This is a genomic window from Enterococcus sp. DIV1726a (genome assembly GCF_051710985.1).
Taxonomy (GTDB): Bacteria; Bacillota; Bacilli; order Lactobacillales; family Enterococcaceae; genus Enterococcus_B; species Enterococcus_B hirae.
Genome location: NZ_JBIOLS010000001.1, coordinates 811,373 through 926,715, shown reverse-complemented (window position 1 = coordinate 926,715; position 115,343 = coordinate 811,373). Strand labels below are relative to the sequence as shown.

Here is a 115,343-nt window from a genome sequence, read left to right as displayed (position 1 = left end):
CCAACTAAATGATGGCAACTAACAATAAGGGTTGCGCTCGTTGCGGGACTTAACCCAACATCTCACGACACGAGCTGACGACAACCATGCACCACCTGTCACTTTGCCCCCGAAGGGGAAGCTCTATCTCTAGAGTGGTCAAAGGATGTCAAGACCTGGTAAGGTTCTTCGCGTTGCTTCGAATTAAACCACATGCTCCACCGCTTGTGCGGGCCCCCGTCAATTCCTTTGAGTTTCAACCTTGCGGTCGTACTCCCCAGGCGGAGTGCTTAATGCGTTAGCTGCAGCACTGAAGGGCGGAAACCCTCCAACACTTAGCACTCATCGTTTACGGCGTGGACTACCAGGGTATCTAATCCTGTTTGCTCCCCACGCTTTCGAGCCTCAGCGTCAGTTACAGACCAGAGAGCCGCCTTCGCCACTGGTGTTCCTCCATATATCTACGCATTTCACCGCTACACATGGAATTCCACTCTCCTCTTCTGCACTCAAGTCTCCCAGTTTCCAATGACCCTCCCCGGTTGAGCCGGGGGCTTTCACATCAGACTTAAGAAACCGCCTGCGCTCGCTTTACGCCCAATAAATCCGGACAACGCTTGCCACCTACGTATTACCGCGGCTGCTGGCACGTAGTTAGCCGTGGCTTTCTGGTTAGATACCGTCAAGGGATGAACAGTTACTCTCATCCTTGTTCTTCTCTAACAACAGAGTTTTACGATCCGAAAACCTTCTTCACTCACGCGGCGTTGCTCGGTCAGACTTTCGTCCATTGCCGAAGATTCCCTACTGCTGCCTCCCGTAGGAGTTTGGGCCGTGTCTCAGTCCCAATGTGGCCGATCACCCTCTCAGGTCGGCTATGCATCGTCGCCTTGGTGAGCCGTTACCTCACCAACTAGCTAATGCACCGCGGGTCCATCCATCAGCGACACCCGAAAGCGCCTTTCAAATCAAAACCATGCGGTTTCGATTGTTATACGGTATTAGCACCTGTTTCCAAGTGTTATCCCCTTCTGATGGGCAGGTTACCCACGTGTTACTCACCCGTTCGCCACTCCTCTTTTTCCGGTGGAGCAAACTCCGGTGGAAAAAGAAGCGTTCGACTTGCATGTATTAGGCACGCCGCCAGCGTTCGTCCTGAGCCAGGATCAAACTCTCATAAAAAGTTCGAACAATCTTACGATTGTTAAGCTCAATTGTTTGCTAGCATATTGCTTGCTTGTTAAAAATGTTTGTTGTCTTGAATCAATCAAGACGCCCTACACATTTGGTTTGTCTTTGCTTTGTTCAGTTTTCAAAGGTCTACATTTTTCTTTCAACAACTCTTATATCTTAACATTTTCTTAAGGTTTTGTCAATAACTTTTTTCAAGTTTTTTTGACTGAGTTGTTTGCCGTGTTCTTAACGACTTGATTATCATATCATTTAAATTGTTATTTGTCAACAACTTTTTTCATTGATATTTCAATCTTTTCGTCACTTCTTAATCAAGCGACTTCGTTATTATAACATGGTGATTTTTCATCGTCAATATGTTTTTTCAACAAATTTTAAAGTGAAATTCATCACGCTTTATCAGAACAAATAATAATATATCAAGGACTGTCGAAAAATGCAATAGAAAAAAACATATTTTTCACTATAATTTTTAAAAGCGAATATTCCTCTCGATAATTAGTATTTTGACGTTTTTTTATAGTTTTTTCAGCGCGTTTAACACCAATTCAGATACAAAAGTTCGGTTCCGCGTATTTACGTTTTTTATAAATTCGAGCACTTCCCTATATTGTTTGTTTTTTGAATAAAAAAAACAAGTAAAGTTAACCCCCTTTACTTGTTTTCTTCTTTTACAATCGGAATAAAGATCCTAAAAATGGTACCCTGCCCAACGACACTTTCTGCATTGATTCTCCCTTTATAATTTTCAACCAATTGCTTAGCGATGGATAAGCCTAACCCATTACCACCTTTTGTTCGTGCTCTGGCTTTGTCGACACGATAAAAGCGATTGAAAATCTTATTAAGGTCTTCTTGTGGTATGCCTTCTCCAAAGTCTTGAATCGCAATTTCAAATTCGCTCAATGTAGAAGAAATCGAAATATGCACTTCTTTTCGATTGGTTGAATACTTCACTGCATTATCCAAAATAATAATGATTAGCTGTTCAAAGTGGTTACGATAAATTTGCAGAGTCACTTCTTTTGCTAAATCGTCATCTAAAGTAATGACATAATCTGGATATAGTATTTTGAAGTTATTGTAAACCTGGTAAGTGACTTCTTTCGCTAATGTCGTTTCATTCGCATAATGCATATCCACTTGTTCTGCTCTGGAAAGATCAAGCATTTCCTGAACCAAACTCTTCATTCGGCTAATTTCCTGCATGCTTGCAGCTAGTGATTCTTCTAAGATTTCAGGATCATCTTTCCCCCAACGATTCAATAAACTCAAGTGTCCCTCAATGATTGCTACTGGAGTTCTTAATTCATGAGAAACGTCTTCCACAAATTGTTCTTGCTGTTCAATATAAAGACGCATGCGATCAAGCATCTCATTGAAGATTTCAGCAAGATCAGCTAGTTCATCATTCGTATCGATTTCCGGCATATGAATATCTGATTGTGGGTCTTTACGAATCGTATCCATCGTGTCTCGTAAGACCTTTAATGGTTTTAAGAAATAAGAGGATAAGAAAAACCCGAGTATACTACTTAAAATCAAGGAAACAACTTCTAATACGATGAGTGTCAATAATAACTTGTTCCGAATATCATAAAAAGATGAAAGTTCATAAAAACTTTGAGCATAACCAATCTTTTCTCTCGTTTCTTTAGAATAGATCGGCTGGACAGAAAGAAAACCAGTTTTGCCATCTAACGTGACGATCGTTGGCACTTTTCTAGTTGTTTGGATCAATGAACGATCTTTTTCATGCGTTTTAAAAATTAATTTTTCATCTAAGTTATAGACATATAGATCCATTGAAGATTGTCCTAATTCTGAAATGAACGAATCGATTTTCATCAAATTCCCTTCAATGATTGATGTGTCACTGATGCTCGTATTATTTTCTGCATTTGTTAAGTTGCGGTAAGTGTTGACTAATGTCAGCTCTTCATTTGCATTGGCTAATCGTGAAGCGACTTCTGAGATCGTTCGTTCGTCATTGTTTCGCTCTTTTGCCACGATTAGATTGATTGAAGACTTATACGTAATGACCGCAAAAATGGTAAAAACAACGAATATAAAGAAAGAACTTGCAAAGGCCCACTTGATTGTCAAGGAGGGACCTTTAAGTTCTCTTTTTTCAGAATTTTTCGGTTTTATCACGAGCGCATCACATAGCCTGTTCCACGGACAGTTTGGATATAACTTTCTTCTCCAGGAACATCAATTTTATTACGAAGATAACGAATATAGACATCCACAACATTCGTTTCGACTTCTGTTTCGTATCCCCATACTTTGTTTAGTAAAACATCACGGGCTAATACAACATTTACATTTTCCATCAAAGTAAGTAACAATTCATATTCACGTTTTGTTAACTCAATGACTTCACTGCCGCGTCGTACGACACGATTTTCTTTTTCGATCGTTAGGTCACGATAGGTGATCGTTGTTTGTTTCGCTACATTCTTGTCTCCTTCAATGTCGATACGACGTAATAAGGCACGTAAACGAGCTAATAATTCTTCAATCGCAAAAGGTTTAACGATATAGTCATCTGCACCATGATCTAATCCTGAGACACGATCGATTACTGAGTCTCTAGCAGTCATCATAATGATTGGTGTATTTTTAACTTGACGGACACGACGGCATACTTCTAGTCCATTTAATTCTGGTAACATCAAGTCTAATAAAATAGCATCCCATTCATTGTTTAACGCTGCATCTAATCCTGTACGGCCATTGTAATGTACTTCTGCATTGTAGCCTTCATGCTTTAATTCTAACTCGACAAACCGAGCTAAGTTTTTCTCATCTTCAATGATTAGAATATTACTCATCAATTTTTTTCCTTTCTATTCTACGGGCTTTTCAAAACTCTATTATTATACCGATAATCTACTTAAAAATCTATAACCATTTTATCATGGATAACAATTTTTAAAAAGAGCTGAAGTCTTCTCTTTTCAGTTGACTCCAGCTCTCATGTCATCTTTTATTTTTCTTCATCTTCAAGAAGCGAAAAGATTACTCTTCATGATACCATGAATAATGGAAGATTCCTTCTTTATCTACCCGTTCATAGGTGTGCGCACCAAAATAATCACGTTGCGCTTGGATAATATTTGCCGGTAAGCGTTCTGCTCTATAAGAATCGAAATAAGCAATCGCAGAAGAAAAAGTTGGTACTGGAACGCCTGCTTGGACAGCTAGTGCGACTACATCTCTTACTGCTTGTTGGTATTTATTGGTGATGTCGACAAAATAATCATCTAATAAAAGATTTTCGATATCAGAATCCTTGTCATAAGCATCAGTGATTTTTTGTAAGAAACGAGCACGAATGATACACCCAGCGCGCCAGATCTTAGCAATTTCACCAAATGGCAGATCCCAACCATATTCTTTAGATGCAACACGTAATTGAGCAAAACCTTGAGCATAACTCATAATTTTGCTGAAGTACAATGCTTCACGGATTTTTTCGATTAACTCTTTTTTATCTCCAGTAAATGAAAACTCATTCGTGCGGGTTAGCACTTTGCTTGCTCGGACACGTTCATCTTTGTATGCTGAAATGTAGCGGGCAAAAACTGATTCTGTGATCAATGGTAAAGGAACACCCAGGTCTAACGCACTTTGGCTCGTCCATTTCCCTGTTCCTTTGTTACCAGCAGCGTCCATGATGACGTCAACGATTGGTTTACCAGTCCCTTCATCATCTTTTCTTGTTAGAATATCTGCAGTAATCTCAATCAAGTAACTATCTAACTCACCTTGATTCCATTCTTTAAAGATGTCAGCCATCTCTTCAACTGATAAGCCTAAAATGTTTTTCATCAAGTCATAAGATTCTGCAATCAATTGCATATCGCCATATTCGATGCCGTTATGAACCATTTTGACATAATGACCAGCACCATTAGGACCGATGTAAGTCACACAAGGGGCCCCGTCTTCTGCTTTAGCAGAGATTTGCTCTAAGATTGGTGCAACCAATTCATAGGCTTCTTTTTGCCCTCCAGGCATGATTGAAGGTCCTTTTAAGGCTCCTTCTTCCCCACCTGATACACCTGTGCCGATAAAGTTGATACCAGAGTTAGCTAGTTCTTCATTCCGACGAATCGTGTCTTTGAAGAAAGTATTTCCTCCATCGATTAAAATATCTCCTTTATCTAAATGCGGAAGTAATTCTTGGATGGTTGCATCCGTTGCCGGACCAGCCTTTACCATTAGAAGGATTCGACGTGGTTTTTCGATCGAATCGACAAATTCTTCGATTGAATAAGTTGCTTTAAATTTTTTGTCTGGGTGTTCTTCCACCACAGCAGTTGTCTTTGATCCAGTACGGTTAAAGAGGGCAACTGAATACCCACGACTTTCAATATTAAGGGCTAAGTTTTTACCCATTACGGCCATACCGACAACGCCGATTTGTTGTTTTGACATATGAACTCCTCCTACATATGGGATGTTCTCCCTAATCTCTATCATTATAGCTTAACATGGCACTATTGCAAACCAAAGAAGCATATATTTTTATGACGTTGTTTTAATATTAATGGACGAGCTAGGAAAGTTTTAAAGTATCACAAAAAAATAAACCTCAAGGCTCCATGGTTAGCCTTGAGGTTTTTACATTTTCTAATTAAAATGTATTAAGCTTCTTTAGACATTACGTCCTTACCATCGTAGTAACCACAATTTGCACATACGTGATGGCTTTTTTTCATTTCACCACAGTTTGCACATTCGTTTAAACCTTTGATTGTCAATTTGTAGTGTGTACGACGTTTTGCTTTTTTAGCTTTTGATGTTCTTCTAGCTGGTACTGCCATTTTGCTACACCTCCTTGTAAAGTCTTGCACCTTAATTGATGCAATATATTCCAATCTTACGCTTTATCATCTTCATTTGATGGTTCATCAAAAAGTTCCGATAATTTTGCAAGACGAGGATCTACTTTTGTCTTGGCATCTTCTGATTTTCTACGCTCATATTCTTCTTCGGAAACGACTTCCCAATCTGTTCCTTTCGGTAGGTCAGTTGCGAGTTCTTCTTCCTCAGTTAATACGCGCATCGGAATTGCCAATAAAATGTTGTCTTCAATTGATTCTGTCAGGTCAAGTTTTGCATCTTCGATTAACAAAATCTCTTCTGCAGACAATTGGTCATCTCTGAGTTGATATTGTTCTTTTGTCATAAACAATTCGTCAACAGCAAAGTCCATCGGTAATTCAACCGGTTCTAAAGAACGCGTAGATGGAACAGTCAGAGTCGTCTGCACAGTGTAATGAACCAGATAGCCTTTTTTATCAACTGAGACTAACCCTTGGACTGCAACAGGCGCAACATCTAGTATTAAATTGTCTCGCTCCATGAGTTCCGCTTTAAGATCAAGGGTCTCATGAAATGTTAACGGTGTCTCTTGGTATTTTCTCAATTCGAGTAAGGACCATTTCATTTTTCATCACTCCTAAGCAACAAAAGCAATTATACAGGGCAAAAAGGTCCTTGTCAATGAAATTTTCTTGACACCTTACACTTCATTAAAAAACATTTTTTTTATTTATTCGTTATGTTGTCTTATTTTTATTTACGAACAAATTTCCATGGCAACTCGCAACAAATAGAGAATCCATTTTTTTAACTAAACTTTTTCTCTATTACGTGAAAGACTCTCTGTAAATTTTGACTTTTTTTCCTTATTGTTTCGTAAACTATATGTTTACCCCAAAAATTAACTGATGATTTTTAGAATAACATTCGATCATTCCTACAGAAGAACGATTTTTACTAACCAAGAATGATAACTAACGGTATAAAAACAGCAGTTTTGATAGTTTATCCGGCTAAATTCTTCTACAAGTTGTTCTGTGGCTTACATACTTGATGGTTTCTATTTGCTCAAGTATTCAAGATGAACTACAATAAACAATATTTATAAGAAAAAGGAGCAGACGCTTGTTATGAACACACGAGATATCGAATATTATGTTCAAATCGTCAAGCAAAAGAATTTTACCAAGGTAGCCAAGTACTTTCAAGTTAGTCAACCGACGATCACTTACGCACTTAAGCGCCTGGAAAAAGAACTTGACGCAGTTCTTATCACGAGAGATCGTTCACACCACGAATTAGTGATTACCCCTGCTGGCAAACAGTTATTTATCCATGCACAATCTATCTTGCAAGAGATCAAGATGGCAAAAGCAGAGATTACGCAATTACAGAAAAAGAAATTACGATTTGGAATGCCACCAATCATTGGCAATGAATATTTTCCGAAATTATCCAGTTATTTTATTAAATCTCAGCTAATGGACCAAATTGAGATTACAGATGGTGACTCGAGAGATTTGTATGGCATGATCCACCAAGGAAGAATCGATTTAGCGATCCTAGGCTCCACCCAACCAATTATCGATCAAAAATTAGAGATCGAATTACTTTTAGACAAGCGATTCATGATTGTCGTTGCTCCTACTCATCCTTTCGCTGACCGACAAACGATTTCTTTTAGCGACCTAACAGCTGAACAATTCGTTTTATTGAACGAGCATTATGTTCATCCTGCAGCTTTTAAAAAGTTAGCTAAACAGGCACATATTGAACCTAAAGTTGTTTACCAAAGCAATGACTTAGCCATATTGAAAAGCATGATTCGAGAAAATATCGGGATTGGTTTTTTAACTGAAATTGCTATTCACCCTGAAGATCATCTCGTATCGATCCCACTTTCCGATCAGCTTCAGCCGCACTTTCTGATTTCACTCGCTAAGCGTACTCAGCAAATCCCGACTCCTTTACAAGAAAATGTGGTTGAGGTCATCCAACAATTTATGAAAACTCAAAAGAAGAACAACTCTTAATTGAATGGCTATTAATAGAAATGAATAATAATTAACACTTTTGAATAAACAATAAATTATGATTGGACGGTAGTCTGCTGGTCCTCTCTAATTGACACCTTAGGTAACATCAGAAAAATTTCGTTTTAAACCCGTAGACTAAACACTAGAACGATCATTCTGCCACAATGAATGTTGTCTCATGATCCCTCTAAAAATCAACAAAAAAAGGATAAGACCTAGGTCTTATCCTTTTTTGATAATCAGCGAAGCCAATTAGATTGCTGTTGTTTCGCCACGGTATACAATACCACGACGTGAGTCTACAGTTACTAACTCGCCATCAGTGATTGTTGAAGTTGCATCTTGTGCACCAACGATTACAGGAATGTCTTGTGCAATTCCTACAACTGCTGCGTGTGAAGTCAATCCGCCTTCTTCAACGATAACTGCTGCTGCTTTTTCAATTGCAGGCATATATTCTTTATCAGTTGTTGGAACAACTAAAACCATGCCGTCTTTTGCTTTTTTGATTGCTTCTTCAGCTGATGAAGCAACAACTGCATTTGCAACGACTGATTTTTGACCAACGCCTTGAGCTTCTAATAATTTTGAACCAATCATTTGAATTTTCATTACGTTAGTTGTTCCACGTTCACCAACTGGTACACCAGCAGTGATCAAGATCAAATCGCCTTCTGAAGCAAAGCCTAAGTCAACTGCTTTTTGAGCAGCTAATTCAAACATTTCGTCAGTTGTTGTTGGTTTTTCAGCAACTGTTGGGTAAACACCCCAGTTAAGCATCAAACCACGTTTTGTACGTTCGTCAAAAGTAACAGCCAAGATGTCAGCATCTGGACGGTATTTTGAGATCATTTTAGCTGTATAACCAGATTCAGTTGCAGCTACGATTGTTTTAACGCCTAAGTTTTTAGCAGCGCGTGCTACAGATAGACCGATTGTTTCAGTCACATCAGTTTTATCAAATTCGTTTAATTGGAAAGTACCTAATTCTGATAATGCATTTTCAGCTTGTTGGTCAATACGAGCCATTGTTGCAACAGCTTCTACAGGGTAGTCACCGTTTGCTGATTCTCCTGATAACATTGTTGCATCAGTTCCGTCAAATACGGCATTGGCAACGTCAGAAGCTTCTGCACGTGTTGGACGTGGGTTTTCTTGCATTGATTCCAACATTTGTGTTGCTGTGATTACTGGGATACCAGCTGCATTACATTTTTTGATAATACGTTTTTGAACCATTGGAACTAATTCGGCAGGAATTTCAACACCCATGTCACCACGAGCGATCATTACACCATCAGAAACTTTGATGATTTCGTCGATGTTGTCGATTCCTTCTTGTGATTCAATTTTAGGGAAGATTTGAACGTGTGTCATATCTTTTTCTTCTAAAATTTCACGAATATCTAAAACGTCTTGCGCTTTACGTACAAAACTTGCAGCGATAAAGTCGATATCGTTATCTAGACCAAAACGAATATCATCTGCATCTTTAGGAGTAATCCCTGGTAAGCTGATTGAAACGCCTGGTGCATTAACCCCTTTACGAGATCCTAGCATTCCAGCATTCTTCACTTCTACAACTAATTCACGAGTTGCTTCGTCTTTTTCAATGATTTCCATATCGATCAAGCCATCATCGAATAAAATGTGTCCACCTACATGAACGTCTTCAAATAGTCCAGGGTAAGTAACAGCGATTTTTTCTTTTGAACCTACATGTTCAGGATCCATTGAGATACGAGTTTTATCTCCTACTTCAAATTTGATGTATCCTGCACGACCAAAATCAGCTTCAGTTGTGCCTTGAACAGTTGTACGAATTTCAGCACCTTTTGTATCTAAAAGGATACCTACATCTTTACCTGTTTTTTTAACTGCTTCACGGACCATTGTCATACGTGATAATTGTTCTTCATGATCACCATGTGAAAAGTTAAAGCGGAAGACATTTGCCCCAGATTCAATCAATTTAGAAATAGTTTCTACTGAATTACTTGCTGGTCCTAATGTACTAACGATTTTGGTTTTTTTCATTTTACAAAACTCTCCCATTCAATTTTGTTTATTTAAAGCTGGTTAAAGCCTAAATACAAAGATAACAAGCTATACCTATTTTTAACTATAGCTTAAATTTCAAATAACAGGCTTTCAATCTTAGAATGAAAGTGAGTTATTTAAGTCATAAAGTGATAAGTCTGGTTTGTGTTTGTTGCTTTCTAGTGTTTCGATGATATCTGCAGCGACCATTTCATTGTCGCGGATACCCACACATAGTCCACCTTTACCTGCACGAAGCAAGTCAACAGCATAAGCACCAAATTTGCTTGCTAACACACGGTCACGTGCGCTAGGTGAGCCACCACGTACTACGTGTCCTAAAATGGATACACGTGTATGGTAATCACCATATTCAGAAAGTTTTTCGGCAAATTCATTTCCGCCCATTACGCCTTCTGCTAAGATGATCAAGCAATGTTTTTTACCACGATCGCGGCCTTCTTGGATTTTTTTAGCCACAGATGCCATATCAAAATCATGTTCAGGAATGATAATTTCATCTGCGCCACCGGCAACACCTGACCATAATGCGATATCGCCAGCGTTACGTCCCATTACTTCAATAACAAACGTACGAACGTGTGAAGTTGCTGTATCACGAATACGGTCGATTGATTCTAAAACTGTGTTGATTGCTGTATCAAAACCGATTGTGAAATCAGTTCCTGGAATATCGTTGTCAATCGTTCCTGGAACACCAACAGCTGGAAATCCACGTCTTGTCAATGCCATTGCTCCATGGTAAGAGCCATCTCCACCGATAACAACTAAACCTTCGATACCGAATTTTTTCAATTGTTCGATCCCTTTTAATTGACCTTCTTCAGTCGCAAATTCAGGGTAACGTGCAGAGTACAAGAATGTCCCACCACGTTGGATTTTATCACCCACATCTGCAACATCTAGACGACGAATATCTCCTGCAACTAATCCAGCAAATCCATAGTTGATTCCATATACTTCGAGCCCTTCATAAATCCCTTTACGAACAACGGCACGAATAGCAGCATTCATTCCAGGTGCGTCTCCGCCACTGGTCAAAATTCCAATGCGTTTCATAATAATCATTCACCTCATTAAAATACTTTATCCTAAGCAATGCTTAGGTTAATAACCTTCTTTGCGTTAACCACGACTAACATTCTAACATTATTTTTAGCAATTGTCTTGATTTACTGATAAAAAAATGAAAAAAAATGAAAGCAAATAGTATATTTTACCGTAAGTTATTTGAAAACAACATTTTCTGGTTGGAGCAAGTAAGCTAATTGACTCTTCAAGCTCTTACTTCCATCGACCCAATAAGCTTCTGCCAGCACTACTTTCCGTTGATTCTTTTCATGGTACATCACGACTGGAATGTACCCAGAATGTTTCTGAAAAATAGTTTGCAATTGTTTCATCGTTTGCGGATCATCAAATTCTTCTTTGATTCGTAAGTAGCAAGTCTGATCTTGATATTGTTCTTCTAATTCTACAGGATCAGCAAAATTTTCGCCAATCAATTGCAACTCTTGGTTGTATTTACTCGTTTCTGTTCGTCCTTGAACAAAGATCACTTTATTCAACTCAAACAATGAACGAAATTGTCGATAGGATTTGGGGAATACAGTGATCGTGATTTCTCCACTGATATCTGTTCCTTCAACAAAAGCCATCAACTCCCCTTTTTTAGTTCTGATCTCACGGATATTTTTAACCATCACTAATACACTGACTGTTTGTTTCGGAATAACTTCAGTAATTAACCGGATTTTTTTAGCTAATTTCAAGCGTTCATAGCCTTCTGTTGGGTGACCGGAAAGATAAACGCCTAAATATTCCTCTTCCAATTGCAGCTTTTCTTCTAAAGAATAGTCAGCCACTTCTTCTTCTTTTAAAGCCATGATCCCTAGGAGATCTAAGCTTCCACCACTATAAATAATGTTTTGTATTTTTCCTTCTAAATCGAGCATCAATTGTTTTCGATTCGGTGCCAATTCATCAAATACGCCTACTGCTACTAATGACTGGATCAACTCTAATTTTAGCCAGCGTTTATCTAAACGAATCAAGAATTGATCTACTGATTGATAAGCGCCATTTTCTTTTCGATCTTTTAAGATATCCTCAATGAAGTCTTTTCGGACACCTTTGATCGCAGTTAGACCAAAACGAATCTCTTCTGGATTGATCAGCTCAAAGCCATAATAGCTCTGATTAATGGAAGGTGCTGCTAGTTTTAATTTTTTCTTTCTTGCCTCAGCGATGTATTCTTTTAATTTGGTCGTATTGTGTCGAACCGAATTTAGTAAACTAACAAAAAATGCGCCTGGATGGTGGGCTTTGAGGTACGCCATTTGGAACCCAACAAATGAATAAGCAAACGCATGCGAGCGATTGAAACCATAATTGGCAAAACGTTCGATATAGTCATAGACTTCGACCGCTTTTTCTTTCGAATAGCCCTGACTTACTGCCCCACTGACAAAGTGTTCCCGCTCTTTGTCAATCACTTCTTTTTTCTTTTTACTGATTGCTCGACGCAAAATATCCGATTGGCCCAAAGAAAAACCAGCCATCTTTGCAGCGATTTGCATAATCTGTTCCTGATACACGATGACACCATATGTGTTTTTTAAAATAGGCATTAAGGAGTCATCAGGATAATGGATCGTTTCTTTTCCTTTTTTGCGGGAAATAAACGTATCGATATTTTGCATTGGTCCTGGACGATATAACGCATTGACTGCCGCAATATCTTCAATTGTTTCTGGTCCTAATCGGCGTAAAACATTGCGAATACCTGCAGATTCAAATTGGAAAACCCCTGTAGTATCTCCTTGTTGAAAGAGAAAAAGTGTCTTAGGATCATTTAAAGGAATTTGTTTCAATCGAATTTCTTTCTTTTCTACTTTTTTAATAGCTTTCAATGCGTAATCAATGATCGAAAGATTTCGCAATCCTAAAAAATCCATTTTGAGTAGTCCGATCGCTTCCACGTCATTCATCGTATATTGAGTTAAAAATGCTTCATCTGATCCTTTTTGTAATGGAACCAGATCTAATAGATTCTTATCACTGATCACAACACCCGCTGCGTGAGTCGAGACATGTCGAGGCAATCCTTCTAAAATCGAAGCTGTTTTAAATAGTAATTGATTTTTTTCACTTAACTGAACTAACTCCACTAAGGGTTTCGATGTCCGATATGCTTCGGGTAAGGTAATTTTCAACTGATTAGGGATCGCCTTTGACCATCGATTGGCTTCGCTTTGTGATAAACCAAAGACACGAGCCACGTCCCTTAACACCATCTTAGCCGCCATCGTCCCAAACGTTGCAATTTGCGCCATATGGTATTGTCCATATTTTTCTCTGACATAATTCAAGACTTCTTCTCTACGATTATCAGGGATATCCAAATCGATATCTGGCATCGTATAACGTTCTGGGTTTAAGAAACGCTCAAAAAGCAAATCATATTGCAACGGATCGACATCGGTGATCTCCAAGATATATGCAACTAATGAACCAGCCGCTGATCCTCGTCCAGCGCCAGTCACGATTTTTTCTCGATGAGCAAACGCCATGACGTCCCACACAATCAAGAAATAATCATCAAAGCCCATTTGATGGATAATCGACAACTCATATGCTAGACGCTCTTGATATTTAGGAGTGATTTCTTCGACTCGCTCTGCTAATTTTGCGTGGCACAATTCATCAAGGTACTGACCAGCACTTTTCTGATCTGGTACTGGGTAATGAGGTAGCAGCTTTTGATGAAATTGAAATTCAAAGGAAACCGATTGAACTAAACGTTGCGCACCCTCTAGCGCATCAACCAACTGTGCTTCATTAAACCGTTGGATCATTTCATTTTCAGCAAGTAAAAAACCTGTTTTCGTTTCTATCTTTTGTTGGTTGATTGCTTCCACAGAAAGTTGGCTCCCAGCTCGAAGATGTTTCATCGTCTCAAGCGCAAACAGTTCTTCTTGTCTTAAGCTGGCAATAGGTTGTAATGCACATAAGGAATAATTGTTTTCTGCTAAGAACGTTACCCAACCACTTGGTAGTTCTGAGAAACTTTCAGTGATTCCAACATAAAAATCTTGTCGACCTACTTTTTCTTTGAGTGCTTGCCAATGGGCAGTAAAGGTCTCCGTTTGATTAAATTCAGCTACCACAGAATGTTGGGGAGGAACGACGAAAATCAAATGATCTGATTCCGTAAATTCTGATAATGCGAGACTTTCTTGAATCATTTTTTTACTCGACAGCTTCATCAATTGCTGGTAGCCAACGCCATCTTTAGCATATACCAATAAATCAAAAGCTTGGGACTCATAAGTATAAGTAAGGAGCATGCCGACAATTGGCTTTATTCCTTCTTTGATACATGTTTGATAAAACTCAGGTATTCCATACAGTACATCTTGATCAGTTATTCCTAGGACTGTATAACCTAGTGCTTTTGCCTTTTGGACATAATCTTGGATCCTGATCGTGCTTTGCAACAGCGAATAGGAGGTTTTTGTATATAATTGTGGGAAAAACATGGTCATTCCACCTTTTGTATAGTTAGACAATTAATCAATGCGTTCATTTATCTACTATGAATATAGGATAAACGACAACGCATTTGTAATCATTCTCTTTGATTTGCATTTTTATTATTTTATCACATGGACTGGTTAAATCATAAAACTTGTTTTTTTACAACTAGCTTTCTTTACATTCAGCAAAATTCTGGTAAACTAAGCTTAGAAAAGAGGTGTTCTTTATGCGATATATCGTCACATTATTTTGGTCATTTGTCTTAGGTCAAGTCGTAGGTTACATTGGTGGGGCTCTTACAAGCGGTGGCTATGATTTTACTTTAACAACGATTATTTCATTGGTTGCAGGCGTTGTTGTCATTTTACTTGGTGCATTGGCAACTCCTAGAAAAGAAGCCTCATCACATTCATAAAAGCCAAATGAGGGTGGGACGCAGTCTCATCCTTTTTATGTATTTTGATAAAATCATTTCGCTTTCCATTAACTTTTTGGAGTGGAAAAGTTAAGCCTGGGACAAAAGGTCGTCCCGGGCTCTTTATCATGCGCAAAAATGAATAATTGTTGTTCCTTGAAATAAGCCTGAATTTCTCAAAACATGAGCGGTTATTTCAACAAATTCTTCCCTAGTGTCATCGGAGTTGCGAGGTTTTAACGAAAGCGACACACGATCTTTTCATCATCTGATCAGAAGCGTTGTCGAAGAACTTTTCTGAAGTTAAATAAAGATAATAAGATATTAGATAAAACAAAGAGGCTTGTAGCAATGAACACTGCGCGATAGTTAAAGGCATGCGCAACCGTCGAGCCCACCATCGGTCCAAAGACTTGTCCAAAATTACTACACATTTGATTGTAACTATAGATTCGACTCACTCCTTCTGGCGGCGTGATCTTACTGATGAGTGTATTGATGGATGGCATTAACGCTCCCGTTGAAAAACCAAGAACAAACCGTAAGATCCCCAACTGTAAAGGGGTCGCTACAATAGCCATGGGCAAGTAGCAACAAAAAGATAAGGTTAGCCCTGCAAGCAGTACTTTTTGGTTCCCTATTTTATCCCCTAATTTCCCTAGTTTAGGAGATGAAAAAACTGCAGACACACCTGAAACCGAAACGATTAACCCACTAACAAATAAAATATTTCCTGAATTCCCGCTTAGCTCACGAATATATAAGGTCAAAATAGGACTGATAGTTGTGATACCAATTTGAAGAATCAAAGTGGTCACAAATAATCCGATCAGAATGGATAAATGATCCATTTTGGCAAAGATTTCTTTTGTACTGATCATATCATTTTTTTCTACTGGTTGAAAATCTTCTTTTACCAAGAAAATGGTTAAAAGTGTTGTTACAAGTAATAATACCCCAGTAATCAAGAAAACATTCTCCATACCAAACCACTGTGCCAGCGCACCTCCCATAGATGGCCCGATCAAACTGCCGGCAATCGCTCCAGTCGATAAAGTTCCTAATGCCCAACCACTTTTTTCTTTTGGCGCTTGTGAAGCAATCATCGCAGTCGCGTTAGGAATATAACCTGATAAAATGCCATTTAAAAAACGCATGACCAGTAACCAATACGCATTGGGAACAAAGGCCAACGATCCCATCGTTACCGTCATCCCTGCGGCAGCTCGGATCATCATGAGCTTTCGTCCTTTACGATCTGCCAAATTCCCCCATATTGGCGCTACGATAGCTGAAGCAAAGGCAGTAACAGATATCGCTAGACCGGAAAACAACTCAACTTGATCACTTGGTGTACCCAATTGTTCTACATATACAGGAATAAATGGCATAACTAAACTAAAACTAGCCCCTGTAAAAAAGCAGCCGATCCAAGCCACGAATAAATTTTTCTTCCATTGTATCTTCATTGATCATCCTCATTTCTTTATGTTTCTTTGCAAAAAATTTCTTTTTGAAACAGCATAAATTATGTATTGTTACTATATAGACGAAAGGTTTTGTTCCGAGCAGTACTATCTTCTACTTATTTACTATCTTAACAGTGAAAATCTTATGTTACAAAAAAACACTCTTAACAACTATATAAAATCGTTAAGAGTGCAAATACTACTTTTTTCGAATCATTCAAATGGTGATGGCAAAAAGCGTTTTTTCTTATTAAATTTGTGCTACTTTTTATTGTAAACTTACTCATGTTGCTGTTTCCTGACTTTTTAGCTGGTTCTTTAAGAAAATAGTTCAGCTACCAGTTGGGCTGGTTTACATCGTTGCTAAAATAATAAAGTTAAGGATAAACAAGACCACAACGATCCATAATGGAATTGAAATTTCTTTGAATTTCCCTTTGATTACTTTGACGATCGTGTAAAAAATGAAGCCGACAGCAATCCCATAAGAGATGCTATAACATAATCCCATAAAGATTGAAGCAAAGAATGCTGGTAGTGCTTCTTCCAGGTCAAGCCAATTGATATCTGTGAATGAAGCCATCATCATCACACCAACTAAAATCAATGCAGGTGCAGTTGCTTGAGTTGGAACGATAGAAATCAATGGTGAAAAGAAACTACTTAATGCAAATAAGACTGCAACCACTACTGAGGTCAAACCTGTTCGTCCACCAGCACCGATACCTGCAGCAGATTCTACATAAGTCGTCGTATTTGATGTTCCAAAGATTGCTCCTACAGATGTCGCAATGGCATCGGCAAAGAGCGCTTTATCCATTTTTGTCTTGAAACCTTTGCCATCTTCTAATGCTTCTTCATCTTCTTTTGAGAAGATCCCCGTACGGCGACCTGTTCCAATGAACGTCCCAATCGTATCAAATGTATCCGATAAACTAAACGCAATGATTGTCATGATTACTTGTGGAATCTTTGAAGAATCACTAAATAATGATTGCATCCCCTCTGGTCCAAAAGCAGCACCAAAAGTCGTGCCTAATTCTTTGAATGAACTTCCTAATGAATTAGCTTGCCAATCAATCGTACTTAAATCAACGACCCCCATCATAATCCCTAAGACAGTGGTTGCCACGATCCCGATCAACATCGCACCACGAACATTTTTTACCACCAGGATCGCTGTTAAAATCAAACCGATCACAGCTAATAAAATCGGTGCATTATTGAAGTTGGCTAAAGCTGGAACGATCCCACCATTGATTGTGACATTCGTTGCCTTGCCTCCGTCAACCACCGAACTAGTGATTGCTGCCTGATCAGCTGAAAAAGAGAGAAATCCTGCATTTTTGATCCCAACATAAGCGACAAAGATCCCGATCCCGCCTCCAATCGCATGTTGTAGACTTTCAGGAATGGAATGAATGATCAATTTTCGTATTTTGGTCACAGTAATAAAAATGTTGACCATCCCACAAATAAAGACCATCGCTAAAGCTTGTTGCCAAGAATAACCTAATCCAAAAACTACTGTAAAAGTAAAAAAGGCATTTAATCCCATTCCAGGTGCTTGCGCATACGGTACATTTGCAAACAACCCCATTACCAAAGTACCAATGATCGAAGCGATGATTGTTGCTAAGAACACTGCCTGAAAAGGCATCCCTGATGCTGACAAAATGGTTGGATTTACAAATAAGATATAACTCATTGCAAAGAATGTCGTAACCCCAGCCATGATTTCTGTTGGTACATTTGTCTTATTTTTCTTTAATTGGAAAAACTTTTCCATAAAAAATTTCCACTCCCTGAATTTTTTTGACGTAAAATCAAATAATAAAATAAAATAAGTCAATTATTCCGTTTACGTCGAACAATTATTGATTATAATTATAGTTCGTTCGCTTTTCAATAAAATCATTAAAAAAAGCAATAAAAAAATGCTTAATGTTCGTGTTTTACCTTATAAATGGTTATTGAACAAAATGTATCCGTTCTCTTTAATTTAAAAAAGACTTCTTTTTCCCTTACATTTGCACCTTGTTAAAAAAAATATATGTGCTAGACTGAAACACATACTAGCATTGAAAGGAATGACATTTTTGAATAGAAAGCTCATTGCCATTGATTTAGACGGAACAACTTTAAATCCGGATTCAATCATTACTTCAAAAACTGAAGAAACATTAAAAAAAGCGATTAACGCTGGTCACCATGTCAGTATTGCTACTGGGCGCCCCTTCCGAATGAGTTATCATTATTATCAGCAATTAGGATTGTCTACACCGATGGTCAACTTTAACGGTGCTTTAGTACATATCCCTAATCAATATTGGGCTCATGAAAAAGAAACCTCGATCGATAAACGCATCGTATTCGAGATTTTAGCTCAAAAACGCCAATTGAATTTAGATTTCATTGCTGCAGAAAATCGTGAAACTTATTTTATTGACAGCTTTGATTTTTTTGATGAAAAAATTTTTGCTGCATCAAATCCTAGCCCTCAAAATTTATTATCGCCTAAAAATCTGACAACTGATCCAACCTCTTTACTGGTTCGAACAGAAAAATGCTATGCTGAACAAGTTTCAGCTGAATTAACCCGTCAATTCGGTAATTTTGTTGATGTTCGTACTTGGGGAGGACCAATGGCTATTTTAGAAATCGTTTCTAAAGGAATTGAAAAAGCCAAAGGCGTTCATCGCATTGCCAATTACCTTGATATCGATCAAAAAGATGTCATTGCTTTTGGTGACGAACATAACGATTTGGAACTATTAGAATATGCTGGCTGGGGAGTTGCAATGAAAAATGGTACCGATCAATTAAAAGGCGTTGCTAACGATGTCACTGAACACACCAACCAAGAAGATGGCTTAGCTACGTATCTAGAAGACTTATTAGCCCTTTAAAATCAAAAAAGACCGTTCCAGAGAAAACAAATTGTATTTCTCTGGAACGGTCTTTTTAGTTGTTGGTCTTTTTAGTTGTTGGTCTTTTTATTTTGCCATGAACATATCGTAGTAAGTGTCCATGATTTCTTTTGCAATGACTAGATTCATATGATCTTTTTCATCTAATAAGTTCGGTAGAACGACACTAATTGCAATTTGTGGGTTATCACTCGGACCATAGGCCACGATATTACTATTTACTGTGGTAATATCTGGATGACCTTCAGCTACAGTTTCGGCTGTACCAGTCTTAGCAGACAAATCCATTTTTGCACTAGCTAAAGGTTTAGCTGTCGTATACGCATCTGTTCCATGAACAACTTGATGGAATCCTTCACGAAGGATCGACATATCAGCTGGAGAAATATCAACGGTATCTTCGACTTTTGTTTCCAGCTCTTTTTTCACCGGACCAAGGTTCCCATTTTCATCATTTCCATAGATTCCCTTGACTAAACGAGGTTGGATTCTCTTACCACCATTGGCTACAGTTGAAGCATATTGCGCTAATTGGATCGGTGTATAGGTATCAAACTGACCAAAAGCTAAGTCAGTAAAGTTACCTGGTGTGTACCATTGAGCACCATTATCTGCATTAAATTTCTTCATAAAATCAACAGAACGAGAAATCCCTGGTGATTCATTTGGTAGATCAATCCCAGTTTTTGTTCCTAAACCAAACTGTTTGAACGCTTTACGTAATTCTTCATAGGCTTTTGACTCTTCATTTAGTGAAGGAAGTCCCATATTTGGTGTATATTCCAATCCCAGCATTTTCAACGCAACTTTGATCATATACGTATTCGATGATAGTTCAAGTGCTTTGACTGCATTGATTGCAATACGCCCGCTTCGATTAAAGACCGAACTCTTTTCAGAAGAGCCTTGTAATTTGATTGGCTCATCGACTAACACTTGGTTACCTGAGATCACATTCGTTTGCCAACCAGCAGTTAACGTACCTGCTTTGACTACTGACCCTGGAGTAAAGGCGCTAGTAATATTCCCCAAAGCATTTTCTGTCAACTCTTGGGACCCTTCTTGGTGGCTAAATCCTGTCATAGCCAATATCTCACCGGTTTGTGGATTCATCGCTACTGCATACGCCCCTGGCGAATAAGTTGCTTTTCCACTATCCACTAATTTTTGGTAGTTTGTCTTTAAGATATTTTCGACTTTGGCTTGGAAATCAGCGTTAAGAGACAACATGAGGTTGGACCCTTTTTCACCAGCAAAGATTTCTTTTTGATTCGTTACATTCCCATTACTATCGAGGGTTACTTCATATTGGGTTTTTGTTCCTTGTAAAACATCTTCATATTGCTTTTCAAGGTAACTTTGTCCCACACGATCATTACGAGAATAGCCTTTAGCTAAGTATTCATCTACTTCATCAGCTGGTAAACCTTGTTTTTCTGTTGTCACACTACCTAAAATACTTTTGATTGAGTCAGCAGCCGTGTATTGACGTGTCCAGTCGGTTCCTGTGGATACTCCAGGTAGTTCTGAAGCATGTTCGGAAACAACCGCTAATTCTTGATCAGTCACACCTGAATTTTTGATAAATACCGTGTTCAACTCATACGCACTATTCATGCGTTTAAAAATCGTCGCGATTTTTAATTGTTCTTCATTGAAGTTGATTTCACTATCGGTTACTTTATCAACTAACGCTTTGTATTGATCGCTGGAATCAAGTTGTTTTTCCTTTGCTGTTAAGCGTTCCGTTGCTTCTTTCAAATGCTTAGGATCAGCTAACCAAAAGTCTTTTTTATCTCGTTCAGTTAAATTTTCATCAACTGGCACATTGATTAATTGATTTAGTCTTGTCGCTACTTTAAGCAGATCCTCTGCCGTCATTTTTGTTCCTCTGGTGAAAGTAATTGCTTGATTCGCTTGGTTCGTCACCAATGGTTTACCTGTCGAATCGTAAATCATCCCCCTCGGAGAACTGGTTTGGATCGTTAGTGTCGATGATGATTTCACTTTGGCTTCCATTGCTTCGCCATTAACGATTTGTAGATAACCTAATCGTGCAATCAATGCGACGAATAATGTAAATATGATGAAAAAAAGAAAATTCAACCGAAAAGGGACATGTGAACGTCGAAATGTTTTGTTTTTCGGCTCTTGTGCACCTTTTTTCAATTTATCCATCCATGAATTGTTTAATAGTTTTTTCATAAACTCTCTCATCATTCCTATCTTTTTCCTACTTACTGTTATGTTTCATTGTACCTAAATTTCTTGAAATAAAAAAGAAGAAACGAAAATCACTAATAAATTCTTTAACTTATTTCAAGTTGATATTCTTTTTTTGTTTCACAGGATAAAATCGTGTCAAGTTTTCAAACAATTCAAACCTTTAAAAAATAAAGTTTTTTATTTAATTTATCATTTTCTTATCGTGAAACACAACAAATGATATTTTTACTGTGGAAAACTTTTTATAATGCTCTTACCGTTTTGAACCAAAGTATCCTTTAATTACTTGTCTGGTTTCACGAACTTTTTCCCCCAACTGTTCATTCTTTGTCATATATAAATAAAAAATAATATCGATAGTAACAAACTGAGCCAGCAAAGAATTTGTAGCAGCGCTTCGATTGGTAATTTCCTTTGGACGTGAGGTTTGTACAACAACATCCGCCAACTTACTTAAAGGATTATTTCCAAATTGCGTTAAAGCAATTACCTCAATCCCTAAATCTTTTGCGATTTCTCCAACTGCTACGACATCCGCGCTACTACCAGAATTGGAGACTAACCATAATACTTTTTTGGTTTCATTGCTTACTAATTGAGGAAGTAAAACATGGATATCTTTTTCAAAAATAATGGGTTTGCCTACTCTAGACCATTTTTGCAAAATGTCTTCCACCACTAAAGATGAAGCGCCCACGCCATATAGAAAGACTGTTTCAGCACTTTCCAGGGTCTCAACCACTTCTTGAATTTTTTCTTCATTTAAAATGTCCACCGTTTCTTTGATTGCCACTTGCGCATTATTTCCCAAAATGTGTTTGATCGAATAAAATGATTCGTTTGGATGAATATCACTGAAGCCTTCAACGATACCGGTTTGTAACTCGGTCGAAATATTTATTTTGAAGTCAGTCAAACTTTGAAACCCAATTTTTTTGGAAAATCGGACAACTGTGGGCGCACTTAACCCAGCAGCTTCTGCTAACTCGTTCGCAGTCATCGTGGGAATTTTTTCTACATTTTTGATGATATAATCAGCGAGCTTTTTTTCAGTTGAAGAATACTCCTCCATCATGCTCTCAATACGGCTAATAACGCTCATTTGTCTCACTTCCTTTTTCTCTTCCAGTCTAGCTAAGTATACCATATCCCACTAATAAGATCGTGACGTCTGACAAGAAAATTTTGTCATCATCTGTAAATAAATGTTGGAGAAAAAGTATGAGGCTAAAAAATAATTGATGAGGTTCGGCTACAGCAATAAAGCCCAAGGCAAGCCTTGGACTCTTAGGTAAAAGATTAATTTTTCAAGAAGAATGGACGATTGCAGCTCCTGGTTATCCTATCATTCATATGATAGTTGCACCCTTTATCATGAAAATTTTGTTGTCTCACGTTGAATACTTTTGATAGAAGTCACGAGTATTTAACTCCAATTTATAAATGATGTCATGACAGAATTTTTAGAGTTGGTGTTCCGCATGTGCTGCTCCTAATTGATTCCTAGAAGTTGAGAAGTTCATAGCATGTTGGATTTTCTCACTTATTTGTGCTAGTCTTTCTTCCTTAGTATTCTCGAATGGTTGTATTGATCGACTGAAAAGTTGTTCTGGCATATTATTTCTATTTGACGATCTTGCTAATATTTGTTCCATTGTTAACAACACTTGTTTTTCTTCATATTTTTCTTGCTGTATTTTTTCTACTACTATTTTGTTTAGGTCTTGATTCCTCATTTTTTGGCTATTGGAATATAACAGTCGGTTGAAAAACTGCTTAAACAAATTTTTTCTGAGACCAAGTTTAGTCTGCTCTTCATTTCTTTGTTTCATTTTGATTTTCGTTATAGGTAAAATATTCTCCATTTCATTCTTAGCACGAGGAGCTATTTCGATTTGATTCGTAAAATTACTTTTATGAGGAATCAAAGTTGTTTTGAACGCACGAATTTTTGTTGCCATTCTTTTCCGATCGTTTCTTATGTAACTGATCATTTTTATTCTGAAAGAGCGGTCAAGCTTATGGATTTCCTGGTAGGTATTATTTAGTACTTTCTCAAGCATAGAAAAATCTCGCCTAATCAATTCCAACATTCGTTTAGCGGGACCAACGGATTTCAAATTTTTTTGATTCGTGGCTTTATGTTGACTCCTTTGTTTAATCGCATGTTCAATTTTTACGATTAAATTTACTGCTAAGTTCTTTTTTTTACGATTGGCTTGTTTTGACTGCATTTCGTTTGTTTGCTCGCTTAACTCATTTTGAGCTACGTTATTTCCTTTTTTATTTAGCCTTTTATTTGTAAAAAAAGTTCCCATTTTCAGCCCTCCTTTTTTCCTTTTCAACCTAATAATAGCATAAGATGAAAGGCTTGCTTATTCATCTTTTCGTAATTTCAGAAAAAAAGATTCTCATTATCGTTTTGTTGTTTCAAATTGCACGCTTTAGCTTTAACTCTTAAAAAGATATGGGAGAAGCGTAACAATCCGCTTAGTAAAAAAACCGATGGTATCAAAAATCGTTTTCGATTTTCGATACCATCGGTTTGATCTTACATTCTAGGGTAGTCAGGTCACTTTTTCGACTATTGAAATTAACCTTGTCTACTATAATTTTGGACTTCAGCAACCATCGCATCAACGAACATGTTGAGATCTTCTACTGAAGTTTCTTTGCTACCATATCGGCGAATATTGACCGTTGCATCAGCCACTTCTTTATCACCAACGACTAGTTGATATGGTATTTTTTGTGTTTGTGATGCACGAATCTTATAACCCATTTTTTCATTGCGGTCATCTACTTCGACACGTAGACCTTTCATTTGTAGACGTTCCTTGATTTCATAAGCATAGTCACTATGCGCTTCAACTGAAACAGGAATGATCGTTGCTTGGATCGGTGCTAACCAAGTTGGGAAAGCTCCTTTGTAAACTTCAGTTAAATAAGCAACAAAACGTTCCATCGTTGAAACGATCCCACGGTGGATAACTACTGGACGATGTGTATTTTCACCATCTTCACCAACATAAGTTAAATCAAAGCGTTCTGGAAGCAAGAAGTCTAATTGGATCGTTGATAATGTTTCTTCTGTTCCTAAAGCTGTTTTGACCTGAACATCCAATTTTGGACCATAGAAAGCAGCTTCTCCTTCTGCTTCGAAGTAATCCAATTCCAATTCATCCATTGCGGCTTTTAACATCACTTGCGCTTTTTCCCACATAGCATCATCATCAAAATATTTATCCGTGTTGTTCGGATCGCGATAGCTCAAACGGAAACGATAGTCTGTAATATTGAAGTCAGCGTAAACTGCGACCATCAATTCCAACGTACGTTTGAACTCATCTTTGATTTGATCAGGACGTACAAAGGTATGCCCATCGTTCAATGTCATTTCACGAACACGCTGTAAACCTGATAGCGCACCTGATTTTTCGTAACGGTGCATCATGCCTAGTTCAGCGATACGGATTGGTAATTCACGGTAGGAATGGATCGCATTTTTATAGACCATCATATGATGCGGGCAGTTCATCGGACGAAGAACTAACATTTCACCATCACCCATATCCATTGGTGGGAACATGTCTTCTTGGTAATGATCCCAGTGACCTGATGTTTTATACAATTCTACATCTCCCATGATTGGTGTGTAGACATGTTGGTAACCTAAGCTGATTTCTTTATCAACGATATAACGTTCAATTGTTCGACGAATCGTTGCACCTTTAGGTAACCAGAATGGTAAGCCTGAGCCAACTTGTGGTGATACCATAAATAGATCTAGTTCTTTTCCTAATTTACGGTGGTCTCTTTCTTTTGCTTCTTCACGTAGACGAATAAATTCTTTTAAGTCTTTTTTATCAAAGAATGCTGTCCCATAGACACGTTGCATCATTTGATTGTTTGAATTTCCACGCCAGTAAGCTCCAGCTACAGATAATAGTTTGAAGACTTGGATACGACCGGTTGATGGGACATGTGGTCCACGGCATAAATCAATAAATTCTCCTTGTTGATAAGCAGTGATTACTTCCTCATCTGGTAATTCACTGATCAATTCTACTTTATAAGGATCACTTGCAAAGATTTCCAGAGCTTCTTCTTTAGAAAGAACTTTACGTTCGATCGGTAAGTTTTCTTTCACGATTTTCATCATTTCTGCTTCGATTGCTGGAAGATCTTCGGCACTGATTTGGTTTTCACCGTTGTCTGTGTCATAGTAAAATCCTGAATCGATTGCTGGTCCGACACCGAAATGGATATTTGGGTACAAGCGTCTCATAGCTTGTGCCATCAAGTGTGCGGTTGAGTGACGTACCAATGCTAATGCATCTTCGTGGTCAGGTGTAACGATCTCGATTGACGCATCTTCTTCGATGCCACGATTCAAGTCAATCAACTGACCGTTCACTTTACCGGCTAATGCTTTTTTAGCTAAACTTTTGGAAATACCTGCAGCAATCTCAGCAGTCGTGATTCCCGCATCAAACTCTTTCACTGCGCCATCTGGAAAAGTAATTTTTATCATTAAAATAGCCTCCTTTGATTTTTTGATTGAATGAGTTGACACCAATAAAAAAGTCCCAGCACCTCATAAAAGAGATACTAGGACGAAAGATTCGTGGTTCCACCTAATTTCGAACGTTTACACGTTCCTTGAGCGTTATAACGGTACGACCGCCTTTGTTTCAACAAAGGTTTCGAAAGTGGTCATCCTTTGGTTTTCTTCTGGAAAAGTTTCAGCCTGGCTTTTCCTCTCTTATCGAAGACTCTCAAATTCAGTTGTCTTTCTCATCAATCAACTATGTGTTTATTTAACCACTAATAAAAAGAAAAATCAAGTGTGGGTGTGACTTATTTTTTCCATTCACCATTTACACCATAAGTGCCTTTTTTCATTTCATTGATAATCACATGGATATGTTCTTTTGGTGCTTGGGTATTTTTATGAACAGCTTCTGTAATATCTTTCATCATATTTTCCAATTGTTCTGGACTACGTCCTTCAACTAGTTCTACGTGTACAAATGGCATTGTCTCGTCTCCTTTTAATGATTGCTATCTTAAATGTAAGTGGTCTTTTCAACCCTTCTTCTATGCTATGATCATACCGCAAAAAAAGCAAAGAGAAAAGGTCTTTTCTGATGTTACGTGTGGGATTGCTCATTTTTAGCCCGCAACGCACTTAAAATCGAAACAGTGTCTACCACTTCTTGGAGAACCGCTCCAAACAAAGCGGGGATTACACCCGTACTAGCAACCAGCATTAAAAAAACACAAATAAAAATACCGATTAAAACAGATTGTTTCGCTACTTTCATCGTATCTCTGGAAATCGTTATAGCAGTAGCAACTTTTGTCAAATCATCTTTTAGTATCACCGCATCAGCACTTTCGCTAGCTGCCGTTGATCCGTGTGCGCCCATGGCTATTCCAACATCTGCGATCGTCAAAGCTGGAGCATCGTTGACCCCATCGCCCACCATCGTTACGGGACGTTCACTTTCGGGAATACTCTCAAGGATATTCAATTTGTCCTGCGGCAAACAACGAGCATGAACAGCCGTGAGCCCAACCTCCTTTGCAATTGATTCAGCGATAGCCGGTCCATCCCCTGTGATCATCATCAAATCCGCTACACCCATTGTTTTCAATTGTTCAATCGTTGCTTGTGCTTCTGGACGCAGCACGTCTGAAAATAAGATCGTACCCGAAAAATGGTCATCAATTGCAACATAGATAGCTGTTTTAGTAGATTGGCTTTCTTTGGCACCGACAAATGAAGCTCTGCCAACTTTAACGAAATGTCCATCTACTCTAGCTTGTATTCCTTGCCCCGTGATCTCTTTTAATTCATTCACTGGCAATAATTTTTCGCTATCGACTTCATGGACTAGTGATCGGGCTAAGATATGACTTGATTCTTGTTCGGCACTTGCCGCATAGACCAAGAGCGTTTCTGATGTTACACCAGCTTCTGGATGAATACTTGCTACTTCGAGGACCCCTTTAGTGATGGTACCCGTTTTATCAAATGCAACTGTCTTGGTTCGTGCTAATTTTTCCACAGCAGTTCCTGTTTTGATGACGATTCCGTTTTTACTTGAACGACTCATTCCAGCCACTAAAGCAATCGGTGCAGCTAAAATCAAAGGACAAGGTGAAGCAACAACGAGAACTTCTGCGAAACGAACAGGATTCTTCGTGACCCACCAGGAAATACCTCCGATCAAATAAGCGATCAATGTAAAAGGCACCGCATAACGATCCGCTAAGCGTACAAAATGAGCTGGTTTTTCTTTTGATTCTTCGACCAATTTAATAATTTGTTGGTATTGACTATCAGCTGCTCTTCTTTCAACGATCATTTGAACGGAACCGTCCCCATTGACTGAGCCAGACATCAGTTCATCGCCTGCTTTTTTTAATACAAGTTTGGCTTCACCCGTTAATGAAGACTCATCAAATTGCGACTCACCTTTCACTACTTTTCCGTCAACAGGCACTAATTCTCCTGGTTTCACCACTAACAAATCATTGATCTCAACAGCTTCTACTGGAATATCTTTCAATTGGTCATTCATCAATTGATGCGCTGTGCGTGGTGTATTGTCCAATAACGTTTGCAATTCTCGACTAGCTTTTTTATTGGCATAGTCTTCCAAACTGTCTCCGCCAGTCAACATGATCAGGATCATCAAACTGGCCCAGTACTCTCCTACCACTAATGTCGCAACAATCGCTGTGATAGCAAGAATGTCCACACCATATTTACCTGAACGTAATGTTTTAATCATCTCAATAAACATAAAGAAAGCCAAAATGCCACCCGTGATCGCGATAATCAGAAATGCAAGTGTGGGTCGTTTAAAAATAAATTCGCAAATAAGTGCCGTCATTCCAATCAAAACGGTGATTGAAAATTTTTTAAAATGTGTCATATTGTTCACTCCCTACAATTTTAGGATACTGACTTAGAACTAGAATGAAAACTATTTACACTTAACTGAAAACAACTCTCACTCTCATTGATTTTCTTCTTTCACTTTCTTTCGAACAAATAGTCAAAGATACCTTTTTCTCACTTTTTGTGCTATACTTTTAATTCGTTATTTACGGCGGAAGGAGTAATATACGCAATGAATGAAAGACAACTAGAACAACAACACGTGGATGAAACCATTCAGTTGATCCAGCTTGAACAAAAGCTATTAAACACTAAACAACAATCTCTTACCCAAGAGATGCAAGATTCTACGAAAGACACCGCCAGCCATAAAATCAGAGGTGGGTCTAATGAATCCTTTTATGAATCAGCTGTCGAATACCGCCAACATGAGCAAGAATTGCTTTTAAAATACCATACGCTTGAATCGCAGCAAAAAAGGCTCCAAACGTTAACAGTTATGGAAGACAACCCTTACTTTGCCCGAATCGATTTTAAAGAAGAAACAGATGCAGAGACACTTTATCTAGGAATCGCTTCTTTAAGAGATCTCTCTGAAGAAACAATCGTAATCGACTGGCGTGCCCCAATTGCTAACCTTTATTACGAAGGGGAAATTGGACCAGCCTTCTATGAAACAGATACTGAAAAAATCAATGTTGAATTACTGCTGAAACGTCAGTTTAAAATCTTAGACGGAAAAATTATTTCGATGGTGGATACTTCTGAAGTGATCAACGATGATTTCTTACTAGAGATCCTAGACGATGCCTCAAGTGCGCATATGAAAAATATCGTCTCTACGATCCAAAAAGCCCAAAATGCCATTATTCGTGATACAACAAGTCAAGTGATGTTGATCGAAGGAATCGCTGGTAGTGGAAAAACATCCGCTTTATTACAACGGATCGCCTTTTTACTTTATCACAATCGAAAATGGTTAGATGCCGAGAACGTTTTACTTTTTTCTCCTAATCATCTTTTCTCTGACTATATTTCGACTGTTTTGCCTTCTTTAGGTGAAAGTGGTGTACCTACGCAAACCTTCAAGTCTTATTTGGAACAGTTATTACCTGAATTTTCATTGTTAGAAGAAGAGCAACAAGAAGTTGGTTTTTTATCTGGAGACAAGGACCCGATCCAAACCTTCAAAAGCGGTCTTCAACTAATCCATCAGATTGATCGTTATATCGATCATATTACTGGTTTTGGTCCCTTGTTTAGAGATATGAAAATTAATGGTCGGACGATTTTAGCAAAAGAATCGATCCGCAAATGGTATCAAGAAACCAATGAGCTCTTACCGTTACATCAACGTCTCTCCTTGTTGCAAACAAAATTATTAAAAAAATTGGGTGGACTCCAAAAAGATGAAATGCGTCAAAAATGGGTCAAAGAATTAGCAGAAGAACAATTGCAAGACTTATATGCGAATGATCCGAACCTTGAGTATACGGAGCAAAAAGAACAGTCTTTACGGAAAAAACTAGCGAATCAAATCGTGAAGAAAAGATTCCGTCGAATCTACCGCGGAATCAATCAGTTTCAATTTGTCAATTTGACCAAACAATACCTTCACTTTTTACAAACCGTACCTCAGGCGCTGTTGGCTAAAAATGACATTAGCGCAACGAGGTGGAACGATCATTCAGCCTTATTAAAAGAGAAGCTTCGTCAACGAGAACTACGACAAGAAGATGCAGTATTATTCTTCTTGCTGATGCGTCGCATCCATCCAGTGTCTGTGATGCAAAAAGCTCGCTATATCTTTATCGATGAAATGCAAGATTTCGCTCCCGCTCAGGTAGCTCTTTTACAAGCGATCTATCCAAAAGCTAATCTCACTTTTTGTGGTGATCTAAATCAAAATGTTTTCGGCAATGAAACGATTACTGGCTCTTTGGATCAACTATTTAAAGACCAAGAAATCACACACTTCCAGTTAACGACCAGCTATCGTTCAACAAAAGAGATCACGGATTTTGCGAATCATTTTCTTACTGAGGAAAATCAAGTAGAAACGACGGCTCGCAAAGGTACGCTTCCTTCTATCGTGAAAGGTTCCTCCTTAGAAGAACGATTAAATTGGTTAAAAACTACGCTTGAAACGACTCAAGAAAATACCCGTTACTGGCGTACCGCCATCATTGGTAAAACACAGACTGAGTGTGAACAACTCTATGAACAGTTGCCCGAATACTTAAAAGATCGTGTCCAATTGATTTCTGATGAAACAGATTTTATGAAACGACAAATCGTCCTACTACCAGCATTCTTGGCAAAAGGGCTCGAGTTTGATCGCGTTTTCTTATGGGGAATCGATGATACAAACTTTGCCACTGACCAAGATCAATTAGTTCTTTACACCATGTGTACAAGAGCCATGCACGAACTCGTTTTAGTTACTTCTGAATCTGAAAGTCCTTTGATTGAATCCATGGACCCAGCATTATATACCACTATCAATATATAAAAATAAAGGGTTGTGACAAAATTTTTGTCACAGCCCTTTATTCTTAATAAACGGTGTTAAAGAAGTAGCTTCAAGAATAAGAAGCTAACCACTTAGTCACAACCTCGCCTTTTAAACAAATGATTCAGTATCTGGATACTTTAATTTAACTAATGAAATAATCATTCGCAATTCTTCTATATTTTCAGGATACTCAGGATCAAAGACTTTACTATGACGCCCAATCCCCCCGTTATCTATCAGCCGATAAATTCGATTCCAATCAATAAACTGTTCGATTGATCGGAAGTTACTGATCGGATAGCCTCCACTATCAAGGATTTCTGATAAACGAAAAGCTAGATAAGCACTGTCGATCACTTTTACTTTTTTAGAATCATATTTTTCATTTTTTTCAATTAAGATTTTTGTTGGTTGATGTTTTAAGCTCCATTCTAACAAACGAAAGAAAGCTTCCATACGATAATTTTCTTCAAATAATCGAAAGGTTGAATCTGAACGTCTAAAAAGTAAAGGGATTAAATAATTTCTTTTGTAAATCAACATGGGGACGCGATCAACCATACATTCCAAATAGCGATTAAGGTAACCAGTACCTACGTAATTTCCTAAACGATAACCTTCTACACCATAATGGGCATATTTTTTTGCTAATTTTGAACAGTCTGTGATATTCACAGCTAACTCTTCGATCTTTTGGTAACCGCTTAAAATACGTTCAAAAGGCTCTAAACTAATTTTTGCTTCCATAAAATTTCCCCGCCTACATCCACATTCCTATGTATCATTTTTCCAATAATACGTCTATATCAATAATAACACAGGACGAAACAGAATAAAAAATAAAACATACGAAAAAAAGATAAAATCATTGATTCGTCATAAACTACTGTTTTTTCAGAACGAATGATCTTCTTTTAAGCGTAAAAAAATAGTCTGAGAGACGAATCGTCCCAGACTATTAGCAGGTGTAAAAACGAAAAACGGATAAATCGCAAGTCGGAAGCTATCCGATGCTTTCACAACCTTCATTCGTTTTTATCGTTTAGTCTTCCAATGCTACATTATGGAAAACATGTTGAACATCTTCCAACTCTTCCAACGCATCAATCATTTTTTCAAATGTTTCTTGGTCTTCTGGTGAAAGTGTCACTTCATTTTGAGGAATCATTTGGATCTCAGCAATTGAAAAATCAGTGATTCCTTTTTCTTTCAATGCTTCTTGGATACTATGGAAATCAGCAACTTCACCATAAACGATGATTTGTCCATCTTCTTCCATGACATCACGTACATCAATCTCTTTATCCATCAAATATTCAAGGATCTCATCTGCATCTTCGCCGGCAAAACCAAAAATCGCTGTATTGTCGAACATGTAAGAAACAGCTCCAGAAACACCCATATTTCCGCCGTTTTTACCAAAAGCAGCACGTACATCAGCAGCTGTACGGTTCACGTTGTTTGTTAAGGTATCAACGATGACCATTGAGCCATTTGGTCCGAATCCCTCATAACGTAATTCAGAATAAGTTTCATCTCCCGCACCTTTTGCTTTTTCAATTGCACGGTCAATAATATGTTTAGGTACATTATAAGTTTTCGCGCGTTCAATGACGAAACGTAGTTTTTGGTTAGCGTGTGGGTCTGGATCACCTGATTTTGCTGCTGCATAGATTTCAATCCCGAATTTTGCATAAACTCGGCTATTATTTGCATCTTTTGCGGTTTTTTTCGCTACGATGTTTGCCCATTTACGTCCCATATTCTCACTTCGCTTTCTAATTTTGATCGTTCATTTCTGATAGTGGTTAAGCACAAAAACGTCCTGTTCCATTATACTTGTGAATCTGGATTCTGTGAAGTATTTTTTCTAAATCTAGTCATTTTTTAGGGAGGTGTTTCCTTCTATGATCGATTATAGTCGTCTTTTGGAATAGCTACTCAACAAGCTAGACAAAGAATTTTTTACAAAGCGGCATATTCAAAATATTGAACTAAACTTTCATTCAGATTAGTCATTTCACTTTGTTCCCACCAACCAGGTTTATTTCGAAACATAAGGTCTTCTTCCAAAATTTTGTTCAGGTATCGCCCCACCGAGTTGATAGATTTGATCACTCCGAACCAAAAGGTGTGCCAATTCTGCTTCTTTTTTGCCGATTTTTGAGATCAAGGGTATCTCTTTCTTTTCTTTTAAAAACTGTTGTCCTGCCTTGGTGAATCCTAAAATATTCAAGTAACATTTGGCTTGTTGGTCATGGACTTCCTCATGATGGATGTTCAATAATACGTAACAAGCTAAACGTTGGATTCTCGTCCAAGTATATCTTTTCGTCTTGACTAAAGTGACAAATTCCTCGAAAGAAGTGGCTTTCTTCGCAGCCGATTGCATTCTCACTTCAAGTCCTTCCGTCATCTGATAGATAGTTTTCAAATTGGCTAGCTCCGTAGAAAGCAAACGATAACGTAACAAGGGCCAGTAATTCGCCCATGTTTGTTGCGAACCTGCTTCGATCATCGCTGCGGTGGCAGCAGGTATAAAATTCGTTACGGAGCGTTGTTCACTGAGCGCTTTGCGAATAGCGGTCGCACTTGCGATGGAGGAACTGCTCCATTCTTCATCGTGATAACCAGCAATTTTTCTGGTAATCGGTACTAATTTCATTGGCTGGGCATACTGGGCATTTTCTTTCGCATAGCTTAACCCTAAAATGTGATTAGGAGAAGAAAAATCGAGAGCGATTTCTGGATAAAGTGTGTTGAACACTGCTGTCATCTTCTGCGGATAGCTCATTCCTTGATCAGATAAACGTTGAAATTCACGGTCAATCCTTAATTGATTTTGCTTTACAAATTTCCCAAAAGCTTCGTAATTAAATGTCGACTCTTCTTCTGTACCAAAACAAAGATGTGTACAGCCGAGCATCTGTAATAATCGCACAGCTCCTTTGGCAAAGTAATCTGCTGATTGCACAGACCATTCTATCGGTAGTTCAATGACCAAATCCACTCCGTTTTGGAGGGCAGCAGTTGCTCTGGACCATTTGTCGATAATTGCAGGCTCACCACGCTGTAAAAAATTTCCACTCATCACTGCTATCACGATATCTGCGCCCGTTTGTTCACGAGCCATTTCCGCATGGTAGCGATGCCCATTATGGAAAGGATTATACTCAACAATAATGCCACAAATTTTCATCACATTTCCTCCTTTTCTTAATAGGAATAAAACAAACAGTTCATTCTTTCGGTCAATCCAAAAATGATCGATTCGGTTTTTTACTGTAAAAAAATAAGCAGGAGAAATCGAAAAATCGTTTCTCCTGCTTTTCAAATGACGCTTCAGCTTATTTTTCATCAAGATATTTCTAAAGTATTTTTTTCGTTTTTTAGCAGAAAAACGTCACTATTTGGCGCAGACTTTGTTGATGATTTACTCGTCTTTGCCATTATTCGTTACTTTTATACTATTATAATACTGTCTGAAACAACGCGATTCACAGCAGTTTTTTTGCGATTACACCTCGCGATAAGGTAATGTTTCGTATTCAACAAAAGACTTTTTTCGTGTCCTATTCCTTATATGCCACAAAAAAGAGACGTTTTGTATCTTCCTTTGGTTGTTCGTCGGTGAAATCACCAAATGCTTCTACCTTAGAAAAACCACTATTTTCTAACATTCTTAAATAATTATCCAAAGAATAAGTTTGCTCTTGATGCAGTTCGTCTTCTCGAATAAACTTACCTGCTTCTTCGGGATCTTCCACAAAGAAAGTCAAGAAATGTTCAATACTGTGCTTTTCCTTGCCTGGGTAGCTATCCCATAAAAAGGCAAACTGATCATTTTGATAATGGTAACTATATTCAGGAAAAACCGTGTCGATTTGATAGATAGAATGAACATCGAATATAAATCGTCCATTTTCTTCCAGCGCTTGATACACTTCGTCAAATACTTGCTGCACTTCTTGCTCATTCTTCATATAGCACAAAGAATCTGAGAAACAAGTGATTGCTTGGTATTGACCAATTTCTGACAGATCAAGCATGTTTCCTTCAACAAATTGGATCGGTGTTTCCTCTTCAAACGCACGTTGGCTAGCAATCATCAACATCTCTTCTGAAAGATCTAACCCTGTAACATGGTACCCAGCTTTAGCAAAGGCAACAGCTAGAGCACCTGTTCCGCAAGCTAATTCTAAAATATTACATGTTTCACTTGGTAAGTGTCGTTTTGAGAAATCTAACCATTGTTGATATAAGGTTTCATCCATTACCTCATCATAAACGAAAGCAAATGTTTCGTAAGCCATATTAATCGATCCATTCATTTAGGTCAACAAGTGGTGCATCTGACCATAATTTTTCTAAATTATAGAAACTTCTTTCTGGCGCATGGAAAACATGGATGATCAGATCTCCTAAGTCGATCAGGATCCATTTTCCGCCTTCTTTTCCTTCGATACGTTTTACTTCGTAATTGTTTTCTTCTTCTTTTTCAATAATTTCTTCTGTAATTGCATTTAGTTGTCGTTCACTGTTTGCCGAACAAATCATGAAGTAATCTGCTAGTAAAGATACTTCTCTCACATCTAAAGCAACGATATCTTCTGCACGTTTTGAATCGGCAGCTTGCACTGCAATTTGTAGTTGTTCTTTGCTATTTATAGTAATTTCCTCCTAATGGGTAGAGATTATTTTTTAGCTACCCAATGATTATATGTTTCAATTGTTTTTGGATAAATCTGTTGTTCTTGTTCAATCAAGTGAGCTAATGTGTGCTTTGTCTCAAAAGCTACCGCTTCGTCTAAATCAAGCAACGCTATTTCACGCGCATCTTGGACTCCAGGAAACGAGCGACCAGGTTCAATATAATCTGCTACATAGATGATTTTATCTAATAAAGACATTTCAGCCGCACCAGTGGTATGAACTCGAATGGCATGAAGGATCTCTTCATCTGTGATACCAAGCTCTCTTTCAACAAAAGAGGCGCCAACTAAACCATGCCAAATCGCATTTCCATAATGAAGAAGCGCTGGGTCATAGCCATCTCGCTTGATAACTAAAATAAATTCATCATCAGGCCGTTCTTTCGCATAATCATGTGTCAAAGCAGCAATACTAGCTTTTTCTAATGAACAGCCGTATTTGCCGGCAAGGGCAATCGCCGTCTCTTCCACACCAAGAACATGCTTGAAACGTCGTTCACTCATTCGCATTTGGACTTTTTGCATCAACTCTTCTCTTGAGTAAGTTGTGTATTTATTACTATAGTCCATCTTGATATAGCCCTTCTTTCTCGATATACTCAATGACCTTATCAGGTACTAGATAACGAACGGAACAACCTTGCTGGATCTTCTGCCGTATTTTAGTTGAGCTGATATCAATAGTTGGCACATCGACCCAAATCACTGGGTAAGGCGTTTCGGTTGAGTAACCTGCTCGACGAATACCAACAAAATTGACCATTGTCATTAGTTCATCGATTTTATACCATTTTGGTAGATATTCTACCATGTCGCCACCGATAATAAAATAGTAATCGGTATTAGGGTTGTTTTGTGTCAGAGCTTTCATCGTATCATAAGTATAGCTTTTGCCTTTTCGAGATAACTCGATCGGTTCAATAGCTAAAAAAGGATTATCTGCTATCGCAAGTTCAAGCATGTTTAAGCGATGATTGGCAGCGATTGTCGTTTTTTCATCCACATGTGGAGGTTGATAAGAAGGCATTAAATAGACCTCATCCAACCCTAAATTTTTTCCTGCCTGTTCTGCCATAACTAAGTGTGCCAGGTGAACTGGATTAAAAGTACCACCTAAAATCCCCACCTGTTTGCGTTTTTCAAAAATTTGAGGCATCTCTTGAGGAAATACTTGAGATTCGACAAAAGCTTCCGCTTGCGATTTCATATTAACCACTCCTTAAATTGCGTTTACTTCTTTAGAGATACGTTGATATTTTTCCTTTGAAGAGGGTTTGTATAATACAGGAACTCGTCCAATGATTTGAACAACTCGACATCTGACTGTTTCTTCTAAAATACCAGCTACCTCTTCAGGAATCTCATCGGTATTTTGTAATAACGTTACTTTGATTAATTCACGTTTTTCCAGCGCTTCTTCAATCTGAACCATCATGGCAGAATTGATTCCACCTTTACCAATTTGAAAAATCGGTTGTAGGTGGTGTGCTTGGCTTCGTAAAAATCTTTTTTGTTTTCCTCTTAAAGTCATATTCTTCCTTCTTCCTTAAATCAAGGCCTTTCGTTTCATCACATTCACACCTTTTGGCGCCCAACCTGCTACGACTGCCGGTTGTGTCACTGTGATCCATCCTAAGCCAGCAAATACGATATCTGTTTTTTCTTTTACCGAAAATTCAAAACGAACCAATTCGGGAAATTCATTTACTTCATCGGGACGAGGTGGTTGTAATAATCCACCGACGTGTTTCACATAAAATTCATCGGCTTTTGCTAATTTCGTTCGATGAATAGTGACATCATTTGAAACATAAGCAATAAATGAACCGCGTTGCCCACTGATAAAATCAAACCTTGCTAAACCGCCGAGAAAGAGTGTCTGTCCTTCATTCAATTGGTATCCTTTAGGCTTGATTTCTTTCGTTGGTGCAATGATCCTTAAATCTTTTTTTCCAAGATAATGCGCCATTTGATGTCGATGGATAATCCCAGGAGTATCAATCAAGAAGTGCCCATCATCTAAAGGAATCTCGATCTTATCTAAAGTTGTCCCTGGAAATTGAGAAGTCGTAATCACATCTTTGACACCTGCTGTGTTCTTGATGATTTGATTGATCAATGTCGATTTACCGACATTTGTCACACCAACGATATAGACGTCACGACCTTCACGATACTCTTCGATTTTTTTGAGTAGATTTTCCATTTCATTCGCTTTTTTTGCGCTTGTCAATAATACTTCAACCGGACGCAATCCAGCTTCATGTGCACGCTCTTTCATCCATTGGATCATTTTTGGTTTCTTCAGCGACTTAGGTAAAATATCCACTTTGTTTCCGACCAAGAGCACCGGGTTATTACCTACAAAGCGATGTAGTCCAGGGATCAAAGAACCATTAAAATCAAAGATATCGACAACATTGACGATCAAGGCATCTTCTTGTCCTAGTTCATTCAGCAGGCGCAAAAAATCATCATCTGTCAGTGAAACATCTTGGATCTCATTATAATGTCTTAACCGGAAACAACGTTGGCAATAGACCTCACCTGATTCTAGTCCTTTTTCTAATGCTGCTTTTGGTGTATACCCTAATTCATTAGGATGGTCGGTTTGGATCGTTGCTCCACACCCAATACACTGTAGTTCTTCGTTCATTCAATTCCACCTCGCCAGCCCATATCAGGATTGTGTGCTAATAAATAGGCCATGATTTTGCGTTCCCAAAAACGATTGAATCGTGTTTTCCAACTATCCGTTTCAATAATTGGTTTAACCAAGATACTTCTGATACCCGAACGATTAGCTGCTCGGATATCTGTCATGATTTGGTCACCGATCATCACAATTTCATCATCTGAAAGATTCAACATTTTTTTTGCTCGATTCATTCCTACGGCTAAAGGTTTTAATGCCCGAGCAACATACGTCAATTCAAATTTATCGATCGCTCGTGCTACTCGTTCAGAGCTATTGTTTGAAACAACCACTACTGGAATACCAGCATTTCTCATTTCTAAGATCCAGTCGAGTAATTCCTCTGTCCCATCAGGATTGTTCCAAGCGATCAACGTATTGTCCAAGTCAGTCAAAACTGCTTTAATCCCTAAGTTTTTTAATTGTGCAGGGGTTATCTTGTAGATGGCATCGACCATCCATGTTGGTTTATATTTTGAAAACATTTTGTCTCCTCATCTGCAAAAAATGAAGGAGCACGAAATGTACTCCTCAGCCCTATATTATACTTCATTCTTTCCAAAAAAACTACCTCTACACCTGAATCCTTCTGAATAAACAACTATTAACCTGAAATGATGAACAGACCGAAGTCACCAAACACTTTTAAAAGAGAAGAAATCATCCGTCTGACTACACTGATAAAATAAAAACTCTCCAAACACGAGAAACTGTTTCGAGAGTTTTCATTCGATTTTTTATTCTTAGGATGTTACTTGTTTTTATAATATTTTGGATAAAAATGCGACTGTTCGTGGATGACTGGTTTGTTCAAAAATAGCCGTCGGTGTACCTTCTTCAAGAATGGTTCCTCCATCCATAAAAAGAACTCGATCACTGACTTCTTTTGCAAAGCCTATTTCGTGAGTCACAATGATCATAGTCATCCCTTCACGAGCTAATTGCAGCATGATTTCTAACACTTCTCCGACCATCTCCGGATCAAGAGCTGAAGTCGGCTCATCAAATAGCATGACGTCGGGTTGCATGGCTAAAGCTCTCGCAATGGCGACCCGTTGTTGTTGTCCCCCAGATAAAGACTGAGGATAAGTATCGGCTTTTTCTAGCAGACCTACTTTCTTTAGCAGATCTCTAGCAATCTTTGTTGCTTCTTCTTTTGATTGCTTTTTGACTTTGATTGGTGACAAAGTGATGTTTTCTAAAACCGTCATATTAGGGAATAGATTAAACTGTTGGAAAACCATTCCCATTTTTTCTCTTGTTTTAAAAATATCATTTTGCTTGTCGGTAATTGTCATTCCTTCAAACTTGATTTCACCAGAAGTTGGTATCTCTAATAAGTTGATGCATCTTAGTAACGTGCTTTTTCCCGAGCCTGATGGTCCTAAAAGTACCACGACTTCTCCTGGATAAATTTCAGCGGAAACGTCTTTCAGTACTTCCTGTTCACCGAATTTTTTATTTAAATGTGTAATTTTGATCAATGATTTGGCCATTTATTTTCACCCTTCATCCTTGGTATCCTTTACCTAATTTTTTCTCCCAACGATTTAGTAACCGAGAAGTAGCAAACGTCATGATGAAATAAACGGCTGCTGCTATAAAATAAGGCTCTAATGGAACATACGAATTGGATATGACGATTTGCGCCGCTCCCATCAGTTCATTGATTCCGATCGCAGTCAACAGGGAAGAATCTTTGATCAACGTAATAAATTCATTGCCTAAAGGAGGCAAAATATTTCTTAATGCTTGTGGTAAAATCACATAACGCATCGTTTGAGCTGGACGCAACCCTAATGAATAGGAGGCTTCTGTTTGACCGTTGTTCACTGCCAGGATCCCCCCACGGATGATCTCTGCCACATAGGCACCGGAATTTAATGATAACACGATCATTCCTGGAAGCAGGCGGCCAAGATCAACAGTTAAAACACCTACTTCTAAATCTTTTGAAGGAAAAAATCCTTGAAGCAATAAAAAGCCGATCATGATTTGTAGAAGCATCGGTGTTCCTCGTAACACTTCGATATAGACATTAGCTAAAACATTCAACGGTTTCTTTTTGGACAATTTTAGTAACGCCATAAGTAAACCGATACCCGTTCCCAAGATCACTGTGACGATCGAAATCATGATTGTTATTCCTGTACCTGATAAAAAATAAGGGAAATATTTATCTAAAAAAGAAAAATCCACTCTGCCTGACCTCTATTCTGCCGCTGTTTTTTCAGCTAATTCGTTATTTTGTTGAATAAATTCTTCAATTTTCCCTTCATCATTCAACTTTTTGATAATTTGGTTTAATTCTTTTTGTAGTTGACTGCTTTCTTTAGGTAACGCAATAGCAAAGGCTTCATCAGGAGCTGGCTCAAGTGAAATATCAGCGATCATCAGATCAGGATTTTGGGCGATATATGATTCGGCGATCGTTTTTTCAACGACTGTCGCAGCTAATGAGCCTTGGTTAACTTCAACGATCATGTTGGGAACTTTGTCGATTGTCACAAGCTTCGCACCTTTCAGTTGCGTCTTAACTAATTCCTCTTGAATTGATCCCTTTTGAGCACCCACATTTTTATCTTTTAGGTCATTCGCATTGCGATAGATTTCTTTATTTTTTTTGTTGATGATCACAACTTGTGGTGGGTTGTAATAATTGTCTGTGAAGTCAAATTGTTGTTTTCTTTCATCTGTGGCAGAAATCGCAGAAATAGCGAGATCTGCTTTCCCTTCTTTTAAGGAAGCTAAAACGGTATTGAAATTCATATCTGATACTTCAGCTTTTACTCCTAGTTCTTTCGCGATTGCTTTAGCTAAGTCAATATCAGATCCTACGATTTTATCTTTCCCGTCAACCATCGTATGAAACTCAAACGGCGCGTAATCAGCCGACGTAGCTACTTTTAGTACCCCGCTTTTTTTAATCGCTGCTAACTGATCCTTTTCCTGACCTTGAGCAGTCGTATTGCTGCTGCCACATGCACCTAAAGTCGCTAGTGCAAACAGTACCGTTAACATCCCAAAGAATTTTTTCATGTCATTTTCCTCCTACGTTAAAACTTTTGTATTAAGTGAAGTAATTATAGCATGAAACTTTCAAAAAAAAAGCATTTTTTGTATATTTATTTAAAAAAATGTATTTTAAGGCGAATATATTGTATATAAAACAAATAAAAGAATAATTATTTTAGAATAGTTTTCAATAAAATGAAAAAGAGCTAAGAATGAAAAAGTCATCTTAGCTCTTTTACAGGTGTAACCTTAAATAGAGTTAGTTAATCCCCTACAAGAGTTGCAAATAAGTAGCATGACCACGTTTGTCTCTCAAAGTCAACTGAAGAAAAACCTCAAAAAGCAATCGTCCTACAAAGCGATCCCTGTCATCTAACAGGAAATGGTGTGCAGGTCGATTGCTTGCTTTTTTCATTCTATTTAGTGCATAACTGTTTGTCTTATTCTTTATAACTGTTTAAAATTTACGGAATCTTTGATAACGTCGTTCAAGCAACTCTTCAGTGGAAGTTTGACATAGTTCGGTCAATTTTTCAATCAATGATTTTTGTAACATTCGACTGACTTTTTCTTTACTTAAAGCTTGCCCATTTACTGTTTCCGGTATCACACGATCAATGACATCTAATTCTAATAACTCAGCTGCCGCAACTTTCATTAATTCAGCCGCTTCAGCTGCTCGACTACCATCTTTCCACAAAATCGACGCAAAACCTTCAGGAGATAAGACAGCATAAATCGTCTGTTCAAGCATCCAAACTTCATCAGCTAAGCCAAGAGCCAATGCTCCTCCGCTTCCACCTTCACCAATGATGATTGCAATGATCGGTACTTTTAGATCAGACATCTCTAATAGGTTTCTGGCAATCGCTTCTCCTTCACCACGTTCTTCTGCACCGACACCACAATAGGCACCAGCAGTATTAATCAGTGTGATAATAGGACGATGGAATTTTTCTGCCTGTTTCATCAGACGAAGTGCTTTACGATATCCTTCTGGATGAGGCGAACCAAAATTTCTGCGAATATTTTCTTGAAGGTCTCGTCCTTTTTGGATCCCAATAACTGTGACAGGTTTTCCATCTAATTTGGCAACCCCACCAACGACTGCTTCGTCGTCTCCAAATAAACGATCGCCATGAAATTCTTGAAACCCCTCAAAGATATCTTCAAAAAAATCAAGACTCGTCCAACGATCCTTTTCACGCGCCAGTTGAACGATCTCATGTGCTGTTTTATCCATGATTTATCCAACCTTTCTGCGTATGCATTTCCAACAAATGATGGATCGTTTCTTTTAGTTCTTTTCTAGGAACGATTTGATCAACAAATCCATGGGTAAGTAGAAATTCTGCTTTTTGGAAATCTTCCGGTAATTCTTGTTTGATCGTTTGTTCGATCACTCGTCTACCGGCAAAACCAATCAAGCTTTGGGGTTCAGCCAGGATCACGTCGCCTTCCATTGCAAAACTCGCTGTTACGCCACCTGTAGTTGGATCGGTCAATACTGTTAGATAAAACAAACCGGCATTGCTATGACGTTTGACAGCTGCTGAGATTTTCGCCATCTGCATCAAAGAAAAAATGCCTTCTTGCATTCTGGCTCCTCCAGAAGCAGTGAACAAGACAACGGGTAAGCCAGCTTTTTCAGCCCGTTCAAACAAACGGGTGATTTTCTCACCTACAACGGTTCCCATACTGCCCATGATGAAATTAGAATCCATGACACCAATCGCAAATGGCAGACCGTGAATCGTTGCTTTTCCTGTCAATACCGCTTCATGCAATCCTGTTTTTTCTTGCATAGTTTGGATCTTTTCTTGATAATCAGGGAAGTTCAAGGGATCTTTTGTTACTAAATCCGTGTCCCATTCTTCTAAACTTTTTTCATCGATGATCAATGCTAATCGTTGCCAAGCACCAATACGAAAGTTATAACTACAATGAGGGCAAACCTTCTCATCACCAATATCTTTTGTATAAATGATGTGTTTACAATTAGGGCATTTAGCCCACATATTATCTGGAATAGACGGCGCATTCGTTGGTTGTTCTGCTCGATTAGGATTAATTCGAATGTATTTTTTCTTTTTGAATAAAGCCATCTACTCTTCTCCTATCTCTGTTTCAGGTGTCCAGTTCGGTAAAAAATCTTCTTGTAAAAAGGCGGTACTATAGTCCCCTGCGATAACTGCTGGATGACTGATTAAATCCATTTGGAACTCTGCATTCGTGATCACACCATCTGTGACCACTTCACTCAACGCCCGTTGCATTTTCATCAATGCCTCAAAGCGAGTGTCTGCATGAACGATCACCTTAGCGATCATTGAATCATAATAAGGTGGAATCGTATAGCCAGAATAAACGGCACTATCAACTCGAACGCCCATGCCTCCTGCTGGTAACAAAAGGTTTTTGATTGTTCCAGGTGATGGTGCAAAATGAAAAGCCGGATTTTCTGCATTGATTCGACACTCAATGGCGTGACCAGAGAATCGCACATCTTCTTGTTTGATTTCCAACGGTTGCCCCGCAGCAATTTCAATTTGTTTTTTTACCAAGTCAATGTTTGTAACCATCTCAGTTACCGGATGTTCGACTTGGATCCGCGTATTCATTTCCATGAAATAAAATTCTCCCGCTTCATCCATTAAAAATTCAATCGTTCCAGCATTTTCATAATTAACCGCTTTGGCTGCACGAACTGCCGCTGCTCCTAATTCTTCTCTTTTATTCTGAGAGATGACCACTGAAGGGGATTCTTCTAATACTTTTTGATTATTTCGTTGAAGAGAACAATCTCGTTCGCCTAAATGAAGGACATGCCCATAATGATCACCAAGGATCTGTACTTCAATATGTCTTGCTGGATAAATGATTTTTTCTAAATACATTTCATCATTTCCAAAAGCCGCTGCTGCTTCTTGCTGCGCAGAAGAAAAATGTTGCGGTAATTCTTCTTTTGATAAAACTTTACGAATCCCTTTTCCGCCACCGCCAGCGGCAGCTTTAAGCATGACCGGATAACCAATCTTATCCGCTACTGTTAGTGCTTCTTCAACTGTTGATAATACGCCATCACTTCCTGGAATAACAGGTACATTGGCTTCTTGCATCAAGCGACGTGCATTGATTTTATTCCCCATCGCATCGATCGTTCGACTCTTTGGACCAATAAAAGCAATATTACATTCTTCACACATAGAAGCAAAACGGCTATTTTCAGATAAGAACCCAAAACCTGGGTGAATCGCTTCTGCTTTGGTCACGATGGCTGCACTCAAAACTGCTTGGACATTCAAATAGGAGTCCGTCGCTTTTGCAGGACCAATACAAATTGCTTCATCTGCCAATTGAGTATGCAATGCGTCAGCATCTGCTTGTGAGTAAACAGCAACAGTCTGAATACCAAGCTCACGACAAGCGCGAATAATTCGTACGGCGATTTCGCCGCGATTAGCTATCAAAACTTTTGAAAACATAACTCACCTATCCAATCATAAAAGTTAATTCAGCTTCAGCAACTTTTTTGCCATCCACTTTTGCAATTCCTTTACCAATACCAGCAGAAGATTTGATTTTCGTAATTTCTACTTCAAGATACAGTGTATCCCCTGGAGTGACTTTTCGACGGAATTTTGCTTTGTCTAAACCACCAAAATAAGCAGTCTTTCCTTTAAATTGTTCCAAGGATAATAACGCAACTGCTCCTGCTTGTGCCATCGCTTCAACGATCAAGACACCTGGCATCACAGGTTCTTCTGGAAAGTGACCTTGGAAAAAGGGTTCGTTGATCGTCACATTTTTCTTTGCAATGATTCGTTCGCCTTCCACCATTTCTTCGACACGATCAATCAGCAATAGCGGATAACGATGTGGTATGATTTCTTTAATTTCTTGAATGTTCATATTGCTCCTCTTTCCTCTTTTGCTTAATTTGGTTGAATTCTAAATAGTGGTTGATCGTATTCAACAACCGCTTCATTTTCAACAAGAATCTCAACGATTTTCCCATCGACTTCACTTGTGATTTCATTCATCAATTTCATTGCTTCAATGATACAAATCACTTCACCTTTTTTGACACTATCTCCCACTGACTTAAATTGTGGTTTATCAGGGGCAGGTTGTAAGTAGACGATTCCAACAATCGGTGATTTTACCTCGACACCTTCGAAACTTTCTTGTGATACTTCGACAGATGCTTGAGGTGCTTCACTAACTGGCGTTTGTTGGATTGGTGTTTGAGGTACTACCGTATCTCTAGGCGCTTCTGTAGCTACTGGCATTGGAGCCATTGCTCCCATTCCACGACTAGATTCATTTTTATTCATATATAATTCAAATTGACCTTCTCTTAAATCAAATTCAGTTAAAGTAGATTGATCGAATTGACTGACTAATTCCTTGATCTCATTGATATTCAAGATTATTCCTCCCAGCGTTTCATACACAAGACCGCATTGTGACCACCAAAGCCTAACGAATTGCTCATTGCATAAGTCAATTGCGCTGGTTTGCTTTCATTGATGACAACGTTCAAGTCAATTTCCGGATCTTGTTTTTGGACATTGATGTTTGGTGGAATAAATTGATGTTCCAGCGCCATTAAAGTAGCTAACGCTTCAATCCCTCCAGCTGCACCTAATAAGTGTCCAGTCATGGATTTCGTGCTGCTGACATATGTTTCTTTGAATGAATCACCTAATGCCAGTTGGATCGCTTTTGCTTCTGCTTGATCATTAGCGGGTGTACTTGTCCCATGGGCATTGATATAGCCAACATCTTCTGGCTTAATACCCGCTTCATCCATAGCTAATTTCATTGCTTTGGCAGCGCCTGAACCATCTGGTGTAGGAGCAGTCATATGGAACGCATCACAATTAGCACCGTAACCAACGATTTCTCCATAGATTTTTGCACCACGAGCTTGAGCATGTTCTAAAGATTCGATCACTAAGATACCCGCTCCTTCGCCCATCACAAAACCGTTACGTTCTTCATCAAAAGGAATCGAACCACGAGTAGGGTCTTCAGCATTCGATAGAGCTGTTAGTGCAGCAAAGCCAGCAATTCCCATTTCACAAATTGTTGCTTCTGCCCCACCAGCTAGAATGACATCTGAATAACCATGTTTGATATTGCGGTAAGCTTCACCAATAGCATTCGTTCCACTCGCACAAGCAGTAACGATTGCTGTACAAATCCCTTTAGCACCTACACGTAGTGCAATGTTGCCGGCAGCCATATTTGCAATAGCCATTGGAACAAACATTGGTGAGACACGTTGCGCGCCTTTTTCGTGTAATCGGATCACTTGGTTTTCGATCGTTGGCAGTCCGCCGATACCGGAACCAACAATGACACCAAAACGATCTTGATCGATTTTCTCTTTATCCAGACCGCTCATCCCTAATGCTTCTAGTGCTGCATAGATCCCATAAATCGAGAACATGTCCATTCGTTTACTGTCTTTTTTCACAAAATATTTGTCGTATGGAAAATCTTTGACTTCACCTGCTAGTGTGATTCCAGTTTCTGTGGCGTCAAATTTAGTAATGGGAGCAATCCCATTCGTTCCTTTTTGCAAACTATCTAAAAAGCTTTCAGCATCATTACCGATTGGTGAAGTGACACCATAGCCTGTAATTACTACTCGATTCATTATTGTTTTCCTCCTTTTTATCCGTGCATCACGAGACCGCCATCAACATTGATGACCTGTCCTGTGATATAAGGACTCTCTGCTAAGAAAATCGCAGCATTCGCAACATCTTCCACGCTGCCAAAACGTTGCATTGGAATTTGTTTTACTACTTGCTCTTTGACTTTATCAGATAACACTTCGGTCATATCCGTAGCGATAAAACCAGGAGCAATGGCATTACATGTAACACCGCGTGCAGCTGCCTCACGAGCAACAGATTTTGTAAAACCAACGACACCAGCTTTGCTTGCTGCGTAATTTGCTTGTCCGACATTACCAATCAAGCCTGAAACACTTGACAAGTTGATAATTGCACCTTCACGTTTTTTCATCATTTTCTTTAAAACGTGTTGTGTCATATTGAATGTTCCTGTTAGGTTGATATCTAAACAAGCTTTAAAATCTTCTGCTGACATGCGCATCAATAATTTATCGTTCGTAATCCCTGCATTATTGATTAGAATATCGATTGATCCTAATTGTTTTTCTGCTTCTTCTACCATCAAACCAGCTTTTTCATAATCTGAGATATCGCCAGAAACACCGATGCAGTTCACACCTTGAGCTTTGATCTCATTGATTTTTTCTTCTGGAATTGCTTTTCGTCCATTTAAAACGATGTTTGCGCCTGCTTTTGCAAAAGCTAGCGCCACAGCGGCACCAATTCCTCTTGTGCTACCTGTTATAAATACATTTTTTCCTGTTAGCTCCATAACATGCCTCCGATACTTGTCATTGTTTCTTCTAAAGTTTGTTGATTTTCTACTCTTAAAACCGGAATCGTTTTATCGATTTTCTTCATAAAGCCACTTAATACTTTACCTGGTCCAACTTCGATCACTCGTTCCACACCAAGTTCTTTTAATTGATGGATGCTTTCATAAAAATGTACCGGCTTCATCACTTGTTGTTCAAGCAGAGTCGGTATCCGATCTTTGTTCATGATTTCAGTTGTCGTATTACTGATGACAGGAATTGCTGGCTCATTAAAAGTGATCGTTTTTAGCTCAACGGCTAATTTTTTTGCTGCTGGTGCTAAGATTGCTGTATGAAACGGACCACTCACATTAAGTGGAATCATTCGTTTGATGCCTTTTTCTTGCATGATTCTTACTGCTTCATCCACTGCTTGTTCTTCACCGCCAATTACGATTTGCTGGGGTGTATTATAATTTGCTGGCGAAACAATTCCTAATCGTTGAGCTTCCAAACAGCTTTCTTCAACCACTTCTACAGGTGCATTCATAACAGCTACCATTTTCCCACTACCAAGTGGTGCAGCCTCAGTCATATAAGCCCCTCGTTTTGCCACTAAAGCCACTGCTTCACTAAATGACAAAGCTCCACTAGCTACTAAAGCGGAATATTCGCCTAAACTTAATCCTAGAGCAGCTTGAGGTGTAATCCCTCTTTCTTTCAACAAACGATAAAAAGCAATGCTGACCGTTAAGATTGCTGGTTGCGTATAAGCGGTTTGATTGAGTCGTTCATTTTCTGAAAAACACAATTCCGCCATATCATAGCCTAGAATATCACTTGCTTCATCAAACGTTTCTTTGACGATAGTTTCTTGATAGAGATCTTGTCCCATGCCTGGATACTGAGCGCCTTGTCCGCTAAATAAAAATGCTGTCTTCATGTATTTTCTCCAATATTTTTAGGATATATGCTCATGTCTTGATTTATTAAAAAGGACCAAGACACTCCTATTTAAGGAAAATGTCCCAGCCCCCAACCTAATCTTAATGATTATGCAGTTTGTTTTTCAACATAAGTTACTAAATCTTGAACTGTTTTGATGCCGTCTTCTGTTTCGATTTTCACGTCAAATTCGTCTTCGATTTCATTAATGATTTGGAATAAATCCAAGCTATCAGCTTCTAAGTCTTCTTGGATGTTTGTTGTTAATTTGATTTCTTCTGTTTCTTTTCCTAACTCTTCTGCAATAATTTCTTGAATTTTTTCGAATACCATACTATATATTCCTCCGATATTGTTTACAATTTTATGTTTTATCAGCTTACAGTTCCATGAGGATACTTCCCCATGTTAAACCTCCACCGTAACCTGTAAATACTACTTTTTGTTTTTTTCCTAAAGTGATTTGCCCACTAGCTACCGCTTCATCTAATAGGATTGGAATACTTGCAGCAGAGGTATTTCCGTATTTATCCATATTGGTTAAGAATTTTTCTTGCGGTATTTTTACCTTGCGTGCAATTTTCTCAATGATTCTAAGATTTGCTTGATGTAAAAGCAGATAATCAACTGACACATTTTGAGTGATGTCTTTAATGTTTTTTGCAACGTCTCTTACAGCAAAATCAAAGATATCTCTTCCTATCATTGATAAATAAAAAGAGCCTTTTGCATCCTTTACATACACCGGTGATCCGTTCGAATGATAGCCAGCTGTGAGTGACGTCCCTCGAGTGCCATCTGCTTCCAGATGTTCTGCAATTATTTTCTGCTCTGTACCAGCTTCAAGTAACACACCACCAGCACCATCACCAAACAGGACAGCCGTTGAACGATCAGACCAATCGATTAATTTGGATAATGTCTCGCCACCAATCACTAATCCTTTATTTGAACCGCACCGAATCATTTTCTCTGCCATGCTTAAAGCATAAACAAAGCCTGAACATGCTGCACTAAGATCAAATGCAATTGCATTTGTTGCACCAAGTTTACCTTGAACTTGGACAGCCACAGAGGGTGTCGTAAAATCAGGAGACATGGTTGCTACAAGAATGAAGTCAAGTTCTGTCGGATCGATGTTCTTTTTTTTGATGAGCTTTTCTGCTACTAAATAGCAAAGATCAGAAGTTTCTTGATCTGTGACGCAACGCCTTTGTTTGATACCTGTTCGCGATGAAATCCATTCATCTGAAGTGTCCATCATTTTGGAAAGATCATCATTGGTAATGATTTTTTCGGGAAGGACACTAGCTGTTGCTGTGATCGTTCCAAATTGTTCCATTAAAAATCCTCACTTGTAATCTCGCAAAAAATCATGCAAGTTTTTCAATGCAGCCAGTAAAGCTTGCTGTTCGTCGGTAGCCATGCCATCCAAGATATTTTTGACCATTTCACGATGAAAGTGCTGATGGACACGATATAAAAGTTTGCCTTTTTTTGTCAGTCCTAATTTCACCACTCGTCGATCATCTTCACTTCGAATGCGTTCAACATAGTCTTTCTTTACTAACTTATTGATAGCAGTGGTCAAGGTCCCAACAGTAATCGACAGTTCTTTGGCTACTTCTGAAGTCGTTTTTTTCTTGTACATACCGATTGCCTCGATCGTATGCATCTCTGTAATTGACAAATCTTTGAACTGAGATTTTTTTAATTCAGATTCTTCGATTGTCAAAATATCATTGAAGACACTAACAAGATAATCATTTACTGTTTTCAAATCTGGTTCCATGTTCCACCATCCACTAATTAGTTTGATTATCAAATCATTTGATGTTCAAACTATATCTTAACTTTTTTCAAAATGCAACCTAAAAAGCTCATTTTTTTCGATTATGAACTTTTTCTAAGAAAAAATTCATTTTAAAATCCTATTAAATCAACAATCACCCATTTAAACATTAAAAATATTTCTCAAATAAATATTTTGATTATCAAACTATTTCTACTTAAGACTCAGCAAACGAAAAGGTTGTTCCTTTGCCGTAAATTTGATATAGTATTTTTTGATAAAAAAGGAGAAAGAACGTTGAAAGAAAAAGTAAAAAAACTCCCCTTGCTTCCTGGGGTATACTTGATGAAAGATCATACCGGAACTGTGATTTACGTTGGAAAAGCGAAACAATTAAAAAATCGTGTAAGTAGTTATTTTCGTCATAGTAAACAACATTCAAAAAAAGTTCGCCGATTGATTCATCATATCGCTGACTTTGATTTTGTCGTCGTGGATACTGAATTAGATGCACTATTGTTAGAATGTCAATTAATCCAGTACTACCGCCCTTTTTACAACCGTCAAATGAACTATTTTAGTAACTATAATTATTTACATATTACAAATAATGGTTTTTCCCTTTCGGATATGCCACTTGCCCGTACTTACGGTCCCTTTCGACTTTACAAAAAAATGCCGGCTATTTTACGCATCATTGAAGAAACCTATCAGATGCCGTGGCTATCTGAAATCAGCCTTTTAGCTTTAAATACACAATTACCGGAAATGAATCAGTTGTCATTTGAACAAAAGAAAAAAGAGATTCAAAACCTGCTGCAAGGGCGCAATAAAAAACTAATCACTTACTTGAAGAAAAGGCAAAATCATTTTATCGAACAATTGAATTTTGAAAAAGCTGCCCAAATCCAACAAGATATTGAGTTATCCACAGCTTTCATTAAAAGAATACAGGCGCAGAAACTATTTCTAAGGACGCCTAAAATCACTTTCCATCTACCTCTGGCAGCGGACGAAACGAAACAAAAACATTATTTGATTTGTTACGGTCAACTGGCTGAAACGGCCATTACGTCTAATGATGAATCTCCTTATTTTTATTATGAAAATGCAAAAGCTGGTTTGTCCTTGAAGCGACAGTTGCAAAAAGAAGAAATTGACCCCGTCCTTATACTAATGAGTTACCATAAGAAAATTCTCGCCCAAAATGAATTGTAAAATAAAAAGAAACCTTGAACTACCAAACATTGGTCTACAGTTCACGGTTTCTTTTCGTTGTTTTATCCATTTAACCAATTATTCCCCTAATCTCCTCACTAGCCGAAAAAAATCTAAGGAAAAATAGGCGTCACACTTTTTCTTCTGTTCATCGGAGCAGTCTCTTGCTGATACGAACGCTTGTGGATAGAACACGCCCATCCTGGTCACTTCAAGAAGACTTCTTACGAATGAAGCCTGATCCATTAAGCCATAAAAAAAGCAGCTCTAAAGCACCAAGAGAAAATTTTCTAAAAAATCCTCTCTTGGTTGCTCAGAGCTGAACGCTTCTTTCATGATCTTTTATTGGATCAAGTCATAAATTTCCATTGCAACGATATCGATATTGTCAAATTCATATTGTTGATGTGAATCTGTTTCAGTTAATTCAAATGTTTCAGTTGCTTTGTCATAAGTAACTGTACATTTTTCAACGCCCTCTTTTTCAAAACGACGGACTTGCAGTTCATTATCTGCTGATTCGACCATTGCCTCCAGTCGTTTAATGATTGCAACTAATTGTGAATGTGCCATCGGAGGTCCTCCTTTTCTTATTTCTGTTATATTGTAACAAAAGCACAGACGACTTGCATTGATTTTCTCCAAAAAAAGCGAGTTTTTTAAGATTTTTTTTCTGGGTTCTTTCCTTCAGGCCACCAAAGCTTAATCAATGCCTGAGTACCGTCATTTTCAAATCCCTGATCTGCTAATTGTTCATATAATTTTAAAGCTTGCGTTGTCGCTGGTAACTTCAATGCCATTTTATCTGCTTCATCTAACGCAATTTTCAAATCTTTAATAAAATGTTTAACAAAAAATCCTGGCGTATAATCCTCTTTTAAAATACGAGGAGCATAATTACTTAATGACCAGTTTGCCGCACTGCCTCCTGAGACTGTTTCAATGACTTTTTCAAAGTCAAGTCCTGCTTTTGAAGCATAAGCAAGTAACTCGGTCATGCCTGTCATAGTCCCTGCAATCATGATTTGATTGGCCATTTTCGCATGTTGTCCTTTTCCAGCTGTCCCATGTAAAGTAAAAGTGGATCCCATCACTTGAAACAAAGGTAAAACTTTTTCATAGACACTTTTTTCACCACCAACCATGATTGTCAAAGTGGCATTCTTCGCACCCAGATCTCCACCTGAAACTGGTGCATCTAAAGCAGCTGCGCCTTTTTCTGTGGCTGTTTTTGCAATTTTTTCTGCAAGCGTTGGGGTACTAGTTGTTAGATCAACCAAAATTCGATCTTGGACATCCGTTGCAAAGATCCCATTTTCGCCATAGTAAATTTCTTCTACATCTTGGGGATAACCAACCATCGAAAAGATGATCTCACTATTTTTAGTGACATCTTTAGGTGTTTCAGCCCAAATGGCTCCTTTTTTGACTAGCTCATCCGTTTTTGCTTTTGTTCGATTATAGACAGTTACTTCATGTCCTGCGTTCATAAGATGCTCAGTGATTGCGCGTCCCATGACTCCTGTCCCGATAAAACCTAATTTCATATTCGTGACCTCCTAAAAATCAAAAAATCTTTGTCTCTATGCTAAGTATACGCCAGAAACAAAGATTTTTTTAGGATAAATACCTAAATTTATCGTTTAAATGAATTTAATTTGATTTTTATTCTTTCGATGGATGCCTCTTCTTCTTTTCGTTGCATTTCTTTTTCATGATAGATAATCATATCTTCATAAAATTCAATCATCGCTTCGCCAAAGTGCGTAGAGGAAATATCATATAATTTTGATTCCAATACTTTTTGGTCACGAGGGACTTCACTTTTTATATAATCAATAAGTGCTGGTGCGAAATCCTCATCGGTTTCAAATGTTTTCCCAAGGGAGGGATGATCAAACAAACGATTAAGATAAGCATTTCCCTCAATTACACAAGGTGTCCCTGAAGCCATTGCTTCCGTATAAGTTAAACCTTGTGTTTCTGAAGTTGAGGCACTAACAAAGTAATCAGCTGCTTTATAATACAATGCCACATCTTCGTTATCGACTTCTCCAGTAAATTGGACAAATTCATCCAATGCTAGTTCGTTGATTAGCTCTTGCAACTCTTCAAGGTAAGGCCCTTTGCCAACGATCACCATTCGTGCATTGGGATACGCTTTTAGAACTTGGGGAAACCCCTGGACCAATGCTTGAATATTTTTTTCGTAAGAGATACGACTTAAAGATAAGATCATTAACTCATCATCTTTGATATTCAGCGATCCTCTGATTTCTTTGATAGCTTTTTGCGTGATTCCTTCCCTTTTAAATTTCTCAATATCGATCCCTGTAGGAATCACTCGAAGTGGTGCGACAACACCATAACTTCTTAATGTATCAATTACTCGTTCACTGGGACAGACAACTCCTGTTGTATGGTTAACAAATAAGCGGGAAAGATATCTGACATGAGATTGACGTATCACTTTGCCTTTAGCAATATAGTGTAGATAATCTTCATACATCGTATGATACGTATGGATCAATGGTATTTTCAGCTTTTTAGCAACCATTTTACCTAAAATCCCTGCACCAAATTCTGTATGAGTATGAATCAGTTCTAATTCAAGTTCCTTCGCTACTAAATAAGCGTACCACATACCTCGTACCACTATTCGCCGATCTTTAAAGGAAACGAATGGAACACTCGGCATACGAATGACGTCTTTTTCTATTTTATCAGCATTTGGATCGGTTGTCGTAAAAATATAGACTTCATGTCCATGTTTTTCTAGTTCATTTTTTAAGGTTTTGATCGATGTAGCAACTCCGCTTACCTGCGGAAAATAGGTATCGGTAAAAAAGCCAATTTTCATGATTTTTTGCCTCCAAACTACCCTTTATTATTTTGTCTTTCATTTATGGAAGAATCTGCTTCTTCTAACACTTGTGTATACACCAGTTTCAGTTGCTCACCAATTTTCTCAATACTTCGTGCTTGGGCAGTCTGATATCCAGCTGCCACTAGACTAGGAACTTCTTCTTCCACGATCTTTTTGATCAATACGGTAAATTCTTCATTAGAGCGACCCATGTAACAATTTTTTTTATCTTCTAACCAGCCATCATAGACTGGAATGTCTCGTACAAGAACATTCTGCTTACTTGCTAGTGCCTCTAATACTACAATTCCTTCTGTTTCTTCATAAGATGGGAAGAAAAAAAGGTCAGCGCCTGAGTATGCACCCTCAATAATTTCTCCCCGAATATATCCTGGAAAGATCACATTATCTGGGTGTTCTTCTTTCACAATCTGTCGGATATTTTTTGGGATCGAATACATAGGTACATGTCCAAACCAAATAAATGTATATTCTGGGAGTTTTTTTGCAATTTCTACAAAGTCAATGATCCCTTTACGAGCAAAAAAAAGGCCAACACAGATAATCACTTTCTGATCTGGTGATAATTTGAAATAGTCGCGAAATTTTTGTTCTTTGATTGGATCTGGTTGATATTTTTTTAGATCAATCCCATTTGATATCGATTGGATCGGTAAATCTATGCCGTAACTTTCCAGTAATCTTTTAGAATATGGCGTAGGTGTGATGAGATAATCCGCCTTTTGATATAATCCCACTAAATATTTTTTTACTAATGGCGATAATTGATTAGAGCCAATAAATGAGTTACGAAAATCTTCCTCTGTTGAGTGAGCATGATAGACGATCTTCTTGCCGTCTTTTCTTGCTTTATTGACCATATTGTGACTATTGATACCATATGTATTGATGTGTAAGATATCATAGTCATCTTTACTATCTAGCGTGTAGGGAATCCCCATTTCTTTTAGAGCACGTTTTTGGTGGTCAAGCGCTCGTCCAATACCAGATTTCGCAAGTATTTTTTCACTTTCAAAATATAATAATACCTTCACCTTACGTCCTCCTTCATTTATATAGTATAACATAGCGCTGAACCTGTCACTCAAACTTAAGCCCTATTTTAAAATAACTCTATTTTTCATTCCTTATTTTTACCTATATGTAAAAATCCCATTGTAAAAAGCTGATACAGCTACTATCGCTGTACCAGCTTTTACTCGTATTATTATTTTACGTATTCATTTACAAGTTCAACGACTTCTTCCATCGTGTCACATTCTTTCAAAGCACGATCAGCAAGTTCAGCCATCTTCGTTGTATCTAAACGTTTCATTAAACTACGTGTTTTCAAGATTGATGTTGCACTCATTGAGAATTCATCTAATCCCATACCTACAAGTAGCGGAACTGCGGTTTGATCCCCAGCCATTTCGCCACACATACCAGCCCATTTACCTTCAGCATGCGCTGCATCGATCACGTTTTTAATCAAACGTAAGATTGATGGGTTGTAAGGTTGATACAAGTATGAAACACGTTCGTTCATACGGTCAGCTGCCATAGTGTATTGAATCAAGTCATTCGTTCCTACTGAGAAGAAGTCAACTTCCTTAGCAAACTTGTCAGCTAAGACAGCTGCTGCTGGAATTTCGATCATGATGCCGACTTGGATCGTATCAGATACTTCCACGCCTTCATTCAATAATTTTTGTTTTTCGTCTTCAAAGATTGCTTTTGCAGCACGGAATTCTTTAAGAGTCGCTACCATTGGGAACATGATACGTAAGTTTCCATGAACAGATGCACGTAATAATGCGCGCATTTGCGTACGGAACATTTCGTCACCTTGTTCTGACAAGCTGATTCGTAATGCACGATAGCCTAAGAATGGGTTCATTTCATGAGGCAATTGTAAGTAAGGTAATTCTTTATCGCCACCGATATCCATCGTACGCACGACAACCGGTTTACCTTCCATACCTTCAAGAACTGCTTTATATGCTTCATATTGGTCATCTTCAGTTGGGAAATCAGGAGAATCCATGTACAAGAATTCTGTACGGTAAAGACCAACCGCTTCCCCGCCGTTATTATGAACACCAACTAAATCTTTTGGTGTACCAATATTTGCTGCTAATTCAAAATGTTTGCCATCAGCAGTAACAGTTTCAGCATTTTTTAATTTTTCCCATTCTGCTTTTTGAGCAGCGTATTCAGCACCGATTTTTTCAAATTCAGCTTTTTGTTCAGCTGTAGGATCAACGATTACATCGCCTTCAATCCCGTTAACAGCTAACATGTCGCCTTCTTTGACTTTAGCAGTGATTTCTTTTGTACCTACGATCGCTGGGATTTCTAAAGAACGTGCCATGATCGCTGAGTGTGAAGTACGTCCGCCGATGTCAGTTACAAACGCTTTAACAAAATTGCGATCTAATTGAGCAGTATCACTTGGTGTCAAATCATGAGCAACAACAACTACTTCTTCGTTAATCATTGATGGATTTGGTAATGTCACACCTAGTAAATGCGCTAAAATACGTTTCGCAACGTCGCGGATATCAGCCGCACGTTCTTGCATATAAGCGTTGTCTTCCATAGCTTCGAACATACTGATATACATATCAGTTACTTCTTTTAATGCTGATTCAGCGTTTACGCTGTTATCATTAATGTTTTGTTTAATTTGACCAACCATTTCTGGATCAGACAGAACCATCAAGTGTGCGTCAAATACTTGCGCTTCTGCTTCACCTAAGCTTTGCGCTGCTTTTTCACGAATTTGTTGCAATTCTTCAGTAGATTTTGCTAAAGCATCATCTAAACGAGATGCTTCAGCTGCTGTATCTTCTACTGTTGTCTTACTGAATGTTAAATCCGGTTGAACTAGCAGGTAAGCTTTTGCAACGGCAACGCCGTCACTAGCGGCAATCCCTTTTAGCATTTCAACCATTATTCAGATAATCCTTCTTTCTTCATTGTATCAACGATAGCTGCCATTGCGTCTGCTTCGTCAGCACCTTCAGCTGTAATTGTAACGTCAGAACCTTGACCTACACCTAAAGACATAACGCCCATGATAGATTTCAAGTTTACTGATTTACCTTTATACTCTAAGTTTACATCAGAGTTAAATTTGCTTGCTGTTTGTACTAATAATGTAGCTGGACGTGCGTGGATTCCAGTTTCTGCTACTACGTGAAATTCTTTCTTTTCCATATTAATCGGTCTCCTTTAAGTGAGTGTTGTTTTTATGTGAGGGTTTTCTTTTTTAGCAGTTTACTAAGAACACTAATAAGTAGTACCCTTTCATTTGTAAAGATTACCATTTTTTCCCGATAGATACAACAGTTTTCATTTAAATTCAACTAAAAGTGTGGAAAATAATTAGCACTACTTTTAAAAATATGAATACATAGGATAACAACCGTATTCATTCTACCTCACTTCTTTTTTTAGTTGCTTTGATTCTCTTTACTGATCCCTCAGTAAAGAAGCAAACAAAACTAGACTCTGCCAAGCGAAATATCTCCTTCTATTTATCATTTTTATCGAAGAACGACTTATTCGTTTCTTCATTTATTTTGAAAAACTAAATACTTGCACGCGTCCTAAAATTTAGTATAATTATAGCCAAAGGTCAATAATGGTCAATAACATTTTTTACCTTTTCAACTTTTGAGTAAATGAGGGTTATTCTTTTACCTTCATAGTCACGCGTTGTAAAATAGAATGGAAACATGTGAATCATGTGAAAGGACGTGAATCATTTATGCTTTGTCAAAATTGTGGGAAAAATGAAGCAACGATCCACTTATATGCAACAGTAAACGGACAGAGAACGCAACTTGATTACTGCCAAAGTTGCTATCAAAAAATTAAAAATCAACAAAATGGAGGTCTGACTAGTATGGCTCAAAATGATCCTTTTGGTTTTGGCAGCTTGGACGACTTATTCCGCTCCATGTCCCGCCAAATGCAACAGCAAGGAAACTATGAACAAACTCCTCCAACCCAATTCGGTGGTAACAACAACTTTAACGGCGGTCAACCACCGCAACAAGGAAATTCCGAAGGTCTTTTAGGAGAATACGGAATCAACATCACCGAACAAGCTCGTCAAGGTGACATTGATCCTGTGATCGGCCGTGATGATGAAATCAAACGTGTAATCGAGATTTTAAACCGTCGAACAAAAAACAATCCGGTATTAATCGGTGAGCCTGGTGTTGGTAAAACTGCCGTAGTTGAAGGACTTGCACAAAAAATCGTAGATGGCGATGTGCCGCAAAAATTAATGGATAAAGAAGTGATTCGTTTAGATGTGGTTTCTTTGGTTCAAGGAACTGGTATCCGTGGACAATTTGAAGAACGGATGCAAAAATTGATCGAAGAAATTAAGCAGGCTGAAAATGTCATATTATTCATTGATGAAGTCCATGAAATTGTCGGTGCTGGTTCTGCCGGTGATGGGAACATGGATGCGGGAAATATTTTAAAACCAGCTCTAGCTCGTGGCGAACTACAAATGGTTGGTGCCACTACATTAAATGAATACCGCATCATCGAGAAAGATGCAGCTTTAGAAAGACGGATGCAACCGGTTCGGGTCGTTGAACCTTCTGTTGAGGAAACAATCAGTATCTTAAAAGGATTGCAAAAACGCTACGAAGACTACCATCACGTCAAATATACCGATGAAGCAATCGAAGCTGCAGCTATTCTCTCAAATCGTTATGTTCAAGATCGTTTCTTACCAGATAAAGCGATTGACTTGCTTGATGAAACTGGCTCAAAGAAAAACTTAACGATTCAAATCGTTGATCCTAAAACCATTGATAAAAAACTTGAAGAAGCACAGGAACAAAAAATCCAAGCTTCTAAAGAAGAAGACTTTGAGAAAGCCGCTTATTATCGTGACCAAATCAGTAAATTAGAAAAGATGAAAGAACGTCAATTAACAGATGAAGAAACGCCTGTTATCACAGAAAAAGATATGGAAAAAATTGTGGAAGAACGTACGGGCATTCCCGTTGGCGATCTAAAAGAAAAAGAGCAAACACAATTGAAGAATCTTGCGGCTGATCTAAAAGCACATGTGATTGGACAAGACGATGCCGTAGATCGTGTGGCAAAAGCTATTCGTCGTAATCGGGTTGGCTTGAGCAAGAAAAACCGCCCTATCGGATCATTTTTATTCGTAGGTCCAACTGGTGTCGGCAAAACTGAATTAGCCAAGCAACTAGCATTTGAATTATTCGGTTCCGAAGATTCAATGATTCGTTTTGATATGTCTGAATACATGGAAAAACATAGTGTATCTAAATTGATTGGTTCTCCTCCTGGCTATGTGGGCTATGAAGAGGCAGGTCAACTTACTGAAAAAGTACGTCGTAATCCTTATAGCTTGATTTTATTGGATGAAGTGGAAAAAGCACATCCTGATGTGTTACACATGTTCCTCCAAATTTTGGATGATGGCCGTTTGACTGACGCACAAGGTCGGACAGTAAGCTTTAAAGATACGATCATCATTATGACAAGTAATGCTGGTACAGGTAAAGTCGAAGCAAATGTCGGTTTTGGAGCAGCTCGTGAAGGTGTTACTCGTTCTGTTTTAAACCAACTAAACAATTACTTCACACCTGAATTCTTGAACCGTTTCGATGGAATCATCGAATTTAGTGCGCTATCAAAAGAAAACTTAATGACCATCGTTACCTTGATGCTAGATGAAGTCAATGAAATGTTAGCAGCACAACAACTGCATATCGAAGTGCCGACAAATGTCAAAGAAAAACTTGTTGACTTAGGCTATGACCCAGCAATGGGCGCACGCCCTCTTCGTCGAACGATCCAAGAACAAATCGAAGATGGAATTGCTGAATTTTATTTAGACCATCCTTCAATCCATGAACTAAAAGCAAAATTGGACAAAGAAGAAAAAATTGTGATCACTTCTAAACCAGAACGTTTAGTCAAAGAAACGACAAACGAGCCAACAAACTAAACATCTGACAAAAACTTCGCTTTGCGACTGATAAAAAATGAAGCACCCATGAAAAAGCGACAGCTTTTCTCACGGGTGCTTCATTGCTCAAAGCGGATTTTTGATTGTTTTTTGACAAAAAGCAAAATACTGTTCTTTTCATTAGAAAAAAATTATAATGAAATTAAGTTGTATCTAAAATCTACATAAAAGAGGTGAGCGCCATGAAATTTGTCAATGTAACGAATAGTCATTCACGTTTGGTTTTAAACCAATTGGAAAATACAGATGCTCATATGGTGAAGGTTTACACTGCAGGCAATACAATGATTGTTTACACTGAAGCACCGGAACATAACGAGATTTTACTGATTAATGAAAAACGAAAAATACAACCCAAAGAAATTGAAGAAGTCAAAACGTACTTCCTCAATAAAATCCATGACGCCCTATATCAAGAAAACGAAATCCAAGTAATTGAATTAGATGACTTAGTTGAAATCTCGATTCCGAAACATCATCCCCACACTGAGGTTGCAATGTGATGATTACAAATAAACAAAAAAAAGAAACCTTTTTTAGAAGGATCGAAGGATAATGTTTGATTTTATCCTTGATCCAGCTCATTTATAGAGCTGGATCTTCTAAGATTGATTGGTTTCTTTTTTTGGTGTTTTTCCTAGCCGAACGATTGCTCTTACTTCGTTAACGATCGATTCATTATGCTCCCAACCTTCAACATCTAACAGCCTGCATAAACGCTGCATTTCTAACTTTTTTCTTGCTTTACGTTGTTTTCGTTGCTCCAGTGTTTCCATCCAACTCCCCCTTTTTTCTTTTTATATGTACACATCTTTATTTTAATTCATTTTATTTCAAAGAATTTACCAATTTTTTCTTTAAAATAAAAAAAACTTTCCACCAAAATTGTTGGAAAGTTTTTTTTGCTTTTTTGGTAACCTGTAATCAATGAAATGAGGCTGCGATAGCCTCTAAGATTCGTTGACTTGCGTAACCATCTCCATAAGGATTTTTTGCTTGTGCCATCTTTTCATAAGCCTTTACATCAGTTAACAATTGTTTTGTCTCGTCATAAACTGTCTCTTCGTCTGTACCAACGAGTTTTAAAGTTCCGGCTTTTACACCTTCCGGTCGTTCAGTGGTATCACGTAAGACAAGAACCGGAACACCTAAAGAAGGTGCCTCTTCTTGAACTCCGCCTGAATCAGTTAATATAAGATAACTTTTGGCTGCACAATTGTGAAAATCAATGACATCTAATGGTTCGATCAGCTGAACATTCTCATATTGTCCTAAAATAGTATCAGCTAATTCTCGTACTTTAGGATTTTTATGCATCGGAAAAATAATGGATACATCAGAAAATTCTTCAGCAATCCTTCCTAATGCTTGAAAAACGTTCGCCATTGGCTCGCCTAGGTTCTCACGTCGATGCATTGTTACTAATAATTGTTTAGTGGAGCTGCTCGAAAGATGATCGCTTTTTTGATCCGCCACGATCGTGTACCTCATCGCATCGATCGCCGTATTGCCAGTAACGAAGATGTTTGCTTCATCGTGGTGCTCTCTTCTAAGATTATCAGCACTTTCATTGGTTGGCGCAAAGTAGAGATCCGCTAAAACATCTGTGGCTTGCCGATTGATTTCTTCAGGAAACGGTGACCATTTGTTCCAAGTTCGTAATCCTGCTTCGACATGTCCGACTTTAATTTGTTGATAAAATGCTGCGGTCGCTGCAGCAAATGTTGTGGTCGTATCTCCATGAACTAAGACGATATCAGGCTGTTCTGCTTGTAAGATTGGTTCTAATGATAAAAGAACTTTCGTTGTAATAGCGGTGAGTGTTTGATTGACACTCATCACATCTAGATCGTGATCAGGAGTAATTTCAAACACTTCTAACACTTGGTCTAACATTTCACGGTGCTGGCCTGTAACCGTCACGATTGATTCAAAGCGCTCATCTTTTTCCAGCGCTTTGATCAAAGGTGCCATTTTTATTGCTTCTGGACGTGTTCCAAAGATCGACATTACTTTAATCATCATTAAATTCCTCCGGATTATTTAGTTATTCTCTCCCGGCTATTTTCATAGTACTCCCAAAGCACCACCATGTGATGAGCGCTTTACATTAAACTTTTTAATTTGACATTTGGGTACTTGTCAGCAAACCAACGTTCAGCAAATTGGTTTTCGAACAAGAATAATGGCTGATCAAAACGGTCACGTGCCAAGATATTACGACTAGAACTCATCTTCTCATCTAAATCTTCGGGCTCGATCCAACGGGCAATTTTATGACCCATAGGTGACATAATCACTTCTGCATTGTATTCATTTAGCATCCGGTATTGGAATACTTCAAATTGAAGTTGTCCAACTGCGCCAATGATGTATTCTTCCGTCAAATAAGTTTTATAGAGTTGGATCGCACCTTCTTGGACTAACTGATAGATACCTTTATGGAATGATTTTTGTTTCATCACATTTTTAGCAGTGACTTTCATAAATAATTCCGGAGTAAAGGATGGTAACTCTTCATACGCCACCTTCAATTTTCCTTCATAAAGAGTATCGCCAATTTGATAATTTCCTGTATCATAGACCCCGATAATATCCCCTGCTACAGCATTCTCGACATTCTCTCTTGAGTCAGCCATAAACTGTGTCACATTACTTAACTTCAATTTTTTACCTGTTCGTTCTAATTGAACATCCATCCCACGTTCAAAAGTTCCAGAACAGATTCGCACAAAAGCAATCCGATCTCGGTGAGCTGGATTCATATTGGCTTGGATCTTAAAGACAAAACCTGAAAATTCTTCTTCATAAGGACTAACTTCTTGTCCTGATTGTGTTTGATGTCCGTAAGGTGAAGGGGCTAATTCCACGAAGGTTTCTAAAAATGTTTGCACACCAAAATTTGTTAACGCTGAACCAAAGAAGACCGGTGTCTGATCTCCCCGAGCAATTTTTTCTTCATTAAAAGAATCTCCTGCTTCTTTCAACAATTCTACTTCTTCAAGAACTTGTTCATACAATGAATTTTCCGTCAAAGGATGGCCTTCTGGCAGCAATCCTTCTTCATCCAAGGCAACAAGGCGCTCATCATTATAGTTTTCTGGACGATAAAACTCAATACGATTATGGTGGATATCATAGAGTCCTTCTAAGCCTTTCCCCATACCAATCGGCCAATTCATTGGATAAGACTCGATATCGAGCAACTCTTCCAATTCTTCTAAAAGTTCTAATGGTTCGCGACCATCTCGATCTAACTTATTGATAAAGGTAAAAATAGGGATTCCTCTTTTTTTAACGACTTGGAATAATTTTTTTGTTTGAGCTTCAATCCCTTTGGCACTATCGATGACCATAACCGCACTATCGACAGCCATCAATGTCCGATACGTATCTTCAGAAAAATCTTCATGCCCTGGGGTATCTAAGATATTGACTCTTTTACCATGATAATCAAACTGCATCACAGAACTGGTAACTGAGATTCCACGTTGCTTCTCAATTTCCATCCAGTCAGATTTTGCAAAGTTACCAGTCTTTTTCCCTTTGACAGTTCCTGCCTGACGTATTGCGCCACCAAATAAAAGTAATTGTTCAGTAATCGTTGTTTTACCAGCATCCGGATGGGAAATAATCGCAAACGTGCGTCGGTTATCTACTTGTTGTTTTAAGTTAGGGTTATTCATGTTTTACTCCATTTCTGTTACATCATTATCATCTTATTCGTCATCCTGTTCGAGGAATGATCGAACTAGCTATCTCAACTTACCAAGTATATCATGGAAACTATCAAAAAATAAACACTTGTTATGAGTCTTCTCTCTTTCTCTGTTGAATATCATATAAACGACTTTTTCAATAAGAGAAAATAAAGCTTTTCCTGCTACTATAACAACTGAAAACAGATTAAACGAAAAAAGTTGAACTTGGAACAGGCTTTTGTTCCAAGTTCAACTGTCTATTTCAATCATCTACAGACAAATGATGATTTATTTTACCTTGTGTTTTTCATCAGATTACTTGCCTAATTTATTTTGACTCCTCTTAGATTCCTTTCGACCTTTCAATAGGAACAAGCTAACGAATACCACTAATAAAATTGTATATCCTAATTTTTGAATAACTTGGTTATTTTTTTCACCTGTTTTTGGTAATAAACCTTCCTTACCAGTCTCTTCACTAATAGAAGATTTACCTATTTCATTGTTGCCCTCTTGTGTATTTTTACCTTGCTCTGCTTTATTATTGATGTTTTTATCTTCCTCAGAGGATGATGCAGTTTCTTTATTCTCTAATTGTTCGATGGCCTGCACCAAATCGTTCATCACTAGTTCGACTTCAGCTTGCGTAGTATTTGGATCAGCTAACACTGCTTGCGCTGCTTCTAGCGCTTTGCGGAACACTTGCCAACTTTCTGCCGTATAACCACTTGCAACTCGGTTTTGGTTTTCTTCGACCAATTTTTTTAATGCTGTTTTGTCTACTTTAGTTACTTCTTGCAGTTGCTCGATGGCTTTATTCACTGCTTGAACTGCTTCGTCTACTTCAGCTTGCGTAGTATTTGAATCAGCTAACACTGCTTGCGCTGCTTCCAGCGCTTTGTGGAACACTTGCCAACTTTCCGCTGTATAACCACTTGCAACTCGGTTTTGGTTTTCTTCGACCAATTTTTTTAATGCTGTTTTGTCTACTTTAGTTACTTCTTGCAGTTGCTCGATGGCTTTTCTCACTGCTTGAACTGCATCGTCTACTTCGGCTTGCGTTGCTTTTGGATCTGTTAACACCGCTTGGGCTAATTCCGTTGCCTTAGTGAAGACTTTCCAACTTTCTTTTGTATAGTCGCTTTCGTTTCGGTTTTGGTTTTCTTCGACTATTTTTTCTAATGCCGTTTTATCTACTTCTGAAGGAACTTTGATAGTAATTGATCTCGAACTTCCTTTTAACCCTTTGCTATCAAATAGAAATGCTCCTGAATCCATGGTAATTTCGGACTCTTTTTCGATAACCTCAATGATCTCTTTCTCAATCGAAAATTCAATCACCTTATTATTTTGAACAGGATTCGCAATTGACAGTCGATAAGTATCATTACTCAATTTTTCTGCAATAATGGATGCAGGTTCAGATACGTGAACAAAAGCTGCCTGTTGATTTCCACTCCAAGCGTTCAACATGAGATAGTCTTTTGTCTCAATCGCTTGGATTTCTGGTGTGTTTGCTAATACATTATAGCTTTTATGTTGCGCCATTTCTGCCATTTCTTCTGCTGTCTTTCCAGCAACAGTCAAATACTCATAAGTATCATTTTGAGCGTTACTTCCATGATTTTTGATGATTTTTACAAATTCTTTTGTATATGATTGATCATTGACAAAATATTCGTTGATATCCAAATATTTGCCAGATCGAATTTCTTTTTGAACGTCAACGTTCGACATGGTATTTGGAAAAATGTAACCTAAATTATTGAGTGGATTTGTCGAAGTAAGATTGATCCAAGTAGAATCAGCTGTTTTCTTTTGGATAATTTGCATGTTACTTGAATCCATCATTCGATTATCAAGGATCGTCTCAATTGTCGCATTCGTTGTTCCGCTGATTCCACTGCCTAAATTAATCAATTTATCTTCTAACAAAAACCATGATTTCTTTGCTACCAAATCCATATTTTCATTTTTCTTATCTAAAAACATTCCGACTGCAGCTACTTTGCCATTATTCGATCCTCCCACCCAAGACTGAGGACTCTTTTTACCAGTAGAAGCACCTTCTGCTAACACTTTTGTATCTATAGTGGTACCTGGTAAGCGATAAGAATCAATAGTGACCCAATAACCTTCATCAAATTGAGCGAGGTCACCGTTATAAAGATAAACCATCCCATCAGCCGTATGCCATCCTTTTTTATTTTCAGTATTTCCATATTCATAATTTCCAATACGACTAGAGTACATACTTATTCCGAGACTATAACTCTCGTTTTTTTGAAATACCCGATCCATTGAACCATAAATATTCACGAGATTTTGCTCTTCTTTACTAGTTATCGAAGGCTCATTCATGATTTTCTTAAGATCAATCAACGCTTCAAAGTCTCTTGGGTTTTCAAAAAAATCATAAAAATAACTACTATGCTCAAGCCATGCTTTAATAGACGAATCAATTTTCTTGCGTAAAATTTCTGGCGAAAATTTCGCTACTAATGTAAGATTGGCGATCGTTTCCTTTCCAGATTCAAATTCAGAGGTAAAGGGATTCGTCCCAGGAGCTCTAGAAATACTTCGTCCTGATACCATTGAGGGCATTTTTCCATTTACCATCAATTGTAAATAACCTTTATCGGTTACTTGAAACAAGTTATTTATATTGTCATCTTTGATTTCCCAATGTGTCCCTTGCAAAATCGTTTGAACCCGTCCAAAGCCTTTCAGCAATTCATTTCCATAACTTCCGTTATATGGGAAATGACTATGTTGGATTAATGAGCCGTCTGAATATAAGCCATCTCCTCCTGTCACCATTTTTAAAACGGATGGAACAGCGCTTTGAACTGCCTCTACTCGGGAATCATTTTCTAATAAAATGGCTGTTCCTAAGACGGTAATAGATATATCTGTTAAGTTCGCTCCTGTAGCCGTATAGCTAGGCCATTGAACTTTAGGATCTTGCGCATAGTGGTTTAAAGGTTCAACAAATTTAGTTAAGATTGCATCATCTTTTTCGATTAAATCATCATGTAATAAAATCAGTGTATCTGTTAATGGCTGTGCTGATCCAATTTGCCAATCCCACCAATTTCCACTCCAGTATGTTCCATTGTAGTTTTTGGTTTCAATCATAAAATCAATTGCTTTCAAAATTTGCGTAAAAACCTCTTGATTCTTATGTAATGAACTCGAAGGATCATAATAACCTAATGTCAATTTTTTGATGTTGGTAAATTGAGTGGTATAGTCTGCTGATAGTGTGTCTGAACTTTTTTTCTCCCACAAATAAGTTCTATTTTCTGACTTATTAAGTGTTTGCCATAATTCTAAACTTTCTTTGGCTATTCTCGCTCGATATTTTTTTACGTCCGAATCCTGATCAAATTCTTCATGATCTTCTTTAGATCCTAGCAAGCGTGCTTTCCATCTCTCACGCATTTCACGATACTCTGCTTTTTCTTGAATAACCGTAACTGGAATCGTATCACTTAAATCCGTATTTTTGATTCTCACAGTCACCTTTGCTTCTCCGGTTTTGAGTGCTTTCATTCTTCCTTGACTGTCTACATTGACAATACTAGGATCACTACTGCTCCACTCAATTTGTTTTTCAGGAACTTGGACGCCTGTTGGTGTTAATATGTAAGTTAATTGTTTGGATCTTTTCTCGCTGATTTCGGCTGAATCAATCGAAATCTTTATCCCATCAGGTAAACGTGCTTGACGATAAGCTTCCATTGAAATAATGCTCGAACCATAATATTGACCATTCGTGTGCTTCCACATTTTTAGTTGTTGGTATTTAATATATCGAGCTGTTACATTCGCTACTTCAATATATTTTTTTGCTTCTTTCCCGCCACTTCCACGCTCCTCCTTATAGATGGATTGATAATTTTGATTGTCGTTAGAAACTAATACCTCATATTCTGGACTCTCCGCATGAAAGTGTAAAACCACCTGACCAATTGTTTTTTCTTCTCCAATATCAACAGTCAGCCACTGATTATCTGTTTTATCCGCTGACCATCTCGTCGATATATCCCCATCAACCGCTTTTTCACCTACAAATTGCGGATATTTCCAATTATCTCCTTGTTTCCCACCTTCTACTCCTGAGTAGGTAACATTCTTTTGAAACAAAAAATCTTCAGTATCTTCAGCACAAACGATTGGACTGTAAAAAGATGTAACAACAAGCGCCAATCCTGTTAAAGCAAAAATGATTGCCTTCTTCATTAAAAAATTCCTCCTTTAGTTAAATAGAATAGTCGATAAAAAATTTTAAGTCGTGAGGCAAAATGAATGATCATCAATTTTTTATCCATTCTTTGCAACTTTTGTACATACTACTTTTACTTGAGAAAACTACCTAATATTCGTTCTTAGTTTTTTAGTTTCAATTGTGATAAATCATTGGAAGAATCGCTCATATCTGCTTATTCGTAAAATATTTAAAATCTGTCTTTCTACTAAAAACACTACTTTACATTTTCCCCACCTCCTCACTGATTCACTTAAACATATAAAAAAATAGGCATGAAAAAACGACGGAAGACTCCGTACGTGTTTTCCATGCCTAGTATAACCTAGTCACATGAAACTTGTGTTTGCGTTTTCATAATACTCTAGCAAAAATTTATTGTCAACCAACAAAACATTTAAATATACTGGTTATATTATGTATAAGTTAACTGGGACCATAGGATCTTATTGTATGTTTTAGTAATCTTTACAAAAGGGTAAAGCTCTGCCTCTCTTGCTTCTGACTACCCCTCAACTTAGGGAACCACACTGATTTACGTATCAACTTTGAAAAAAAGAAAAAAACATCCTTGCACAAAATCTCTTCTGTGCAAGGATGAAACATATCTTATCTTCTCGGCTCATTTTCATCAAAATCTTTATAAAATAAACGACGGTCCTCATCTGGTTCCACAATTTCTTCTTTAGGATCATGGAACACCACGCGAATTTTTAAAATTCTAGAACCTTCCATTTCTTCAGAAGTCAAGGTAATGTTGTCTACATCAAACGATAATTTTTCTCCCTCATCAGGGATCATGCCCAAAGCAGTGATTAAATAGCCTGCCATCGTGTCAACATCGCTCATGTGTAAGTTACTGTCAAATACTTCGTTGAACTCATCGATCAACATTCGTCCTTGGATCACGTATTCATGTTCAGTAACCTTTTCATATAATTTTTCGACTTCATCTGATTCATCATCAATTTCACCGACGATTTCTTCTAGTAAATCTTCTAAAGTCGCTAAACCAACGACTCCACCATATTCATCCAGTAAAATAGCCATCTGGTTTTGAGTTTTTTTCATTTCGTACAAGAGATCATCAATGAATATTGTCTCTGGTACAAATAAAGGTTCTTGCATGATTTTTTGAATATTTAAATGTTCAAAGCCAAATTTATGAGCAGCTTTCAATAAGTTTTTCGTATGAAGAATCCCAACAACTTTGTCTTTGTCTTCATTATAGACCGGAATCCTTGAATAATTTTCTGATAAAACTTCATTGACATTCTCTTCAACGGAGTCATTGATATCGATCATAAAAGCATCTGTTCGAGGAACCATTACTTCCCTAGCTACTTTGGTATCTAAAGAAAAAACACCTTGCAGCATTTCTAACTCTTCATTATCAAGTACACCTTCAGTTTCCAACATATACCGCATTTCATCTCTCGTCATTTTTGAATCTTCATCGTCAAAAGTCATTGGTGTGACACGAGCTAATAAACTAGTCGATGCAGATAATAACCAGACGAAAGGTTTGGCAACCACACCGATCAGACGGATGATTCCTGAAGTAAAGTTGGCTACTTCTTCTGATTTGTTCAAGGCGATTCGTTTAGGATACAATTCACCAAAAACAATCGATACGTAGGTCAAAATAGCTAAAACAATAATATTGGCAATATTTCTTGCTGCTACACTACCACCTAATAATGGTGCTAATTTTTCTGATAATGTATTGGCTAACGAAGCACCGGATAGGATATTGACTAACGTGATTCCTACCTGGATCGTTGACAGAAAGTTATTTGGGTTCTGCAATATTTTTAAAAGCTTTTGAGATTTAACATCTCCTTCTTCCGCTTTTTGCTCGACTCGATTTTTGTTGATCGAAACAACAGCAATCTCGGAAGCAGCTAAAAAAGCATTGATCAAAGTTAAAATGATCAGTAATAAAATTTGCGCTAACAGCGACTGACTCTCAGGGTCAGCATTCATAATCGCATTCTCTCCTTATATTTTTTAATTTTTTTGTTTACGATAGAAAAAAAGCGTGACTATAAAGATAGCCACGCTAAAATGTTATCACAAAGAATTTTTCTTTGCAATAAAAACAACTATGAAGCAATTAGTCGGAATTGCTGATACGTTATTCCAATGTCGTTGCAATTTTTTTCTTTTTTTCATTTTGCTGGTCTTCTTTAACAATTTTGATGACATAAGAAATAATCGTCTTACAAATGGCATAAAACGGTACACCTAAGAAAATCCCGATCAAACCAGCAATGTTTCCTGCTACTAATAACACAATGATGATCGTTAGCGGATGGATTTTTAATGATTTTCCGATGACATTTGGATAAATCACATTTCCATCCAATTGTTGAACGATCAAGACAACGACACAACAAAGCAGTGCTTTAACAGGATCATTGAATACTGTCACTAAAAATGCTGGAGCTAAGCCTAGGTAAGGACCTAGGTAAGGAATCAAATTAGTCAAACCAGCGATGACGCCAAATAAAAAGGCATAATTGACCCCTAGAATCAGATACCCCAAAAAAGTAAATGTTCCGACAAAAAGACATTCAATCGCTTGACCACTAATGTAGTTAGCTAATGTTTTGTTCAATTGACCAAGTAATTCAACAATTTGATCTCTTCTCTTTTCAGGAAAGAATTTCTTGACTGTCGGAACCATTTTTTCTCCATCTTTCAACATATAAAACAAAATAAATGGAGCTGTGATGATCACGATTGTAGCAGAAGCGATCGTACCGACAAGCGATCCTAAGCTGTTTGAAATCCCGCTGAGGAACTGTTGGATAATCTTAGCATAAGAAATATCTAATTGATTCAAATAATGATTGATATCTACCTCTTTGAAGATCGGTAGTTGGGCCATATTATTTAACCAAGTCTCTACACGACTAATAAAGTCAGGAATATTCGATGCGATGGATGAAATTTGTTGGATCAAGCTAGGAATCACGCTGAGCAAAATCCAGATGATCGCTGCGACAAGCAAAAGTAATACGATTGCTACCGCCCAAATGCGTTTGATTTTGATCTTCATCAATAGTTTGACAATAGGATTCAACAAATAATACAAAAATCCAGCAATCAAGACTGGTGCGAATAATGTTGAGAAAAACGTTCCAATTGGTTGAAAGATAAAATTGATTTTTGAAGAAACCAAGATCAACGTGGCGATAATGAGTAATTCGCAAGACCAAAACATCAATTTTGATTGTTTCAATTTTTCAAACAATATACTTCCTCCTTTCGTCTTTTTTACTAGTATATATTATTTGTGTGAAAATTTCTTTTATTCTTACTGATATTTGTTTTTTTATCCACTTTTCATTTTATTTTCTTTACAGTATACTAAACGAATGAAAGGTGGGTTTCGGATGAAAGTCGTTCAAACAAAAGATACATTAAGTGATATTTACCTTGATGCCGTTCGTATTAGAAACCAAGTTTTTGTCAAAGAACAAGGCGTTCCTATAACTAGAGAAATTGATCAAAATGAAGCACATTGCATCCACTTTGTTCTTTATTCAGACCAAAATCTACCTTGTGGGACCGTTCGGCTATTACCATTAGAAAATGGAAAAATGAAGTTACAACGAATGGCGATTCTTGCAGATTATCGTCATCAAGGATTAGGTCAAATTTTAGTAGCTGAAGCTGAAGCTTTCGCCAAAAGTCAAGGATACAATACGATTTTGCTAGGCGCCCAAGCAACAGCTGAGAATTTCTATAAAAAATTAGGATTCACTGCTTATGGAGAACCATTTGAAGATGCTGGTATTGCTCATATCGCAATGAAAAAAGTCTTTTAATTATTGACAGGCTATCAAAGCAAGGATCATCCCTTGTCCTTTTTCTTCCATCATCAGTGTCTATGTTGAAGAACCCATAGCAAAAAAGCAGTAAGCGCAAAACTTTTGCGCTTACTGCTTTTTTTTGTTTACTTGCGCGACAATTGCTTGTAACGGTTATACCAAATATCAATATAGCCTTCGGAGAAAGGGCCCTCACCATTATTGATCCAGTCAACCAAGATCTTCACGTTTTCTTTTAGGATGAAGTCGATATCATTCGGATAATTCATCATTTGGCTATGCATCTCATATTCATCGACATCTAGTAATCGTTTCTCTCCATCAGGAAAAACTTTGATATCTAAATCATAATCAATATACTTCAATGCCTCATCGTCCAGCAAAAAAGGTGAAGCTAGATTACAATAATAGGAAACCCCCTTTTCTCGAATCATTGCTATTACATTGAACCAGTACTTTTTGTGAAAATACACAATTGCTGGTTCTCGAGTCACCCAACGACGTCCATCAGACTCTGTAACTAGAGTATGATCATTGACACCGATCATCGAATGCTCACTTGTTTTTAATACCATGGTATCACGCCACGTTCGATGCAATTTGCCGTCATGTTTGTAACTTTGGATCGTTACAAACTCACCTTCTTTTGGGACTCCCATAGCAACCCTTCCTTACGCAGCATCTCATGCTTTGTGTTTGGGTGTTCATTACACCGACATCGTAATTATTATATCAATAAAAAAGAGCTTTGCCTAGAAAGGATTACTATTGTTTCGATTTTTCTCTAATTGTTCGTTTAATTTCACCTGTACTTTTGGAAAAGCCACGTTATCGAAGTCTTCTGGTAATAACCATTGTGTTATTTCAGTTTTAGGAAATTTGTCATTTGATTGAGAAGGTATTCGACCGTAAAATAGTAATACGTGCCATTTCAAATGGCTAAAGATATGCGTTACCTCTCCCAAATGCCGCTTTTGCCAAATCAATTGTTCTTTAAAATGAAAGGGTAGCTCCGTTTCTTCTTCTGCAACTTTGTCTTGATCGAATAAGCTTGGTTCATGAGATTGAGCCCATTCAGCTTGCAACCATTCGTATTTCTCTTTTGTGACTTCGACCATCGGGAACGTCCACATGTTTGCTAATAACCTTTGCGTATGTCGTTCCTCAAAATAATAGGCTCCAGCCTCATTTTGAATCGCTGCACACACATAATAGACATCTTTCGGTTTGGCTTTCTTTGTTTTTACTGGAAACGAGGTTTGCTCATTTTTTTTGTAAGCTAAGCAAAATGATTGGATCGGACATGATTCACAATTAGGTGAAGTAGGTGTACAAATGGCCGATCCTAGATCCATCATTGCTTGGTTAAACTCACCAGGATGCTTTTCATCAATGATCTTACGCATCGCCTCATCAAAAATTTTCCGACTAGAAGCTTTGGCGATGTCAGCTTCAATACAAAATAAGCGACTCACGACTCTCATGACATTCCCGTCGATTGCTGGTTCTGGCAAGCCAAAAGCAATACTTGAAATAGCGCCTGTAGTATAAGGGCCAATCCCTTTCAATGAACTGATTTCTTCTGGTGTTTGCGGCATACGTCCATCAAATTCTGTCATGATCTGTTGGGCAGCAGCTTGGATATTTCGAACGCGAGAATAATACCCCAATCCTTCCCAAGCCTTTAAAAGTTTTTCTTCTGGTGCCGCAGCTAACGCTTCAATCGTCGGAAACCATTCCATAAAGCGATAAAAATAAGCAATTACCGTATCTACACGGGTTTGTTGAAGCATGATCTCAGAAATCCAGATACGATAAGGATCACGATCATAGCGCCAAGGTAGATTGCGTTTTTCTTTTTCGTACCAGCCAACAAATTGCGTTTGAAACTGTGCGATTTCCTCTTCCGTCCATTTTTCCCATTCTTTATTCACTTGCTTCTTCCTTTTCTACGATAAATCGTTGGATCATTTCTAAATCAAATCCTTTTTGATATAAGCTTTGTTTGATTTTTAAATTACGTTTTTTCGGTTCAAATCTCTCATTTTTACGCCATAACTTGTCCCCTTGTGAAACTAATGCTTCATATTCAGCGTCTTCATCCGTTTCTTGTGGTAAATGGGCGATGGCTTGTTGGATCGCCTCTTGGGTGAATCCCTTTGTCATCAAGTTTTGTTGAATTTTTCTAAAAAGTTCTTTATGACTTTTCCCATGATTTTTATTGAATAATTTTTCTGCCGTTTGCGATGCTATCGCTATTTGTTCTTCTTCTGGATATTGCAACAGCGCCTGATCGATGATTTCCGGTTTCAAACCTTTTTGTTGTAATTGCTGAGCTATTTTTTTTGGTCCTTTGTCACTTAGTCGTACATTTGTCCGCACGTAGCTTTCACCATAGATGAGGTCATTGATCAAATCTAATTTCTTTAAACGATCCACGATCTTATTACGGTCAGCTAGTTCAATCTCTTTTTCTTTCAAATAAGTTCTAATTTCTTTTTCCGAACGCAATTGATAACTTAGATAATTGAGCGCTTGTTGGAGACCAAAGTCAAACCCACTACTTTTCTTGATTTCCTCAATTGTTTCCTCTGTTAATTCTTGTCCCTTTAACAAGCGGTAACGCACCAAGATATCTTCTGAAACCTTCAAAGAATCCCCTTCAGATAATTCGACTTGATAAAATGGACCTTTGCCTTTACTGATCCTAGTAACTGTTATCATTGAGTTACCTCCTCGAACGTATATTCTTATCATAACATAGAAAATCCCCATCGCTATTAATAATATGTTAGAATAAAACCACACTATTAGAAAAAAGGAAGATACTTATGACAGAAACCATTGTCAAAAACGGCCAAACCATCCCTTTAAAAATCAAACGACTGGGTATCAACGGTGAAGGGATCGGTTATTTCAAACGTTTGATCATCTTTGTCCCTTATGCACTACCCAAAGAAGAAGTCCTTGTCAAGATCACGAAAGCAACACCTCGCTATGCGGAAGCTCGGTTAATCAAAGTCAAAAAGCAAAGCAAGGATCGAGTGGTGGCGCCTTGTCCAGTGTATTATGAATGTGGTGGCTGTCAGCTTCAACATTTAGCATATCAGGCACAACTTGATTTCAAAAAAGATTTGCTTATGCAAGCGCTAGAAAAATTCAAACCGGCTGGCTTTCGTTCTTACGAATTACGTCCAACGATTGGCATGGAAGAACCATGGCATTACCGAAACAAAGCACAATTCCAATTAAGAAAAAATAAGAAAACACAACAAATCGAAGCTGGGCTATATCAAGCAAATTCCCATGAACTTGTGCCATTAATCGATTGCTTAGTTCAAGAACCACAGACACAAAAAGTGATGAATACGGTCGTCGAGTTATTGAATAAGTATGACCTTCCTATCTATGATGAACGGAGCAACAGCGGCATTTTTCGGACGATCATGGTACGTGTTGGAATAAAAACGGGTGAATTACAAGTTGTATTTATTACTCGCAGTCAAAAATTTCCACAAAAAAATGCAATCATCCGTGACATTAACCAACAATTGCCAGAGGTTGTTTCAATCATGCAAAATGTTCAACCTGCTAAAACTTCTCTCGTAATGGGCGATGAAACAATCCACCTTTGGGGAAAAGATGCTATTGAAGAACATCTCAATGAAGTTACTTTTGATCTCTCACCACGAGCTTTCTTCCAGCTGAATCCGCAACAAACAGAAGTCCTTTATAATGAAGGAATCAAAGCACTCGCGATCCAACCAAATGAAACGATCGTAGATGCTTACTGTGGTGTGGGAACGATTGGTTTAAGTGTAGCAAAACAAGCGAAAGAAATCCGTGGAATGGATGTAATTCCTCAGGCTATTGATGATGCACGTAAAAACGCTCAACGTTTAGGGTATACTAATACCCATTATGAAGTTGGAACTGCTGAAGAATTATTACCAAAATGGCTTGAAGAAGGATTTGAACCAGATGGGATCATTGTCGATCCCCCTCGTACAGGGCTTGATCCCCAGTTGATTCAATCGATCCTCAACTATCCGCCAACGAAATTAGTGTATATTTCCTGCAACGTCTCAACCTTAGCACGAGATCTGGGACAATTAAGTAAGAAATTCAAAGTGGAGTATTTGCAGTCAGTGGATATGTTTCCCCAAACGGCTCGATGTGAAGTCGTTGTAAAATTGACTAGAAGATCAAGTGTTACCAGCAAAAACTAGCTGAACTTTTTTCGGTACTTTTTCTGCTCGTCTGACTTAACCCAACCTAAGTAAATAAAAAACATCCAAAACACAGAGCTGTGTTTTGGATGTTTTTGTTATGCAATAGTTCATGATTGTCCACTTTTTTAACTCTTACTAATTCAATTTATCCACTAAATATTTACTTTTTGATACTTTTTAATGCACGAAACAATGTCTGGGATTGTCCTTTGAATGACATGACTTGTTCAAATATATCTTCCCCATCATTCAGCATCTTTACGGTGGTCCACCCTAGTGATTCGGTGATGGCACTTGCAACAGTGGCATTGATTGCTGCCCCTGTAACAGTTCCAACTGCTGGTACAAATTTGACAATATTTCCGACAGTACTTCTTCCTAAACTGACTACTACAAGTTCTTTAGAAACACTTTTCCCTAAACTTTCTGACCAAGGTTGTCCAAAAAGTTTATGTAGCCGAGCCATCATAGTCAATTGAACTGGAACTAATAAAAACGCATCTGAAAAAGGGATCGGAGAGCAACCGATGATTGCAGCTGTTAACGAAGCCGCGTGAATGATCCTATGACTTTTTTTGCGTGTCGTTTCATCGACTCCTTTTAAGAAATCTTTAAATACATGATCAAATTTTGCTTGATTTTTTGCAAGGATTTTTTCTGCTACGATTTTCGATTGGTCATAAGCATTAAGGATCACTCTAGCTGATTTTTGTGGCATTTTTTTTAACACTTCAGCAAAGAAAGAGTCGAACTCTTGCTGGTCAAGTGTTTCTTTAGCAAGTGGTGCAACATGATTAGTTTCATCGCTTGTATCTTGCGTATTCTTCTTAAAAAATCTCATCATACTTTTCCCCCTACTAAAAACTACCAATACTCCATTTAATGAAGTATTGTTGTAGCTCTATCATACATTAAACCTTTCCTTAACCAAAATCATTCACTCATGAACAAAAGAAGGTTGAAACAACAATGTTTAGCATCAATAATTTAGAACGAATTTCCGAAAACTGCTTCTCAAATTTAAAGATGAAAATCTCGAAACAGCTTCTCACGTTTTGAAAAATTCAGGCTTATTTCGAGGAGCTGATGTTTGAACACCATTTACTCATTTTAGAAATAAAGAGACTGAAGCAAGTTTTGCCTCAGTCTCCTACACTTGTCTTTGAATAATTGGTATTTCTAGCACAGATTCGCTGAAATTGAACCCAAAAGATTCTTATGCTTTATTATTGAATATTCGCATCAATTACTTGATAAAAAGCATTGGTTGTATCACTAATATTCCATACAGCCAAGATCACGTGATAGCCTTTGCGATCTTTTGGAATATTGATTGTTTGTTTGACAGTTTGTGGCGGTCTTGCACCTTTGTCATCAATTTTTGATATCAATTCAAAATCACTGATTTTCAATGGTGCATTAGGATTCCAACCAGTTTTAGTGATATAGTAATCCCAAGTACTTGTACTATGCTGCGCAGTTAAAAACCAAGTAATATTCAAGTTACCAGTATTGATGATATTTTTATGCCATCTAGTTGCTGTTTGCTCATCTAGTGGCTCAAATCCAGTAACCCCAGCACTTGCTATTTTCCCATCGATAAAGGTATTTTTTGGTGCTTCAATACTTTGTGGCTCCCACTCTGCTCGTCCAACATTTTGGTTCAAATTACCAGCTGCTGCAGTTCCGAAATAAGCACGACTTCCAGGTGAGGTAATATAGCCATGAGCATAGCCAGATGCACCAAATCCAAACAAACCTAACATAACAACGCCAACAAACATTAAGATATTAACCTTTTTCATGATGAACCTCCCATTCATTGATAGGTTCATTGTAAGCGCTTTTAATAAAAGAATCAAACATTATGCTTTTATAACTTTTAATAGATTCTTACCCATAAAGCTTCTGTAATATCTGGTTCCCATCCCTCAGTAGCTGGATGTGGTTGAATACAACGATAACGATGTCCCTTATAGGTAACGATATCGCCTATTTTATATGATTTTCCGATAACCCAAGTATCACCTTGCGTACTTTCACTTGTGGTTTTCACTGAGATTGCTTGGCTAAAGTCAGAGGTCCCTGCAGCGTTAACTGCTTTAACTTTATAGCTGTAGGTTGTATTTGCTTGTAAATTTTGATCTTTAAATGTATTCGTTGCACTTGTAGCGATGCGAATATTGTTTCGATAAACTTCATAATGAGTGACTTTTTCTTTTGAAGCATTATTAGTCCAGTTTAAAGTCACTGAATTTTGCGTAACATTACTACTAGTTAAATTTACCGGAATTGATGGTTTAGTTAGCGTTTCTACTGGGTCATTTTCTCCACCAGTCGTTCCATCAGTGAATTGTTGGGCAACAGTTAAGAACTCATATTGATTTTTGACTTGACCTTGACCACCATCGACCATGGCATCACGGTTCATTGACCAATAAGAAACCATCCCGAGTTTTCTTGATTTTGCATGTTGGACGATTTTATTGAACATATCAGTTGTAAAGTATGGATGTGTGTCTCCTTCAAATCCAACGGAAGGGGTTGTTCCTAATTTAGCATAAGCTTGAGCATCAGTTAACGTTTTGTTCGCATAACGTTTGTAGTAATCTTGTAATTGTTTTTTCGTATTGTCCACTGCATCTAGTGAACCTTGCGCATAATCGGGAACAACGCTACCGTAACACATCGTCATGATATTAACGGTAGTTAGATCAACACCTGCCTCAAGATAGGCTTGCAAGACAGATAAACCTGTAGATACCAATCCAAAGTCCATCACTGGTAATGTAAGGGTCACACTAACACCTGTTTCATCTTGGACTTTTTTAATCGCTTTAGCATTAGCTAAATTATGCGCATAATTCATTGCTCCAGCTTCTACGTCGAAATCAACACGAGTTAATCCATAACCATCAATAATTTCTTTATAAGCATTTGCTAAAATGGTTGAATCTTGTGTTGTTTCCCAAAATGCGCCAGAATTTAGACCACCAAATGATACAGCAACATCGCCACCAACTTCTCTTAATTCACGAATGGATTTTTTGATTCCTTCATATTGCCATTGATCGCTATCACTTTCGCTTAAGCCTCCAAATCCACCCCAGGCCCAGTCGATCTTACCATTTTTAATACCTCTTGATTGCATGAATCCTAAATTGAAGAATTTTTGTCCAGTGCTTTTTGCCACTGCAGCTAAATTAAGCGCTCCGTTATTTGATAGATTGCTGCCTGAAACATATGCCGTCATATCGACAAATGGTGCTACTACTTGATCCGCCCATTTGATCCCTTGACCAACGCCAAAACCAGCTTGCTTGTTCGTACTTTGTTCTGTCGCAAACGCCTCTTCCATATTCAATAATAATGGCGCAATCATCAGACTACAAAGAGCTGCTCCCGCTAACATTTTTTTGATTCTTTTATTTCCCATATCTTCTTCTCCTCTCGTGATCAGTGCTATTATCATCTATTTTGTAATCGATTACATATATTATCTTATCAGATAAATAACATCAAAAATAACAATAAATTTGACAATTAACGTTATTTAATCTAATTGACTGTTTTCTTTAATAATGTTCGGAGTTACAACATTACAATGGCAATGATTTTCATTATCCAATAAGAGATAGGGGTTAATATTCTAATATAATAACTGGTTTAAAATAACTAAACCAAAAGTATAACCTTCCAAATCAAATTCAAGTATGTTTAAAACGTTCATGGTAAACTAGAATTATAGAAAGGAGTTAAAACAATATGGCTATACTGAAAGATTATCGTTTTTGGGTTTGTACTGTTGGCATAGTGATTTTAGGTTTCTTATCGGGGATACTAAGTGGTAATCCAGGTAGTTATTATTATTCACTTGAGCTACCTCCTTTTGCACCACCTAGTTGGATCTTTGGTCCTATGTGGACAGTGCTATATATTTTAATGGGAATTTCGTTATATTTACTATTGGTAATGAAAAACAAAAGGGTCAAACAAAAATTAATTACATTATTTGTTATTCAATTTGTATGTAATTTTATCTGGTCTGCTTTGTTTTTCAACTTGCAAAACACCTTGATTGCTGCACTAGATATTACTTTATTAGTGGTCCTTCTCTCCATACTGCTTTATCAACTATGGAACCACTATCGCTTAGTGATGTGGTTACTGGTACCATATTATCTCTGGGTATTATTTGCTACGCTTCTCAACTATTCTATTTTATTTTTAAACTAGTAAAAAAAAAGCATCCGCACAGTCGGTTATGACTGTTGCGAATGCTTTTTTTACTTAATACCCATTTCCATAATTATATCCTTGTTCATTATTTTCTTGTTGGTAAGTTTGTTCATTGTTTTGGTTGTAATTCTGATTGTAGTTCTGATTGCCGTACTGATCATAATTTTGATCGGCGCTTTGATTGTATTCTTGATTATACTCGTTGTACTGATTTGTTGTTTGCGAATTTCCTGAATAAGTTGAATTATTCTCACTTGTCGCAGTCTCGTTCGAATCTTCAGCGGATTGCGAGTCATTGTAGAACATGATAGAAGCATTGTCATTTTTTAAATTAGGTAATGTCTTACTTGGTTTGATGTTTAATTGTTTTTTCAATTCGTTTTGGATACTTAATAAATCATTTTCACCTAAAATTTGATAGTAAATACTATCAATGGTTGCATCTTTACCTTGCAATTGATCTTGTTTGATCGTTTCAAATGCTGGTGTGTAATTGGTTGCTACATCTAGCATATCATCCCAATCTAGGTCAGTTGTGACATTTTTTTCGACCGCTTTTAAAATTTTCCGATAATTGCTGACACCATCTAAACTCAATACTTTATTAACAATTTTAGTAACGACTTCACGCTGTCGTGCTTGACGTCCGATATCCCCTTTAGGATCTTCGTGACGCATCCGTGAATAAGCAAGGCCTTTCTTACCATCTAATACTTGTTTACCTACAGGAACATGAACACCATCTAATGTAAAATCAATTTTATTATTGACTTCCACACCTCCGACAGCATTGATCAGATCTTCCATTCCATCTAAATTAATGGTTACATAATGGTCAATGGGGATATCGAGTAACTGTTCGATTGAGTCCATGGCCATTTCAACGCCTCCAAAAGCATAGGCGTGATTCAACTTATCAACAGTACCATGACCAACGATATTGGTATAAATATCACGGTCTAAGCTGACGATCGTTGATTTTTTTTGTTGGGGATTCACCGTTACCACCATCATTGTATCCGATCTTCCTTGTTCGGTTCTACCTAATCCGCCAGTATCCAGTCCTAACAAAAGGACAGAAAAAGGTTCTTTGTCGTCAATACTCACTTTATCTTTACGCTTTGTTGACTGACGATTCGATCCCTTGGATATTTGATTGACTGTTTGGTTTGCTTCACCCATGAGTTTAATTCCATAAGCTGAGACTCCGCCAATAAAAACAACGAGAATTCCCAGTAAAGCTATTACGACTTTTTGCCACCGCTTCATAATGCACCTCTATCTCACATTTTCTTAAAATATTTTCTCATACAACTAATAAATCAGCAAACTACCTATTTAATCATAATAAAACTTTAAAAAAATAGTCGTGAATAAAAAACTAATTAATATGTAATTTTTTGAATTCTTAATTATCATACCATAGCATCATTACAGAGAAAAGCTTGAATCTCAGTATTTCAAAACGCTTTTATTTTGAAGCACTGAAATGCCTCTTACTCGTTCTCTTTCTTAATTACAATGGTCATCTTGGATCTGTCGTTTTATTTGCAAAAAAAGAAACGATGCCATTCAGCAGACATTGTCTCTTTTTTACAAATTGATACCACCTATTTTATACAGCTTTTAACTGTTTTTTATTAGCGATTTTACGGATGTAACGATCTATATCATGAAAATCACTCCCTGTTACAGACCCCTTCGCTAAAATTAGACTGTCTTCGATTAGTAATTCCTCTAGATAATCACTTAACTCTTGTAAAGTAGCGAACCATTTGAATCGTTGATCTTGTATTTGTTCTTCCTCAAAAATCTTTTTAAAATGCTCACCATAACCTAAGATATGATCTGCTCCACAATGTTCCATCGAATCTTTCAGTGATTCATGGATTACTTGTGCAGTACTTCCTAAGTCAGCAATCTGTCCAAGTACCAAAATACTTTTTCCTTGATAAAAGGTTCGAACTTCATCAAAATAATCGATAGCATTTTCCATCGCAGGCAAAGAAGCATTATGGGTGTCGTCAATAAATGTGAAATTCGTTCCATTCAAGGAAGCATAATTCGTTTTATCGAGAATCTTAGACAATGGCTTAAATGTAGTAAATGCTGGCAGATACGATCGAATGTCGCCTTTTATTTTCCAGACTGTCAATAAAGCAGCAAAAGCATTAGAAATCATACCTGCAGAAGCAACTGACAAGTTCATCGAAAATTCTTGTCCTAAAAAAGAAAATAAAATTTCACAATACTCTCTTTCTTGTCTCGTTTCAATTAAGAAGACATCCTTTGTTTGATCATACAAAGAGTACGTGAGAATCTCTGCTGTTCTTTTTTTGGCTGCTGTCATTAGAATCGCTAGTTCTTCCTCACCAATATCTGTATTGATGATTGCAGTGCCATCTTGCTTCAGTCCTTCAAAAATTTTTGCCTTATGTCGTGCCACTCCGATAGTATCTTTTAATGAACTAAGGTGTGCTTCTCCAATTGAGGTTACAATCGCAATCTCTGGTTGCACTAAATTAGACATTGATCCAGTGTCATAAGAGTTCAACGCATTGACAGAGACTTCTAAGTTCAACATATCTGGCTCACTTACTAGCTTGCTTAGGTATAGAGGAATCGCAAAACGAACATTGTGGTTCCCACGATTTTCTAACACTTTTTCATTTTGGAATAAATGTGAGATCATCATTCGTGTGGATGTTTTTCCTGCCGAACCAGTGATCGCTACAATTGGTTGTACATAATTACTTCGGATTTTCTCTGAAATTTGTAGTAAAAATTCCCAACTATTTTTAACAATAAATTGAGGTGTTCTAACAGCTGGGTCGTCAATAGGAATTTCAGTAATGATTAAACCAAACTCATTTTCCCTTCCTTTGATTTGCTCGTTCCCATCTCGCCAAGCCACTGTCTTTCGATTGATGTAACTTCTTCTTTCTGGTGTCAAACAAACAAATGCTGTGGTATTATAATTGGTTCTTTTGTTTAAATGTCCAGAAAAGTACTCAAAGTTGTCAATTATTTGATCAAGATGGTCGTACTTTTGTAAATACGCACCATCGACATCAGCCAATAATTCTTGGATCTTCCACATTCTTTTACACCTACTTTGTTCTAGATTCTCTCTACCATTTTCCTCGTCTTGGTCTTGCTTGATTCACATACCTTGTTGCTGTTTTTTCAATTCTCTGTGGCGAGTCATCTTGGTCTTCTTCCCAAGGATACAACCCCTCTTCATTTTTTTGATACTGACTCCAATCATTTTCTAAAGTTTCTGATTGATGGTCTTTTTTCTTTTTCAGCCGAAACCCTAAATAGGAAAGACCAATCAATGCTAAAGCAGCAAATCGAATATAACCAACCATTATCTTCACTCCTCTTCTCTTTTTAAAGGCATAAGTAATTGATCAAACCAGATAGAAAATGCTCTGCATCATCTATTCTCATACGGAAACGATCATGACGCGCAAAAAAACCATATTTGATCACTTGCGGTTGTTTGAAAAACTGTGCAAACTCTGGAAACATGACTCCTGTTGTGATTTCATGTAACACTCTTTTTTTCATTACCGTATTGATTCGTGCTTTTGTTTCAAAAAATTCTTTCTCTATCGGAAAAAGCTTATCTTTTAAAGGACTTCTTTCTAATTTGCTGATCATTTTTGAGGCTGCTACTAGTAACTCAAGCATGGTTGGATAAGCTGTATCTCGTTGATCGATAAAGTTGATGTTGACCATTGCATTCTTAATACCAAATTCATAGTAAGTATCTTTTTCTTGATATTTAAGCATCTCATTCGTTGCATAACTTAACCAATGGTCATGGTATTTTTGATAATTATTTGCGACAAATTGTTCCATTAATCCTTCACAAATCTCAAAAATCTCAATTTGTTTTAAAATCGCATGTGCTCTTAAGAGGGAAAACAGAATTTCACCATCATAATAAATAATTCTAAAACGCTCTTTTGTCATTAATTCGGCATTCAACACATGGATCGTCTGATCATCTGGAGTGATAAATTTTTCTGAAACAGTCGTAATTAAACGACTAAGGGAACTATGAAAGATGGTCTCTTTAGTCACTTCTGAATATTTTGCTAAAGCCAAGATCGCTGTCGCCTGGGCTCCTAACTTATACTCTACTTCTTTATTCAAGTAATCTTTAATCAACAGCTGACCATTGACTTCAGAAGTAAGATTTTCCAATCCCCATAGTAATCCTTCTTTGACTCGTTGCATCAATTCCTGGTCGGATAAATATTCTGCCGATTCAGCTAATGCGTACAAAGATGAAAAATGGCGAACCGAATTATACCCTTTTAGTAACTGATCATAGCAAGGATAATAGCCATAAATGAATTTACCAGTAGGAGTCAACTGTTTGGTTAAATAATTCGTTCCTTGTTCAATCACTAGTTCCGTAATATCATCAAGATTTTCTGTAGTCACTTCTCTGACTTGATTGCCATTGCCATAATCTTTCAAAGGGAATACTTCACCATTTTCAAAATAGAAGGAGGCTGTTTCAAAAAAATAACACTTTGAACGCTCTAAGTAGCTTAAATCACTTTCTTCACGTCCATATTTACGCTTAACATAGCCACGGTAATTTTGGGAATCAATGTGTAACTCAGGATGATTTTTTCCAACTATATGTGCTTTACTTGGTTTAATGATTGCATTTGCTACTAATTCTTCTTTTAAAAAACTTCTTTTTCTGATTCCATCTATTCGCAAATTAAAATCGATGTAATTATTCCTTTTTATTTTGTTTAACCGTTCTTTGACTTGTTGAAAATCAACTTGCTCTTCTTTCGTCACTACATCCAACCTCAGATACGTTTCTGTCTCAAAATGATAGGTTCGATAAGCTGTTAGAAAATTATTCCAAATTGTTTTTAGATTGTTTCCGTAAAATTCATAAGTCTTACCACGCTTACTAAAATCTCCTACGGATACGATTAATAATTTTTTCTCCGTATGAATGACTACTTTTTCAAGTACTTCTTGGATGGTTGCTAAATCATTTTTATCTGTTTGAACTGGCATAGACTCACCCCTATCAAGAATAAAGAGGTTATAACTACATCCATTATGATTTTTAAATCTATTTCTATAGTTATAACCTCTCCGTTAATTATTAGTTATTCTTTTTATTTCTTTTCATTTTCCAAATACCCATTCCCGAAATCAATGATACTAATCCACCTAACCAAGAAACAGATGAACTTACCGTATCAGAGGTTTTAGGATACATTTTTAGTGTTGAGCCGTCATGGTAATTCAATGGTTTTGTATGACTTGTCCCACCATAGTGCAAAGGTAATTGTGGTGGATTTGAACCTGATCCACCAGAAGTGTTGATCGGCACCATTCCTGGGTCGCCGTTCTGATCCGTATCTGTACCATTTCCTGCACTTCCCACGCCGGCATCCGCATCAGCGTCGGCATCGGCATCGGCGTCAGCATCCGCATCAGCATCGGCGTCAGCATCGGCGTCAGCATCAGCGTCGGCGTCGGCATCCGCATCCGCATCGGCGTCGGCATCTGCATCCGCATCGGCGTCAGCATCTGCATCGGCATCGGCGTCAGCATCTGCATCGGCATCGGCGTCGGCATCAGCATCAGCATCTGCATCGGCATCTGCATCGGCGTCTGCATCCGCATCGGCATCCGCATCCGCATCCGCATCGGCGTCAGCATCGGCATCGGCATCCGCGTCGGCGTCGGCGTCGGCATCGGCGTCGGCGTCGGCATCGGCATCAGCATCGGCATCGGCGTCCGCATCGGCGTCAGCATCCGCATCAGCATCAGCGTCAGCATCCGCATCCGCATCCGCATCAGCGTCGGCATCAGCGTCAGCATCGGCATCGGCATCGGCGTCAGCATCGGCATCGGCGTCAGCATCTGCATCCGCATCGGCATCCGCATCAGCGTCGGCATCTGCATCTGCATCCGCATCCGCATCCGCATCGGCGTCAGCGTCGGCATCCGCATCGGCATCAGCGTCGGCATCTGCATCAGCGTCGGCATCTGCATCAGCGTCGGCATCCGCATCGGCATCAGCATCGGCGTCAGCATCAGCATCAGCGTCGGCATCAGCATCCGCATCGGCGTCAGCATCCGCATCGGCGTCAGCATCCGCATCGGCATCGGCATCAGCATCGGCATCGGCGTCGGCATCGGCGTCGGCATCGGCATCAGCGTCGGCATCAGCATCGGCATCGGCGTCGGCATCAGCATCCGCATCAGCATCCGCATCCGCATCCGCATCCGCATCGGCGTCAGCATCCGCATCAGCATCCGCATCAGCATCCGCATCGGCGTCAGCATCAGCATCAGCGTCGGCATCCGCATCAGCGTCGGCATCTGCATCGGCATCCGCATCCGCATCGGCGTCAGCATCGGCGTCGGCGTCGGCATCCGCATCAGCGTCGGCATCTGCATCGGCATCCGCATCCGCATCGGCGTCAGCATCGGCGTCGGCGTCGGCTTCTTCATCGTCTGGGATCACAGCAGCAGCTGGTAAACTTGGATTGTCATTTTCATCATACGCGATTAATTGGATGTCTTCTAAAGGTGACACATCTGTGGCTGCAATTGGAATCGTAAAGTTTCCATTTTCATCAGCCTGTCCTTCTGCAATCAAATTATTCTCTTGATCATAAATACGAACTGTTGCATTAGGATCTGCCATCCCAGTTACTTCATAACCATCAGTTGAGTTTCCTGTAACTACAACATTATATGGTGGTGTTACTTCAGCAGCTTGATAAAAAACTGGCGAATAGCCATCAGAGCTAGAGGCGATATCGATAGATAAAACATCTGCTTTTACAATATTTCCAACGAAGCCAGCTTCATAAGGAACAGACATATCTACTCCGGCTGCCGCTAAATCACTATAATTAGGATCCTGAATCAATGTCGGAATCGTAACCGTCGTTTCACCTAATACGCTCGCATCAGCTAATGTTCCAATCAATGATGACCCCACACCAACTAAACCTGTTGCAGTAGCAAAAGTAAGATTAAACGCTGGTTTAATCGTTGCGGACAACGCTGTATTGATCGTACCTGCTGCTATCGTACCAAGAGCACCGCTTCCTGCATTCGGTGTCGCTTGGATTGCTTGGACAGCATCATTGATTCCATCTAAAATTTCAGTCAGCCCTTCTCGAATAACTGTTTCTAATGAGCCATCTAATTCACCATAGATATATTCGTCCCCTTGCATTTGAAGATTCAATGCTACTTCAGCTGACGTCAATGTACTAAGGTTCTCTAATAATGCTAGTTGAGCATACACTTCATCTAAATTGACTGATGCCAACGGGTTAAGGTTAACAATGTTTTCAACAGCAGACACTAGGGTAGTTACCGCCCCATCTACAATCGACAATAGTGGTTGTAGTTCTTCTCCTGGTAACAAAATATCTGTTTGGAAAGTACCCGTCCCATTTGGATTAACTAAACCTTGCATTTCAGTTGGGATTGCTAAAACTGCTCGTCTCGAGCCATTTAGAACACTTAGATCAATCCCATTATTAGCTGAAATAACAAAATCAACATTACGAGTCGTTCCAGCCAATGGAAAAGGTGCACTTGCTGTTGTTCCACTGGTATTAGACGTCGTTAGATTATTGAACAACTGGCCACTAATCAAGTCAGCATATACTTGTTGTGAACCCACAGTAAACAACGGTGTAGCAATTGAAATAGGTGCTGTCCCCAACAGCATCCCTGCAGCAATAGACGTTCCTACTAATAAGTATTTTTTGGATCGACGTTTAGCTCTAGCTTTTTGATCCATACTTTTTTTATAATCCTTTTTCATTTTTTTCCCCCTTAGATGCTTCCATTATTTACTTATGCTTTATCCCCCACTTAATCAATCACTAACAACAATTATTTCCGCTAGGAACTGGCCTCCTTTCTTTTTGTCAAAAAGATATCTTTCTGAAAAAACTTCAGTTAACTTAAGTTACAAAGATTTTAGCAATCGTTAAATTAAAAATCTATTATTAAGTTTTAATCTTTTTAAAATAACTTTATTATTTTAAAAATAAAAAGGAACTGTAGCAAATATGTAAAAATATTGCATAACATTTCGTTTTTATGCTTGGATAAATTATAATGTCATTAAGGAATTTCTCTATATATCCATTCATGAAAAAAACTAACAGCCCAAATTAAAATAACGTATTTTTCACTTATTTTTTTGGCTAATTTTTATAAAAAATGATTATAATAAATTTTTTTCTCATTTTTCGTAAAAAAAAAATGACAAAATTTAATAATTTGTCATTCGGAAAATTTCGAGTATAAAAATATAGGAGGGAAAAATAAATGAATTTCTCTGTCATGTTAGAAAGGAATATCCAAGTCCAATTAACGATCTTGGACAACTTATATCGCTCACAAGTTACTTGTACGTTAGAGGAATTATCGAAAACAGCTCATTGTGACAAACGTTCTGTGCTTCATCAATGTGACTATCTTAAGGTTTTATCTGAAGATCACATCACAAAAAGTACAAAAGGCTTCACTTTTTCTGGAACGATCAGTGAGTATCAACTATTACTACTAAAAATCTTGGAACATTCCGCCATCTTTCAATTGTTAAAAGACCTTTGTCTTCAACCTAGAGTTGATCTGGTTTCCTTTGCCACAGAGCAAAAGATTAGTATTCCCTCCTTAAGAAGACATCTTACTCGAATCAATCAGTTGCTTACTACCTATCAATTACAATTAAAGACTTCAAAAGGCTTCGTGTATCTCAAAGGTAGCGAACCACAAGTCCGTTATCTTATTTATTTATTTTTGTGGCAATACTATCAAGGGGTCGTTTGGCCCTTTCCAACCGTTGATTTTCATGAAACCTTTGCAGGGATTGAGTATGCTTTTCAGCTGACAAAACAAAAACCAAATAAACTGAAAATGATTGAATGGTGCTTTATTATTGCTATCACTTTCGTCCGATCAGCACAAGGAAATCAGATGAATCAGAGAGAACTTCCTGATTTTACAGAAGAGATTTGGGATAGCTTTGAAGAGATTACCCATTTCCTTAAACGAATGAGCGTGAAAGCCAAGCTCGATCTTTTGGAAGTCCAATTTTTATTTCTTTGGTTACAAGCACGCCCAGCTTTTTATTTAAAAGACGATCACTTAGAACGAGCCATGAAATTCCATCTAAAAAAAGCCACAGCGATCAAACAATTTCAAAATAGTTTCTATAGCTATATTTATGAAATTGGGTTTAAATCTACACAAATCAACGTAAAGAAAAAATTACTAAATAGTACGATCTTTGCCAACGGGATGAGCGGGCTGTTGTTCCACCGATTTTCCACCATTAAATATGACTTATCAGTCTTTGTAGAAGAAAATTACCCAGCATTCAATCGAGAAATCAATCAATTAGCTTCCCAATTCCAAAAACAGCAACAAGAGCTGTATTGGGTACAATCCTGTCATTTGATCGAAGCTTTTATGATCATTACTTCTCCAACATACTTTGATAAAGAAATAAAGATAAAGTACGAAAGTGACTTGCCACTAAGTATTGAACTGAGTTATATGAGTATGTTGCAAGAACAATTACGAGTTTACTTAAATGTGGTTTTTACAAATGATCTTTTGTTTGAGCCAGACTTAATCATTCGAACAACCGATATGCCGTTAAAGATCCTGACCTATGAAGAAACAATCCCGTGTTTAGTCGCTCCGACTGATATGTCTAGTGAGCAGATTTATCTATTAAGCCAAAAAATCAAGAAACTAGTCAACGAATAACTAACCTGGGTTTTTATAAAATAAAAAAAAGATGGCAGACGCCATCTTCTTTTTATTATTTGAATAGACCGCTAAGCGGGCTTTTCTTCAACAAGTTATTATAATTTAGTCACTTCAGCAGCTTGAGGGCCACGTGCGCCTTCAACAATTGCAAATTCAACTTCTTGACCTTCTTCTAAGCTCTTGAAGCCGTCTCCTTGAATTGCTGAAAAATGTACGAACACATCGTCTCCGCCGTCTACTGTAATAAACCCAAATCCTTTTTCATTGTTGAACCATTTAACTGTTCCATGTTCCATAAATGTATAGCCTCCAAAAAAGTTCTTGCAAGAAACCTTGCATAAATATTATACCGAATTTAGAAAACGCTCGCAAGACTTGCTCAATTTATTTTTCATTCTTTTTTTTAGGCTTGAAAATGATTATTTGGCAGTTGATAATTGATTGTTTACTTCTTCCCAGTTCACAACGTTCCAGAAAGCTTCAATGTAATCAGGTCGTACATTCTTATATTTCAAATAATACGCATGTTCCCAAACATCTAAACCTAAAATAGGTGTTTTGCCTTCCATTAATGGTGAATCTTGATTGGCTGTTGAAGTGATCGCTAATTTACCATTTTCCATCACTAACCAAGCCCAACCTGAACCAAAACGGCCAGCTGCAGCTTTTTTAAATTCTTCCTTAAATGTTGCAAAATCACCAAAGGCTTCATCAATCGCTTCTTTAATTGCACCAGTTGGTTCGCCACCAGCATTTGGTGCCATGATTTTCCAGAAGAAAGAATGGTTTGCATGTCCGCCACCATTATTACGTACAGCAGTCTTGATATCTGTAGGGACAGCATCCATATCAGAAAGTAGTTCTTCGATTGTTTTTTCACCTAGTTCTGGATGTTTTTCAATCGCTGCATTTAAATTTGTTACATAAGTATTATGGTGTTTGTCATGATGCAAGTGCATCGTTTCTTCATCGATATAAGGTTCTAACGCATCGAATGCATATGGTAAATCTGGTAATGTGTAAGTCATAAAAAAATTCCTCCTCAATGTGTTTGTTCATAGTGTCTACACTACAAAGAGTAACAAAGAGCAAGGAATTCTTCAAAAATTATGCCTACTGTGGATTTTACTTCTCTTTTTCAGGAAGTTCTTCCTCAATAATGGTTGTCCCTTTAAAAATAAACAATTTACTAAAGACATAATTGGCGACTACCACGATGACTTGGGTAATAATCTTAGCCACATAATCATTTGTGTGCATCACCTGAATCAGCAGCAACATGGAACCCATATCCATACCATAAGAAAGAATCCGATAGAACAAAAATTTACTAAATTCAATAACTAAATGGAAAAAATTAGGTGACTTGGAATGAAATACCCATAATTTGTTCGTTACAAAAGCAAATAAAACAGAACAAATCCAAGAAATAGTATTTGCTATCGGCATACTTAGATGGAGCATCTGTAATGCAATTGCAAAAGTAACGATATTCACGACTGTTGCTAAACCACCAAAAAATAGGTAAATAAATATTTCCCAGTAACCTTTTTCTTCTAAAAATTGTCTCACTCGATAATAAAAATTCATCGTTCATCCTACCTTACTAATCAATTCTTATTCATCATACCTTATTTGTCTCTGGTTTTCATCTTTATTCCTTAAATTCATCTTTGTAACTAGCAAATTTTAACATTCTCGTTATTTTTTATAAAAGCAGGTTCTCACATGAACCTTAAAGGAAGATTGCCAATTGGTATTTCCCCTTGTATTTCTTCTAAGACTTCGCTAGAATTGCTAATGATGACATTATGTATAGAAGGAGTAACTATGACAACAAAACAATTAATTATCAGCTCATTCACGCAATTTAAAGAGCTCAAAAATGCTAGAAAAACCCCGTTCGCTAAATCGGTTCTTTATCTTTTGGTCCTTAGCATCATCATGGCTTTGCCTATTTCCTATCAAGTGTTTCAAGTGCTAGAAAACATCAAACAAGATGGTCAGAAAATTGCCACCAAGATTCCAGATTTTTCCATAAAAAACGGGAAAATTGATGCAGCAGATCATGAAGGTTTCATCTATCAAACAAATTCTATCATCTTTACTTTTGATCCGGAAGGCAAACGATCTGAAAAAGATATTACTTCTGACTTAGTCGGAAATTTTCTTAGTGTTGGACTACTAAAAAATAAACTCGTCGTAGCTTTGCCTAATACCGGTACTACTTTTCTAAACAATAACTCACTTGAACTTGACTATAAAAATGATGCCTTAAAAAATCTAACAGGAAAACAATTGCGTACAACCTTAAGTGAAGCAACAATTCCATTTTGGATCAAGATAGTGACTTTCTTAATTTCTATTTATCCAAGCTTTTTGAATTTGATCGTTACTTTACTTTTAGCTAATTTTGCTGCTTATATTTATGCGCGTTTACGTTTGACTGGCGCTTCTTTTCTTGATTGTTTAAAAACGATGATCTATTCAATCACCCTACCAACAGTCTTAGCCACGATCTTAATGATTTTCTTACCGGCTTTTGACACAAGTGCTTTTATCGCAATAGCAGGACTTTTTATTTTTGCACAGGCGGTAAAAGGCTGGCCAAAAAGCCAAATGATGTAGTTCACGAATGTCAAACATAGGAAACGACTTTCTTCGATTAGGCGGCAACGCTAGTCAAAGAAAGTCGTTTTTTAATGTCAACTATTTTTCTAAGTAAGGATCAATATCCTTTTTGTAATGCCACTTCATTTATCTTAAGCTCTTGATTTGTGACATAGCTTTTAAGATTGGCTAGAAAGATTGTCATTAACTTATTTTGAAAATCTGAGGTTAAGCCAGCGATATGCGGCGTAATCAATACTTGATCCATTTCCCACAATGGGCTTTTTTCAGGTAATGGTTCTTCTTCAAAAACATCCAATGCTGCAAAGGCGAGTTGTTCTTCATTTAATGCCTGAACTAAATCAGCTGTCTTTAAAGAAGCCCCACGTCCAACGTTGATGAATAACGCATGGGAAGCGAATTTTTTGAATAATTCATAATTAAAGAAGCCCTTAGTCTGCTCTGTCAGAGGCAAAATATTTACAATGATATCCATATCAGCTACTACTTTTTCCACTTCGTTTAAGGAATACGTTTGACTGAATCCTTCTACTGGATGCCCGGTAGTATTTATCCCATAACTGACCATAGAAAAGCTGTCTGCTTTCTCAGCAACCATCTTGCCGATTTGCCCCGTTCCGATGATCAATAATTTTTGTTTTTCTAATGGCTGATAATGGACATGAGTTCCTAACCATTCTTTCTTTGCTTGTGCTTTTTGTGCTTGGAACAGCCCTCGAGAATAGCCTAAAATCACTCCCATGATGTGTTCAGCTATTGATTCACTATGAATACCACTACCATTTGAAAGTAAGATCCCTTTTTCAGAAAATGCCGTTAGTGGTAAAGTGTCTACCCCTGCCGAGATCGAATGTACCCATTTTAACCCTGGAGATGCTAATAGCTCTCTTTCGTATTGGCGATTCCACCCTAAACTAATTTCAACATTCATCAAATCTGTAGGTTCAAGCTCAGTTTTTATGACATAATTAGGCGCTAATTCAGTCATTTTATCAATAAATTCTTGTCTAAATCCTCGATCTAAATAAATAATTTTTTCTGCCATCTTAGTTACGCATCCCTTCTATTACTAATTGTAATCAAGTATTTCGTGACTCAGTCTTATGAAAAAAGAGGTAAATATAAAAAAGGAGTTTTCCAAGCTAATGGTAGCTAAAGAAACGCTCCTTTGTTTTATTGTTCTTTGAAATGATAAGTTGGCTCATTTAAAGATGCATCATAATCAACAACAAGATCATACCCCTTGAAAAACCAGTCATCTGCTTCTTCAATAAAAAACAGCATCCCGTCAATGGTTTCTTCTTTGATTGGTCGTTCAGGCTGTTCGACAGACATTCCGATAGAAAAACCATCATGTACTTCTGTCTTGCCGTAGACTTTCCCAAAAAAACGAATCCCATAATTTTCAGGGATGGTTACTTCCTCTTCGAACCATTTACGTGCATTATCTGTTACTGATAATTTCATTCCTGCATCTCCTTATTGATTCATTTTATCGTCTAATATATCTACATCTTCGGTTTCCCCAATTACTAATAAATTATCATTTTCTCTGACATATTCATCTGCTGAAGGTGAAACAACGACCGAACGATCAAAGCGTCGAATTGCTACAACTGTTAGATCATAACGTTGCCTAAAATTCAGCTCCGCTAATGTTTTATTAAAAAATTTGGGATTAGAAACTCGAATTTCTGCAAGAGAAAATTGATCCGATAGTTCTAAGTAATCCAATATATTTTTTGAAACAAGATTATGAGCAATACGAATCCCCATATCTCTTTCCGGGTGAACCACACGATCTGCTCCGATTTTTTCTAACACTCTTGCATGATATTCATTTTGAGCTTTAGCTAAGATGTTGGGAACTCCCATCTCTTTGACCATTAATGTAACGAGGATACTTGCTTGGATATCTTCACCGATTGCAATGATCACATGATCAAAATTTCTGATTCCTAGTGAACGCAATGTCATTTCATCTTGTGCATTTGCTACAACTGCATGAGTAGCGATATTCATATATTCATTGACTCGATCTTCATTGCTATCAATTGCTAATACTTCTTGTCCTGCTTCAACTAAGGTTCGGCAAATACTGCCACCAAATCGTCCAAGCCCGACAATTGCAAAATTTTGTTTCACTTGCTTCCTCCCTTACCTATTTTATTTAAGTATAGCAAAGGCTTTCTAAAAACGAAAGTAAGCTTTCTTTTGTAGAATAAACAATTTATTTAACTAATCCATGTTTGAAAGCATAAATAGCTGCTTGCGTTCGATCTTCTACTTCTAATTTTGCTAATATATTTGAGACATGGGTTTTGACTGTTTTTAAAGTAATAAATAATTCATCTGCGATCTCTTGATTGCTTTTTCCTTCTGCTATCAGCATCAGGATTTCATTTTCGCGTTTTGTCAATTCTTCATGAAGAATTGGCTCGTTTCTCTTACTTATTTTTTCCATCATTTTTGTTGTTACTTCAGGTTCTAGCACTCGTTCCCCTCTTTGAGTTGCTCTGATCGCATCTGCAATTTCATGAGCGGTAGAAGTTTTTAATAGATATCCCGCTGCACCAGCTTCAATGGCTGGATAAACTTTTTCATCATCGATAAAACTGGTTACAATAATTATTTTTGCTTCAGGCCAGTCTTTTAAAATAGCTTTAGTTGATTCAATCCCATCCATTTCTTCCATAACAAGATCCATCAAAATCACATCAGGTCGTAATTCCATTGCTTTTTCATAGCCTTCTCGACCATTTTCTGCTTCACCGATCACTTGAATGTCTTCTTGAATCGATAAATAAGAGGATACTCCTAAGCGAACCATTTCATGATCATCTACGAGTAATACTTGTATCATTTTCAATTATGCCTCCTTGATCAAAGGAACTTTGATCTCAATACTGGTGCCTTGTCCTTTAAAACTAATAATTTTAACTGTTCCACCAATACCTGCTACTCGTTCCCTAATATTATTTAATCCATAACTACCTGTTTTCGTTTCGTTCATATTAAACCCGGTACCATCATCAATCACTCGTAACAATAAGTTATTATTGATTTTGTGTAAATAAACTTCTAATTCATTTGCTTTAGCGTGACGTAATGTATTGGATAATAATTCTTGCACGATACGAAAAAGATGATCTTCAATCGAATTGGACAATTTTACGTCTTCGATCTCCCATTTCAATGAAATTTGAATTTTATTTTGTAGTTCTTTTAATAATTGCTCAATTCCTTGTTTCAAACTCTTCTCCTCCAGATTCACTGGGCGAAGATGAAGTAGGAGCGCGCGCATTTCAGATTGAGAAGCATTGATGATATCAGCAACCATACGTAATTGTTTGCGAAATATTTCTGAACTATCTGTTTTTTCGGCTTGTTCTGTTAAAGCAGACATCATCATCATCGCTGCAAATAATTGTTGTGAGACAGAATCATGGAGTTCCCGGGCTAAACGATGTCTTTCTAGTTCTAAGATTTCCTCTCTTGTCTGTCCATCCACATACTGGGGTCTGCTAGTGATAATTTGTAGTTCACTAGAAACTTCAATCATTTTTTCTTTTATTTTGGTTATTTCTTTATCAATATCTTGTACATAAATATCATCATTTGCACTGGGAATGGGTTCATTCAAATGACTAGACTCATAATTACCAGAAGATAATGCTCTTAATTTTTCTTCAATTTTACCATACTTTGCTTTTTGGATAAGTGATACTATCAAAAAAACCACTAATCCGACACCTAAGGCAATAGCAAACAAATGAAAAATCAGCGGCACATACAATAGTCTTGCACTTAAAATGGCACGCCACCAATTCGTTTGGTTACTTGCATAAAAATAAGTGAACAACGAAAACAAGATGATTAAAAAAGAAGCCGCTGAGGCATAGATTGCCATCATTAATTTTGATAATCTGCTCATCATACACGTATCACCTCAACGTCACCAAGTAATGTATTCGTGATGATTTTTAACCGTCTTGGGTTTTCATCATAATCGTTACTATAAATTTTGATGGATTCATTTTTTAATGAAAATTGTTCCTCTTCAAATAAAACATTTCCAACAAGTGTCGCATGCTCTAAACTGATGGCGATCCCTAAAGGTACCAAAATTCTCGTTCTGCCAATTCCTTTTCGCACAATAACGATATTATCATCCTTTGGTAACAATGTATTGCCAAGATCAATGATCGTATCCCCTGAAATTAAAGCAATATTGATGTCATCCCATTCATAAACATCATTACCAATACGTTGATTTCCAAATAATTGTTGTTTTTTTCGTTCATTATTATGTGTTTTTAATTGATCGGTTTGTACCATGATCATCTGTTTCTTTCGCCAAAAGGTATTTTTTGTTAGATCAATCCCAGAAATTTCAATCCCTTTTAGTCCGATAAACAAGATCGCAAATACTGCCATCAACCATAGTGCAGGGCTATTGACTAAACTAAAGAAAACGATCAAACTCCCTATAATCAATTGAAAATTTCGAAATCCGGATCGTGGATATTTTCTTAATGCTAAATATATGTTCAATGCACCAAACAATACGAGAAGAAGTAATTCTACGTTGTTCACAATTTGCCAAACTGCAAATAGTAATAATAAAGCCTCGACTACGATAAAAAAACGCCAAGAACTATTCATCTTTATTCTCCTTTCATGCACATTCTCATTCTATCATAGCTATTTTTTTAGAAATATACTATAGGACTTGAGATGTAAAGTTTGTCCTAAGTCAAATGGTTCTGGACACTCGTTCCTTAGAAAAATAAATAAGCCGAAGAATCCCAAAAATCGGAGAAACGATTTTCTGATTCTTCGGCTTATTGCTCAAAGTTGTAGATGTCACAACTTCATTTTTGTTCAAGTATTTCTTATGCTTGCTCTACTTTAACGATTTTAACTAACATATCGCCACCAGGGGTAGCAATCGTTACTTCATCATTGACTAATTTACCAATCAAAGCTTGAGCAATTGGTGAATCATTAGAAATTTTACCAGAAAATGGATCAGCTTCTGCACTTCCTACGATTGTGTATTCTTCTTCTTCACCATCCGGTAATTCAATAAATGTTACTGTCTTACCAATTGATACTTCATCTGCATCAACACCGTCATTGTCAATGATTTGAGCAAAACGAATCATATTTTCGATTGTTGTGATTCGACCTTCAACAAACGCTTGTTCATCTTTAGCAGATTCATACTCTGAGTTTTCAGATAGATCACCAAATCCACGAGCGATTTTAATGCGTTCAATGATTTCTCCGCGTTTAACTGTTTTTAATTGTTCTAATTCTTCTTCTAGTTTGGCTTTGCCTTCTAGAGTCATCGGGTAAACTTTCTCAACCATGTATAACGTCTCCTTCTTGATCTATGGAATACCGCAAAAAGTAATCTTTTGAGGAATATAATCCAAAAAAGATTACCACGCTTTTCCTAAAATGTAAATGTTTTTCTATTTTAAATAAATAGTCGATGATACAAATACTATTCTACGAATTATTGACATATTTATCAACTAATTCCAAATGTTCTTCGTAAGTTTTTGCAAAATAAACATCGCCTTTTTTGATATCTGCCACAAAATAGTAGTAATCATTTTGAGTCGGCTCTAATACGGCTTCGATAGCTGCTTCACTAGGGTTATCAAATGGTCCAGGACCATAACCTGTGTTCGTATATAGATTATATGGAGAGTCGACAGCCGTATCTTTATAAGATACCGTTTCTTTGTGTTCTCCCAAAGCATATAAAACAGAGATATCTGATTGTAAAGGCATATCTGCCTTGATACGGTTGAAAAATACTTGGGCGATGTTTTTACGATCGTTTTCTTTAATCCCTTCTTTTTCAACTAATGAGGCCAACGTCAGGACTTCTTGAACCGTCATATTTTTTTGTTTGATGGTTGTAAAATAAGGCTGTAACACGCTATTTGTCTTGTTTACCATCTGAACGACTAAATCTTTCAACGACATTTTTTTGTAGTAATCATAAGTGGCCGGGAACAAATAACCTTCTAAGCGATATTTGACATTTTGAGCTTTGCTCGCACTGTCCAATAAATCTGGGAATTTTTTATAAAGCTCATTGAAAAACGTTTCATCTTTCATCAAATCTAAAAATTCTTGTTTATCTTTTCCAGTGACTTTCGCTACTCTAGCAGCAATTTGTTCAATGTCGTATCCTTCCGGTATCACGATTTTGCCATCTGCTACTTTAGTTGGCTCTGAGGTGCCACCTTCTTGCAATTGTTTTCCGATCTCATCCAAAGTCATATTTGGTGCCATTTGATAATATCCAGCTTGAAAGCCAGTCATATTTTTAAATTTAGTATAGTAATTGAACACGATGCCGCTTTTAATCACTTGATCTTGTTCGAGTATCTCACCTATTTGTTTATTTGATGAACCGCTAGGTATTTCAATTTGAACAAGTTGATCATTTTTAGGATCCAATGGTTTCAACCCGCTATCCACATAGCGGTAAATGGTGAATCCAAGGACGCCTCCAATGATTAGCAACGTCAAAACGATCACTAAAATGATTTTACCAACGATTTTTTCTTCTTTTTTTCGCAAATTTTTTCTCTGATTAATGACTGCATTCTTTTCAGCAGATTGGTCTGATCTGTTTTTTTTCTCTTCTGGACGTTGTTTGTTTTCTGACAAAACAACTCCTCCTTACTATCAACTTCGTAACTTCATCTATTATACATGATATTTTGATTGACGTGAATTAATTTATTTAAATATTCTATCAAAATTGTAAGTAGTAAATCAAATGAAAACAGATTAAAATTAATATCAATGAATACAATAGTTATTTTAACTATTAGCGAAAATGAAAGGACCTTATGACACAATGATAAAAAAAGGCAAACATGCAAAAAAAAGGGCATTTCCTTTTTTCTCTATCATTCTAGTATTGCTCAGTATCAGCGTACTTTCCACCGGTATGATTATAGGATGGAGTATTTATACGAAAGAACAAGCTAAAAATGATTCCGATTCACTAAAACCTAAACAGACATTATCGCTTACACCTGAAGAAAAAAAATTATCAGAAAAAATCAACCACCTGTTAATTAAACATGATTACATTGGCTCAATTTATGTAAAGAAAAATAATCATGTGATTTTTGAGCGTGGCTATGGTTATGCAAACAAAGAAAATGATCAGTTAAACCGCCCTTATCTTTACTATCAAATTGGCTCGATTCAAAAAGCGATGACAGCTCTGTTGATTCTCAAACAAGTAGAATTAGGACACCTTTCTTTGAATACGAAATTGGCTAAGTTTTATCCTCAAATTCCGAATAGTCAAAAGATTTCCATTGAAGATCTACTTTATATGAGATCTGGGTTGAAACCTACAGCTAAACCTACTACCCCATTATCAGATACAGAAGTCGTCCAATTTGCGGTTCAACATCTAAAATTAGTTGACTACCATACTTATCGTTATGAACCATTAAACTTTACAATTTTAGCGGGTATTTTAATCAACTTAACTCACCAACCTTATGAAAAATTAGTAGAGAATGAGATTATCAAACCTTTGGATTTGAAACAGACCGCTTTTTATGATCAAGTCAAAAACTCTCCGCATCATGCCCTTTCCTATCAGATGTCTGCTAGTGATGATTACTGGAAGCCATTAACTGAATCGCAAACAGCGATCCATAATGAATTAGGGACTGGAAATATCAGTATGTCGGTGCTTGATTTAAATACGTTTTTCACTAAAGTTTTATCAGGTAAAATGATCCCACAGAAATTACTTTTTACATTATGGAAACCCAGTCCTACTGGCCACCCATATCGTGGTGGTGTCTATTGTGGTAATGATTATGTTTTGGCACAAGGAAACATCAATCGTTTCCATTCAGTCGCTGTTTTCAAACGTGATTTGAAAGATGCGGTTGTCATGGAAAGTAACGACCAATCAGATAAAAAAATAAAATTAACTGCTCTAGACTTGCGAAATCGAATTTATAATTTAATTGAAGGGTCCAAGATATTAGAAGAAAATTAATCCTGAAAACGAAAAAGATTATCGTCCCAAAAATTAAGTACGTCATAGTTCAAAAATTTTTTTATTAAAAAAAGTCGCCATGCAAAAGTTAGAATGTTATCTGACTTTTGCATGGCGACTGTATTTAGCCGACTATCATAGTTCTATTTCTCAAAGTTTAAGATTTCGTTCCATCCACTTTTCAAGTGTACGAATAAGAACTGTCGACTCTTATTATTCACTATATTTCAGTTTTTAAATAGCTTTTCATACCACTTAATACATCATATTTTGGTAGATAACCAATAGACTGAATCTTAGAAATATCTGCTAATGAATCGTGAATATCTCCTGAACGTTCTGGCTGATATTCTAAAGCTAATTCCGTCTCTAAAATTTGATCAATCGTCTGGATCAATGTTAATAATGTAGTTGCTTTTCCCGTTCCGACATTAAATTGTTGGCCTAAAGCCGATTCTTTGTTAGCTACCAGAAGTAAAGCTTGGATCACATCATCGATATAGACAAAGTCTCTTGATTGGCTACCGTCTCCATATAAAGTAAATGACGTTTTTTCTCCCGCTAATTGTTTTTTATAACGATCAACTAAGATTGAAATCACACCACTGTAAGGTGAATTTGGGTTTTGGTTTGGTCCGTAAACATTGAAGAAACGAACTGCACTTCCTGGAACATCATATAAATGACAGTAATCCAAAACATATTGTTCAGCTGCAAACTTATCGATTGCATAAGGGGTTAATGGACGAATAATGGATTCCTCTTTTTTTGGTAAAGTTGGTTCATCCCCATAAACTGCTGCTGAAGAACTAAATACGATTCGTTTTAAGTTTGGTTGATATTTCCGGATCAATTCTAACAGCATCAGCACACTTTCAAAATTAACTCGATGTGTTTCTACTGGTCGGGCAACCGAATCTGCCACACTAGCAACTGCCGCTAAATGGAAAATATAGTCAAATTGATTGGCACGGATGATTTCTTCCATCAATACTGAATCCGCTACATCACCTTCGATGAACGTGATGTTTCTATCCATCTCAAGATTTTCTACTTTTCCCATTGATAAATCATCAACAACAATCACTACATTTTCTTTACCTAAGTGATTGGCTAAGGTAGAACCGATAAAACCAGCCCCACCGGTAATCAATATTTTTTCCACTATTTTCACTCCAATTATTGATTTACATAAAAGATAAGTTTAGTGTAACACGTTTATTCTGAGAATACTATCTTATATATATGCCCTAAATAGAGCGATCATAGACTAATTGTTCCCTTTCCAATAGTTATCTCCTGTCTAACAAGAAAACCATACCATGCATAAAATATTCTAATAGTAGATAATATTTTTCTTATTTAAACGCTGCTTCTTTGTTATTGCCTTGGCAGAAGTTGGTCAAGGATGTATTTCTCTATCACCTTTTGCAAGAATAAGGGACTGTGACAAGTCTTTTGTCACAGTCCCTCACTGTCTTCTTTATATTAATGATCTTTGACTAAGTATCGCAAATCTTTTAAGTCGCTCAAAAAACCACGATGGACAATCACTAAATAAATGATATATATCACAATATAGGCAACCATACTCATATAAGTGCCATCAAACCAAAGATTACTAAAAATGAATAATAAAGTTAGACAGGTTTCTAAAAACATTTTAGCACCAATTTTAATATTCATATCTCTACACAAGAAAAATTCAGCTAAATTACAACGGAATGCTAAACTAGCAAGTATTAATCCGACAGTTAAGTTTAAATTCCCTATGATGAAAATGACGAATAGAGAAAGAAGTAAGGATAAGGTCAACGTCAAGACGTTTACCATTAGAATCGTTTTTTCTTTACGCAATGTCTTCAAATAGGTATTGATTAATAAGGACATTCTTCCTTCATAGATAACGATTGGAAATAAGATCCCCATGAATCTTAAACTAACTTCATATTCAGGTAGCCACATGCCTAAAACGATTTTTGCTGGAATATAAAAAATCAAAATAGCATACGTCAAAGGAACAAATACACCTCTTAGTGTTTGAAATAAAGAAGAAAGACGATCTCGATTTGTTCTTCTTAAAAGCGGGAACATGACGATCCCCACCGCATTGATAAAGGTCAAAAACATATTAGAGATACTTAAAGTAAAAGATAATTTACCAAAAGTCTGGATTGACCATTGTTGTTGAACAAAGAAACGGATCGTACCCATAATTAACATACTGGCAATACTACTCAACATTAATTTGCTACCAATATTAATGTTATCTAAGATTTCAGGTACTAGTTCTTTTAGACCAATCATTTTAACTTGCAGCATATCTTTTATTCGGGTCATTCCCCAAATTGTAATCACTAATTTTGAAATGATATCCATAATGATCAACCAGTAAAATTCCCGCCCACCAGTGGCAAAATATATACCGATTAAGACAACATATAAATAGCGATCATTTCTTGATAACTGTGCATACTCTTTAATCCTATTTGTTGATTGGAAAATATAGAGAATAAATGTTTTAACGATGGTCACTACAGAAACAACAGCTGTCAAAATCAAGATCAGTGCTTGGTATTCTCCAGGCATAAAGAAGTAAGCCCATAAAATAACGAAAATCGAAACAAAAAATTCAAATATCGCTAAATACCAAAACTGCGATCCTAAAGAACGTTTATCAATGTCTTTGTACTCTTCTCCACCGATTTTCAAGTAAATACCATCAATCCAACCAAAATGTAAGAATCCTACATAAGAAGAATAAAAGACATAGAGTTGCCAATAACTATATTCAGTCACTCCTAATAATTTTGGAACAAATAAATTTAAAAGGACAGAAATACCTAATGTAGCAAAGTTAGCTGCTACGGTATAATATAGATTTTTTGCGACAGCTTTTGCTTTATGGTTCATGCTGATACCTCACTTTCCTGACTTATATTTTATAAGATGATAGATATCAGTACCAAAATAAAATTTACGCTTATAGCGGAAGAAAGAAGCAAGAATTGTTGATAACTGTTCCTTTTCTAATATAGCAATACGCATTTCTAGTTCATCAATCATTGACAAGAGCATTTTTTGTTTCTTCTCAAAATCATCTATATCAGTTAAATTAGCTAAATAGTTATTCGCTGCATGTACACGTTGCAATCTTCGTCTTAACGTATTTAGTCTTTTTTGGTAGGCTGTTACTTTGTTTGCTTGGTCAATTTCTTTTTTAAAAGAGCTTTGACCATGTTTACGCCATTCAATCAACGGTTTTCTTAAGAGAAATAACCCATTGCTTAAAACAGCACTTCCCCACATGGACATATCATGGACTGCATTCTCCATTCTTGAAGCATAAAGCATCACATTCGCAATAAAGCTTTGGCGAATAGCATAGACACAGCCTGGACGTCTTAGGAATAAGTTGTTTTCATTAAAAACCACTCGTTCTTCTGATTGTCCCTCTATTTTTTCTGTATCAACCCGTTTTAACTCTTCGGCTAAACCACCTGGCTCTACTAATTCATGATAATCTGATACTAAAACTTGAACTTGTTGATTCGCAAAAGTACGACTCATTTCTTCAATCTTTTTTTCATGCCAAATATCATCTTGGTCACAAGTAAACACAACATCTTTACTTGCTAAATCCAGCAGTTTAAAAAAGTTTTTTCGCCATCCAACGTTTTCTTCATTAACAATCAATTGCCAGGTAGCCTGTAACTGATTTTCTTCAATGAATTTTCGTACAATATTGACTGTCTGATCAGTTGAGCAATCATCTTTTATGATAACTTCATCAATTTTTTGAGATTGATTTTTCAAAGAATTGAGCTGTTCTATAATATTTTTTTCGCCATTATATGTAGCCATTACAACAGTTGTTTGCAGTTTTTCACGCATTTACTTCACTCCTTCTAAGATATAGTATTAAAGATGCTACTTTGTTGTTTCGTCTTACTTTTTGTAACCATTTCGAGAGGCTATTTTTCGTAAAAGTTATACGGATGGTGTGTCACGCGTTCATTTTCCGGTGGCATTGTCATGTAATCTCCGTAACGCAATGTAAGAAAATCTCCTCTATTTTTGATAGCCATTACTTTGTGTCCTTCAAATTCGACGTCTTCATATTCAGTAAACCATTGCGTTGGAAAAACACCCCAATCAATATGAATCCATTCTAAATAACCACATGTGTCCGTATCTCCAAATCGGATTTTTTTAGCAGCTTCTTGATATTTTTTTTGCCAATAGACATTATCTCCGATTTTCAATAATTTTTTATGATGAGGATAACGCACTACTAATTTTACGACTGCTTTCAAAAAATCAAAGCTTCGAGCATAAGCTAATCCCAAAGTGTCCATTAAGTTTAGACGATAATTCTCTGTTGTCTCTCTTAAAGCTTGACGTTCTGTAGCAGAATCTGGAATGCCGTCAATAGGAAAGATATCAACAAAAACGCCTAAATCAGGTTCTTCCCCACTAAAAAACTGCTTTGTTTTAGCTACAGTTTTTGGGTCAATCACTTTTGCAAATGGATATCTAAAATTTTCTCTTGTTTCAAAGGACAACAACTTGTAATTTGTATCATTTTTTAAGATCAAAAGCAATTCTTCATAATCTGGTCGGGGCATCACGATATCAATATCATCATCCCAAGGGATAAAACCTTGATGGCGTTCAACACCAATCAGACTTCCATAAAATATGGTATATTTTAGGTTGTTTTCACGACAGATTTTATCAATATAAACTAAAATATCAACTGCTTTTTTTTGTACCTCTGCCATTGTTAATTCTCTCATAAGAAGTCTCCTATATCCAATTAAATTTTTTACTAACGAACGGGAATATTTATTTGCCTTTGATCATCAAATTGACCAATAATAGAAAATATCCTTGCATCCTTTGATTCTCTGCAAGGATTTTTCCTATTACCTTAATTATTTTTCCAGTCTGTTCAATTGTTTTTGTTGATCGAAATCATATTGAAGTTTTCCTAAATACAACCAGAAAATAAATGTTGCAGAACGTCTAGTTAGTATAATTTCAGTAATCAATAAACTAGAGACTAAGATGATCAACACAATTTGATTATCTATCAGAAATTCTAGATAATTTTTTTGCTTTGTAGCAAATAGAATCCGCAAAGACTGCCACATTTTTGATAGTAAAAACAGGACAAAAACAATTGTTCCAGAGATACCAGTTGCTGCTAATAGATAGAAAAAGGCACTGTGAGGTGTTTGCCCCGTTTTAGCAATATGAGTCTCTGGGATTTTAGCTTTGGCAATTGCCACAAAACCTTTTGGTGTTGTTCCGAAAATGGGTTCAAGTCGCATCAATTCAGTTGCACTTTTCCATAAAGCAAAACGACTGTTAGAAATATCTTTATTTTCAACAACATCCGGTCTTTCGGTAGTGACCAATTTTTCGTCAGGAATTTTTTTCTCTGAATCTTTTTCAAAAAAGTCAACGACCTTAGGACTTGTGATTTCCACACGGTTTGCTACATTGACGTAACCTGTTTTCATCAATGATACGCCACCAAAAACAACGGCTGAACTAATCGCAGCTAGGACTGTTGCTCCTACTACTTTCAATACTAACGATTGATTTTTTTTCGACTGATAAAATAAGTAAAAGAAGAAAACACCAAAAAAGGCCGCAACTACCAATTGGATCATACCAGATCTTGAACCTGAGAGAGAAATATAGCTAAATTGAACAAACATAACAAAAATAGAAAGAACTTTCACCCATAGCTTTTGATTAAAAATAGCTTTTCTAAGGGCAAAAATAATACAAACCAATGAAATAGTTGTCGCATAGTTTGGATCAACAAAAATCCCATAAAGACGATTTTCAAAAAAACCGATTCGCATGCCATAATACAATGATTTAACTGGCGTAGAAAAACTTACACGAGCAAAAAACAAATAAAGAGAAAATAGGACAAGTACAGACCAAACAACTAAAAGAATCGTTTCAAACACAGTAAATAGTTTTTTATTATTTTCTCTTCCCACTTCAAATACACAAAAGAAAAAGATACATTGCCAAATAATCAGTTTGATGTTTTCCGTGAAAGCATATTCTCGATTCAACAATGTACTGATTGCTAGAATCACTATAAAAACAATTAACCAATATTCAATTTTTATTTTCTTTTTTTCGAGAATCATTGGTAAAAAGTGGCTAAGGAAAATGACTCCTGATAATAACATGATAATCATCGAAAAGATGGAATCGATTTTTGGTGGTAGTGTGGAATAAACACTAACCATCCGACAGATTAAGACAAGCTCAAAAAAAACAATATAGGGCAATGCTATTTTTTGTCCTATACTATGGAATTGCTTTGAAAATTTAGTAAACATTTTATCCTCCATTAGTATAAAAGATCAATCACCGTAACGGTTAATCTTTAGTTTTAGTTATATGTTTCCTTCTAAATTCTACTGGAAACTTATATAAATGTAAGCTAATCATTAAGAGTAATGTAGAAAACTTACGACTCTTGGTAAAAATCTCATTCTCCATAATGAATCGAAAGTTATGTCTTAAATAACTTACGATTTCTTTTGTTTCCGGACGATCCGTTACGTTTGCTACTATAATCTTATCGAGAACTAAAAAGTTAGCAAAACAAACACGTTGATGTGCTGCTTTTTTGATTTCTTGACTTCGGTCTTTGAGCTTTATTTCATTGTTTTCCCAAGCTTCAATAAATTCAAATTGTTTTTCTGAAAAACTTTCTGTATTGATACTTCCAAGACGATGATAATAATAGTACTTTTGTTCAGAATCAATGGCTACTTTGTGGCATTGATTCAATAAATCTACAATAATAAAAGAATCTTCATGATATTTCCCCTCTGGATAGCGGATAGTTGAAAACAGTTCTCGCTTATAGAGTTTGTTCACTGCATGAACAGAGATGATATTTCCTTGTAAAATTAATAATAACGCTTCTTCAGCGGTTACTGTTTTTTTGATTGTGGGTTTGATTATCGGATCTTTTCCCTCGTAGACATCATAAATACCACAGATCGATAAGTCTGCCTCTTCTTTGATGATTGCTTTATATAAAAGTTCATACATATCTTCTGCGATATAGTCGTCACTGTCAACAAAGCCCAAATATTTTCCTTTGGCTACTTCGATTCCCGCGTTTCTTGCACTACTCAATCCACCATTTTGTTTGTGGACGACCCGTACACGAGCATCCTTCTTTGCATAGTCATCACAAATACGTCCACTATTATCAGGTGAACCGTCATCCACTAAAATCAGTTCAAAATCGGAAAAAGTCTGAGCGAGAATGGAATCTACACATTTTTTTAAATATTTTTCAACTTTATAAACAGGTACGATGATACTAATTTCACACATGTATTTCATCCTTAACTAACTGTACTGTATGCTTCAGTGATTCTTCTAGACTAAAGATCGGGAACCAGCCAGTATCTTTAATTTTTTCATTATTTAAAATTGCCGTATTTGCTTTAGAAAAGCCTTGTTGTTCAATTGCATCAGGTAATTCAAAAATGACTTGCTTCCCACTAATTTCAGCAAGTTTTTGAGCAAGCTCTTTTAGATGCAAATCAAAACTGTCATTAGAGATGTTATAAGCTTCTCCATTCTGACCGTGAATAAGGAGATGAAGCATCGCTGAAACAGCATCACCTACATAAATATAGGAAAAATACTGGTTTCCTTCACTCTTTAATACAATATCTTCTTCATGCACTGCATTCAAGATAAATTGAGAAGAAGCCTTAGAGTCAGATAACAGCATCGTTGGGCCAAATGTACGGCATAATCTTGGAATCACAATATCTAATTGATGCTTCGCAATATATGCCTGACAAAGGGACTCACTGACTCTCTTACCTTCCGGATAGCCGGCACGTAAAGTATTGCAATCAATATAACCACAATAATCTTCCGAAAACTTTTCAACGTCTCCACGATTTTCGCCATAGATCTCTACAGTTGAAAGGAAAAGCACTCTTTTCGGTTCTGTTGCTACAGCATGTTTCAATACTTGTTCTGTACCAGCAAGATTCGTCATAATCGTGCCAATTGGATCGGTTGCATAAGCTTTTGGATGGGTATTGCTTGCACCGTGGATGATATAGTCAGCCTTAATAGAAAAAGGCAACGGATCTGTCACGTCTCCTTCGATGATCTCAAAATTTTGATCAGAGATATACGGAGAGAATCGTTCTTCCAATCTTTGACGATTTCTTCCCATTGCATATACTTTAATATTAACCCCTAAATACTGGTTTGCTAACATTAACGTATCGACTAAAAAAGAACCAATCATACCTGAGGCACCAATCATGAGTAAAGATTGACCATCCAAACTTTTTAAATCAGGAGTATGTTCGACTACCTTCAGCAAATCATCTTTATATAGTGGATTATTTATTAAAGACATCCTCTTCACCTAATCTTTCATTTTTAAATATGCTTTGAAAAGCTCTAAATCATCGGTTGTGGTCAATTTGATATTTTTATCAGAACCAGCCGCAAAATACAAGGTTTCACCTAAGTCCACCATCATCGTATTGGTATAAGATGAGTCTGTCATTCCAATATTTTCTTTGACCGCCCGATTATAAGCAGAAAGTAATTTACCATATTGGTATGCTTGTGGAGTTGAAACACGTCGTAACGTATTACGATCCACATATTGTTGTGTCGTTTCTTCGGTTTTCTTAATAAAAATCTGTTCATTATACGGTAATGAAGTCACACCATTTCCATATTCCTTACATTTCACAATCACATCTGATAGGACGAGTTCATCCACCAATGGACGGATCCCGTCATGAATGATAATTGTGTCATCATCCTCTGAATAATCTTTTAAAAATTGTACACCGTTATTGATTGATTCTTGTCCTTTAGATCCGCCAGTAATCACCCATTGGACTTTACTGATATTGAACTCTTTGATATAAGCCCACATGGTTTCTTCCCAACCTGATTTACATACAACAAGAATTCGATCAATCTGTGGATGGTGTTGGAATGACTCCAATGTATAAATAATGATGGGCTTCCCCTCGATATTAATAAATTGTTTTGGTATATCCTGCCCCATTCGTTTGCCAACGCCACCGGCAATAATTATAGCTGTAATCATATGAGATAAATTCCTTTCTTTTATGTGTATTTATACTAAATAGGTATTGAAAACTTGCCTATTATTTCACTATCCGTTCAATAAAAACCATATTTAACCTTTTACATTTTCTCACAACTGCCAATAACTTTCAATGTTTTCCACTGAGCCTCGGTGAAATATAAGTATTATACAAAAAAACAACACATCAAAAGAATGATAGAACATTCGATTGATGTGTTGATTTATTTATTTTTAGTTTACTTTTTGAACATACTTTTTATTTGCAGTCACATAACCATCAGCTGTTTTTAATCGTGGAAGTCCTGATGGGGTATATTCGATTGATTGGATCTCTACGATCGTTCCTTTGCTAATTGCTGCTCCTTTTTGCGTAAAACTGAGATCTTTATAGTAGTAATCATTCATCAACAGTTGAACTCTTTTAGGATTCGTCACAAAATAATTATCATTTGCATTCGCAGCAGCTGTAACATACCCTTTATTAGCTGTAACATATCCCTTATTGGTTTTTAATCGTGGGATTCCACCAGCTGTATACTCGATACCTAAGACATCGATCACCGTACCTTTCGCAATTGCGGTACTTGGTTGTTTAAAGTCTATGTCAGAATAATAGCGATCATCCCTCAACATAACAATTTTTCTTGGATTTTCGATAAAGTAATTATCACTGTCACTCACTAATTGTGTTACATAACCTCTATTTGCTGTCAAATAGCCTTTTGCCGTTTTTAACCGTGGGATTCCACCACTTGTAAATACCACATTTTGCACTTCAATCAATTCATTTTTAGAGACTGCCTCCCCTTTTTGACTGAAATTGACATCATGATAATACGTATCATTTGTCTTCATGACCACATATCCTGGATTACTATAATAATAGTTTGAGATATTATCTGGCACTTCTTGCACATACTCTTTATTAGCCGTCAAATAGCCATCGGGCGTAAGCAATCGCGGTACTTGACCTTCACGGTATACGACACCTGTAACAGATACAAGCGACCCTTTCGTCACTGCTTTTCCTTTATGGAGAAAGTCTGTGTCTCGATAGTAAGTATCATTGGCTTTCATGACGATTCGAACAGGGTTTTTCGTATAGTAATTATCAATTGATGCTACAGTTGCGATCACGTAATCTCTATTTGCTGTATAAAAGCCTTTATTTGTTTTTAATCGAGGTATTCCACTCTTTGTTTTTTCAATTCCCGTTACTTTGATGACCGTACCAGCTGAGACTGATTCTCCTGGTTTTGTAAACTCGACATCTTGGTAAAAACGATCATTTGTCTGAGCAATGACTTGTCCTGGATTTGTCATATAGTACATATCAGAGATATCACGATACTGTTCGACCAAATTTTTATTCGCAGTCAAATAGCCATTTTTTGTTTTTAATCGGAAAATACCAGAGTCCGTGTAAGCTAAGCTTTCTACTTCCACCACTGTACCTTTCGTGACTTTATTCAAACGCTGGGTAAAAGCTGTATCTGCATAAAAATAATCATCGGTCTTCAAACGGACTTTTTTAGGATTCGTTGTAAAATAAGAATCAATATTGCTTTGAGCCGCTACAACATATGATTTATTTGCTGTTAAATAACCGTGATCTGTAAATAAGCGTGGAATCCCACTAGCGGTTGTTTGAATACTTTTCACAGTAACTAAAGTATTTTCTTTAACAGTCATTCCAGGACTGGTAAAATTCACATCATTGTAAAAACAATCATCCTTCTTGACGATGACTCTTCCAGGATTTGTCGTATAATATTTATTTAGGTCAGGTCCGGTTCCTGTATTTGGTGTTCCAAAAAAAGAACTGTAAATCATCGACATGTCAAAAGGACGAGATTGATAATTTGCCAAACCTGGGAAAAACATTTGAGACGACCACTGCCAAGCACCATAATCATTGTTCCACTGCATCGATTGTGTTGGTGTATAAGGATATTGTGCGACCCATATACGTTCTTTATTAAAGGGAGCAGGATTGATGTACCCACTATCTAGCCAACCTCTACTAAGATATAGTGCAGCATTAGAATACCCAAGATTTTTTAGTTGTTGATTGAAAGCCAAAGCATTTTTTTGTGTATCACGTCCTTCGGAAATCAAGTTGGGGTCTTCTGCATCATCAAACATGATCGTATTTTTGGGCAAACCTAATTTTGACGCTGCTTGTGCAAAATATTTTGCCTCTGCCTGAGCTGTTTGAACAGATGTATACACGCTGTAATGATAAGCAGACACACTAAGCCCCGCAGCTTTAGCATTGTTGATTTGGCTTTGCGCATACGGGTTAGTATATGATGTTCCTTCGGTGAGCTTGACGGTTACTCCCGTTACCCCGTAACTTTTAATTTTTTGATACTCAGCAACAGAGATTGTCCCATTCCAACTAGCGACATCAATGAAGTCTTTTCTTGGTAAATTGGGATTATCTGCATATACATTATCAGGATACATCATTCTCGACATAATCCCATACTGATTTCCAGACGGTTGCATGGCATAAGTACCTTTTTTATGATTTGTCCCTCTTTTCCCGAGTTCAGCATCTTCTCTTGGATCAACTTGATTGGCATCTGTCTGGTCCTGGGTAGAATCACTCGTAGAATTGGCGGTCTCGGAACCCGAAGTGCTGGTACTTTCTTGAGTGGGGATTGTCGAGCTGCTGGTCATACTGGATTCTGTCGAAGAAGTCTCAGCCGTAGATGTTTCCGTAGTTGTCGAACTATCCGATTGTTTTGTATCGTTAGTTGTGGTAAGTGTTGCTGAATCAGACGAGTCGTTCATTTGCTTTTCTTCAGTTCCCACTTTATTCATAGCCTTCTGTTCTTGACTAGATTGAGAAGTTTTAGCTATATTTTCAATTGCATAAGTATTGGAAATAGAGCTATTTAATAATAATGTACATAAAAGTACACCAGAAAAAATCCGTTTCATCTCTTTTCTCCTTCATACTGTATCGTTTACTTTGTAAGCTTTTTTAGTATCAACAAGAACAGCTTCATGATGAGGCTGTTGTTCTTCTTCAGGGGGCAATTGCATGTAGTCACCAAAGACCTGTTTCAAATAGCGGTCATACCCAACAGGAATTGGCATTTTTGTCTCTTCAAAGGGAACAACAATCGCTGATTTAAAATCTTCCAAATGGTAAATATTTCCCATATATTTAGGTCCGACACATAATTCTGTGACATAAGGTGTCGATCCGAATGAGTACTTACTCATTTGTTTTTCTGCAAAACGCCAAATCTTATAGCGGATTTTGGGCGAAGAGAACGTACTTAAAAGCACCTTGCTACCTGTTGCCATCATTCCCCCATGTTTTTCGGGCACAACCTGAGAACAAAACAATGCATAAACGAGCGCCCACATTTTTTGGATTTTTCGTTGCGCACTTTTTTCAGGCGCACCGTCCAAAGGAAAAATATCAATCGGTATACCATGAGGAATAGCCATTCCTTCTTGATACGTTTTGACAAATGTGGTATTTGCATCTCGAATGGTCATAAATGAATTATGATCATTGTAATTCTCAGAAGCAACCAATAGCGGATAGCGTTCAACATCAGCATATTTTGGCCATAGTTCTTTTATTTTTTCATAATCTTGTCTAGGCATAAAAAAATCCAAGTCATCATCCCAAGGAATAAAACCTTGATGACGGATAGAGCCAATACAGCCACCGCCACAAAAATAACAAAGTAGGTCGTGTTTATTACAAAAATCGACAAAATATTGAGCGATTTCTAACACTACCTGCTGGACATTTCTTAATTCAGGATCATTACTATACATACTTACAGCTCCCTCTATTTTTATTTTATCATAACTATTTTTTTATCCGAAATAGAATCTGTCTAAATTTGCAAAAAAAGAGTGTGGGTCAAAAGGAAAACCTAAAGACCCAAACTCGAATAAATAGTGTGTTAGAAGAAACTTTTATCCTAACACTTTTATAAATGTGAGAATAAAGCCATGACAGCTGTCACTGCTTTTTTATTTCGATTGAAAAGCAAATGATATCACCCTGCTATTCCGGTCGCTTATTTAATACACTCGTTTTAGTGTTGCCATCAATCCTGGCATCTTTATTTCAACAAAACTTCCGATGCGTACAGCAGTTAAAAAGAATGAACAAGGCAGGTTATACAATTGCTTCGTTACTTTTTTTACTGTAGAGTCGGTGCAAGCAATTTTTTTCGCCTCAACAATAGTTGGATCCGTTAATATTCGCTTTGCTTCAGCTTTTTTTTCTTTTGCTGTCCGTGTCGAAGTGCCATAGATAGAAAAGATGACCGACGTCGTTCCTTTTAAATGGAGAGCTGCCATTCCTGGCTTATCGACTTCATTCGTCACTTCATTTGCTAATTGGTAGAACTCTTTGAAGGTACTAAATTTATTGGGACGGTACTGATTCGTGATTCCTTTGCCACCTTCAAATTCATAGATATAAGAAATTTTCGGGTTCATCAGGACATTTTGACAATATTTATAATAATGCAAATTAAAAATACGGTCTTCACAGCTATTGTATCCTTTAAAAAGAAGCTGATTCTGTTTTAAAATATCCCTTCGATAACATTTATTCCAAACT

General features: G+C 37.3%; 98 protein-coding genes and 1 rRNA gene (2 of these 99 running past the window's edge). 13 read left to right on the top strand and 86 right to left on the bottom strand.

All coding sequences use genetic code 11. The annotated features are described in order from the left end of the window. The 6 genes from IGJ27_RS04230 to IGJ27_RS04205 form a co-directional block, all read right to left on the bottom strand. Positions 1-1,161: ribosomal RNA gene (locus tag IGJ27_RS04230) — 16S ribosomal RNA — on the bottom strand (it extends 399 nt beyond the left edge of the window). 666 nt (positions 1,162-1,827) lie between these two features. Continuing rightward, a complete protein-coding gene (locus IGJ27_RS04225; RefSeq protein ID WP_010719635.1) occupies positions 1,828-3,327 on the bottom strand; it encodes a HAMP domain-containing sensor histidine kinase in 1,500 nt (499 codons plus the stop codon). Further along, positions 3,324-4,010 carry a response regulator transcription factor gene (locus IGJ27_RS04220; protein WP_005875038.1) on the bottom strand — a complete coding sequence of 229 codons (687 nt, stop codon included), beginning with the start codon at positions 4,008-4,010 and terminating at the stop codon, positions 3,324-3,326. Before IGJ27_RS04220 ends, IGJ27_RS04225 begins: the two co-directional genes overlap by 4 nt. A gap of 187 nt (positions 4,011-4,197) precedes the next feature. Further along, on the bottom strand, positions 4,198-5,619 hold the full coding sequence (gene gndA, locus IGJ27_RS04215; RefSeq protein ID WP_010738115.1) for an NADP-dependent phosphogluconate dehydrogenase: 1,422 nt from the start codon (positions 5,617-5,619) through the stop codon (positions 4,198-4,200). Positions 5,620-5,828: 209 nt separating this feature from the next. Continuing rightward, positions 5,829-6,008, bottom strand: a complete 180-nt coding sequence (gene rpmF / locus IGJ27_RS04210) for a 50S ribosomal protein L32 (protein ID WP_010719637.1) — start codon at positions 6,006-6,008, stop codon at positions 5,829-5,831. A 56-nt stretch (positions 6,009-6,064) separates the two neighbouring features. Continuing rightward, positions 6,065-6,634 (bottom strand): YceD family protein, encoded by a 570-nt coding sequence (locus IGJ27_RS04205; RefSeq protein WP_010719638.1) that lies wholly within the window; start codon positions 6,632-6,634, stop codon positions 6,065-6,067. Positions 6,635-7,139: 505 nt separating this feature from the next. On the opposite strand from IGJ27_RS04205, the gene IGJ27_RS04200 reads away from it, so the two are divergent. Beyond that, positions 7,140-8,042, top strand: a complete 903-nt coding sequence (locus IGJ27_RS04200; RefSeq protein ID WP_438791690.1) for a LysR family transcriptional regulator — start codon at positions 7,140-7,142, stop codon at positions 8,040-8,042. A gap of 255 nt (positions 8,043-8,297) precedes the next feature. Here IGJ27_RS04200 and pyk read toward each other — a convergent pair whose 3' ends face one another. From pyk to dnaE, 3 genes are all read right to left on the bottom strand, one after another. After that, entirely contained in the window at positions 8,298-10,082 is a 1,785-nt protein-coding gene (pyk, locus tag IGJ27_RS04195) for a pyruvate kinase (protein WP_010719640.1), read from the bottom strand. Positions 10,083-10,202: 120 nt separating this feature from the next. Further along, positions 10,203-11,165, bottom strand: coding sequence for a 6-phosphofructokinase (gene pfkA, locus IGJ27_RS04190; RefSeq protein WP_010719641.1), 963 nt, complete (start codon positions 11,163-11,165; stop codon positions 10,203-10,205). 167 nt (positions 11,166-11,332) lie between these two features. After that, on the bottom strand, positions 11,333-14,647 hold the full coding sequence (gene dnaE, locus IGJ27_RS04185; protein ID WP_178306084.1) for a DNA polymerase III subunit alpha: 3,315 nt from the start codon (positions 14,645-14,647) through the stop codon (positions 11,333-11,335). 224 nt (positions 14,648-14,871) lie between these two features. Here dnaE and IGJ27_RS04180 point away from each other — a divergent pair, with 224 nt between their 5' ends. Further along, positions 14,872-15,060, top strand: a complete 189-nt coding sequence (locus tag IGJ27_RS04180) for a YjzD family protein (protein ID WP_010719643.1) — start codon at positions 14,872-14,874, stop codon at positions 15,058-15,060. A gap of 272 nt (positions 15,061-15,332) precedes the next feature. Here IGJ27_RS04180 and IGJ27_RS04175 read toward each other — a convergent pair whose 3' ends face one another. Then, a complete protein-coding gene (locus tag IGJ27_RS04175; RefSeq protein WP_178306085.1) occupies positions 15,333-16,529 on the bottom strand; it encodes a multidrug efflux MFS transporter in 1,197 nt (398 codons plus the stop codon). 352 nt (positions 16,530-16,881) lie between these two features. Beyond that, complete coding sequence (locus IGJ27_RS04170; RefSeq protein WP_178286489.1) at positions 16,882-18,318, bottom strand: NCS2 family permease; 1,437 nt, start codon at positions 18,316-18,318, stop codon at positions 16,882-16,884. Positions 18,319-18,628: 310 nt separating this feature from the next. On the opposite strand from IGJ27_RS04170, the gene IGJ27_RS04165 reads away from it, so the two are divergent. After that, entirely contained in the window at positions 18,629-19,438 is an 810-nt protein-coding gene (locus IGJ27_RS04165; protein WP_010738121.1) for a Cof-type HAD-IIB family hydrolase, read from the top strand. 87 nt (positions 19,439-19,525) lie between these two features. Here IGJ27_RS04165 and IGJ27_RS04160 read toward each other — a convergent pair whose 3' ends face one another. The 6 genes from IGJ27_RS04160 to IGJ27_RS04135 form a co-directional block, all read right to left on the bottom strand. Beyond that, on the bottom strand, positions 19,526-21,679 hold the full coding sequence (locus tag IGJ27_RS04160) for a peptidoglycan D,D-transpeptidase FtsI family protein (protein ID WP_178306086.1): 2,154 nt from the start codon (positions 21,677-21,679) through the stop codon (positions 19,526-19,528). A 259-nt stretch (positions 21,680-21,938) separates the two neighbouring features. Next, the gene (locus IGJ27_RS04155) at positions 21,939-22,787 is read right to left on the bottom strand and encodes a MurR/RpiR family transcriptional regulator (RefSeq protein WP_034700537.1); all 849 of its coding nucleotides are present in this window, start codon (positions 22,785-22,787) and stop codon (positions 21,939-21,941) included. A gap of 361 nt (positions 22,788-23,148) precedes the next feature. Continuing rightward, positions 23,149-24,003, bottom strand: a complete 855-nt coding sequence (locus IGJ27_RS04150; protein WP_256733878.1) for a hypothetical protein — start codon at positions 24,001-24,003, stop codon at positions 23,149-23,151. 275 nt (positions 24,004-24,278) lie between these two features. After that, positions 24,279-26,219: a threonine--tRNA ligase gene (gene thrS / locus IGJ27_RS04145; protein WP_034700539.1), complete on the bottom strand. Its 1,941-nt coding sequence runs from the start codon at positions 26,217-26,219 to the stop codon at positions 24,279-24,281. 326 nt (positions 26,220-26,545) lie between these two features. Continuing rightward, the gene (locus tag IGJ27_RS04140) at positions 26,546-26,725 is read right to left on the bottom strand and encodes a 2-hydroxymuconate tautomerase (protein WP_002287649.1); all 180 of its coding nucleotides are present in this window, start codon (positions 26,723-26,725) and stop codon (positions 26,546-26,548) included. 113 nt (positions 26,726-26,838) lie between these two features. Beyond that, complete coding sequence (locus tag IGJ27_RS04135) at positions 26,839-28,632, bottom strand: heavy metal translocating P-type ATPase (protein ID WP_178306087.1); 1,794 nt, start codon at positions 28,630-28,632, stop codon at positions 26,839-26,841. A gap of 198 nt (positions 28,633-28,830) precedes the next feature. On the opposite strand from IGJ27_RS04135, the gene helD reads away from it, so the two are divergent. Beyond that, positions 28,831-31,110 carry an RNA polymerase recycling motor HelD gene (gene helD, locus IGJ27_RS04130; protein WP_373191419.1) on the top strand — a complete coding sequence of 760 codons (2,280 nt, stop codon included), beginning with the start codon at positions 28,831-28,833 and terminating at the stop codon, positions 31,108-31,110. Positions 31,111-31,221: 111 nt separating this feature from the next. Here the strand turns inward: helD and IGJ27_RS04125 are convergent, their stop codons facing one another. From IGJ27_RS04125 to fabT, 24 genes are all read right to left on the bottom strand, one after another. Further along, positions 31,222-31,860 carry a hypothetical protein gene (locus IGJ27_RS04125; RefSeq protein WP_010719653.1) on the bottom strand — a complete coding sequence of 213 codons (639 nt, stop codon included), beginning with the start codon at positions 31,858-31,860 and terminating at the stop codon, positions 31,222-31,224. A 295-nt stretch (positions 31,861-32,155) separates the two neighbouring features. After that, positions 32,156-32,875 carry a YebC/PmpR family DNA-binding transcriptional regulator gene (locus IGJ27_RS04120; RefSeq protein ID WP_063626840.1) on the bottom strand — a complete coding sequence of 240 codons (720 nt, stop codon included), beginning with the start codon at positions 32,873-32,875 and terminating at the stop codon, positions 32,156-32,158. 282 nt (positions 32,876-33,157) lie between these two features. Beyond that, positions 33,158-34,312 carry a nucleotidyltransferase gene (locus IGJ27_RS04115; protein WP_178306089.1) on the bottom strand — a complete coding sequence of 385 codons (1,155 nt, stop codon included), beginning with the start codon at positions 34,310-34,312 and terminating at the stop codon, positions 33,158-33,160. A gap of 373 nt (positions 34,313-34,685) precedes the next feature. Then, a complete protein-coding gene (locus tag IGJ27_RS04110) occupies positions 34,686-35,426 on the bottom strand; it encodes a class I SAM-dependent DNA methyltransferase (RefSeq protein ID WP_010719656.1) in 741 nt (246 codons plus the stop codon). A gap of 1 nt (position 35,427) precedes the next feature. Next, a complete protein-coding gene (rsfS, locus tag IGJ27_RS04105) occupies positions 35,428-35,751 on the bottom strand; it encodes a ribosome silencing factor (RefSeq protein WP_010719657.1) in 324 nt (107 codons plus the stop codon). 56 nt (positions 35,752-35,807) lie between these two features. Beyond that, positions 35,808-36,395 carry a bis(5'-nucleosyl)-tetraphosphatase (symmetrical) YqeK gene (gene yqeK / locus IGJ27_RS04100; RefSeq protein ID WP_010719658.1) on the bottom strand — a complete coding sequence of 196 codons (588 nt, stop codon included), beginning with the start codon at positions 36,393-36,395 and terminating at the stop codon, positions 35,808-35,810. Continuing rightward, positions 36,385-37,032: a nicotinate-nucleotide adenylyltransferase gene (locus tag IGJ27_RS04095; protein ID WP_126344383.1), complete on the bottom strand. Its 648-nt coding sequence runs from the start codon at positions 37,030-37,032 to the stop codon at positions 36,385-36,387. The genes yqeK and IGJ27_RS04095 overlap by 11 nt, the downstream gene beginning before the upstream one ends. 12 nt (positions 37,033-37,044) lie before the next feature. Beyond that, positions 37,045-37,356 carry a ribosome assembly RNA-binding protein YhbY gene (yhbY, locus tag IGJ27_RS04090; RefSeq protein WP_438791689.1) on the bottom strand — a complete coding sequence of 104 codons (312 nt, stop codon included), beginning with the start codon at positions 37,354-37,356 and terminating at the stop codon, positions 37,045-37,047. A gap of 15 nt (positions 37,357-37,371) precedes the next feature. Continuing rightward, a complete protein-coding gene (gene yqeH / locus IGJ27_RS04085) occupies positions 37,372-38,481 on the bottom strand; it encodes a ribosome biogenesis GTPase YqeH (protein WP_010738128.1) in 1,110 nt (369 codons plus the stop codon). Continuing rightward, positions 38,478-39,005, bottom strand: coding sequence for a YqeG family HAD IIIA-type phosphatase (locus IGJ27_RS04080; protein WP_010719662.1), 528 nt, complete (start codon positions 39,003-39,005; stop codon positions 38,478-38,480). The genes yqeH and IGJ27_RS04080 overlap by 4 nt, the downstream gene beginning before the upstream one ends. Positions 39,006-39,281: 276 nt before the next feature. Further along, positions 39,282-40,016, bottom strand: a complete 735-nt coding sequence (locus IGJ27_RS04075) for an amino acid ABC transporter ATP-binding protein (protein WP_010738129.1) — start codon at positions 40,014-40,016, stop codon at positions 39,282-39,284. Between the two features lie 13 nt (positions 40,017-40,029). Beyond that, on the bottom strand, positions 40,030-40,719 hold the full coding sequence (locus tag IGJ27_RS04070) for an amino acid ABC transporter permease (protein ID WP_010719664.1): 690 nt from the start codon (positions 40,717-40,719) through the stop codon (positions 40,030-40,032). 12 nt (positions 40,720-40,731) lie between these two features. Beyond that, positions 40,732-41,559, bottom strand: coding sequence for a transporter substrate-binding domain-containing protein (locus IGJ27_RS04065; RefSeq protein WP_010719665.1), 828 nt, complete (start codon positions 41,557-41,559; stop codon positions 40,732-40,734). A 433-nt stretch (positions 41,560-41,992) separates the two neighbouring features. Further along, positions 41,993-42,778, bottom strand: a complete 786-nt coding sequence (locus IGJ27_RS04060; RefSeq protein WP_010738133.1) for an acetyl-CoA carboxylase carboxyl transferase subunit alpha — start codon at positions 42,776-42,778, stop codon at positions 41,993-41,995. Next, the gene (gene accD / locus IGJ27_RS04055; protein ID WP_010719670.1) at positions 42,771-43,640 is read right to left on the bottom strand and encodes an acetyl-CoA carboxylase, carboxyltransferase subunit beta; all 870 of its coding nucleotides are present in this window, start codon (positions 43,638-43,640) and stop codon (positions 42,771-42,773) included. The genes IGJ27_RS04060 and accD overlap by 8 nt, the downstream gene beginning before the upstream one ends. Next, positions 43,641-45,020 carry an acetyl-CoA carboxylase biotin carboxylase subunit gene (locus IGJ27_RS04050; protein ID WP_010738135.1) on the bottom strand — a complete coding sequence of 460 codons (1,380 nt, stop codon included), beginning with the start codon at positions 45,018-45,020 and terminating at the stop codon, positions 43,641-43,643. It abuts the gene before it with no gap. Between the two features lie 7 nt (positions 45,021-45,027). Continuing rightward, on the bottom strand, positions 45,028-45,447 hold the full coding sequence (fabZ, locus tag IGJ27_RS04045) for a 3-hydroxyacyl-ACP dehydratase FabZ (RefSeq protein WP_010719672.1): 420 nt from the start codon (positions 45,445-45,447) through the stop codon (positions 45,028-45,030). 23 nt (positions 45,448-45,470) lie between these two features. Further along, positions 45,471-45,965 (bottom strand): acetyl-CoA carboxylase biotin carboxyl carrier protein, encoded by a 495-nt coding sequence (gene accB / locus IGJ27_RS04040; RefSeq protein WP_178306091.1) that lies wholly within the window; start codon positions 45,963-45,965, stop codon positions 45,471-45,473. Between the two features lie 2 nt (positions 45,966-45,967). Continuing rightward, positions 45,968-47,203, bottom strand: a complete 1,236-nt coding sequence (fabF, locus tag IGJ27_RS04035; protein WP_010719674.1) for a beta-ketoacyl-ACP synthase II — start codon at positions 47,201-47,203, stop codon at positions 45,968-45,970. 17 nt (positions 47,204-47,220) lie between these two features. Next, positions 47,221-47,958, bottom strand: a complete 738-nt coding sequence (gene fabG, locus IGJ27_RS04030) for a 3-oxoacyl-[acyl-carrier-protein] reductase (RefSeq protein ID WP_010719675.1) — start codon at positions 47,956-47,958, stop codon at positions 47,221-47,223. Continuing rightward, complete coding sequence (fabD, locus tag IGJ27_RS04025; protein ID WP_178306092.1) at positions 47,949-48,884, bottom strand: ACP S-malonyltransferase; 936 nt, start codon at positions 48,882-48,884, stop codon at positions 47,949-47,951. Before fabD ends, fabG begins: the two co-directional genes overlap by 10 nt. A gap of 110 nt (positions 48,885-48,994) precedes the next feature. Then, positions 48,995-49,219 carry an acyl carrier protein gene (locus IGJ27_RS04020; RefSeq protein ID WP_005876288.1) on the bottom strand — a complete coding sequence of 75 codons (225 nt, stop codon included), beginning with the start codon at positions 49,217-49,219 and terminating at the stop codon, positions 48,995-48,997. Positions 49,220-49,265: 46 nt separating this feature from the next. Next, complete coding sequence (locus tag IGJ27_RS04015; protein ID WP_178306093.1) at positions 49,266-50,228, bottom strand: beta-ketoacyl-ACP synthase III; 963 nt, start codon at positions 50,226-50,228, stop codon at positions 49,266-49,268. Between the two features lie 9 nt (positions 50,229-50,237). Continuing rightward, positions 50,238-50,678: a fatty acid biosynthesis transcriptional regulator FabT gene (gene fabT / locus IGJ27_RS04010; RefSeq protein WP_010719678.1), complete on the bottom strand. Its 441-nt coding sequence runs from the start codon at positions 50,676-50,678 to the stop codon at positions 50,238-50,240. Between the two features lie 345 nt (positions 50,679-51,023). On the opposite strand from fabT, the gene IGJ27_RS04005 reads away from it, so the two are divergent. Next, on the top strand, positions 51,024-51,896 hold the full coding sequence (locus IGJ27_RS04005) for a GIY-YIG nuclease family protein (protein WP_088766128.1): 873 nt from the start codon (positions 51,024-51,026) through the stop codon (positions 51,894-51,896). 342 nt (positions 51,897-52,238) lie between these two features. On the opposite strand, the gene IGJ27_RS04000 is transcribed toward IGJ27_RS04005, so the two are convergent. The 6 genes from IGJ27_RS04000 to IGJ27_RS03975 form a co-directional block, all read right to left on the bottom strand. Next, the gene (locus IGJ27_RS04000; protein WP_010719680.1) at positions 52,239-52,469 is read right to left on the bottom strand and encodes a YkuJ family protein; all 231 of its coding nucleotides are present in this window, start codon (positions 52,467-52,469) and stop codon (positions 52,239-52,241) included. 86 nt (positions 52,470-52,555) lie between these two features. Continuing rightward, positions 52,556-53,443 (bottom strand): NAD(P)-dependent oxidoreductase, encoded by an 888-nt coding sequence (locus tag IGJ27_RS03995; protein ID WP_010738140.1) that lies wholly within the window; start codon positions 53,441-53,443, stop codon positions 52,556-52,558. A gap of 89 nt (positions 53,444-53,532) precedes the next feature. Next, positions 53,533-54,756 (bottom strand): glycosyltransferase family 4 protein, encoded by a 1,224-nt coding sequence (locus tag IGJ27_RS03990; protein WP_010719682.1) that lies wholly within the window; start codon positions 54,754-54,756, stop codon positions 53,533-53,535. Positions 54,757-54,773: 17 nt separating this feature from the next. Further along, complete coding sequence (locus IGJ27_RS03985; RefSeq protein ID WP_014834761.1) at positions 54,774-55,817, bottom strand: glycosyltransferase; 1,044 nt, start codon at positions 55,815-55,817, stop codon at positions 54,774-54,776. Between the two features lie 173 nt (positions 55,818-55,990). Next, positions 55,991-57,718, bottom strand: coding sequence for a phosphoenolpyruvate--protein phosphotransferase (gene ptsP, locus IGJ27_RS03980; protein ID WP_010719684.1), 1,728 nt, complete (start codon positions 57,716-57,718; stop codon positions 55,991-55,993). Then, on the bottom strand, positions 57,718-57,984 hold the full coding sequence (locus IGJ27_RS03975) for a phosphocarrier protein HPr (RefSeq protein ID WP_010719685.1): 267 nt from the start codon (positions 57,982-57,984) through the stop codon (positions 57,718-57,720). Before IGJ27_RS03975 ends, ptsP begins: the two co-directional genes overlap by 1 nt. Positions 57,985-58,537: 553 nt before the next feature. On the opposite strand from IGJ27_RS03975, the gene IGJ27_RS03970 reads away from it, so the two are divergent. Next, on the top strand, positions 58,538-60,775 hold the full coding sequence (locus IGJ27_RS03970) for an ATP-dependent Clp protease ATP-binding subunit (protein WP_088745504.1): 2,238 nt from the start codon (positions 58,538-58,540) through the stop codon (positions 60,773-60,775). A 203-nt stretch (positions 60,776-60,978) separates the two neighbouring features. Next, a complete protein-coding gene (locus IGJ27_RS03965; RefSeq protein ID WP_010719687.1) occupies positions 60,979-61,299 on the top strand; it encodes a DUF1827 family protein in 321 nt (106 codons plus the stop codon). A gap of 99 nt (positions 61,300-61,398) precedes the next feature. On the opposite strand, the gene IGJ27_RS03960 is transcribed toward IGJ27_RS03965, so the two are convergent. The 6 genes from IGJ27_RS03960 to IGJ27_RS03935 form a co-directional block, all read right to left on the bottom strand. Beyond that, positions 61,399-61,572, bottom strand: coding sequence for a hypothetical protein (locus IGJ27_RS03960; protein ID WP_010719688.1), 174 nt, complete (start codon positions 61,570-61,572; stop codon positions 61,399-61,401). Positions 61,573-61,720: 148 nt separating this feature from the next. Beyond that, complete coding sequence (wecB, locus tag IGJ27_RS03955) at positions 61,721-62,821, bottom strand: non-hydrolyzing UDP-N-acetylglucosamine 2-epimerase (protein WP_010738142.1); 1,101 nt, start codon at positions 62,819-62,821, stop codon at positions 61,721-61,723. An 80-nt stretch (positions 62,822-62,901) separates the two neighbouring features. Next, positions 62,902-64,482, bottom strand: coding sequence for a peptide chain release factor 3 (locus tag IGJ27_RS03950; RefSeq protein ID WP_010738143.1), 1,581 nt, complete (start codon positions 64,480-64,482; stop codon positions 62,902-62,904). A gap of 330 nt (positions 64,483-64,812) precedes the next feature. Further along, on the bottom strand, positions 64,813-68,742 hold the full coding sequence (locus tag IGJ27_RS03945) for a polysaccharide lyase family 8 super-sandwich domain-containing protein (protein ID WP_178306094.1): 3,930 nt from the start codon (positions 68,740-68,742) through the stop codon (positions 64,813-64,815). A 634-nt stretch (positions 68,743-69,376) separates the two neighbouring features. Then, positions 69,377-70,753 carry a hemolysin family protein gene (locus tag IGJ27_RS03940; protein WP_096709474.1) on the bottom strand — a complete coding sequence of 459 codons (1,377 nt, stop codon included), beginning with the start codon at positions 70,751-70,753 and terminating at the stop codon, positions 69,377-69,379. Positions 70,754-70,904: 151 nt separating this feature from the next. Further along, complete coding sequence (locus IGJ27_RS03935; RefSeq protein ID WP_010719694.1) at positions 70,905-72,026, bottom strand: AI-2E family transporter; 1,122 nt, start codon at positions 72,024-72,026, stop codon at positions 70,905-70,907. A gap of 142 nt (positions 72,027-72,168) precedes the next feature. Here IGJ27_RS03935 and IGJ27_RS03930 point away from each other — a divergent pair, with 142 nt between their 5' ends. Next, entirely contained in the window at positions 72,169-72,603 is a 435-nt protein-coding gene (locus tag IGJ27_RS03930; protein ID WP_010719695.1) for a GNAT family N-acetyltransferase, read from the top strand. A 128-nt stretch (positions 72,604-72,731) separates the two neighbouring features. Here IGJ27_RS03930 and ntdP read toward each other — a convergent pair whose 3' ends face one another. The 3 genes from ntdP to recX form a co-directional block, all read right to left on the bottom strand. Then, positions 72,732-73,265, bottom strand: coding sequence for a nucleoside tri-diphosphate phosphatase (gene ntdP / locus IGJ27_RS03925; protein ID WP_010719696.1), 534 nt, complete (start codon positions 73,263-73,265; stop codon positions 72,732-72,734). 93 nt (positions 73,266-73,358) lie between these two features. Further along, positions 73,359-74,540 carry an A/G-specific adenine glycosylase gene (gene mutY / locus IGJ27_RS03920; protein WP_034698908.1) on the bottom strand — a complete coding sequence of 394 codons (1,182 nt, stop codon included), beginning with the start codon at positions 74,538-74,540 and terminating at the stop codon, positions 73,359-73,361. After that, complete coding sequence (recX, locus tag IGJ27_RS03915; protein WP_178306095.1) at positions 74,533-75,330, bottom strand: recombination regulator RecX; 798 nt, start codon at positions 75,328-75,330, stop codon at positions 74,533-74,535. The genes mutY and recX overlap by 8 nt, the downstream gene beginning before the upstream one ends. A gap of 107 nt (positions 75,331-75,437) precedes the next feature. On the opposite strand from recX, the gene rlmD reads away from it, so the two are divergent. Further along, positions 75,438-76,835 carry a 23S rRNA (uracil(1939)-C(5))-methyltransferase RlmD gene (gene rlmD / locus IGJ27_RS03910; RefSeq protein WP_178306096.1) on the top strand — a complete coding sequence of 466 codons (1,398 nt, stop codon included), beginning with the start codon at positions 75,438-75,440 and terminating at the stop codon, positions 76,833-76,835. 163 nt (positions 76,836-76,998) lie between these two features. Here the strand turns inward: rlmD and IGJ27_RS03905 are convergent, their stop codons facing one another. From IGJ27_RS03905 to IGJ27_RS03895, 3 genes are all read right to left on the bottom strand, one after another. After that, positions 76,999-77,679, bottom strand: a complete 681-nt coding sequence (locus IGJ27_RS03905) for a YcjF family protein (RefSeq protein WP_034698910.1) — start codon at positions 77,677-77,679, stop codon at positions 76,999-77,001. Positions 77,680-78,064: 385 nt separating this feature from the next. Next, on the bottom strand, positions 78,065-78,643 hold the full coding sequence (locus tag IGJ27_RS03900; RefSeq protein WP_010719701.1) for a lytic polysaccharide monooxygenase auxiliary activity family 9 protein: 579 nt from the start codon (positions 78,641-78,643) through the stop codon (positions 78,065-78,067). A gap of 77 nt (positions 78,644-78,720) precedes the next feature. Then, positions 78,721-80,274, bottom strand: a complete 1,554-nt coding sequence (locus tag IGJ27_RS03895) for a carbohydrate-binding protein (protein ID WP_063626810.1) — start codon at positions 80,272-80,274, stop codon at positions 78,721-78,723. Positions 80,275-80,603: 329 nt separating this feature from the next. Here IGJ27_RS03895 and IGJ27_RS03890 point away from each other — a divergent pair, with 329 nt between their 5' ends. After that, positions 80,604-81,074, top strand: coding sequence for a TspO/MBR family protein (locus tag IGJ27_RS03890; protein WP_053765637.1), 471 nt, complete (start codon positions 80,604-80,606; stop codon positions 81,072-81,074). A 54-nt stretch (positions 81,075-81,128) separates the two neighbouring features. Here IGJ27_RS03890 and IGJ27_RS03885 read toward each other — a convergent pair whose 3' ends face one another. From IGJ27_RS03885 to IGJ27_RS03865, 5 genes are all read right to left on the bottom strand, one after another. Continuing rightward, positions 81,129-82,346, bottom strand: a complete 1,218-nt coding sequence (locus IGJ27_RS03885) for an LCP family glycopolymer transferase (protein ID WP_010738153.1) — start codon at positions 82,344-82,346, stop codon at positions 81,129-81,131. Between the two features lie 346 nt (positions 82,347-82,692). Continuing rightward, positions 82,693-84,177: a Mur ligase family protein gene (locus IGJ27_RS03880; protein WP_178306097.1), complete on the bottom strand. Its 1,485-nt coding sequence runs from the start codon at positions 84,175-84,177 to the stop codon at positions 82,693-82,695. 31 nt (positions 84,178-84,208) lie between these two features. Then, the gene (locus IGJ27_RS03875) at positions 84,209-84,448 is read right to left on the bottom strand and encodes a hypothetical protein (protein ID WP_034698894.1); all 240 of its coding nucleotides are present in this window, start codon (positions 84,446-84,448) and stop codon (positions 84,209-84,211) included. Positions 84,449-84,470: 22 nt separating this feature from the next. Further along, positions 84,471-86,135: a hypothetical protein gene (locus IGJ27_RS03870; RefSeq protein WP_081204215.1), complete on the bottom strand. Its 1,665-nt coding sequence runs from the start codon at positions 86,133-86,135 to the stop codon at positions 84,471-84,473. Between the two features lie 91 nt (positions 86,136-86,226). Further along, complete coding sequence (locus IGJ27_RS03865; protein ID WP_438791688.1) at positions 86,227-88,923, bottom strand: adhesive domain-containing protein; 2,697 nt, start codon at positions 88,921-88,923, stop codon at positions 86,227-86,229. Between the two features lie 512 nt (positions 88,924-89,435). On the opposite strand from IGJ27_RS03865, the gene IGJ27_RS03860 reads away from it, so the two are divergent. After that, a complete protein-coding gene (locus IGJ27_RS03860) occupies positions 89,436-90,884 on the top strand; it encodes a helix-turn-helix domain-containing protein (protein WP_178306099.1) in 1,449 nt (482 codons plus the stop codon). Positions 90,885-90,982: 98 nt separating this feature from the next. On the opposite strand, the gene IGJ27_RS03855 is transcribed toward IGJ27_RS03860, so the two are convergent. The 3 genes from IGJ27_RS03855 to IGJ27_RS03845 all read right to left on the bottom strand — a co-directional run bounded on the left by IGJ27_RS03855 (position 90,983) and on the right by IGJ27_RS03845 (position 92,477). Further along, a complete protein-coding gene (locus tag IGJ27_RS03855) occupies positions 90,983-91,183 on the bottom strand; it encodes a cold-shock protein (RefSeq protein WP_010719711.1) in 201 nt (66 codons plus the stop codon). A gap of 123 nt (positions 91,184-91,306) precedes the next feature. Then, positions 91,307-91,915: a superoxide dismutase gene (locus IGJ27_RS03850; protein WP_081128616.1), complete on the bottom strand. Its 609-nt coding sequence runs from the start codon at positions 91,913-91,915 to the stop codon at positions 91,307-91,309. Positions 91,916-92,012: 97 nt separating this feature from the next. After that, entirely contained in the window at positions 92,013-92,477 is a 465-nt protein-coding gene (locus IGJ27_RS03845; protein WP_010719713.1) for a GtrA family protein, read from the bottom strand. 240 nt (positions 92,478-92,717) lie between these two features. Here IGJ27_RS03845 and IGJ27_RS03840 point away from each other — a divergent pair, with 240 nt between their 5' ends. After that, a complete protein-coding gene (locus IGJ27_RS03840; RefSeq protein ID WP_025480226.1) occupies positions 92,718-93,515 on the top strand; it encodes a DUF1189 domain-containing protein in 798 nt (265 codons plus the stop codon). Between the two features lie 100 nt (positions 93,516-93,615). On the opposite strand, the gene IGJ27_RS03835 is transcribed toward IGJ27_RS03840, so the two are convergent. From IGJ27_RS03835 to mltG, 8 genes are all read right to left on the bottom strand, one after another. Further along, a complete protein-coding gene (locus IGJ27_RS03835; protein ID WP_126344418.1) occupies positions 93,616-94,563 on the bottom strand; it encodes a phosphoglycerate dehydrogenase in 948 nt (315 codons plus the stop codon). Between the two features lie 128 nt (positions 94,564-94,691). Then, on the bottom strand, positions 94,692-94,985 hold the full coding sequence (locus tag IGJ27_RS03830) for a HesB/YadR/YfhF family protein (protein ID WP_010719716.1): 294 nt from the start codon (positions 94,983-94,985) through the stop codon (positions 94,692-94,694). Positions 94,986-94,997: 12 nt separating this feature from the next. Then, positions 94,998-95,663 carry a potassium channel family protein gene (locus IGJ27_RS03825; protein ID WP_010719717.1) on the bottom strand — a complete coding sequence of 222 codons (666 nt, stop codon included), beginning with the start codon at positions 95,661-95,663 and terminating at the stop codon, positions 94,998-95,000. An 85-nt stretch (positions 95,664-95,748) separates the two neighbouring features. Further along, positions 95,749-96,381, bottom strand: a complete 633-nt coding sequence (locus tag IGJ27_RS03820; RefSeq protein WP_010719718.1) for a response regulator transcription factor — start codon at positions 96,379-96,381, stop codon at positions 95,749-95,751. Between the two features lie 6 nt (positions 96,382-96,387). Next, complete coding sequence (liaS, locus tag IGJ27_RS03815; protein ID WP_010719719.1) at positions 96,388-97,455, bottom strand: two-component system sensor histidine kinase LiaS; 1,068 nt, start codon at positions 97,453-97,455, stop codon at positions 96,388-96,390. After that, entirely contained in the window at positions 97,452-98,183 is a 732-nt protein-coding gene (liaF, locus tag IGJ27_RS03810) for a cell wall-active antibiotics response protein LiaF (RefSeq protein ID WP_178306100.1), read from the bottom strand. Before liaF ends, liaS begins: the two co-directional genes overlap by 4 nt. A gap of 230 nt (positions 98,184-98,413) precedes the next feature. Beyond that, positions 98,414-98,893 carry a transcription elongation factor GreA gene (gene greA / locus IGJ27_RS03805; RefSeq protein ID WP_010719721.1) on the bottom strand — a complete coding sequence of 160 codons (480 nt, stop codon included), beginning with the start codon at positions 98,891-98,893 and terminating at the stop codon, positions 98,414-98,416. Positions 98,894-99,035: 142 nt separating this feature from the next. Next, positions 99,036-100,214 (bottom strand): endolytic transglycosylase MltG, encoded by a 1,179-nt coding sequence (gene mltG, locus IGJ27_RS03800; RefSeq protein ID WP_094940982.1) that lies wholly within the window; start codon positions 100,212-100,214, stop codon positions 99,036-99,038. A 196-nt stretch (positions 100,215-100,410) separates the two neighbouring features. Between mltG and IGJ27_RS03795 the strand changes: the two genes are divergently transcribed. After that, positions 100,411-101,580 (top strand): serine hydrolase domain-containing protein, encoded by a 1,170-nt coding sequence (locus tag IGJ27_RS03795; RefSeq protein ID WP_178306419.1) that lies wholly within the window; start codon positions 100,411-100,413, stop codon positions 101,578-101,580. A 220-nt stretch (positions 101,581-101,800) separates the two neighbouring features. Here IGJ27_RS03795 and IGJ27_RS03790 read toward each other — a convergent pair whose 3' ends face one another. From IGJ27_RS03790 to IGJ27_RS03740, 11 genes are all read right to left on the bottom strand, one after another. Next, the gene (locus IGJ27_RS03790) at positions 101,801-102,745 is read right to left on the bottom strand and encodes an NAD-dependent epimerase/dehydratase family protein (protein ID WP_010719724.1); all 945 of its coding nucleotides are present in this window, start codon (positions 102,743-102,745) and stop codon (positions 101,801-101,803) included. A gap of 323 nt (positions 102,746-103,068) precedes the next feature. Further along, the gene (locus IGJ27_RS03785; RefSeq protein WP_010738167.1) at positions 103,069-104,493 is read right to left on the bottom strand and encodes a lipopolysaccharide biosynthesis protein; all 1,425 of its coding nucleotides are present in this window, start codon (positions 104,491-104,493) and stop codon (positions 103,069-103,071) included. 9 nt (positions 104,494-104,502) lie between these two features. Next, positions 104,503-105,474: a glycosyltransferase gene (locus tag IGJ27_RS03780; RefSeq protein WP_010719726.1), complete on the bottom strand. Its 972-nt coding sequence runs from the start codon at positions 105,472-105,474 to the stop codon at positions 104,503-104,505. Between the two features lie 80 nt (positions 105,475-105,554). Further along, positions 105,555-106,379, bottom strand: coding sequence for a LicD family protein (locus tag IGJ27_RS03775; protein ID WP_034698873.1), 825 nt, complete (start codon positions 106,377-106,379; stop codon positions 105,555-105,557). A 138-nt stretch (positions 106,380-106,517) separates the two neighbouring features. Next, on the bottom strand, positions 106,518-107,954 hold the full coding sequence (locus IGJ27_RS03770) for an O-antigen ligase family protein (protein WP_178306101.1): 1,437 nt from the start codon (positions 107,952-107,954) through the stop codon (positions 106,518-106,520). Between the two features lie 40 nt (positions 107,955-107,994). Next, positions 107,995-108,969, bottom strand: coding sequence for a glycosyltransferase family 2 protein (locus IGJ27_RS03765; protein WP_010719729.1), 975 nt, complete (start codon positions 108,967-108,969; stop codon positions 107,995-107,997). Beyond that, the gene (locus IGJ27_RS03760; RefSeq protein ID WP_010738171.1) at positions 108,962-110,023 is read right to left on the bottom strand and encodes an NAD-dependent epimerase/dehydratase family protein; all 1,062 of its coding nucleotides are present in this window, start codon (positions 110,021-110,023) and stop codon (positions 108,962-108,964) included. The genes IGJ27_RS03765 and IGJ27_RS03760 overlap by 8 nt, the downstream gene beginning before the upstream one ends. Positions 110,024-110,032: 9 nt before the next feature. Continuing rightward, positions 110,033-110,734 (bottom strand): IspD/TarI family cytidylyltransferase, encoded by a 702-nt coding sequence (locus IGJ27_RS03755; protein WP_010719731.1) that lies wholly within the window; start codon positions 110,732-110,734, stop codon positions 110,033-110,035. A gap of 234 nt (positions 110,735-110,968) precedes the next feature. Beyond that, complete coding sequence (locus tag IGJ27_RS03750; protein ID WP_178306102.1) at positions 110,969-113,686, bottom strand: DUF5776 domain-containing protein; 2,718 nt, start codon at positions 113,684-113,686, stop codon at positions 110,969-110,971. A 12-nt stretch (positions 113,687-113,698) separates the two neighbouring features. Beyond that, the gene (locus tag IGJ27_RS03745; protein WP_010719733.1) at positions 113,699-114,544 is read right to left on the bottom strand and encodes a LicD family protein; all 846 of its coding nucleotides are present in this window, start codon (positions 114,542-114,544) and stop codon (positions 113,699-113,701) included. A 252-nt stretch (positions 114,545-114,796) separates the two neighbouring features. Continuing rightward, on the bottom strand, positions 114,797-115,343 hold the 3' portion of the coding sequence (locus IGJ27_RS03740) for a glycosyltransferase family 2 protein (RefSeq protein WP_161651853.1). Its footprint extends 494 nt past the window's final position; the window shows 547 of its 1,041 coding nt (coding positions 495-1,041); its start codon lies beyond the right edge, outside the window — the gene reads right to left on this strand; the stop codon is at positions 114,797-114,799.

What these genes read in the sequence shown, in the direction of transcription:
- IGJ27_RS04220 (WP_005875038.1), bottom strand. Translation starts at nt 4,010, where the DNA reads ATGAGTAATATTCTAATCATTGAAGATGAGAAAAACTTAGCTCGGTTT.
- gndA (WP_010738115.1), bottom strand. Translation starts at nt 5,619, where the DNA reads ATGTCAAAACAACAAATCGGCGTTGTCGGTATGGCCGTAATGGGTAAA.
- rpmF (WP_010719637.1), bottom strand. Translation starts at nt 6,008, where the DNA reads ATGGCAGTACCAGCTAGAAGAACATCAAAAGCTAAAAAAGCAAAACGT.
- IGJ27_RS04205 (WP_010719638.1), bottom strand. Translation starts at nt 6,634, where the DNA reads ATGAAATGGTCCTTACTCGAATTGAGAAAATACCAAGAGACACCGTTA.
- IGJ27_RS04200 (WP_438791690.1), top strand. Translation starts at nt 7,140, where the DNA reads ATGAACACACGAGATATCGAATATTATGTTCAAATCGTCAAGCAAAAG.
- pyk (WP_010719640.1), bottom strand. Translation starts at nt 10,082, where the DNA reads ATGAAAAAAACCAAAATCGTTAGTACATTAGGACCAGCAAGTAATTCA.
- pfkA (WP_010719641.1), bottom strand. Translation starts at nt 11,165, where the DNA reads ATGAAACGCATTGGAATTTTGACCAGTGGCGGAGACGCACCTGGAATG.
- dnaE (WP_178306084.1), bottom strand. Translation starts at nt 14,647, where the DNA reads ATGTTTTTCCCACAATTATATACAAAAACCTCCTATTCGCTGTTGCAA.
- IGJ27_RS04180 (WP_010719643.1), top strand. Translation starts at nt 14,872, where the DNA reads ATGCGATATATCGTCACATTATTTTGGTCATTTGTCTTAGGTCAAGTC.
- IGJ27_RS04175 (WP_178306085.1), bottom strand. Translation starts at nt 16,529, where the DNA reads ATGAAGATACAATGGAAGAAAAATTTATTCGTGGCTTGGATCGGCTGC.
- IGJ27_RS04170 (WP_178286489.1), bottom strand. Translation starts at nt 18,318, where the DNA reads ATGGAAAAGTTTTTCCAATTAAAGAAAAATAAGACAAATGTACCAACA.
- IGJ27_RS04160 (WP_178306086.1), bottom strand. Translation starts at nt 21,679, where the DNA reads ATGATGAGAGAGTTTATGAAAAAACTATTAAACAATTCATGGATGGAT.
- IGJ27_RS04155 (WP_034700537.1), bottom strand. Translation starts at nt 22,787, where the DNA reads ATGAGCGTTATTAGCCGTATTGAGAGCATGATGGAGGAGTATTCTTCA.
- IGJ27_RS04150 (WP_256733878.1), bottom strand. Translation starts at nt 24,003, where the DNA reads ATGGGAACTTTTTTTACAAATAAAAGGCTAAATAAAAAAGGAAATAAC.
- thrS (WP_034700539.1), bottom strand. Translation starts at nt 26,219, where the DNA reads ATGATAAAAATTACTTTTCCAGATGGCGCAGTGAAAGAGTTTGATGCG.
- IGJ27_RS04140 (WP_002287649.1), bottom strand. Translation starts at nt 26,725, where the DNA reads ATGCCATTTGTACACGTAGAACTAGTTGAAGGACGTAGTCCAGAACAA.
- IGJ27_RS04135 (WP_178306087.1), bottom strand. Translation starts at nt 28,632, where the DNA reads ATGACACATTTTAAAAAATTTTCAATCACCGTTTTGATTGGAATGACG.
- helD (WP_373191419.1), top strand. Translation starts at nt 28,831, where the DNA reads ATGAATGAAAGACAACTAGAACAACAACACGTGGATGAAACCATTCAG.
- IGJ27_RS04125 (WP_010719653.1), bottom strand. Translation starts at nt 31,860, where the DNA reads ATGGAAGCAAAAATTAGTTTAGAGCCTTTTGAACGTATTTTAAGCGGT.
- IGJ27_RS04120 (WP_063626840.1), bottom strand. Translation starts at nt 32,875, where the DNA reads ATGGGACGTAAATGGGCAAACATCGTAGCGAAAAAAACCGCAAAAGAT.
- IGJ27_RS04115 (WP_178306089.1), bottom strand. Translation starts at nt 34,312, where the DNA reads ATGAAAATTTGTGGCATTATTGTTGAGTATAATCCTTTCCATAATGGG.
- IGJ27_RS04110 (WP_010719656.1), bottom strand. Translation starts at nt 35,426, where the DNA reads ATGGCTTACGAAACATTTGCTTTCGTTTATGATGAGGTAATGGATGAA.
- yqeK (WP_010719658.1), bottom strand. Translation starts at nt 36,395, where the DNA reads ATGGACTATAGTAATAAATACACAACTTACTCAAGAGAAGAGTTGATG.
- IGJ27_RS04095 (WP_126344383.1), bottom strand. Translation starts at nt 37,032, where the DNA reads ATGAAATCGCAAGCGGAAGCTTTTGTCGAATCTCAAGTATTTCCTCAA.
- yhbY (WP_438791689.1), bottom strand. Translation starts at nt 37,356, where the DNA reads ATGACTTTAAGAGGAAAACAAAAAAGATTTTTACGAAGCCAAGCACAC.
- yqeH (WP_010738128.1), bottom strand. Translation starts at nt 38,481, where the DNA reads ATGAACGAAGAACTACAGTGTATTGGGTGTGGAGCAACGATCCAAACC.
- IGJ27_RS04080 (WP_010719662.1), bottom strand. Translation starts at nt 39,005, where the DNA reads ATGTTTTCAAAATATAAACCAACATGGATGGTCGATGCCATCTACAAG.
- IGJ27_RS04075 (WP_010738129.1), bottom strand. Translation starts at nt 40,016, where the DNA reads ATGGCCAAATCATTGATCAAAATTACACATTTAAATAAAAAATTCGGT.
- IGJ27_RS04065 (WP_010719665.1), bottom strand. Translation starts at nt 41,559, where the DNA reads ATGAAAAAATTCTTTGGGATGTTAACGGTACTGTTTGCACTAGCGACT.
- IGJ27_RS04060 (WP_010738133.1), bottom strand. Translation starts at nt 42,778, where the DNA reads ATGGATAAAACAGCACATGAGATCGTTCAACTGGCGCGTGAAAAGGAT.
- accD (WP_010719670.1), bottom strand. Translation starts at nt 43,640, where the DNA reads ATGGCTTTATTCAAAAAGAAAAAATACATTCGAATTAATCCTAATCGA.
- IGJ27_RS04050 (WP_010738135.1), bottom strand. Translation starts at nt 45,020, where the DNA reads ATGTTTTCAAAAGTTTTGATAGCTAATCGCGGCGAAATCGCCGTACGA.
- fabZ (WP_010719672.1), bottom strand. Translation starts at nt 45,447, where the DNA reads ATGAACATTCAAGAAATTAAAGAAATCATACCACATCGTTATCCGCTA.
- fabF (WP_010719674.1), bottom strand. Translation starts at nt 47,203, where the DNA reads ATGAATCGAGTAGTAATTACAGGCTATGGTGTCACTTCACCAATCGGT.
- fabG (WP_010719675.1), bottom strand. Translation starts at nt 47,958, where the DNA reads ATGGAGCTAACAGGAAAAAATGTATTTATAACAGGTAGCACAAGAGGA.
- fabD (WP_178306092.1), bottom strand. Translation starts at nt 48,884, where the DNA reads ATGAAGACAGCATTTTTATTTAGCGGACAAGGCGCTCAGTATCCAGGC.
- IGJ27_RS04020 (WP_005876288.1), bottom strand. Translation starts at nt 49,219, where the DNA reads ATGGTATTCGAAAAAATTCAAGAAATTATTGCAGAAGAGTTAGGAAAA.
- IGJ27_RS04015 (WP_178306093.1), bottom strand. Translation starts at nt 50,228, where the DNA reads ATGGAACAATTTGGAACGATCACAGCAACAGCTAGTGTCCTTCCCGAA.
- fabT (WP_010719678.1), bottom strand. Translation starts at nt 50,678, where the DNA reads ATGGAACCAGATTTGAAAACAGTAAATGATTATCTTGTTAGTGTCTTC.
- IGJ27_RS04005 (WP_088766128.1), top strand. Translation starts at nt 51,024, where the DNA reads ATGAAAGATCATACCGGAACTGTGATTTACGTTGGAAAAGCGAAACAA.
- IGJ27_RS04000 (WP_010719680.1), bottom strand. Translation starts at nt 52,469, where the DNA reads ATGGCACATTCACAATTAGTTGCAATCATTAAACGACTGGAGGCAATG.
- IGJ27_RS03995 (WP_010738140.1), bottom strand. Translation starts at nt 53,443, where the DNA reads ATGAAATTAGGTTTTATCGGGACAGGAGTCATGGGACGCGCAATCACT.
- IGJ27_RS03990 (WP_010719682.1), bottom strand. Translation starts at nt 54,756, where the DNA reads ATGAAAATTGGCTTTTTTACCGATACCTATTTTCCGCAGGTAAGCGGA.
- ptsP (WP_010719684.1), bottom strand. Translation starts at nt 57,718, where the DNA reads ATGGTTGAAATGCTAAAAGGGATTGCCGCTAGTGACGGCGTTGCCGTT.
- IGJ27_RS03975 (WP_010719685.1), bottom strand. Translation starts at nt 57,984, where the DNA reads ATGGAAAAGAAAGAATTTCACGTAGTAGCAGAAACTGGAATCCACGCA.
- IGJ27_RS03970 (WP_088745504.1), top strand. Translation starts at nt 58,538, where the DNA reads ATGCTTTGTCAAAATTGTGGGAAAAATGAAGCAACGATCCACTTATAT.
- IGJ27_RS03965 (WP_010719687.1), top strand. Translation starts at nt 60,979, where the DNA reads ATGAAATTTGTCAATGTAACGAATAGTCATTCACGTTTGGTTTTAAAC.
- IGJ27_RS03960 (WP_010719688.1), bottom strand. Translation starts at nt 61,572, where the DNA reads ATGGAAACACTGGAGCAACGAAAACAACGTAAAGCAAGAAAAAAGTTA.
- wecB (WP_010738142.1), bottom strand. Translation starts at nt 62,821, where the DNA reads ATGATGATTAAAGTAATGTCGATCTTTGGAACACGTCCAGAAGCAATA.
- IGJ27_RS03950 (WP_010738143.1), bottom strand. Translation starts at nt 64,482, where the DNA reads ATGAATAACCCTAACTTAAAACAACAAGTAGATAACCGACGCACGTTT.
- IGJ27_RS03945 (WP_178306094.1), bottom strand. Translation starts at nt 68,742, where the DNA reads ATGAAGAAGGCAATCATTTTTGCTTTAACAGGATTGGCGCTTGTTGTT.
- IGJ27_RS03940 (WP_096709474.1), bottom strand. Translation starts at nt 70,753, where the DNA reads ATGAATGCTGACCCTGAGAGTCAGTCGCTGTTAGCGCAAATTTTATTA.
- IGJ27_RS03930 (WP_010719695.1), top strand. Translation starts at nt 72,169, where the DNA reads ATGAAAGTCGTTCAAACAAAAGATACATTAAGTGATATTTACCTTGAT.
- ntdP (WP_010719696.1), bottom strand. Translation starts at nt 73,265, where the DNA reads ATGGGAGTCCCAAAAGAAGGTGAGTTTGTAACGATCCAAAGTTACAAA.
- recX (WP_178306095.1), bottom strand. Translation starts at nt 75,330, where the DNA reads ATGATAACAGTTACTAGGATCAGTAAAGGCAAAGGTCCATTTTATCAA.
- rlmD (WP_178306096.1), top strand. Translation starts at nt 75,438, where the DNA reads ATGACAGAAACCATTGTCAAAAACGGCCAAACCATCCCTTTAAAAATC.
- IGJ27_RS03905 (WP_034698910.1), bottom strand. Translation starts at nt 77,679, where the DNA reads ATGAGATTTTTTAAGAAGAATACGCAAGATACAAGCGATGAAACTAAT.
- IGJ27_RS03900 (WP_010719701.1), bottom strand. Translation starts at nt 78,643, where the DNA reads ATGAAAAAGGTTAATATCTTAATGTTTGTTGGCGTTGTTATGTTAGGT.
- IGJ27_RS03895 (WP_063626810.1), bottom strand. Translation starts at nt 80,274, where the DNA reads ATGGGAAATAAAAGAATCAAAAAAATGTTAGCGGGAGCAGCTCTTTGT.
- IGJ27_RS03890 (WP_053765637.1), top strand. Translation starts at nt 80,604, where the DNA reads ATGGCTATACTGAAAGATTATCGTTTTTGGGTTTGTACTGTTGGCATA.
- IGJ27_RS03885 (WP_010738153.1), bottom strand. Translation starts at nt 82,346, where the DNA reads ATGAAGCGGTGGCAAAAAGTCGTAATAGCTTTACTGGGAATTCTCGTT.
- IGJ27_RS03880 (WP_178306097.1), bottom strand. Translation starts at nt 84,177, where the DNA reads ATGTGGAAGATCCAAGAATTATTGGCTGATGTCGATGGTGCGTATTTA.
- IGJ27_RS03875 (WP_034698894.1), bottom strand. Translation starts at nt 84,448, where the DNA reads ATGGTTGGTTATATTCGATTTGCTGCTTTAGCATTGATTGGTCTTTCC.
- IGJ27_RS03870 (WP_081204215.1), bottom strand. Translation starts at nt 86,135, where the DNA reads ATGCCAGTTCAAACAGATAAAAATGATTTAGCAACCATCCAAGAAGTA.
- IGJ27_RS03865 (WP_438791688.1), bottom strand. Translation starts at nt 88,923, where the DNA reads ATGAAAAAGGATTATAAAAAAAGTATGGATCAAAAAGCTAGAGCTAAA.
- IGJ27_RS03860 (WP_178306099.1), top strand. Translation starts at nt 89,436, where the DNA reads ATGAATTTCTCTGTCATGTTAGAAAGGAATATCCAAGTCCAATTAACG.
- IGJ27_RS03855 (WP_010719711.1), bottom strand. Translation starts at nt 91,183, where the DNA reads ATGGAACATGGAACAGTTAAATGGTTCAACAATGAAAAAGGATTTGGG.
- IGJ27_RS03850 (WP_081128616.1), bottom strand. Translation starts at nt 91,915, where the DNA reads ATGACTTACACATTACCAGATTTACCATATGCATTCGATGCGTTAGAA.
- IGJ27_RS03845 (WP_010719713.1), bottom strand. Translation starts at nt 92,477, where the DNA reads ATGAATTTTTATTATCGAGTGAGACAATTTTTAGAAGAAAAAGGTTAC.
- IGJ27_RS03840 (WP_025480226.1), top strand. Translation starts at nt 92,718, where the DNA reads ATGACAACAAAACAATTAATTATCAGCTCATTCACGCAATTTAAAGAG.
- IGJ27_RS03835 (WP_126344418.1), bottom strand. Translation starts at nt 94,563, where the DNA reads ATGGCAGAAAAAATTATTTATTTAGATCGAGGATTTAGACAAGAATTT.
- IGJ27_RS03830 (WP_010719716.1), bottom strand. Translation starts at nt 94,985, where the DNA reads ATGAAATTATCAGTAACAGATAATGCACGTAAATGGTTCGAAGAGGAA.
- IGJ27_RS03820 (WP_010719718.1), bottom strand. Translation starts at nt 96,381, where the DNA reads ATGATACAAGTATTACTCGTAGATGATCATGAAATGGTTCGCTTAGGA.
- liaS (WP_010719719.1), bottom strand. Translation starts at nt 97,455, where the DNA reads ATGATGAGCAGATTATCAAAATTAATGATGGCAATCTATGCCTCAGCG.
- liaF (WP_178306100.1), bottom strand. Translation starts at nt 98,183, where the DNA reads ATGAATAGTTCTTGGCGTTTTTTTATCGTAGTCGAGGCTTTATTATTA.
- greA (WP_010719721.1), bottom strand. Translation starts at nt 98,893, where the DNA reads ATGGTTGAGAAAGTTTACCCGATGACTCTAGAAGGCAAAGCCAAACTA.
- IGJ27_RS03785 (WP_010738167.1), bottom strand. Translation starts at nt 104,493, where the DNA reads ATGAACCATAAAGCAAAAGCTGTCGCAAAAAATCTATATTATACCGTA.
- IGJ27_RS03780 (WP_010719726.1), bottom strand. Translation starts at nt 105,474, where the DNA reads ATGCGTGAAAAACTGCAAACAACTGTTGTAATGGCTACATATAATGGC.
- IGJ27_RS03775 (WP_034698873.1), bottom strand. Translation starts at nt 106,379, where the DNA reads ATGAGAGAATTAACAATGGCAGAGGTACAAAAAAAAGCAGTTGATATT.
- IGJ27_RS03770 (WP_178306101.1), bottom strand. Translation starts at nt 107,954, where the DNA reads ATGTTTACTAAATTTTCAAAGCAATTCCATAGTATAGGACAAAAAATA.
- IGJ27_RS03765 (WP_010719729.1), bottom strand. Translation starts at nt 108,969, where the DNA reads ATGTGTGAAATTAGTATCATCGTACCTGTTTATAAAGTTGAAAAATAT.
- IGJ27_RS03760 (WP_010738171.1), bottom strand. Translation starts at nt 110,023, where the DNA reads ATGTCTTTAATAAATAATCCACTATATAAAGATGATTTGCTGAAGGTA.
- IGJ27_RS03755 (WP_010719731.1), bottom strand. Translation starts at nt 110,734, where the DNA reads ATGATTACAGCTATAATTATTGCCGGTGGCGTTGGCAAACGAATGGGG.
- IGJ27_RS03750 (WP_178306102.1), bottom strand. Translation starts at nt 113,686, where the DNA reads ATGAAACGGATTTTTTCTGGTGTACTTTTATGTACATTATTATTAAAT.
- IGJ27_RS03745 (WP_010719733.1), bottom strand. Translation starts at nt 114,544, where the DNA reads ATGTATAGTAATGATCCTGAATTAAGAAATGTCCAGCAGGTAGTGTTA.